105 protein-coding genes and 1 tRNA gene (1 of these 106 cut by a window edge) are annotated in these 112,903 nt (G+C 65.2%); 62 read left to right on the plus strand and 44 right to left on the minus strand.

The features are described from left to right. Positions 1-364: 364 nt before the first annotated feature. Positions 365-2,059, minus strand: a complete 1,695-nt coding sequence (locus DVU99_RS14760; protein WP_114240998.1) for an AMP-binding protein — start codon at positions 2,057-2,059, stop codon at positions 365-367. 731 nt (positions 2,060-2,790) lie between these two features. On the opposite strand from DVU99_RS14760, the gene DVU99_RS14765 reads away from it, so the two are divergent. Beyond that, entirely contained in the window at positions 2,791-3,459 is a 669-nt protein-coding gene (locus DVU99_RS14765; protein ID WP_114240999.1) for an NAD(P)H-binding protein, read from the plus strand. A 192-nt stretch (positions 3,460-3,651) separates the two neighbouring features. Here DVU99_RS14765 and DVU99_RS14770 read toward each other — a convergent pair whose 3' ends face one another. Next, positions 3,652-4,257, minus strand: a complete 606-nt coding sequence (locus DVU99_RS14770; protein ID WP_114241000.1) for a dihydrofolate reductase family protein — start codon at positions 4,255-4,257, stop codon at positions 3,652-3,654. Between the two features lie 298 nt (positions 4,258-4,555). Continuing rightward, positions 4,556-5,464: an amidohydrolase gene (locus DVU99_RS14775; RefSeq protein WP_114241001.1), complete on the minus strand. Its 909-nt coding sequence runs from the start codon at positions 5,462-5,464 to the stop codon at positions 4,556-4,558. Positions 5,465-5,768: 304 nt separating this feature from the next. Between DVU99_RS14775 and DVU99_RS14780 the strand changes: the two genes are divergently transcribed. The 10 genes from DVU99_RS14780 (at position 5,769) to DVU99_RS14825 (ending at position 13,334) form a co-directional block, all read left to right on the plus strand. Further along, complete coding sequence (locus DVU99_RS14780; RefSeq protein WP_114241002.1) at positions 5,769-6,197, plus strand: VOC family protein; 429 nt, start codon at positions 5,769-5,771, stop codon at positions 6,195-6,197. A gap of 397 nt (positions 6,198-6,594) precedes the next feature. Then, the gene (locus DVU99_RS14785; protein ID WP_114241003.1) at positions 6,595-7,140 is read left to right on the plus strand and encodes a hypothetical protein; all 546 of its coding nucleotides are present in this window, start codon (positions 6,595-6,597) and stop codon (positions 7,138-7,140) included. 1,011 nt (positions 7,141-8,151) lie between these two features. After that, a complete protein-coding gene (locus DVU99_RS14795; protein WP_114241005.1) occupies positions 8,152-8,475 on the plus strand; it encodes a hypothetical protein in 324 nt (107 codons plus the stop codon). 74 nt (positions 8,476-8,549) lie between these two features. Next, positions 8,550-8,852: a hypothetical protein gene (locus DVU99_RS19795; protein ID WP_157971453.1), complete on the plus strand. Its 303-nt coding sequence runs from the start codon at positions 8,550-8,552 to the stop codon at positions 8,850-8,852. Positions 8,853-8,986: 134 nt separating this feature from the next. Continuing rightward, positions 8,987-9,811 carry a hypothetical protein gene (locus DVU99_RS14805; RefSeq protein ID WP_157971454.1) on the plus strand — a complete coding sequence of 275 codons (825 nt, stop codon included), beginning with the start codon at positions 8,987-8,989 and terminating at the stop codon, positions 9,809-9,811. A gap of 368 nt (positions 9,812-10,179) precedes the next feature. After that, the gene (locus tag DVU99_RS14810; RefSeq protein ID WP_157971455.1) at positions 10,180-10,614 is read left to right on the plus strand and encodes a hypothetical protein; all 435 of its coding nucleotides are present in this window, start codon (positions 10,180-10,182) and stop codon (positions 10,612-10,614) included. A 163-nt stretch (positions 10,615-10,777) separates the two neighbouring features. Continuing rightward, positions 10,778-11,233, plus strand: a complete 456-nt coding sequence (locus DVU99_RS14815; RefSeq protein WP_157971456.1) for a hypothetical protein — start codon at positions 10,778-10,780, stop codon at positions 11,231-11,233. A gap of 119 nt (positions 11,234-11,352) precedes the next feature. After that, complete coding sequence (locus tag DVU99_RS19800) at positions 11,353-11,661, plus strand: hypothetical protein (protein WP_157971457.1); 309 nt, start codon at positions 11,353-11,355, stop codon at positions 11,659-11,661. 196 nt (positions 11,662-11,857) lie between these two features. Further along, a complete protein-coding gene (pip, locus tag DVU99_RS14820) occupies positions 11,858-12,811 on the plus strand; it encodes a prolyl aminopeptidase (protein WP_114241010.1) in 954 nt (317 codons plus the stop codon). A 178-nt stretch (positions 12,812-12,989) separates the two neighbouring features. Continuing rightward, positions 12,990-13,334 (plus strand): zinc ribbon domain-containing protein YjdM, encoded by a 345-nt coding sequence (locus tag DVU99_RS14825; RefSeq protein WP_114241093.1) that lies wholly within the window; start codon positions 12,990-12,992, stop codon positions 13,332-13,334. 78 nt (positions 13,335-13,412) lie between these two features. On the opposite strand, the gene DVU99_RS14830 is transcribed toward DVU99_RS14825, so the two are convergent. Further along, positions 13,413-14,906, minus strand: a complete 1,494-nt coding sequence (locus tag DVU99_RS14830) for an amidohydrolase family protein (protein WP_114241011.1) — start codon at positions 14,904-14,906, stop codon at positions 13,413-13,415. Between the two features lie 270 nt (positions 14,907-15,176). Next, positions 15,177-16,742: an FAD-dependent monooxygenase gene (locus tag DVU99_RS14835; protein ID WP_343126332.1), complete on the minus strand. Its 1,566-nt coding sequence runs from the start codon at positions 16,740-16,742 to the stop codon at positions 15,177-15,179. 68 nt (positions 16,743-16,810) lie between these two features. Between DVU99_RS14835 and DVU99_RS14840 the strand changes: the two genes are divergently transcribed. After that, complete coding sequence (locus DVU99_RS14840) at positions 16,811-17,449, plus strand: TetR/AcrR family transcriptional regulator (protein WP_114241013.1); 639 nt, start codon at positions 16,811-16,813, stop codon at positions 17,447-17,449. A gap of 105 nt (positions 17,450-17,554) precedes the next feature. After that, positions 17,555-17,770, plus strand: coding sequence for a DUF3820 family protein (locus tag DVU99_RS14845; protein ID WP_114241094.1), 216 nt, complete (start codon positions 17,555-17,557; stop codon positions 17,768-17,770). A gap of 152 nt (positions 17,771-17,922) precedes the next feature. On the opposite strand, the gene rhtA is transcribed toward DVU99_RS14845, so the two are convergent. The 3 genes from rhtA to DVU99_RS14860 all read right to left on the minus strand — a co-directional run bounded on the left by rhtA (position 17,923) and on the right by DVU99_RS14860 (position 21,261). Continuing rightward, positions 17,923-18,804, minus strand: coding sequence for a threonine/homoserine exporter RhtA (rhtA, locus tag DVU99_RS14850; RefSeq protein ID WP_114241014.1), 882 nt, complete (start codon positions 18,802-18,804; stop codon positions 17,923-17,925). 165 nt (positions 18,805-18,969) lie between these two features. Continuing rightward, positions 18,970-19,671 carry an META and DUF4377 domain-containing protein gene (locus DVU99_RS14855; RefSeq protein ID WP_232823621.1) on the minus strand — a complete coding sequence of 234 codons (702 nt, stop codon included), beginning with the start codon at positions 19,669-19,671 and terminating at the stop codon, positions 18,970-18,972. A gap of 225 nt (positions 19,672-19,896) precedes the next feature. Next, positions 19,897-21,261 (minus strand): helix-turn-helix domain-containing protein, encoded by a 1,365-nt coding sequence (locus DVU99_RS14860; RefSeq protein WP_114241016.1) that lies wholly within the window; start codon positions 21,259-21,261, stop codon positions 19,897-19,899. A 225-nt stretch (positions 21,262-21,486) separates the two neighbouring features. Between DVU99_RS14860 and fabV the strand changes: the two genes are divergently transcribed. Both fabV and DVU99_RS14870 read left to right on the plus strand, forming a co-directional pair. Next, the gene (gene fabV / locus DVU99_RS14865; protein WP_114241017.1) at positions 21,487-22,692 is read left to right on the plus strand and encodes an enoyl-ACP reductase FabV; all 1,206 of its coding nucleotides are present in this window, start codon (positions 21,487-21,489) and stop codon (positions 22,690-22,692) included. A 90-nt stretch (positions 22,693-22,782) separates the two neighbouring features. Further along, positions 22,783-24,180: a deoxyribodipyrimidine photo-lyase gene (locus DVU99_RS14870; protein ID WP_114241018.1), complete on the plus strand. Its 1,398-nt coding sequence runs from the start codon at positions 22,783-22,785 to the stop codon at positions 24,178-24,180. A gap of 9 nt (positions 24,181-24,189) precedes the next feature. On the opposite strand, the gene DVU99_RS14875 is transcribed toward DVU99_RS14870, so the two are convergent. Continuing rightward, positions 24,190-25,374, minus strand: coding sequence for a cation:proton antiporter (locus DVU99_RS14875; RefSeq protein WP_114241019.1), 1,185 nt, complete (start codon positions 25,372-25,374; stop codon positions 24,190-24,192). A gap of 52 nt (positions 25,375-25,426) precedes the next feature. Further along, positions 25,427-26,911 (minus strand): MFS transporter, encoded by a 1,485-nt coding sequence (locus DVU99_RS14880; RefSeq protein ID WP_114241020.1) that lies wholly within the window; start codon positions 26,909-26,911, stop codon positions 25,427-25,429. 251 nt (positions 26,912-27,162) lie between these two features. On the opposite strand from DVU99_RS14880, the gene rnk reads away from it, so the two are divergent. From rnk to DVU99_RS14900, 4 genes are all read left to right on the plus strand, one after another. Beyond that, complete coding sequence (gene rnk / locus DVU99_RS14885; protein ID WP_114241021.1) at positions 27,163-27,573, plus strand: nucleoside diphosphate kinase regulator; 411 nt, start codon at positions 27,163-27,165, stop codon at positions 27,571-27,573. Positions 27,574-27,683: 110 nt separating this feature from the next. After that, positions 27,684-30,074 carry an NAD-dependent DNA ligase LigA gene (gene ligA / locus DVU99_RS14890; RefSeq protein WP_114241022.1) on the plus strand — a complete coding sequence of 797 codons (2,391 nt, stop codon included), beginning with the start codon at positions 27,684-27,686 and terminating at the stop codon, positions 30,072-30,074. Then, positions 30,071-31,027, plus strand: coding sequence for an EF-P lysine aminoacylase EpmA (gene epmA / locus DVU99_RS14895; RefSeq protein ID WP_114241023.1), 957 nt, complete (start codon positions 30,071-30,073; stop codon positions 31,025-31,027). Before ligA ends, epmA begins: the two co-directional genes overlap by 4 nt. A 4-nt stretch (positions 31,028-31,031) precedes the next feature. Beyond that, entirely contained in the window at positions 31,032-31,427 is a 396-nt protein-coding gene (locus DVU99_RS14900; protein WP_114241024.1) for a VOC family protein, read from the plus strand. Between the two features lie 42 nt (positions 31,428-31,469). Here the strand turns inward: DVU99_RS14900 and aqpZ are convergent, their stop codons facing one another. After that, entirely contained in the window at positions 31,470-32,171 is a 702-nt protein-coding gene (aqpZ, locus tag DVU99_RS14905) for an aquaporin Z (protein WP_198670346.1), read from the minus strand. Positions 32,172-32,383: 212 nt separating this feature from the next. On the opposite strand from aqpZ, the gene DVU99_RS14910 reads away from it, so the two are divergent. Next, entirely contained in the window at positions 32,384-33,703 is a 1,320-nt protein-coding gene (locus tag DVU99_RS14910; RefSeq protein WP_114241026.1) for an MFS transporter, read from the plus strand. A gap of 80 nt (positions 33,704-33,783) precedes the next feature. Here DVU99_RS14910 and hflD read toward each other — a convergent pair whose 3' ends face one another. From hflD to DVU99_RS14925, 3 genes are read right to left on the minus strand one after another with little or no spacing between them, the layout of a single operon-like run. Then, positions 33,784-34,407, minus strand: coding sequence for a high frequency lysogenization protein HflD (hflD, locus tag DVU99_RS14915; RefSeq protein WP_114241027.1), 624 nt, complete (start codon positions 34,405-34,407; stop codon positions 33,784-33,786). A gap of 10 nt (positions 34,408-34,417) precedes the next feature. Further along, positions 34,418-35,557, minus strand: a complete 1,140-nt coding sequence (gene mnmA, locus DVU99_RS14920; protein WP_114241028.1) for a tRNA 2-thiouridine(34) synthase MnmA — start codon at positions 35,555-35,557, stop codon at positions 34,418-34,420. Further along, positions 35,554-36,048 carry an NUDIX hydrolase gene (locus DVU99_RS14925; RefSeq protein WP_114241029.1) on the minus strand — a complete coding sequence of 165 codons (495 nt, stop codon included), beginning with the start codon at positions 36,046-36,048 and terminating at the stop codon, positions 35,554-35,556. Before DVU99_RS14925 ends, mnmA begins: the two co-directional genes overlap by 4 nt. Positions 36,049-36,202: 154 nt before the next feature. On the opposite strand from DVU99_RS14925, the gene clpS reads away from it, so the two are divergent. Together clpS and clpA are read left to right on the plus strand one after the other, a co-directional pair. Further along, positions 36,203-36,529 (plus strand): ATP-dependent Clp protease adapter ClpS, encoded by a 327-nt coding sequence (gene clpS, locus DVU99_RS14930; RefSeq protein WP_019466735.1) that lies wholly within the window; start codon positions 36,203-36,205, stop codon positions 36,527-36,529. A 61-nt stretch (positions 36,530-36,590) separates the two neighbouring features. Then, positions 36,591-38,858 (plus strand): ATP-dependent Clp protease ATP-binding subunit ClpA, encoded by a 2,268-nt coding sequence (gene clpA, locus DVU99_RS14935; protein ID WP_114241030.1) that lies wholly within the window; start codon positions 36,591-36,593, stop codon positions 38,856-38,858. A 294-nt stretch (positions 38,859-39,152) separates the two neighbouring features. Here the strand turns inward: clpA and infA are convergent, their stop codons facing one another. Further along, positions 39,153-39,371 carry a translation initiation factor IF-1 gene (gene infA / locus DVU99_RS14940; protein ID WP_019466733.1) on the minus strand — a complete coding sequence of 73 codons (219 nt, stop codon included), beginning with the start codon at positions 39,369-39,371 and terminating at the stop codon, positions 39,153-39,155. Positions 39,372-39,454: 83 nt separating this feature from the next. Next, entirely contained in the window at positions 39,455-39,730 is a 276-nt protein-coding gene (locus DVU99_RS14945; RefSeq protein WP_114241031.1) for a polyhydroxyalkanoic acid system family protein, read from the minus strand. Between the two features lie 154 nt (positions 39,731-39,884). Between DVU99_RS14945 and DVU99_RS14950 the strand changes: the two genes are divergently transcribed. The 5 genes from DVU99_RS14950 to kdsB all read left to right on the plus strand — a co-directional run bounded on the left by DVU99_RS14950 (position 39,885) and on the right by kdsB (position 45,244). Further along, positions 39,885-40,652 (plus strand): FHA domain-containing protein, encoded by a 768-nt coding sequence (locus DVU99_RS14950; protein ID WP_114241032.1) that lies wholly within the window; start codon positions 39,885-39,887, stop codon positions 40,650-40,652. Between the two features lie 99 nt (positions 40,653-40,751). Beyond that, positions 40,752-41,837, plus strand: coding sequence for a 3-phosphoserine/phosphohydroxythreonine transaminase (serC, locus tag DVU99_RS14955; protein WP_114241033.1), 1,086 nt, complete (start codon positions 40,752-40,754; stop codon positions 41,835-41,837). Between the two features lie 77 nt (positions 41,838-41,914). Further along, a complete protein-coding gene (pheA, locus tag DVU99_RS14960) occupies positions 41,915-43,003 on the plus strand; it encodes a prephenate dehydratase (protein ID WP_114241034.1) in 1,089 nt (362 codons plus the stop codon). Positions 43,004-43,045: 42 nt separating this feature from the next. Next, complete coding sequence (aroA, locus tag DVU99_RS14965) at positions 43,046-44,344, plus strand: 3-phosphoshikimate 1-carboxyvinyltransferase (protein WP_114241035.1); 1,299 nt, start codon at positions 43,046-43,048, stop codon at positions 44,342-44,344. A gap of 126 nt (positions 44,345-44,470) precedes the next feature. Then, positions 44,471-45,244: a 3-deoxy-manno-octulosonate cytidylyltransferase gene (kdsB, locus tag DVU99_RS14970; RefSeq protein ID WP_114241036.1), complete on the plus strand. Its 774-nt coding sequence runs from the start codon at positions 44,471-44,473 to the stop codon at positions 45,242-45,244. A gap of 117 nt (positions 45,245-45,361) precedes the next feature. On the opposite strand, the gene DVU99_RS19975 is transcribed toward kdsB, so the two are convergent. Beyond that, positions 45,362-45,520: a hypothetical protein gene (locus DVU99_RS19975; protein WP_198670347.1), complete on the minus strand. Its 159-nt coding sequence runs from the start codon at positions 45,518-45,520 to the stop codon at positions 45,362-45,364. Positions 45,521-45,752: 232 nt separating this feature from the next. On the opposite strand from DVU99_RS19975, the gene DVU99_RS14975 reads away from it, so the two are divergent. Then, positions 45,753-46,397 carry a hypothetical protein gene (locus DVU99_RS14975; protein ID WP_157971458.1) on the plus strand — a complete coding sequence of 215 codons (645 nt, stop codon included), beginning with the start codon at positions 45,753-45,755 and terminating at the stop codon, positions 46,395-46,397. 88 nt (positions 46,398-46,485) lie between these two features. On the opposite strand, the gene DVU99_RS14980 is transcribed toward DVU99_RS14975, so the two are convergent. Both DVU99_RS14980 and DVU99_RS20245 read right to left on the minus strand, forming a co-directional pair. Further along, entirely contained in the window at positions 46,486-46,965 is a 480-nt protein-coding gene (locus tag DVU99_RS14980) for a hypothetical protein (protein ID WP_114241038.1), read from the minus strand. A 750-nt stretch (positions 46,966-47,715) separates the two neighbouring features. Continuing rightward, positions 47,716-47,847: a hypothetical protein gene (locus DVU99_RS20245; RefSeq protein ID WP_255412919.1), complete on the minus strand. Its 132-nt coding sequence runs from the start codon at positions 47,845-47,847 to the stop codon at positions 47,716-47,718. Between the two features lie 165 nt (positions 47,848-48,012). Here DVU99_RS20245 and DVU99_RS14990 point away from each other — a divergent pair, with 165 nt between their 5' ends. From DVU99_RS14990 to DVU99_RS15020, 7 genes are all read left to right on the plus strand, one after another. Further along, positions 48,013-48,477 (plus strand): low molecular weight protein-tyrosine-phosphatase, encoded by a 465-nt coding sequence (locus tag DVU99_RS14990; RefSeq protein WP_114241039.1) that lies wholly within the window; start codon positions 48,013-48,015, stop codon positions 48,475-48,477. A 19-nt stretch (positions 48,478-48,496) separates the two neighbouring features. Continuing rightward, on the plus strand, positions 48,497-50,323 hold the full coding sequence (gene uvrC / locus DVU99_RS14995) for an excinuclease ABC subunit UvrC (protein WP_114241040.1): 1,827 nt from the start codon (positions 48,497-48,499) through the stop codon (positions 50,321-50,323). Between the two features lie 121 nt (positions 50,324-50,444). Further along, a complete protein-coding gene (pgsA, locus tag DVU99_RS15000) occupies positions 50,445-51,053 on the plus strand; it encodes a CDP-diacylglycerol--glycerol-3-phosphate 3-phosphatidyltransferase (protein ID WP_114241041.1) in 609 nt (202 codons plus the stop codon). A gap of 60 nt (positions 51,054-51,113) precedes the next feature. Continuing rightward, positions 51,114-51,189: transfer RNA gene (locus DVU99_RS15005), tRNA-Gly, on the plus strand. A gap of 153 nt (positions 51,190-51,342) precedes the next feature. Further along, complete coding sequence (locus DVU99_RS15010; RefSeq protein WP_114241042.1) at positions 51,343-52,077, plus strand: hypothetical protein; 735 nt, start codon at positions 51,343-51,345, stop codon at positions 52,075-52,077. Positions 52,078-52,081: 4 nt separating this feature from the next. Continuing rightward, the gene (locus tag DVU99_RS15015; RefSeq protein WP_232823622.1) at positions 52,082-52,591 is read left to right on the plus strand and encodes a sigma-70 family RNA polymerase sigma factor; all 510 of its coding nucleotides are present in this window, start codon (positions 52,082-52,084) and stop codon (positions 52,589-52,591) included. Continuing rightward, positions 52,588-53,172: a hypothetical protein gene (locus tag DVU99_RS15020; protein ID WP_114241043.1), complete on the plus strand. Its 585-nt coding sequence runs from the start codon at positions 52,588-52,590 to the stop codon at positions 53,170-53,172. Before DVU99_RS15015 ends, DVU99_RS15020 begins: the two co-directional genes overlap by 4 nt. Before the next feature lie 51 nt (positions 53,173-53,223). Here the strand turns inward: DVU99_RS15020 and cycA are convergent, their stop codons facing one another. The 8 genes from cycA to DVU99_RS15060 form a co-directional block, all read right to left on the minus strand. Next, the gene (gene cycA, locus DVU99_RS15025; RefSeq protein WP_114241044.1) at positions 53,224-54,636 is read right to left on the minus strand and encodes a D-serine/D-alanine/glycine transporter; all 1,413 of its coding nucleotides are present in this window, start codon (positions 54,634-54,636) and stop codon (positions 53,224-53,226) included. Between the two features lie 75 nt (positions 54,637-54,711). After that, positions 54,712-55,434: a 2OG-Fe(II) oxygenase gene (locus DVU99_RS15030; protein ID WP_114241045.1), complete on the minus strand. Its 723-nt coding sequence runs from the start codon at positions 55,432-55,434 to the stop codon at positions 54,712-54,714. Between the two features lie 90 nt (positions 55,435-55,524). Continuing rightward, positions 55,525-56,523 carry an AraC family transcriptional regulator gene (locus DVU99_RS15035; protein WP_114241046.1) on the minus strand — a complete coding sequence of 333 codons (999 nt, stop codon included), beginning with the start codon at positions 56,521-56,523 and terminating at the stop codon, positions 55,525-55,527. A 25-nt stretch (positions 56,524-56,548) separates the two neighbouring features. Continuing rightward, entirely contained in the window at positions 56,549-57,433 is an 885-nt protein-coding gene (locus DVU99_RS15040) for an oxidoreductase (protein WP_114241047.1), read from the minus strand. A gap of 91 nt (positions 57,434-57,524) precedes the next feature. After that, positions 57,525-58,064, minus strand: a complete 540-nt coding sequence (locus DVU99_RS15045; RefSeq protein ID WP_114241048.1) for a DUF2058 domain-containing protein — start codon at positions 58,062-58,064, stop codon at positions 57,525-57,527. Positions 58,065-58,427: 363 nt separating this feature from the next. Next, positions 58,428-59,636, minus strand: coding sequence for an acetyl-CoA C-acyltransferase (locus DVU99_RS15050; protein WP_114241049.1), 1,209 nt, complete (start codon positions 59,634-59,636; stop codon positions 58,428-58,430). Between the two features lie 197 nt (positions 59,637-59,833). After that, a complete protein-coding gene (locus DVU99_RS15055; RefSeq protein ID WP_114241050.1) occupies positions 59,834-62,221 on the minus strand; it encodes a 3-hydroxyacyl-CoA dehydrogenase/enoyl-CoA hydratase family protein in 2,388 nt (795 codons plus the stop codon). Between the two features lie 74 nt (positions 62,222-62,295). Next, positions 62,296-62,961: a TetR/AcrR family transcriptional regulator gene (locus DVU99_RS15060; RefSeq protein WP_232823623.1), complete on the minus strand. Its 666-nt coding sequence runs from the start codon at positions 62,959-62,961 to the stop codon at positions 62,296-62,298. Between the two features lie 183 nt (positions 62,962-63,144). Between DVU99_RS15060 and ndk the strand changes: the two genes are divergently transcribed. The 8 genes from ndk (at position 63,145) to moeB (ending at position 71,496) form a co-directional block, all read left to right on the plus strand. Beyond that, the gene (gene ndk, locus DVU99_RS15065) at positions 63,145-63,570 is read left to right on the plus strand and encodes a nucleoside-diphosphate kinase (RefSeq protein ID WP_114241052.1); all 426 of its coding nucleotides are present in this window, start codon (positions 63,145-63,147) and stop codon (positions 63,568-63,570) included. Between the two features lie 5 nt (positions 63,571-63,575). Continuing rightward, positions 63,576-64,715 (plus strand): 23S rRNA (adenine(2503)-C(2))-methyltransferase RlmN, encoded by a 1,140-nt coding sequence (gene rlmN / locus DVU99_RS15070; protein WP_114241053.1) that lies wholly within the window; start codon positions 63,576-63,578, stop codon positions 64,713-64,715. Continuing rightward, positions 64,705-65,499, plus strand: a complete 795-nt coding sequence (gene pilW / locus DVU99_RS15075) for a type IV pilus biogenesis/stability protein PilW (protein WP_114241054.1) — start codon at positions 64,705-64,707, stop codon at positions 65,497-65,499. Before rlmN ends, pilW begins: the two co-directional genes overlap by 11 nt. A 71-nt stretch (positions 65,500-65,570) precedes the next feature. Next, positions 65,571-66,554 (plus strand): helix-turn-helix domain-containing protein, encoded by a 984-nt coding sequence (locus tag DVU99_RS15080; RefSeq protein WP_232823624.1) that lies wholly within the window; start codon positions 65,571-65,573, stop codon positions 66,552-66,554. Positions 66,555-66,825: 271 nt separating this feature from the next. Then, complete coding sequence (locus DVU99_RS15085) at positions 66,826-67,470, plus strand: tetratricopeptide repeat protein (RefSeq protein WP_114241056.1); 645 nt, start codon at positions 66,826-66,828, stop codon at positions 67,468-67,470. Beyond that, positions 67,467-68,693, plus strand: coding sequence for an outer membrane protein assembly factor BamB (gene bamB / locus DVU99_RS15090; protein ID WP_198670348.1), 1,227 nt, complete (start codon positions 67,467-67,469; stop codon positions 68,691-68,693). Before DVU99_RS15085 ends, bamB begins: the two co-directional genes overlap by 4 nt. Before the next feature lie 23 nt (positions 68,694-68,716). Then, the gene (gene der, locus DVU99_RS15095; protein ID WP_114241058.1) at positions 68,717-70,117 is read left to right on the plus strand and encodes a ribosome biogenesis GTPase Der; all 1,401 of its coding nucleotides are present in this window, start codon (positions 68,717-68,719) and stop codon (positions 70,115-70,117) included. 212 nt (positions 70,118-70,329) lie between these two features. Beyond that, positions 70,330-71,496, plus strand: coding sequence for a molybdopterin-synthase adenylyltransferase MoeB (gene moeB / locus DVU99_RS15100; protein ID WP_114241059.1), 1,167 nt, complete (start codon positions 70,330-70,332; stop codon positions 71,494-71,496). 6 nt (positions 71,497-71,502) lie between these two features. Here the strand turns inward: moeB and DVU99_RS15105 are convergent, their stop codons facing one another. Next, the gene (locus DVU99_RS15105; protein ID WP_114241060.1) at positions 71,503-72,621 is read right to left on the minus strand and encodes a GNAT family N-acetyltransferase; all 1,119 of its coding nucleotides are present in this window, start codon (positions 72,619-72,621) and stop codon (positions 71,503-71,505) included. A 65-nt stretch (positions 72,622-72,686) separates the two neighbouring features. On the opposite strand from DVU99_RS15105, the gene folD reads away from it, so the two are divergent. The 3 genes from folD (at position 72,687) to guaA (ending at position 76,945) form a co-directional block, all read left to right on the plus strand. Next, complete coding sequence (gene folD / locus DVU99_RS15110; RefSeq protein WP_114241061.1) at positions 72,687-73,553, plus strand: bifunctional methylenetetrahydrofolate dehydrogenase/methenyltetrahydrofolate cyclohydrolase FolD; 867 nt, start codon at positions 72,687-72,689, stop codon at positions 73,551-73,553. A 101-nt stretch (positions 73,554-73,654) separates the two neighbouring features. Further along, positions 73,655-75,112, plus strand: coding sequence for an IMP dehydrogenase (guaB, locus tag DVU99_RS15115; protein ID WP_114241062.1), 1,458 nt, complete (start codon positions 73,655-73,657; stop codon positions 75,110-75,112). 252 nt (positions 75,113-75,364) lie between these two features. Beyond that, on the plus strand, positions 75,365-76,945 hold the full coding sequence (gene guaA / locus DVU99_RS15120) for a glutamine-hydrolyzing GMP synthase (RefSeq protein WP_114241063.1): 1,581 nt from the start codon (positions 75,365-75,367) through the stop codon (positions 76,943-76,945). Between the two features lie 83 nt (positions 76,946-77,028). Here guaA and DVU99_RS15125 read toward each other — a convergent pair whose 3' ends face one another. After that, a complete protein-coding gene (locus DVU99_RS15125) occupies positions 77,029-78,276 on the minus strand; it encodes a S9 family peptidase (RefSeq protein ID WP_114241064.1) in 1,248 nt (415 codons plus the stop codon). Between the two features lie 227 nt (positions 78,277-78,503). Here DVU99_RS15125 and DVU99_RS15130 point away from each other — a divergent pair, with 227 nt between their 5' ends. Beyond that, a complete protein-coding gene (locus DVU99_RS15130; protein ID WP_114241065.1) occupies positions 78,504-79,121 on the plus strand; it encodes a TetR/AcrR family transcriptional regulator in 618 nt (205 codons plus the stop codon). A 63-nt stretch (positions 79,122-79,184) separates the two neighbouring features. Here the strand turns inward: DVU99_RS15130 and DVU99_RS15135 are convergent, their stop codons facing one another. Further along, positions 79,185-79,886 carry an SDR family NAD(P)-dependent oxidoreductase gene (locus DVU99_RS15135; protein ID WP_114241066.1) on the minus strand — a complete coding sequence of 234 codons (702 nt, stop codon included), beginning with the start codon at positions 79,884-79,886 and terminating at the stop codon, positions 79,185-79,187. A gap of 142 nt (positions 79,887-80,028) precedes the next feature. Between DVU99_RS15135 and tadA the strand changes: the two genes are divergently transcribed. Then, on the plus strand, positions 80,029-80,514 hold the full coding sequence (gene tadA, locus DVU99_RS15140) for a tRNA adenosine(34) deaminase TadA (RefSeq protein WP_114241096.1): 486 nt from the start codon (positions 80,029-80,031) through the stop codon (positions 80,512-80,514). A gap of 5 nt (positions 80,515-80,519) precedes the next feature. On the opposite strand, the gene DVU99_RS15145 is transcribed toward tadA, so the two are convergent. The 5 genes from DVU99_RS15145 to DVU99_RS15165 all read right to left on the minus strand — a co-directional run bounded on the left by DVU99_RS15145 (position 80,520) and on the right by DVU99_RS15165 (position 85,646). After that, on the minus strand, positions 80,520-81,440 hold the full coding sequence (locus tag DVU99_RS15145) for a CHAD domain-containing protein (RefSeq protein WP_114241067.1): 921 nt from the start codon (positions 81,438-81,440) through the stop codon (positions 80,520-80,522). Positions 81,441-81,518: 78 nt separating this feature from the next. Next, the gene (locus tag DVU99_RS15150) at positions 81,519-82,349 is read right to left on the minus strand and encodes an NAD-dependent protein deacetylase (protein WP_114241068.1); all 831 of its coding nucleotides are present in this window, start codon (positions 82,347-82,349) and stop codon (positions 81,519-81,521) included. A 16-nt stretch (positions 82,350-82,365) separates the two neighbouring features. Beyond that, positions 82,366-83,082 (minus strand): HAD family hydrolase, encoded by a 717-nt coding sequence (locus tag DVU99_RS15155; RefSeq protein WP_114241069.1) that lies wholly within the window; start codon positions 83,080-83,082, stop codon positions 82,366-82,368. 102 nt (positions 83,083-83,184) lie between these two features. Then, positions 83,185-83,637 carry a group III truncated hemoglobin gene (locus tag DVU99_RS15160; RefSeq protein WP_198670349.1) on the minus strand — a complete coding sequence of 151 codons (453 nt, stop codon included), beginning with the start codon at positions 83,635-83,637 and terminating at the stop codon, positions 83,185-83,187. A 242-nt stretch (positions 83,638-83,879) separates the two neighbouring features. Beyond that, positions 83,880-85,646 (minus strand): amidohydrolase, encoded by a 1,767-nt coding sequence (locus DVU99_RS15165; RefSeq protein ID WP_114241070.1) that lies wholly within the window; start codon positions 85,644-85,646, stop codon positions 83,880-83,882. A gap of 284 nt (positions 85,647-85,930) precedes the next feature. Between DVU99_RS15165 and DVU99_RS15170 the strand changes: the two genes are divergently transcribed. After that, the gene (locus DVU99_RS15170; protein WP_114241071.1) at positions 85,931-87,175 is read left to right on the plus strand and encodes an OprO/OprP family phosphate-selective porin; all 1,245 of its coding nucleotides are present in this window, start codon (positions 85,931-85,933) and stop codon (positions 87,173-87,175) included. Between the two features lie 10 nt (positions 87,176-87,185). Here the strand turns inward: DVU99_RS15170 and DVU99_RS15175 are convergent, their stop codons facing one another. The 5 genes from DVU99_RS15175 to DVU99_RS15195 form a co-directional block, all read right to left on the minus strand. Next, on the minus strand, positions 87,186-87,701 hold the full coding sequence (locus DVU99_RS15175) for a DUF1801 domain-containing protein (protein WP_114241072.1): 516 nt from the start codon (positions 87,699-87,701) through the stop codon (positions 87,186-87,188). Positions 87,702-87,707: 6 nt separating this feature from the next. Then, a complete protein-coding gene (locus DVU99_RS15180; RefSeq protein ID WP_114241073.1) occupies positions 87,708-89,000 on the minus strand; it encodes an acetyl-CoA C-acyltransferase in 1,293 nt (430 codons plus the stop codon). A 20-nt stretch (positions 89,001-89,020) separates the two neighbouring features. After that, entirely contained in the window at positions 89,021-89,509 is a 489-nt protein-coding gene (msrB, locus tag DVU99_RS15185; RefSeq protein WP_114241074.1) for a peptide-methionine (R)-S-oxide reductase MsrB, read from the minus strand. A 100-nt stretch (positions 89,510-89,609) separates the two neighbouring features. Continuing rightward, on the minus strand, positions 89,610-89,990 hold the full coding sequence (locus DVU99_RS15190) for a TraR/DksA family transcriptional regulator (protein WP_114241075.1): 381 nt from the start codon (positions 89,988-89,990) through the stop codon (positions 89,610-89,612). A gap of 122 nt (positions 89,991-90,112) precedes the next feature. Then, the gene (locus DVU99_RS15195) at positions 90,113-92,542 is read right to left on the minus strand and encodes a TonB-dependent siderophore receptor (RefSeq protein ID WP_114241076.1); all 2,430 of its coding nucleotides are present in this window, start codon (positions 92,540-92,542) and stop codon (positions 90,113-90,115) included. 372 nt (positions 92,543-92,914) lie between these two features. On the opposite strand from DVU99_RS15195, the gene fusA reads away from it, so the two are divergent. Continuing rightward, a complete protein-coding gene (gene fusA, locus DVU99_RS15200; RefSeq protein WP_114241077.1) occupies positions 92,915-95,044 on the plus strand; it encodes an elongation factor G in 2,130 nt (709 codons plus the stop codon). A gap of 17 nt (positions 95,045-95,061) precedes the next feature. On the opposite strand, the gene DVU99_RS15205 is transcribed toward fusA, so the two are convergent. Next, the gene (locus DVU99_RS15205; RefSeq protein WP_198670350.1) at positions 95,062-98,130 is read right to left on the minus strand and encodes a sensor histidine kinase; all 3,069 of its coding nucleotides are present in this window, start codon (positions 98,128-98,130) and stop codon (positions 95,062-95,064) included. A gap of 221 nt (positions 98,131-98,351) precedes the next feature. Between DVU99_RS15205 and DVU99_RS15210 the strand changes: the two genes are divergently transcribed. The 10 genes from DVU99_RS15210 (at position 98,352) to DVU99_RS15255 (ending at position 107,389) form a co-directional block, all read left to right on the plus strand. After that, positions 98,352-98,984, plus strand: coding sequence for a response regulator transcription factor (locus tag DVU99_RS15210; protein WP_114241079.1), 633 nt, complete (start codon positions 98,352-98,354; stop codon positions 98,982-98,984). A gap of 441 nt (positions 98,985-99,425) precedes the next feature. Then, positions 99,426-100,247, plus strand: a complete 822-nt coding sequence (locus tag DVU99_RS15215; RefSeq protein WP_114241080.1) for an alpha/beta fold hydrolase — start codon at positions 99,426-99,428, stop codon at positions 100,245-100,247. Positions 100,248-100,313: 66 nt separating this feature from the next. Next, entirely contained in the window at positions 100,314-100,967 is a 654-nt protein-coding gene (locus DVU99_RS15220) for a hydrolase (RefSeq protein ID WP_114241081.1), read from the plus strand. 40 nt (positions 100,968-101,007) lie between these two features. Beyond that, entirely contained in the window at positions 101,008-101,286 is a 279-nt protein-coding gene (locus DVU99_RS15225; RefSeq protein WP_114241082.1) for a XapX domain-containing protein, read from the plus strand. Next, on the plus strand, positions 101,283-103,154 hold the full coding sequence (locus DVU99_RS15230) for an amidohydrolase (protein ID WP_114241083.1): 1,872 nt from the start codon (positions 101,283-101,285) through the stop codon (positions 103,152-103,154). Before DVU99_RS15225 ends, DVU99_RS15230 begins: the two co-directional genes overlap by 4 nt. 13 nt (positions 103,155-103,167) lie before the next feature. Next, positions 103,168-103,620 (plus strand): DoxX family protein, encoded by a 453-nt coding sequence (locus DVU99_RS15235; RefSeq protein WP_114241084.1) that lies wholly within the window; start codon positions 103,168-103,170, stop codon positions 103,618-103,620. Positions 103,621-103,757: 137 nt separating this feature from the next. Continuing rightward, complete coding sequence (locus DVU99_RS15240) at positions 103,758-104,612, plus strand: glyoxalase (protein WP_343126333.1); 855 nt, start codon at positions 103,758-103,760, stop codon at positions 104,610-104,612. A gap of 31 nt (positions 104,613-104,643) precedes the next feature. Continuing rightward, positions 104,644-106,101: an alginate export family protein gene (locus tag DVU99_RS15245; protein WP_232823626.1), complete on the plus strand. Its 1,458-nt coding sequence runs from the start codon at positions 104,644-104,646 to the stop codon at positions 106,099-106,101. 31 nt (positions 106,102-106,132) lie between these two features. Next, complete coding sequence (locus DVU99_RS15250; protein WP_114241086.1) at positions 106,133-106,825, plus strand: YoaK family protein; 693 nt, start codon at positions 106,133-106,135, stop codon at positions 106,823-106,825. A 45-nt stretch (positions 106,826-106,870) separates the two neighbouring features. Next, positions 106,871-107,389, plus strand: coding sequence for a Dps family protein (locus DVU99_RS15255; protein ID WP_114241087.1), 519 nt, complete (start codon positions 106,871-106,873; stop codon positions 107,387-107,389). Positions 107,390-107,640: 251 nt separating this feature from the next. On the opposite strand, the gene DVU99_RS15260 is transcribed toward DVU99_RS15255, so the two are convergent. Continuing rightward, positions 107,641-108,324, minus strand: coding sequence for an aspartyl/asparaginyl beta-hydroxylase domain-containing protein (locus tag DVU99_RS15260; protein ID WP_114241088.1), 684 nt, complete (start codon positions 108,322-108,324; stop codon positions 107,641-107,643). Positions 108,325-108,571: 247 nt separating this feature from the next. Between DVU99_RS15260 and DVU99_RS15265 the strand changes: the two genes are divergently transcribed. Further along, positions 108,572-108,829, plus strand: coding sequence for a hypothetical protein (locus tag DVU99_RS15265; protein WP_114241089.1), 258 nt, complete (start codon positions 108,572-108,574; stop codon positions 108,827-108,829). A 210-nt stretch (positions 108,830-109,039) separates the two neighbouring features. Further along, the gene (locus DVU99_RS15270) at positions 109,040-109,714 is read left to right on the plus strand and encodes a hypothetical protein (protein WP_114241090.1); all 675 of its coding nucleotides are present in this window, start codon (positions 109,040-109,042) and stop codon (positions 109,712-109,714) included. 78 nt (positions 109,715-109,792) lie between these two features. On the opposite strand, the gene DVU99_RS15275 is transcribed toward DVU99_RS15270, so the two are convergent. Beyond that, entirely contained in the window at positions 109,793-111,124 is a 1,332-nt protein-coding gene (locus DVU99_RS15275; RefSeq protein ID WP_157971459.1) for a thioredoxin family protein, read from the minus strand. Between the two features lie 119 nt (positions 111,125-111,243). Continuing rightward, positions 111,244-112,903: part of a TonB-dependent siderophore receptor coding region (locus DVU99_RS15280; RefSeq protein WP_114241092.1), annotated on the minus strand (this coding region is incomplete at its 5' end). 693 nt of the annotated region lie beyond the right edge of the window; the window shows 1,660 of its 2,353 annotated nt.

A 112,903-nucleotide genomic window follows, 5' to 3' on the forward strand; every position in this document is an offset into this window, starting at 1 on the left:
GACCACGCGTAAGATCGTCGGCAGCGTCAGATGGTTATAAGAGACAGCAACTGGCACCTACAAGTTTCATCGGTGCTTGGTTTTCGACCCCTTTGCACTTTGTCGAAGCGATTATCGCCCTGTGGCTGCTCTTTACCATCGCCTCATTGGTGTTGGCAAAGCTTGGACCTCCGATCTCACGAAAGCCTTAGGATTGGAAGCGCCCGCTTCCGGCCCCGAGCAGACCTACTGGTCATTTGGTCAAGGTTCGGGGTGGCCTAATGCTGTTCGCAGCCAAGCCGTGAAGGCCGCCGCCCAAGCGGGACTCCCGACCTTGCGCGCCGACGTCCGCTCGCGCCTCATCGGGGTTCCGGTCCGCGTGGGGCTACTCCTCCCAGATGACGCGCTGGCCAAGCGCTGCCCATTGCTCGGCGAGCGGCGTGTAGCGCCGCTCGATTTCGCTACGCCGGATCTTCAGGGTGGGCGTCAGCAGCGCGTTCTCGGTGGTCCAGTCGTCCTTGACCACTGCAAGGAACTGCAATCGTTCGTGCGCGGATGCGGCGGCATTGGCGCGTTCACGGAGCTCGTCGAATTCGCGGGCCAAGGTCGCGCGATCCAGGCGTCCCGCCGCCATGGCTTCGCGGGTTTCGGCCGAAGGCATCAGCAGGGCGAAGGGCATGACCAAGCCCGCGCCGGCCACGCACACGGCCTCGATTCGCGGGTGCGTGGAGAGCGCCTGCTCGATCGGTGCGGGCGTGACATATTCGCCCTTGAGCGTCTTGAAGGCATCCTTCACGCGGCCCGTGAGCCGCAGGAACCCATCCGCGTCGATCTCGCCACAGTCGCCGGTGCGGAAATAGCCATCGTTTGTCGTCTGTCGGGCGGTTAGCTCAGGGTCCTTGTAGTAACCCAGCATCTGCGTCGGGCTTTTCACCTCGATTTCGCCGGCAGCGCCGATGCGCGCCATGACGCCGGCTTGTGGTCGCCCGACGCTTCCATAGCGCTGGCGATCGGGCAGGTTGGTATGCGAGATGGCGAAGTTTTCCGTCATGCCATAGACATCGAGAAGTTCCAATCCAAGGTTGCGATACCAGCGCATGAGCGTTACCGGAAGCGGGGCGGAGGCCGTGAAGGCCACCCGCACCTGGTCAAGACCGAGTTCGCGCAGGATCTTCTGCTTGATGAGCATGCCAAGAAGGGGGAGTGGGAACAGCATCCGCTGTTTCGCAGGCGAGATCTTTTCATTGACGGACAGATGGAACTTCGTCCATAGCCGCGGCACGGAGAAGAACACTGTTGGCCGTGCACGCTTGAGGTCGTCGACGAAGGTGGTCAGCGAATCGGCAAAAAACACGCGATAGCCGAACGCCAGCGAAGCGACCTCTACCGAGGCGCGTTCCGCGGCGTGGGCGAGCGGAAGATAGGAGAAGCCACGTGCGGTGTTGCGCGTATCCCAATGGCCGCTGCGCAGCATCGCGAGATAGGCTGCGGCGATGCCGCCATGGGAAAGCACCACGCCTTTGGGCTGGCCGGTGGTGCCCGAGGTGTAGATGATGGTGACGGGTTCATCGTGACCTGGCGCGTGCACGTTCGCGAGTGGCGCGTGCCGTTTGATCACATCGTTCCATTGGGGGATGTCCTGGCGCGGCGACAGCGGTAGCGCCAGCAGTGGCAGGTCGGAAGGCAGGTGTTCGCGGATGTTCGTCCAGTTGTCGTTGATGCCGTCGAGCTTGCCGATCAACAGCAGCCGGGCCTCGCTATGCCTCAGCACGAACTGCACCGATTGTGCGCTGAACGCGGGGTACAGCGGCACGCTGACCATGCCGGCCATCATGATGGCCAGGTCCGCGATGATCCAATGCGCGCTGTTGCGACCGAGCAGCGCAATGCGGGTCCCCGCCGGCAATCCCTGCGAGATGAGATGGGCTGCCATGCGACGAGCCTGGTCACCAACCTCGCCCCAGGAGTAATGGACGACCGTCCCGTCGGGGTAGGGTTGCGTCAGGTAGATATCGTCGCGCTGCTCTTGCTCCCACTTGAGGAAGCGATCGAGGATGGTTTCAGCGGCTGGGTTCTCCATGGGTCACCGTCCCTTGGTTGTATGAAGAATCTTTTGCAACATGCTTTGTGTTATCGCGGAGAGCTCACCGCTCAAGCGGTGGACTTTCACCCTGGCCGCGCTCGCTGGATTGGTCCCATTCCAGCCGGCGGGCGTTGAAGCCGCACAAGCCCGTGTGAGCCAGGCCCTTGCGTCGAACGCAGGCCATGCGCAATCACTCACCGTGTTGTCATCCCCTGGTGCCACCCACCACTCTTCTGGACTGCGCGGATTGCGGCACCGCATTAGGCGACCACGGCTTGCGGCAGGCGTCTATTGACCGGATGGCCGAGGTTCCACGGTCGGCGTGCAACAGGCCGTGTCTGCTGCCTAGGAGGTAACTGTCCTAGTTATTGGATGCCTTGCATCTGCGGATAGCCCATGGAGGAGGACGGAGGTCATGGGATTCAACCGACTACTTTCGCGGGCATTTGCAGGCATCGCTTGCTGGAAGACCTCCACGCGGGAGGCGTTGTATTTGCACCGTTGCCCATGGGCACATGTCGGACATGCGATATACCAAGCAGGTAAACTGGCAACGCTGGGGCGTGGCGAGCAAGTCCGGGCGCAGGGTGCCGCGAAGGCATTGCGGGCTTGCAGGGCGTTATGGCCCATCGCTCCATGGGCGTCAGCGTTCACCCGCTGATTGACGTTGAGCGACCAGGCCGCCGTTCGTGAGGCTGGCCTGATCCAGAACTACTACGAGGCACGACATGGGCTTTCGCATCCTGATCGCAGGAGGTACCGGGCAAGTGGGGTCGGCCTTGGTCCGGGCGCTGCTGGCCTGCAACGCGTGCACGGAGATTGTGCTGGTGAATCGACGGACCGGCGCCCTCGTCGACGATGCGCGATTGCGCCAGGTGGTCATGGATACCGGCAGCGCCAGCTTTGCCGGTGACGTCGAGGCGCTCGCCCATGCATTGCGTGCGCAGGGCGATGCGCTCTATGCCGCCTCGTGCATTGGCATAGGCAAGGGCAGCCAGCAATGGAGCGTTGAGGACATGCGGAAGCTGGAGATCGGAGTGGTCGGCGCATTTGCACGGGGCTGCAAGGCGGCAGGCGTGGAAGTCTTTGGTCTGCTTTCAGCGGCCGGAAGCAGCGCCACCAGCCGCATCCGTTATGCGCGCATCATGGGCGAGAAAGAGGATGCCGTGCGCAGCGTCGGCTTCAGGCGCCTGGCCATTCTTCGCCCGGGCATCATTGCCGGCAATGTGCACACGCCAGGCTTTCTTGCCTTGGTGGGGCGCCTTGTTCCGGGGTCGTTCGGCACGATCGATCAGGACGACATCGGCCGGGCCTTTGTCGGCGAGTTTCTCCATGGGCAAGACGGCACGACGGTTCTGGAGAATGCCGCCATAAGGCGACGGTCGCGCGCGCTGTAGGGCGCAATAGCGGGGTAGGTCGGGGGGATGGAATCCGTCGCCGCCATGACGGCTGCGTCGGTGGTGCGGAGCAGGGCATCTCTGGCGCATCGGTGGTGCTTGCGGGAAAACGGTTGATGGTGGTCGCGCCTCCGGAGGCGGTGTCGTTGGTCTGCTTCATTCGCTCCCCAAGCCACGCCATCGTAGGCTTGGTCAGGTCGGCCGATAGATCTGGGCCAGCGCGCCGAGCGGGAAGGGCCTGGAGTCCACCAGCGTGAGTGGCCTTGGCCCGGGGAGATCACTGAAGATGGGCTCGCCTGTCCCCAACGCGATGGGATGAACCATCAAGACGTATTCATCGACCAGGTTCAGCGCGACGAGGCTGCGTGCGAACGACGCGCCACCCAGGGCGATGATCGGCTTGCCGTCCACAGCTTTCAGCCTGGCCATTTCAGGGGCGAGGTCGCCACTTGCCACCTGGGCCTGTGCCCAGCTTTCGGCGCCCGGTTGAAGCTGCCCGGCCTGGGCCTCGCTGAGCACCTTGGTGGCCGGCTCCAGGATGGCCTTCCCTTGTTTTGAAAAGACCGCCTTGGGAACCTGGTTCATGGGTGGCGCGAACGCCGTGGTGGCGGTGGGCCAAAAGGGCGCCATGGCCTGGAAGGAACGGCTGCCCATGACCAGCAGGCCGGCGTTCCGCAACTGGTCCACTTTCCACGCTATGGCCTCCCGGTCGCCGCTGAATATCCAGTTGACGTCGCCCTCGGGGCCGCTGACAAAACCGTCAAGCGAGATGGACATCAGCAAGATCAACTTTCGCATCGCTCTCTCCACGCGCAGGTTCGTCTCGGGATCGTCCTCGATCCATCGGCCCCGCCGCCTGGCTTTCACCCGACCGAAGGAATGCAGGTTGGCCGGGCGCGCTGCTGTTCCAGGGCCTCAGTATTGCGTCGAACGGATTGCGTCGAATTCGACACGTCTGCGGGGCTTTCGTCTTGGCCGGCTCCAGCGGTTCGTGGAGGATCGCCACTGTCCAACAGGCAGCCGCGCGGGCACCGGAAAAGCCTGGGCTGCCGAGCCCGCGCTGGTGTCGGGCAGCACGCTTGTTGGGCCGATGGCGTCAGGCGGGACGGAACCAACGATTCGCTACGCCGTAGAAGAGCTCGTCGATCTCGTCCGCCGAGCATCCCTCCGTGATTTGTTCATAGCGGCGATACAGTTCGCCAAATCCCGTCGAGAGTTTCGCGATTGGCAGATGGCTGCCCAGCATGCAGCGCGATGGGCCGAAGCACTCGATGGCCGTGCGGATCCATGGCTGTGCGTCGTCCCACGCCCATTGCATGCCAAACACGCATTCGAGCGCAGATATGTCCATGCATACGTTGCCGCAGCGGGCCACGCTTGTGATGTCGCATCGCCAGCGCTCGAAACCCGGCCATGTCGTATCGATGGGCCAGCCCATGACTGCAATCGTGAAGCCGATGTTCGGATATTGATGGATGACCTCGATCAGGTCGCCCAGCTGGCTGGAGAACACTTCCAGTCCACATTTGAACTGGTGACGCTCCAGCACGCGCAGCTTCCGTCGCCAGGCGGGGTCCCGCATGAGATCGGGCCGTTTCGCGAAACGCTTCAACGGGTGGCTGTCGTCCCAGACCAGGTGTTCCCGAACCGCCGTGACGTTTCGCAGGTCTGCGTACCGCTCAAGTGCGGCTTCCAGGGCGGGATCGAGAAAATCGACCTTTGCAACGAGGGCGTGACGCAAGCCGCCGGCATCCGCGCGTTGCTGTGCCCAGGCCGCCTCCCGCCACGGCTCGTCCGACAGGAATTCATGCCAAACAATGGCATCCACTGGATAGCCATGTGTATCGGCGAGGTAGTCATCCAGCAGGTATCGCCTGGGCAGGCTGTTGTAGTTGCCAACGAAGGCCTCATAACCGGGGTCGGTCTTTTCGAGGAAACGGTGGCGGTTCTGCTGGATGTCGTAGAGATGGACATGGGCGTCCACGATTCTGGCGGGTACTGGCATGAATGCCGCCCTCTTTTTTCCTGCCGAAAGCGTGCACCTTAACCCGCCTACGGTCGACGGGCCGCCAAGGGGCCCGGCTGAGACCGTTTCTGCTGGGGAATTGTCGGCTTTCGGTCAAAACGGCCACACTCGCCTACCATGGTGAAGAGCAGTATTGGGCTAACTACCACCCCCCCAAGACGTCCACCGACCGCACCTCGGATGTGGAAGTCCGTACGGTAGTTGATCGCGTCCGCTGAGGTCTGCTTCCGACGCGAAGCGAACCTTTTCCGTTTGCGCGCTTAAGTTACAAAAGGAAGAAAACATGATCGATCACGTCTATATCTCCGTTGCCGACATCGACAAGTCGCTGGCGTTCTACTCGGAAGCCCTCAAGCCGCTAGGCTGGAGCTTGTTTGGCAACTACGACTCTGCCTCGGGGCCCGAGAACGTCCCGGATCTCTATGGCATCGCTGATGCTGCGTATGTCAGCGGGAAGGCCGTCGGATCAAGCGTATGGCTACGGCAGCGCAAGCCCGGCGAGACCGGGCTCTACATAGGCATCGTGTGCGATAGCAATGAACTGGTCGACGCCGCGTATGCGGCAGCGATCAAGGCCGGTGGCACCAGCGAAGGCAAGCCAGCCGATCGTACCCACTTTGCCCGTGGCTACTACGCAGCCAACGTCGCCGACTTCGATGGCAATCGTATTGAGTTCGTGCACAAAGCGTGGAACCCGAAGCGGCATCCGTAGCCATCATGCACGAGCGGAGCACTTAGATCAGTCGTTGCACCGTTCGAACGGCAAGGACGCTATCGCCCCGGTTCCGCATCTGACTTGCGGCGGATATTCCGGGCGTGGCGCGGAATGGACGGCTACGGAACGCCTGGATAAGGCTTCGATGTACTGGCCAAGGATGCCATGTCGCTCCGACTGCTTAAGGAATACAAGGCATGGCAACGCGCGCGCCGGTCCGCCTCGCTCTGTGTTTGTTAAAGAACAAGAGGACATGGCAGGCAATGTGTATCAATGGTGTGACGCGTTGACACGCCCAATCACCGGCGGGACGATCGCCGGCGTTTGCCGCGTAAATAGGGTGATTTCGTTCTAACTGAAGCGACACGGCATTCATTAAACCCTGGAGGTTTACATGAACATCAATCGCAGCTTTCTAGCCGGAACCATTGCACTGCTCGGCATTGCCGCAGCGTTACATCCATCGAATCTCTTAGCCCAGACCAACGCTGACATTGCAAAGGATGCTTTTCAAACTACGGTTCAAATCAACTTAAACAACTTCAACTACACTGCAGTCACGATACCTAGCGGAAAGCGGTTGGTTGTCCAAAGCGTGAATATCGCGGGATTTGCAGCAACAACGGGCGCCTATGTGCAGCCCGTCATTGTTGTAGCTTCGGAGCTTGGCTCGAATGGCTACAATTACGACTATTTTGCCCCGCAACCATCCACGGATCCGACGGAATTTTATGGGGCCTATCCAACCACCATTTATGGGGATGCGTTGATGATAGGGCCGGCGTTTTCGGGCTACACGCCTAATTCCATGGCACTTGGCGTGGAGATCAGCGGGTATCTCGTCGATGTCCCCAAGACAGCTGCCTCGGCGATCGCCAGCCAGGCGGACCAGAGCCCTGACCTGAAGCAGCTTGGAAACCGCAGTGCCGCTACTCACTGAGTATTGAATATTCAACCAAGCGGCGCACTGTTGGCGGAAGGTGCAGCGAATCAGGCTTCGCTCCATGAAGAGCAGACGGGAACGCAGGGTGCCCCATGCACCCTGCTCGACGCTATCCGCCCCGGTAGTGGACAAATTTGAACACAGGGCTACTTGACCTTGTCCTCGTATCTACGCCACGCCAGTGCTGATCACGATCGAGCTGCGTGCTTATTCCCGTTATGCGTGAATATGCCGCTGTATGGTCTCCCCGATCGCGGGGTGGCGAAAATTCGCAGGGAGTTGGTACCGAGCTGCTCCAATCCGGCTGAAGGGCGTCGGGCAGAGGGCGGGATAACGGGCAAAGGAGGGGGCACTGGTCCGTGGAAACCCGCCACGGTGAAGAGCAGTATGGAGTGAACTGCTGCCAGCCCCGATCGCACCTTGGATGTGGACGTCCATTGGGGGATTCGCGTTCGCGATGGTCTTCTTCCGCCCCAGGGGGGACCTTACGTGTGATGATTTTTATAGTCCGGTTCCAGGGAGTGGTGCGTGCGATTCAAAAGGATTATGGCTTTTGCGCGCTTGCTGGTCGTCACGCTGCTCGCGGTAGAGGGAGGACTGTATGACCTACTGCGAACCAATCCCGATTCTTGGGTAATTCGTGGGCGTTGGCTGTCGAGCGTTTAGAGATGGCGCCAATCGTAGCCAGAGCTGTCGTTGTCTGCCTGATATCCATTGGGTTTATTTGGCCGATCCGACAGAATGTCCTGGTGCGAGGGATTCTCTACGTCATCATCTTCGAGTTCTTGCAAGCCATGCCTTTGTTGATTCCTGACCCCGGGATGGCAGGTCCGGCTGGATCCTCTCCTCGCGTTAACCTAGTCTTGATTCCTGCATACACGCTGGGCGTTTGGATTTTCCGTATCGCCGTGGGCAAGTCACGCTTGCGCTTGGCCAGGAGTTGAGTGCTCGCTTCCTGCCGGGGCGGACGGTTCAATTCTTGGATACCTCCTTGGCGGAAGGACACAGATGAATACTATTTTCCTGTTGGCGTCTTTCTTCATTGCGCAGGCGGCATCGAATTCTGGATCTGGCATGTCGGAGGCCCAAATAGTGGAGATCGCCCGTCAGGCGACGTTGCGCTATTGCCAGGACCACGAAGCGGTGTTCGGCGGCTATTACAAGACTCGATGTGAATTCATCGCTTCGCGCACTTCGGATGGATGGTTTGTGTCAGGACATCCTGTTTATGAGAACAGCCGCGGGCAGCAATCGATCGTCGAAGGTGGTGATGTAGTTCTTTATTACTCAATCACAGGCGAGCTCATCAGTCACGAAGGGGCACACTTTTAGGCCTGGCGCAACGTTCGCTTCCGATCCGCAGCGAACTTCACCAAGACAAGGACAGAAGGGCGATGGGTGCACGGATGAGCAGGATTGCAAGCAAAGAGAATCTATTGACCATGCTTGACGTATTGAGTCAACCCAAAAAGCATGGGCTCAATCAACAAGCTGCCGATCGCGCCCTGATCGATTTTTGCGCCCGTTGTCCCGATCCCGTCCTGGCGCGGTGGCTGCTTGTCGAATGCCTCGATCCCATGACGGACGAGGAGCTGGTGAGTCGCGCACTGGCCATGCCGGTTCGCCCATTGGCGGACGTTCCGATGACGGTCGTTCCAGCCGAACACCCTGTTAGAACCGTGCGTGGCTCGGCACAATCGTCTCAATGAAGGCGCGGTGCGAAGGTTGGCTTCGGACCCGGAGCAGGGACTCGCGAGGATCCGGAACGTTTCCATTCATTGATGATCGGACGTTCTGCCCATTGGGCGGCATCGCTAATTGATCGATTGCCATCGGAGGCTAAATGACCGCTCGATCGGGTGACTCCACGCGACATGCACTGGGTCTGGCCAATATAGGTTTTGTGGCTGCCTCATTTCTCTTGGCGTTGGTAGCTCATGCTCTCGCCTATTTAAGTCATGAGTATGCGCATAGTGTGATGGCCTGGAGCCTGGGGTGGATGGAGAGGCCCTTTGATATCGACTATGGACCGCCAAGCGTCTACAACTTTATCTTCCTTGGTGACGTTTCCGACAACGTCAGTTACGCACCCATCTTTGCTGCCGGACACGGCATCAGTGCGGCAGTGATCGCCTTTGCGGGCCCCTTTCTTGGAAACGGGCTCCTGTATTTCCTGCTGTACGCCGTGGTGCCCTGGCTCAGCGCCAGATCATCAGCAGTGCTGCCTTTCATCTATTGGCTGTCCCTGATGTGTGCGGCGAACGTCTGGAGCTATGTGCCTATCCGCGCGATCACCACGCACGCAGATATTGCCTTGATAGCCCAGGGCCTCGGCACTAGTTGCTGGGCTCTCTTTCCGGTCTTGATGCTTCTGTCTGGCTTTATCACCTGGCATTTCTTTGTGCGCATGTTTCCGAAGTTCCAAGGCGTGGTCGCAGCGAAGTCGTCTGCCGATGCCATTACGCTCATCGCGTTCACCGCCTTCTGGTACTTCTCATTCTTTGGTGGCGATGGGATCGGCGGTTCCTACGGCCTCGTTTCACAGCTGCTGTCGATCACGTCACGCTATTTTCTTTTCCCCCTTTGCGTGGCCTATCTTTCCGTCCGGTACCTTCCCTTGTTGACGGTTGGCAACAAGAAGGCGGGGAGTGCTGACGAGGTGCCTTGAGCGGTGGAGCGACGACATTGACTAGCGTTGGCGGGAAAATTGGATCGTCCGTTTCCGCCCCAAAGCGGACTGCGCAGAAGGCCCGCTTTTCGCACGCCACCGAAGACGATACGCGGGGCATTTCTGGCGGCGCGCAACTTGTGCGAGCCATTGTGCAATGGATTGAGATTTTGAGGGGGCATTGACAGCGCAAGGATGTGTCGCTAGAACTTGCCGCCAGCCGGGCGCAATGCACGGCACTAGGGAGGAATAGCCGTGCTGGATGCGGGGACGCCGTCTGTCGTGACGAATAGACCTGGCAATTTCGTCATCGCCATTAGATGCCTAAAGAGTTGGGTAGCTACCCACCCAAAGACGGGAGGCAATCGATGCGATCAGTATTTTCCAACGTGCTATTCATGCTGGTCATTGTTGGGTGGGCGGGATCTGCCGCGTCCAACGAGACTTACTGCGCATCAGGTCAGGTCAGTCTAATCAAGCTACGGGTCACGATCCAGCCCCAGCAACGTCAAGACTTCATAAGATTCTTGATGTCCGGCAAAGAGGCCTCGATTTTGGGTGCTGGCTACGTGGGCGGGGCGGAGTCGTCAGATTCGTTGAGCATAGGTTTTCTAGAAATACTTGATCAGACCGGGATGTCGACGGTCACCATTCGGGTCGACAATGAGAACTCATCGCCAGTGTTCGATTTTTCGTTCTCGAGCTGCAACAACCATCGTGCCTTGGAACCTTATCGGGATGCTGCTCGTAGGAAGGTTGGTCAGTTTGGCGTGGTGTCCGTGGTTGAGGTGACCTCGAAGTAAGCAGCGGTGCCGCTGTGCCATGGCGAGGCCGCCATGACAGAGTTCGAGTGCATAGGGCTAGCTGCGCCAGTCATTCAGGCATGAACTGGCCGATCGTAGTTCGAGATTTCGGTATTTATAGCGGAGCGCCTGTTTTGGCATGGCAACGTATGGGGAGGTTGGCATGCGGTTCGCGTCCTTTGGTTTTGGAGTCGGCCTTCTTCTGGCTGCTACGGCATCGCATTCGCTCGCGACGGATCATGCGGCCAATGGCAACGAGGCGACTATCTCGGTCTGCGAGTTGTTGAAAGACGGTGGGCCCGCAAAAGCAATCCGTATTCGCATCAAGGCACACTACATAACCGATCTTAGGCATGCCGCTTTTCTCGATGATCCCGGGTGCAAAGGGTTGGTCATCCAGGAAGACCCTCGAATGAGCGACTCAGTGGATCCGAGCGTTGCTCGCTTCGACGAAGCGACTCATGAGCACATGATTTCGCACCGGTTGGTCGAGTTTGACGTGGACATCGAGGGCATCTATACGCCAAGACATGCCGGCGAATTCTGGGGTAACGAAGCCAAGGGGCAACTGATGATTGAACGAGTCTGGTCGTTTCAACGCACTAGCTCAACTCCTTGAGTGATTCAAAGAGGCTTCGCTAGGTCCACTTCCAACCCGAAGCGGACGTGGTTCGGACGACTATGGTTCGGCCTTTGTTGGACTTAGGGGCTCTCATGTATCGACGGATATGGATTTCGATGGCACTGATCGTCGCGTCATCTGGTGCGCTTGCGGAAGGTTGCGTGTCCGGGGTGGTGGTCGTCGGCACAAGACATGGCGACAACTCCGCAATAGGCGAAGTTGTCTTCGTCAAGACTTACCCCAGCATCGAGGCCTGTAACGAATCGATGACTGCGGCCTCCAGGAATCCTTTGTCCTTCCCGGCTCCGGGCGGATCAGCCCCTTTCGCCAGCTTCACTTTTGTGTGCAAGTTGCCTCCGGATTGCGGTCCGCCGGATGTTGGGCAGGTCCAGCCAATGCACAAGGTGCTCATCTGGGCGAAATAGTGATTCTGGAAGCGTCCGCTTTCGATCAATCCTGGGCAGCTTGCTGGACGCTCGCCATGGTGCGAGCTGGATGTTGGGTGGCTTTGCGTGGATTTGTCCCCGCTGCCTCTGCGGGACGTGGCGAGGAGGAGGGTCACTACTTTCGCCGACCACTGGCCCGTGGGTATGCTCGCCTCATTGCCAAGGGAGCAAACCGGTGCGCGAGCTGTATCCCGAGATCGAGCCTTATCGCACATGGCGACTGGCCGTCGACGATATCCACGAGCTGTATGTGGAAGAGTGCGGCAATCCCCAGGGGTTGCCGGTGGTGTTTCTGCATGGCGGGCCGGGCGCGGGCTTGTCGCCGTTCCAGCGACGCTTTTTCGATCCCGCCCGTTATCGCGTCGTGCTGTTCGACCAGCGTGGCGCGGGCCGGTCCACGCCGCATGCGGACCTGCGAAACAACACGACGCGCCATCTGGTGGGGGACATCGAGGCGATCCGCGAGAAGCTGGGCATCGAGCGATGGGTCGTGTTCGGCGGCTCATGGGGTTCGACCCTGGCGCTCGCCTACGCGCAGGCGCACCCAGGGCGGGTCCTGGGATTGGTGCTGCGTGGCATTTTCCTCGCGCGGCAGGGCGAGTTGAGCTGGTTCAACCAGCTTGGTGGCGGCGCGTCCTGGATATTTCCGGAACGCTGGGCACGCTATCTCACGCACATTCCCGAGGACGAGCATCACGACCTGGTGGAAGCCTATTGGCGCCGCCTGGACAGCGACGACGAGGCCGTACGCCTGGCCGCGGCGATGGCATGGGGCAACTGGGAAGGTGGTAGCACTACCTTGATCCATGATCCCGACGAACCGGGCAACTTCAAGGATCCGAAGGTGGCCATCAGCGTGGCGCGCGCCGAGGTGCATTATTTCCGCCACGCCATGTTCCTGGAGCCGAACCAGCTGTTGCGCGGGCTGGCGCCCATCAGGCGCATCCCGGCCACCATCGTGCACGGCCGCTACGATATCATTTGCCCGGTAAAAACTGCCTGCGATCTCGCTGCCGCCTGGCCGGAAGCCAAGCTGCACATCGTGATGGCAGGCCACAGCGCCGCTGACCCGGCCATCGTCGATCAGTTGGTCCTGGCCACTGACGCGCTGGCCGACCGCTTTGCTTGATCAGGCGCCGTGCGCTTGTTGCACTGACAAGCGAGCTTGATCCGGGCCTCGGGTGCGGTGCGCGTTCCTGGCGGGGCGCAGCTTCGTGGCGATGGGCGTGGCGGGCTTCCGGATCGATGATGCGCCCGTGCATCCGGGCGTGACCCTCTCTTTGCTTTCGACAAGGTATTTTCCCGTGATGACGCCCGACCTTCCAGCTTGCCCGCAATGCGGCATGGAAAACACCTATCCCGATGGTGACAACTTCATTTGTCCCGACTGTGCTTACGAGTGGCCGCAGATCGCTGCCAAGGGGGAGGATTCCGAGCAGGTGGTGCGCGATGTCAACGGCAACGTGCTTCAAGGCGGCGATTCGGTGGTGGTGATCAAGGACCTGAAGGTCAAAGGCTCATCGATTCCGCTCAAGCAGGGCACCGTGATCCGGAATATCCGCCTGGTGGACGGTGATGCCGAGCACATCGAGGGGAATTCGGACAAGATCAAGGGCCTGGTACTCAAGGTCTGCTTCTTGAAGAAGGCGTGAGCGCCAATCCGGACGCAGGAGTGTGCCGCGCGGATTCGGACGTGTGACGAACTGTCGTGGAGGTGGCGCCCCGCCGGGCTAACGCAATCCGACCGTGCCGTTGGCCGCCTTGATCAGCTTGGCCGGGTCGTAGGCCACGCCATCCTTGAACACCAACTCGACGTTCTCGATATCGTTGATGTTTTTGTCGGGATTGCCGTTGACCAGCACCAGGTCAGCGGCCTTGCCCACTTCAATGGATCCAGTGGCTTTGTCTTCGCCCAGGAAACGTGCACCGTTGATGGTGGCGATCTGGATGGCCTGCAACGGGGTGAAGCCGGACTCTACCAGCAGTTCCACTTCACGTTGGTCGCCATAACCGGCGATGACCCCGCCATAGCCGGTCGGGTCCAGGCCGGCGAGCAGGGTGCCGCCCTGCTTGGCAAAGGCATGCTCGAAGTCCTCCTCCAGCTTGAATACCTTCGGCCATGGCGAATCGGTCGTCTTGTTGACGCGGTCGCGCTGCGCCAGGTACTCCACTTTTGCCTCCGGCAACATGGCATCCAGTATGCGTGGAACGATCGGTGCGCGGCCGGGTACCCATGTCTCAAAGATGGGCAGGGTCGAGGTGACGGCTACATGCTTCGATATCAGGTATTTGATGAGGTGCTGGATACGGGGATCATCGACGGTCATCGTCGCCAGGTTGGCTAGAACGAGTTGGCGATCCGGGCAGATGTCCGGCTGTTTGCCGGGTGTAAATTCGCTGTCTACGACTATTCCGTGCTCGAGATCGTCGATGCCAAGATCGGCCGCTTCGCTGAAGCCGACCGCGCACAAATGCCCGGTCACCTTGATGTTTCGTGCGTGGGCTGCCGCGATCGCCGCCGTGAGCTCGGCGCGGGTGATGTGCATGTACGCCTTGAACGAGGTCGCTCCTTCTCCAATCCAGTAGTTGACCGTAGCCGTGGCATCGGCGGCGTCCGCCAATTCGTGCATTTGGGGGAATACCGCGCCCTGACCCTCGAGGTACGGCCCCGTGGTGTGCATCTTGGGGCCCGGGATATACCCCGTATCGATGTCATGCTTCAGTTCCAGGTCCGTATATGGCTCTGTGCTGCCCGTGGTGCGGATCGTGGTGACGCCCGCCGCCAGGTAGAGCTTGGGAAAGCTCGAGGCCTGTTCGGGAAGGATGCTCGAGTAACTGGCCTGCGGGTTGACCTTGGGTGACGGATAAAACATGTGGTCGTGCATGCCAACCAGGCCCGGGATGAGCGTGCGTCCACTACCGTCGATGACGGTGGCCTCCATTGGCGGCTGCACAGCCGCATCGATCTTGACGATGCGGCCGTCACGCATGACGACCGTCTGGTTTTCCTTGGCGGGCAAGCCATTTCCGTCGATCACGCGGACGTGGGTAATGGCCAGCACGGGTTGTCGATATTTCACGAACTGCTGCGTGGTGGCTGATAGCTGCGGTGTCTGCGACCACAGGGTTGTGGCTGCACAGAAGCCGATGCAAGCAATGGCCAATCGCGTCTTCCAGCCGACTGACGGCAAGGTGGCCGCGATACGATGAGCTGCCATGCGCATGATCGATACCCCAGCAGTGAGACCGAAGCGTATCCGTCGGTTTGCCTCACGGACATAGACGCGCAAACGAGCCGGAACGATTCCTGGTGAGCGAATGACGCGGACATGGAACGCTCATTCGCCGCATCCGGAGGGTTGCTACGCCCGCAACAACCTTGGGGCTTATCGGAGCCAAACGGGTGACTTGCCGGAGCGGCACAGTCCTGGAGCCCCCGGAGAGCGGCTTTCACCCCACGGCAGCTACAAAAAATGACTACTGGGGCGTGAAAATTAGATGCACAGCGCGCCGGTCGCCTGGGCCGGTGCACCGAACCATGGTGTGGCCGCCCGGACAACGTCATCAGGCGATGCGCTGGCGTCGGCGGCCCAGGCCACCACGCCATCGGGCCGCACAAGCACGGCGCTCACGCCCAGCGTATCCCTGGCGCCGGTTGCAACGTAAGCGACTCGATCGCCCCATCGGCTCGCCAGTGGCTGTAGCGGTGCACGGTGGTCGAAGTCCAGCAACAGGCCGCGTCCTGTCCTGAGGCGCTCGCCGAGTCGGCTTCCATCGGCCAGCTCATAGTCAGGAGCGCTGCGCCCCACCAGCGGATGCTCGGCCTTGAGGTCGTAACGGAGGGACACGCCCCAAACCCGTTCGGCGAAGTACGTGGCACCGTCACGTGTATTGATGAGGTCGCGCATGATGGCCTCCAGTGCGCGGGAGCTCGGGCTGGGACGCATGAGCACCACCTGTGCACGGGACCAGTCGAGCACCTGCGCGCCGACCGGTTGTCGTTCGTTCCCGTAGGTATCGAGCAGGCCTTCCGGCGCGTCGCCACGGAGCGTGGCGGCCAGTTTCCATCCGAGGTTCATCGCGTCGCCGAGCCCAAGGTTGAGTCCCTGGCCGCCGAGCGGGGAGTGGATGTGCGCGGCGTCGCCGGCAAGCAGCACACGTCCATTGCGGTAAGGGGTCGCCTGGTAGGCGCGATCCGTCCAGGTCGTTGCAAGACGCATCGCCGTCACGGTGACACCGGTGCCGGATACCCTGCGCAACACCGCCTGTATGTGTTCGGGCGTGATGGGCTGCATGCGATGGAACGCACCGCCATCGAACTCGACCATCGCGACGGTTCCGGGTGGTGTGTAGGTGTACATGCCCGTGGGGGTGTAGTGCCGGCCGGGGCGAAGCAGGTCGGGGTCGGCGAGGTCGACTTCGACCGAATAACCGGTGAACTCGGGATCGGTACCGACGAAGGCGAAGCCACCCAGCTTGCGGACCGTGCTGCGGCCGCCATCGCAGCCGGCCAGCCACTGGCCGTGAAAGGTCTCACCCGCGGCGCGAACGGTGACGCCTTGCATGGTTTGCTCGAAATGCTCAACGGCGACGCCGCGGCGGATCTCGCATCCCATGGCGATGGCACGAGCGGCCAGGATGGTTTCGAGGGACTCCATGTCCACGGCCATGCTGGTGCCGGCGGGGCCGGACAGACGATAAGGCCAGTTCGAGGTGTCGATGTGGTCGTGGTAGAACTGGATGCCCGCGAAGTGTCCGCCGGGGCGGCGGGGCTGGTCGATCCAATGCGCCGCGCCCGAGGTGTGGCGGTTCGGGCTTGCCTTGGCAGGCTGCATGGTGGCGACCTCGTCCAGCAGTCCGCGTCGATGGAACGCTTCGAGGGTGGGGGCAGTAAGGCCACGCATGCCGAACGGGAGGCGCTTCAGCGGGTGGCGCGGGTCCCGGGCTTGTTCCAGTACGAGTACGGAGCAATGCGCGAGGCGAAGCTCACAGGCAAGAAACAGCCCCACGGGACCTGCTCCCGCGATGATGACGTCGTAAACCAAGTTAGTTCCCTCCACAGGGTGCCAGGCCTGCGAGGCGCCGGCCTGGTAAAAATATTACACTCAGTATAAGATTTGTCGGAAGGATGATCGTGAACGCTTCAAATCCACCTGGTCTTCGGGATCGCAAGAAGGCCGCGACAAGGCAGGCGATTTCGAACATCGCGACGCGTCTCTTTGTTGAGCGCGGCTTCGAAAACGTCTCGGTCGCCGAGATTGCGCGCGCGGCGGCGGTCGCCAGGAAAACGGTGTTCAACTACTTCCCGCGCAAGGAGGACCTGGTCTTCGACCGCGAGGAAGAAGTCCTGGAGCTGGTGCGGCAGGCACTGGCCCAGCGTGGCCGACAGGCGCCTGTGCACGCGTTCCAGGCGCTGGTGCGCGCGTTGGTGGAAAGCCAGCATCCGCTGCTCCGGATCACCGAGCGGCCCGTGCAGTTCTGGCGCGCAGTGGCGGAGAGTCCCGCGCTTACCACCAGGGCGCAGGAGCTGCAGGTGACGCTTGCCGATGATCTCGCTGGCATGCTGTCCGACGCGGTGGGCAGGCCGCGAACGGATCCCGCTGGACGACTTGCGGCGGCGATGCTGATGGGCACGCTGGTGGTCGCTTATGGCGAGGCGCTTGCGGCCTTTCGCGAGAATCGCAAGCCGATGAAGGCCCTGGTGGGTGTGCTGGAACGCGGTTTCACCGGCGTCAACGTCGCGCTTGCCGGGACACCGTATGTCTGATGGCGACGATCTGCGGAAACCCAGAATCAATCATGGAGTCAACACGGTGATGGTTCTGAATCAAGAGGTTTTGCCGCACGCGGATCGTTTGCGGTGGTGCGCGCCATGAAGCCAGAAGACTTGCAGCGACTGGTTACCATGACCATGCCCTATGGCAAGTACCAGGGGCGCCTCATCGCCGACCTGCCAGGGGCTTACCTCGCATGGTATGCCCGCAAGGGCTTTCCCCCTGGCGATCTCGGAAACCTGCTGGCGCTGGCGCTCGAGCTTGACCACAACGGACTGAAGCCGTTGCTCGACCCGCTGAGAAAACGTCGCTGAGGGGCCTCTGGCCGAGGGCACGCCTGGCGACTCCGCGAGAGCGGGCATCTGAGCTTCGTACGGTTACCAGCAAGCCGCTCCGTCTGTTCGCGGGGAGGCGGCGTGTGGCGGCGTTTCATCCGGGCATGGCAGGGGCGCGTGTTGGTTCGCGCTCAATGGGCTACGGGCTCCGCCACCGTCTTGCTCGCGCCCAGGGCTGTGCCGCCGGTTGCGACGATGATGGCGGCGATGGCGACCCACTGCTGGGTGCTCAGCTGTTCACTGAGGAAAGCCACGCCAGCCAGCGCAGCCACGGCCGGCTCCAGGCTCAACAGTACGCTGAAGGTACGCGCGGGTAGCTGGGTGAGGGCGATCATTTCCAGCGAGTACGGCAGCGCCGAGCTGAGCACCGCCACTCCCAGTCCCAGCGGAAGCAGGGACGGCGACAGCAGGGCCGTGCCGGCGTGGGCGATGCCGACGGGAACGGCGACCAGCGCTCCGATGACGATGCCCAGCGTGACCGCGTCCTTGCCATAGGCGATGCCAGCCTTCTGGCCGAACAGGATGTACAGCGCCCAGCCTACGCCGGCGGCGAGCGCGAAAGCCACGCCGACCGGATCGAGTGCATGGCTTTGCTCGCGTAGCGGTAGCAGGAGAAGCAGGCCCATCACCGCCAGCGCGATCCATACGAAATCCACCGCGCGCCGTGAATGGAACAAGGCGATGGCGAGCGGGCCGGTGAACTCCAGCGCCACGGCGATGCCGAGCGGAATCGTGCGCAGCGCCATGTAGAACACCAGGTTCATCACGCCCAGCGAAAGCCCGTAGCCCCACAATGCGCGCCAGTCCGCATTGGTGCGGGTGGAGCGCCATGGTCGTCGGGCCAGCACCATGATCAGTCCGCCGAGTCCGAGCCGGAACGCGGTGGCTCCTTGCGCACCCACCAGCGGAAACAGGCGCTTGGCCAGCGCTGCGCCGCACTGGTACGAGGTCATGGCGACCAGCAGGGCGGCGATGGCGAGCAGCAGAGGAGCAAGATGGGCACGCGGGGACATGTCCGGTCCATGGGGAGGAGTCGCGGTCCATCATGATGCCTGCAAAACGTGCGGAAAGACCGCCCCCGGCGTCGATACTGCTGCCAGCGCATGGCAGCAGTCCGGTCCTCCGGCACGTTGCACGGCGCTGCGCGAGCGGCGCCCTGTGCGCCGATCACGGTGGAACTACTGCGCCACCTTTTCCGACTCCACCACCATGTCCAGCACATAGGCGGTGTCAGGCGCATCTGCAGGCGGGTTCTTGATCGCATAACGCTTCACGCGCAATACGTTGCGTATGCCCGGCTCGTGGGTGTAGCCCTCGATATCCTGGTTGAGCGGCTGCCAGTCGCCGGGCGTGCCGGTCTGGAGGCCTTGGGCGTCGTAATGGCGCTCGCGCACCTGGAGGCACATCTTGTTGGGGATCAGCGGGTGATGACAGGGCACGGCCTGTGCCGCCACCTCCAGGAACACGATGTCACCGGGGCCGCCGTAGCGGGTTTCCGCCGTGGCCTCGCCGGCGAAGCGCAGGGTATCGCCGCCGGCAGTCACCAGTTGCAACTGCGGTGCCGCGTCCTGTGTCTTGATGCTCCATTGCAGGCTGCCCTGCAATCGCTGGCTGATCGCCTCGTCGAGTGCGGCAAGCGCCGGGTCGGGACAGGCCATCAAGGTGTGCGCCAATGGACCCACCTGCAGCTGCGTCCCGTCAACGTGATAGCCGCCGAGCATGCTGTTGCAGCTGTTGACCACGTTGACCCGCTCGCCGTTGAAGTTCAACTCCAGCGGCTTGTCGCTGCGCACGAAGAGGGCGTCGATGTGCTTGCCGCTCTTGTCGGTGGCCTCGGCAAGGCGCCAGTGGTACTGGACCAGCGTGCTGGTGTCAGCCATCGATGAGCTGCCAGCCGGGGCCGGCGCTGTGGTGCCGGATGCAGGGGGCGGGGTTGATGCCTGTTGCGGCGCGGGCGAACAGGCGGCGAGTGCCAGGGGGAACAGCCATAGCAAGGCTGGTTTCATCGAGATGCCTCCATTCGATCGTTGGGGTCCGGTGCGATGCGTCGATCTTCGCAAGCCTTGCGTCAACTGCGGCTAAACGCGCCATGGCACTGCGACAACTTAGCGCCGGTGGCGCAGCTGTTGCGAGATGCGCTCGCGCACCACGCGGTCCAGCACGATGCTCCAGTCGTCTGCCGTTACTGCGGCATCGGTACGCGGGCCGGGCAGGCGCACATAGCACGCGCCTCGACTGAGGGCGGTCCTGGGCTTGCCGTCGCGACCATGCACGACAATGGCCTGACACGGAACGATCGGCGTACTGCCGCCGCTGGGCACGGTGATCACGGGGTGCTCCTGCCCGAAACGGTCGCTCCACACCAGGTCGAGATCGCAATGCACCGCCGGCGAGGCATACGTGCTGATGATTTCGTTGATCGCATCCACGTTGTAGCCCCGGCAGTCGGGCGGCCTGGGGGCGGCAACCCAGTGGCGGTCGCCGCCAGCCTGCGTGCGCGGATCCACATAGCCGAGCACCACGTGGCCACCGCCGGAGTTGGCCAGCCCGATCACGGCCTTGGCGAGGTGTGCCCGGTCCTCCAGCAGATGCAGACGCAGCCACCATTTGTATTCGTTGTGCAGGGTTTCGCGCGGGCTGTTGACCAGGCTCGCCATCGACTCGGCATGAACCGGTCGATGTTCGATGCGTTGCAGCCTGGCGTCGGCCGGGGCCACGTAGGGCACGCGCTCGCACTCATCGAGCTCATGGGTCATCGCCGCGAAGTGGTTGTCTCGATAGGCATCACGGCCTTTGAGCACGGAGATCGAGACGAAGGCGTGCAGGTGTTGCTGCAACATGCGGGAGGACATGCCCTCGGGATGGTCGAGGCTGAGCGTGAACAGGTCGAGATAGGGGCAGGCTTCGGCCTCAGGGTCCAGGGCCGGTTGCACATAGTGGAAGCGCAGGGGGCGCGCATGCAGGTGCAGCCATTTGCGGTAGCGCTCATAGGGCCCCATGCCGGAAATCTGCTCGTCGCGGCTCAGCTGGTTCTCGGTCATTTCCTCCGGCTGGTTTGCTTCGAAGAAGTAGGCGATGCGTTCGGTGGGGCCCAGTCGGTAATGGCCGCGTACGCGCGCCTCCATCGCCGCCATGACCGAGCCGAAGCGCAGATGGCCACGTACCGACAGCTGGTTGAATAGGTAGATGATCTGCACGGACGCCCCGTATCCCGCGGAGCGGTGCGTCGCGGAGGCGGTTGCGCCAAACACCAGGCCGCCGACCAGTTCATCGTCGTGATAGATCCCTAGCACGAACTCTCGCCAGGGCCCCATGGCGTGCTGCACGGAGGGCTCGTCGTTGAGTCGGAGCACCGCGGCAAAGCCATCGCGCGACTCGCGCTCTTCCAGCAGGGGGAAGTTCTGCTCGTAGATGGCGAACCATGCGTCCAGCGTGCTGGCCCCGTCGATGTCCCGCAGTTCGAGCCGCATGGCGCGCCTCCCTTGGGTGGGTCGCCGTTCCGGAGGGCTGGGCGGTTGGGCGGCCGGGTTCTGGCCAGCGCATGCTAGGTCGGGACGGATCGAACAGGCGTGAATGGCTGGCCAAGGAGCGTCCGCAGCCGACGGCGCCGGCCCGGGGCGTGCATCCCTACGGCAGCGCATGGCCCCGGGCCCGGGTTAACATACGGGTTTGCGTCATCCTCCAGGAGTCATCGCGTGATCATCAATCCCAAGGTGCGTGGTTTCATTTGCGTGTCGGCCCATCCGGTCGGCTGCGAGCGCAACGTGCTGGAGCAGATCAATATCACCAAGGCGCAGGGCGACCTGGGTGAGGGTCCCAAGCGCGTGCTGGTGATCGGTGCCTCTACCGGCTACGGCCTGGCCTCGCGCATCACCGCGGCCTTCGGCTACGGCGCGGCGACGCTGGGTGTGTTCTTCGAAAAGCCCAGCAGCGACACCAAGACCGGCACGGCAGGCTGGTACAACTCCGCGGCGTTCGACAAGTTCGCCAAGCAGGCGGGCCTGTACAGCCGTTCGATCAATGGCGACGCGTTCTCCAACGAGACGCGCGAGCGCGCCATCGAGATGATCAAGAACGAAATGGGCGGCAAGATCGACCTGGTCGTCTACTCGCTCGCCTCGCCGGTGCGCAAGCTGCCGGATACGGGCGAAGTGGTGCGCTCGTCGCTCAAGACCATCGGCGAGACCTTCATCGCCAACTCGATCGACACCAACCGCGACACGGTGGTGAAGGCGTCGGTGGAGCCGGCCACCGAGCAGGAGATCAAGGACACGGTCAAGGTGATGGGCGGCGAGGACTGGAAGCTCTGGATCGACGCCCTGAGCAAGGCCGGCGTGCTGGCCGACCATGCCAAGACGGTGGCCTACAGCTACATCGGCACCGAAATCACCTGGCCGATGTACTGGCACGGCACGCTGGGCCAGGCCAAGCAGCACCTGGACAACACGGCCAAGCAGCTGGTCGCCGAGCATAAGGCCGAGCATCTGGACGCCTATGTCGGCGTGATGAAGTCGGTGGTGACGCAGGCGAGCGCGGCGATCCCGGTGCTGCCGCTGTATATCGCCATTTCCTTCCGCGTGATGAAGGAAAAGGGCATCCACGAAGGCACCATCGAGCAGATCAACCGCATGTTCCGTGATCGCCTGTACCGCAAGGACGGCCAGGCGACCGAGACCGACAGCGATGGCCGCCTGCGCCTGGACGACTGGGAGCTGCGTGACGACGTGCAGCAGGAATGCAAGGCGCTGTGGTCGACCGTGACCACGGAGAACCTCAACCAGCTCACCGACTATGCCGGCTACAAGCACGACTTCCTGCGCCTGTTCGGTTTTGCACGCGAAGACGTCAACTACGAGGAAGACGTTCCGGCCGATCGTCGCTTCGACGTCGTCGAGCTCTGAGCCTCGCATGACGGCGCCGCCGCAACGGTGGCGCCGCTATGGCCCAAAGGCCGGGCTCACAATGGGGCCCGGCCTGTCTAAGCTGCGGTGATGAGCACTGCCATCGTCTGGTTTCGCCGCGACCTGCGCCTGGTCGACAACCCGGCCCTGAGCGCCGCCTGCGCGCGGCATGATCACATCCTTCCGCTTTACATCCACGCGCCGCATGAAGAGGGCGACTGGGCGCCGGGGGCGGCAAGCCGCTGGTGGCTGCATCACTCGCTTGCCGCCTTGCAACAACAGCTGCGCGAGCACGGTGTCGAACTGCACCTGCGAGAAGGCGACAGCCTGTCTACGCTGCACGGCCTCGTGGCCCAGGCTGGCGCGAGCGCGGTCTACTGGAATCGCCTGTACGAACCCGCGGCGACAGCGCGCGACACCGCAGTGAAGACCGCGCTGCGCGAGCAGGGCGTGGGCGCCCACAGTTTCAATGCGTCGCTGTGGTCCGAGCCGTGGCAGCTTGCCAATGGGCAGGGCGAGCCGTATCGCGTGTTCACGCCGTTCTGGCGCAACCTGCGTGCGCGGTTGGATGATGCCGATCCCTTGCCCGCGCCGCCGGCCTTGCGCGCTGTCGCGATCTCGGGCGGGATGCCGCTGGATGCGTTGTCGCTACTCCCCCGCATCCGCTGGGACGGCGGACTCGCCGAGGCGTGGCGGCCCGGCGAAGCGGGCGCCCAGGAGCTGCTGGAGATCTTCGCCGACGACTCCCTGGCCGATTACGCCATCGCACGCGACCTGCCGGCGCGCCATGGCACCTCGCGCCTGTCTCCGCACCTGCATTTCGGCGAGATATCCGTGCGGCAGATCCAGCATCAGCTGGCCGCACGTCGCGGGCCGGACATCGAGCCCTACCTGCGCGAGCTGGGGTGGCGCGAGTTTGCCCAGCACCTGCTGTATCACTTTCCGGGCACGCCGACGGCGAACTTCAACCCGCAATTCGACCGCTTTCGCTGGGCGCCCGACGACGCCGCGCTGCTGCTGCGCTGGCGTCGTGGGCGTACCGGCATTCCAATGGTGGATGCGGGCATGCGCGAACTCTGGCACACCGGCTGGATGCACAACCGCGTACGCATGATCGTCGCCAGCTTCCTGTGCAAGAACCTCCGGCAGCACTGGCACCACGGTGCGCGCTGGTTCTGGGACACGCTGGTGGACGCCGACCTGGCCAACAACACGCTGGGCTGGCAGTGGGTGGCCGGCAGCGGCGCGGATGCCGCGCCGTATTTCCGCGTATTCAACCCGGTCACCCAGGCATTGAAGTTCGATCCCGAAGGGCGCTACCTGCGGCGATGGTTGCCGGAGCTGGCGGATGCGCCCACGCGCCTGCTGCACGAGCCGTGGAAGGATCCGGCGCTGCTGCGCCGCAGTGGTTATTCTGCGCCGATGGTGGACTTGCAGCACAGCCGCGGCGTGGCGCTGGCCAGCTACCAGTCCATGCGCGAGACGTGAGCGGGCTTGTCAGGGCGCCTGCGTCGAATTGCTCCGGCGCAGCAGCCAGGCGAGCACCGGTGGCGTCACCATCGCCGTCAGCAGCGACATCGCCACGATGATGGCGTAGATCTGGTCGCTGAAGACGCCCGCCGTAAGACCCAGGCTGGCGATGACCACGCCGACTTCGCCACGCGGCACCATGCCGAAGCCGACGATGGTGGCGCTGCGCGGGCGCAGTGACAGCGCGCCGAGGAAGCCGCCGATCAGCTTGGACACGATGGCGATGACGGTGGCGACCAGCAGCATCAGGTCGGCTTCCAGGCTGGTCAGCTGATGCAGGTCGATCTTGCTGCCGGTGATGACGAAGAAGAACGGCGTGAGCAGGCCCAGCAGCGGCTGCACCTGTCGCTCCAGCGTGTGTTGCTGGCGCGTTTCCGACGCGATCATGCCGGCCAGGAAGGCGCCGATGATGGCGGCGAGACCGAAGCGCGTGGAGACATAGGCCAGGCCGAGGCACAGGGCCAGCACGATGGCCATGGCAGAGTCGGGGTTGAGCGGCTTGTCCAGCCAGCTGGAGTTCCAGCGCATCACGCGTGCGCCGCCGATGCCGATGATGGCGATGAAGCCGATGGCGCCACCGAGCACGCCCACGAGGTGCAGCAGGTCGAAGCCTTCGCCCCCCTGCAGCGACACCACCACGCCGAGCAGCAGCATGGCGAGGATGTCGTCGATCACCGCCGCACCCAGGATCACCTTGCTCTCTACCCGCTGCAACGCGCCCAGCTCCTGCAGCACGCGGGCGGTGATGCCGGCCGAGGTGGCGACGAAGGCCGCGGCCACGAACAGCGAACGGCTCCAGTCGAAGCCGCTGTGGTGTGCCCACAGGCCGCCCATGCCGAACGGCACGATCACGCCGAGCACGCCGACCAGGAAGGCGATCTTGCCGACTTTCTTGAGGTCCTCCAGGCGCGTTTCCAGGCCTACCGAGAACAGCAGCAGGACCACGCCGATCTCGGCGAGCACGTCGAGCGGCGTGCCGGCACTGATCTGCTCGGGCGTGATCCAGCCCAATACCGAGGGGCCGATGATGCAGCCGGCGGCGATTTCGCCGACCACTCCGGGCAGGCGAAGGCGTTGCGCGATTTCGCCGCCGATCTGGGCGGCGACGAAGACGGTGAAGAGGGTAAGCAGGATGTCGCCGGCGTGGTGCATGCGCAAGACAAGTCAGCGGGGAATGCGCCGCATCCTACATGCTTGGACGCAGCTATGCCGCCTTGTTGCCTGCCGTCGCATGGCGCGACGGGCCGTCAGGCGCGAGCCGGCTGAACACCCAGCTGGCGGTGGCGGTCACTACGCCCAGCAGCAGCACGGTCCAGCGGAAGGCGGGGATGTAGTCGTCGTGCGCATGCCCCTGCAGCAGGGCCTCCATCAGCAGTGAGGCCAGCGCGATGCCGAAGCTCATCGAGAGGTATTGCGCGGTGGACGCCATGGACGACGCCTGCGACGCGAATTTCACGTCGAGGTCGCTGTAGATCAGCGTGTTCATGGCGGTGTACTGCATGCCCATGAAGCCGCCGTAGACATACACCATCAGCGCGATCACCCACATCGGCGAGCCCTTGCCGAGCAGGGCGAACGAGGCCAGCAGGGCGGCCACCACCAGGGTGTTGGTGAACAGCAGGCGGCGGTAGCCGAAGCGGTTGAGCAGGCGGTTGATGCCCCACTTGGCGGTGATCGATCCCAGTGCCTGCGGCACCATCATCAGGCCGGCCATCAATGGCGACCAGCCGCAACCCACCTGCAGGAACAGCACCAGCAGCAGGAACATGCCCGACACGCCCAGGCGGGTGAACAGGTTGCCGGCCAGCGACACCCACACGCTGCGCACGCGCAGCAGGCTCAGGTCGGCCACCGGGTGATCGGTACGCCGGCTGTGCCACACGTAGACGCAGCCGAACACGATGGCGAGCACGCCGTAGATGGAGATACGCACCCATTCGTGGCCGCCGCCGCTGGCCACTTCGGATGCCGTCAGCAACATGGCCGAGGCGGCGGCAAACAGCAGGAAGCCAAGGAAGTCGAAGGCGTGCACGTCGTCGAGGCGGTAGTCCGGCATCTCGCTGCCGTTCTTCCACAGGCCGATCAGGCCTACCGGTACGTTGATCAGGAAGATCAGGCGCCACGAGGTGTATTCGGCCAGCGCGCCGCCGAGCAGGGGACCCAGCACGGAACCGAGCAGGCCCACCGTGGCCACCGTGCTCATGGCTCTCACGAACTCGCGCTTGTCGATGCTGCGCACGAGCACGTAGCGGCCCACCGGCATCAGTGCCGCGCCGCCCAGGCCCTGCAGCACGCGGGCGGCCACCAGCTGCGGCAAGGTCTGGGCGATGCCGCAGAGCAGCGAGCCGATGGTGAAGGTGGCTATCGCCGCGGCGAAGATGCGTCGCGTACCGAAACGATCGCACAGCCACGGGCTGGCGGGGATGAAGATGGCCAGCGTCAGCACGTAGCTGGTGAGCGCGGTGCGCATGCCCAGCGGGGTGACGTTGAGCGCGTCGGCCATGGCTGGCACCGCCGTGTTGACGATGGTGGAGTCCAGCGCCTGCATGAAGAAGGCTGCAGCCACCAGCCAGATCAGCCCGCGATAGCGCGCGCGTGACGACTGGGGTGGTTGTGCAGGTACCGCTGCGTTTTCGCCTGAGGGCGGTACGGGGAGGTTGGCCTCCGTGGCGGCGATGTTCTCTGGCATGGCCCTCCATGATACCTGCTGTGGCAGCTTGCTTTTGGTCGCGGGCGCGTCCAAAGTCAGGGCCGTTTCATCTTAGGGCCTGCATGTGCTCGCCGCGTCAATCGTCGGCAGAAGGCATGGGGTCGCGGCGGGGCCCTGGAGGCGCCGCATTGGTTCATCGGCCATGCGCGCCGGGACGGCTTCGTCCCGGCGCGTCGTCTTTTTGGCCACCCGCACTACGGATGCAAGGGCATCCATCGACAGGAGTCACCATGAGCAGCAAGCCACCCATCGTCATTTCCCGCCTGGACCTGGAGCGCATCGAAGCGCTGCTGGAGCGCATGCCGCCGGTGCAGGCCGTGCAGTACGAAGCGCTGCGCGCCGAGCTGGATCGGGCCGAGGTGGTGGAGCCGTCGGCGATCCCGGCCGACGTGGTGACGATGAACTCGGTGGTGACCTTCCAGGATGAGGATTCCAGCGACGAACTCACCATCAGCCTGGTCTACCCGAATGGGGCGGGTGCGCCCGGCGCCGTGTCCATCCTGGCCCCGGTCGGCAGCGCCCTGATCGGGCTGAAGGTGGGGCAGCGCATCGACTGGCCGACGCCTGATGGCCGCGTGCGCAGCCTGCGCGTGCTCGACATCGAATACCAGCCCGAGTCTGCCGGCGACCTGCATCGGTGAGCATGGCGTGACGGCGGCGTGTTTTTGCGTCGCCGTTGATCGCGGCAAAGGCGTGGCGAGGCCTATAACGCGCCGCGAATCGGTAAACTCCCGCTCATGAGGAGCCCCGCATGAGCCACAGCCACGCCCACGACGGGCGCGTCCGCGCCGCCGAACTGCGCGAAAAGATCGAGCGCGCCAACTACCGCTACTACGTGCTCGATGATCCCGAGATCACCGACCACGACTACGACATGGCCTTGCGCGAGCTGGAGGCGCTGGAACAGGCGGATCCGGAGCTCGCCACGCCCGACTCGCCCACGCGCCGGGTGGGCGCCCGGGCCAAGGGTGGCTTCGCCGAAGTGCGCCATGCCATCCCGATGCTCTCGCTCAACAACGCCTTCGAGCAGGACGGCGACACCGATCGCGAACGCTTCCGCGAAGTGGCCGAATTCGAGCGTCGCATCGAGCAGATGCTGGATCGTCGCCAACCGGTGTTCTCGGTCGAGCCCAAGCTCGACGGCCTGGCGATCAGCCTGCGCTACGAGGACGGCGTGTTCGTGCAGGGCGCCACCCGTGGCGATGGCGAGACTGGTGAGGACGTCACCGCCAACCTGCGCACCGTGCGCGCCATTCCCTTGCGCCTGCGCGGCGACGACTGGCCGCGCGTGCTGGAGGTGCGGGGCGAGGTAATCATGCTGCGCAAGGATTTCGAAGCCTTCAACGAACGCGCCCGCGAGCACGGCGAGAAGACCCTGGCCAATCCACGCAACGGCGCGGCAGGCTCGCTGCGCCAGCTCGATCCGGCCATCACCGCCAAGCGCAAGCTCAGCTTCTTCGCCTATGCGGTGGGCGAGGTGCAGGGCGGCGAGCTTCCGCCGACGCATTCGAAAACGCTGGCGAAGCTGCGCGACTGGGGTTTCCCGGTATCGCCGGAGGTGGATACCGCCAAGGGGCTCGATGGGCTGATCGCCTACTATCGGCGCATCGGCGCCAAGCGTGACAGCTTGCCGTACGACATCGACGGCGTGGTCTACAAGCTGGACGACTACGAAGGCCAGCGAGTGATGGGCTTTGTCTCGCGCGCGCCGCGCTGGGCGATTGCGCACAAGTTCCCGGCGCAGGAGCAGACCACCACGGTCGAGGCGATCGAGATCCAGATCGGCCGCACCGGCGCCGCCACCCCGGTGGCGCGACTGGCCCCGGTACAGGTGGCCGGCGTCACCGTCACCAACGCCACCCTGCACAACGCCGACCAGGTGGCGCGCCTGGACGTGCGCGTGGGCGACACCGTGATCGTGCGCCGCGCCGGCGACGTGATTCCCGAAGTGGTGCGCGTGATTCCCGAGCAGCGCCCGCCGCATACGCATCCCTGGCACATGCCCACGCATTGCCCGGTCTGCGGTTCGGCGCTGCTGCGCGAGGAAGGCGAAGCGGCCTGGCGTTGCTCGGGCGGACTGATCTGCCCGGCCCAGCGCAAGGAGGCGCTGATCCACTTCGCCGCGCGCCGCGCGATGGACATCGATGGTCTCGGCGAGCGTTTCGTCGATGCGCTGGTGGATTTCGGCTATGTGCACACCCCGGCCGACCTCTACAAGCTCACGCTGGATGACTTCCTGGAAATGAAGCGCCGCGCGGACGAGCGCGACGACACCACGCCGGAGACGGTCAAGCAGGGCAAGGTGGCCACCAAGTGGGCCGAGAACCTGATCGAGGCGATCGAGGCCAGCAAGCACACCACGCTGCCGCGCTTCCTGTTCGGGCTGGGCATCATGCATATCGGCGAGAGCACGGCCAAGACGCTGGCGACGTGGCTGGGCAGCCTGGCGGTGATCCGCCGCATGCCGGCGCCGGTGCTGCGCGTGCTGCCGGACATCGGCAACGAAGTGGCGGCGTCCATTGCTGGCTTCTTCGCGCAGAAGGGCAACCAGAAAGTGGTGGACGCGCTGCTGGCTTCGGGCATCGTGTTCTCCGATGAAACGCATCCCTCGCCCAAGCTGCGCCAGCAGCTGGACCTGGCGGTGCTGCTGGACATGGCCGGCATCAACAAGCTCGGCCCCAAGAGCACCAGGCTGCTCGCCCAGCACTTCCCCACGCTGGACAAGCTGCTCGCCGCCGGGCCCTCGCACTGGGTGCCCGCCGGCCTGCCGTCGGCCGCCTCGGCCGGCCTGGAGGCCTTCCTCGCCCACGAGAAGAACCTCAAGCCGTTGCGCGAGGCCGACGAGGCGATGCACGAACTGCTGGAGGCGATACCGAAGTCGTCCAGGACTACCCAGGCCGCGCTGGAAGGGCAGACTGTGGTGCTCACCGGCACGCTGTCCTCGCTCAGCCGCGACGAGGCCAAGGAGCGGCTGGAGGCGCTGGGCGCCAAGGTGGCCGGATCGGTCTCCAAGAAGACCAGCTTCGTGGTGGCCGGCGAAGCGGCGGGCTCCAAGCTGGACAAGGCGCAGGAACTGGGCGTGCCGGTGTGGGACGAGGCGCAGCTGCTGGCCCTGCTGGCCGAACACGAGGGCGGGGCATGAACCTGCATCTCGCCGGCCGGCTGCATCTGCGCGCACGGGTGTATGCGCTGATCCGCAGCTTCTTCGCCGAACGCAACGTGCTGGAAGTGGAGACCCCGATCCTGTCCGCGGCGGGCAATACCGACCCCAACATCGAGAGCTTCAGCACGCGCTTCAGCGGTCACGTCGATGCCGGCTCACCGGAGCGCTGGATGCGCACCTCGCCGGAATATCCGCTCAAGCGGCTGCTCGCCTCCGGCGTGGGCGACTGCTACGAGCTCGGTCGCGTGTTCCGCAACGGCGAGGCGGGTGGCCGCCACAATCCCGAGTTCTCCATGCTGGAGTGGTATCGCGTGGGCTGGGACCACCACCGGCTGATGGAAGAGACCATTGCCCTGGTTGAGGCGGCGCTGGCCATGGTGGGCCGGCGTGCCGAGGTCTGGGTCGAAGGCTACCGGCAGCTGTTCATCGACGAACTGGGCATCGATCCGGCGCACTCGCCGATCGAGGAGCTGCAGGCGGCGATGGGCGACTCGTACGTCAACCCGGACGGCCTCACCCGCGACGACTGGCTGGACCTGCTGATCACCCACCGGCTGCAGCCGACCTTTCCGTCCAACCGCATCACGGTGATCCACGATTATCCGGCCAGCCAGTGCGCGCTGGCCAAGGTGCGTCGCGGTGATCCGCCGATCGCCGAGCGCTTCGAGGTGTACCTGGGCCGCTACGAGCTGGCCAACGGCTATCACGAGCTCAACGATGCGGCCGAGCAGCGGCAGCGCTTCGAGCGCGACAATGCGGTGCGTCGCTCGCGCGGTCAGCGTGAGGTGCCGATCGATGAGCGCCTGCTCGAGGTACTGGACGCCATGCCCGATTGTGCCGGCGTCGCCATGGGCATCGAGCGCCTGCTGATGTGCCTGGTGGGCACCGATGCGATTGCCGACGTGCTGAGCTTTCCGTTCTCCGAGGCCTGAGCGGATGACGCGCCCGTTGCTGACGGCGATCCACCACGTCGCCCTGATCTGTTCCGACTATCCGCGGTCCAGGGCGTTCTACAGCGAGACGTTGGGGCTGCGCATCATTCGCGAGGCTTATCGTGCCGAGCGCGATTCATGGAAGCTGGACCTGGAAGTCAGCCCCGGCGTGAGCCTTGAGCTGTTCTCGTTCCCGGGGGCGCCGTCCCGACCATCACGACCCGAGGCACAGGGGCTGCGGCATCTCGCGTTTGCGGTGCCGGACATCGACGCGGTGATCGCCACGCTGGCGCAGCGGGGCGTGGCCTGCGAGCCGGTACGCGTGGACGAATACACTGGCCGGCGCTTCACTTTCTTCGCCGATCCGGATGACCTGCCGATCGAGTTGTACGAGCAGTAAGCCCCGGCAGCCCTCTCCCTGCCTGGGAGAGGGCTGCGCTTATCAGTCGTGCCAGTCCAGCAGGTGGCGATAGATCAGGCCACCCACCACGCCGCCGATGAGCGGAACCAGCCAGAACATCCATAGCTGGCCCATGGCCCAGCTGCCCTGGAACACGGCAACCGCCGTGCTGCGGGCCGGATTGACCGAGGTGTTGGTGATGGGAATGGAGATGAGGTGAATGAGCGTGAGGGTCAGGCCGATAGCCAGGGGCGCAAAACCCGCTGGTGCAAGCCTGTGCGTGGAGCCGTTGATCACGATGAGGAAGAATGCGGTCAGCACGAATTCGGCAACCATGCAGGCCTGCAGCGAATAGTGCCCCGGTGAATGATCACCGTAGCCATTGGAAGCGAAGCCGCTCGCGACGGGGTCGAACCCCGGCCCGCCGCTGGCGATCAGGTAGAGCGTGGCGCCTGCCGCCACGCCGCCCACCACCTGGGCGATCCAGTAGGGGACCACATCCTTGGCGGGAAAACGGCCGCTGGCCCACATGCCTGCGGTCACGGCGGGGTTGAAGTGCGCACCGGAAATGTGGCCCACCGCATAGGCCATGGTGACCACGGTGAGGCCGAAGGCGAGCGCCACACCGGCGAAGCCGATGCCCAGCTCGGGGAATGCCGCGGCGAAGATCGCGCTGCCGCAACCGCCAAAGACCAACCAGAACGTACCGAAAAATTCAGCTCCCAAACGCTTGCCCATACTCATGGGGACTCTCCTTGCAGGTTTCAGGGGAAAGCTCGCGCGCATCCTGCGTGACTTTCACTGTGCTCCCGATCCGGTGCTGACCCTGGCCATGGCCCGGGGCGGGCATAGGCTAGCAAAACCAGGCATCGCGATTGGATGAAGCCGCCGGGACAAGATTGCCGCAGCCTTGTGTATGCTGCCCCGACGCCCACACCGAGCCCGCAGGACCGCCGATGTCGCAAGTCTTTGCCAGCACCTCGCCAATCACGGGCCCCGGCCGCGCCTTGGCCGGACGGGACATCCAGACTCTGCTGCTGGCCTCGCTGGGCGGCGCGCTGGAGTTCTACGACTTCGTGGTGTTCGTGTTCTTCGCGCTGCCACTGAGCCACCTGTTCTTTCCGCCCGATACGGCGCCCTGGCTGGCCCAACTGCAGGTCTATGGCATCTTCGCGGCGGGCTACCTGGCGCGCCCGCTCGGCGGCATCGTGATGGCGCACTTCGGCGACCGCCAGGGACGCAAGCGCATGTTCACCCTGAGCGTGTTCCTGATGGCGCTGCCGACCCTGGCCATCGGCCTGCTGCCGGTCTACGCCAGCATCGGTGCGCTGGCCCCATTGTTGTTGCTGCTGTTGCGCGTGGTGCAGGGCGTGGCGATCGGCGGCGAGGTGCCGGGCGCCTGGGTCTTCGTGGCCGAGCACGCACCGCGCGGACGCGTCGGCTTCGCCTGCGCCTGCCTGACCTCAGGCCTGACCGTGGGCATCCTGATTGGCTCACTCACCGCGGCCTGGATCAATCACCATCTGTCGCCCGCCCAGGTGATGGGCTGGGGCTGGCGCGTGCCGTTCCTGCTGGGCGGCGTGTTTGGCTTCATCGCGGTATGGCTGCGCCGCTGGCTGAGCGAGACGCCGGTGTTCGCCGAGTTGCGCGAGCGCAAGGCGCTCAGCCGCGAACTGCCGTTGCGCACGGTGCTGGCCGGGCATGGCGGCAGCGTGGTGCTGTCGATGGCGGTGACCTGGATGCTGACGGCGGCGATCCTGGTGCTCATCCTGATGCTGCCGACCCTGGTGCAGAAATCGTTCGGCATCGCGCCGGACCTGGCCTTCCTCGGCAACAGCCTGGCCGCGTTCTGCCTGGGCGTGGGTTGCATCGCCTATGGCTGGCTGACCGACCGCATCGGTGCCGCGCGGGCGCTGCTGCTGGGCTCGGTGGCGCTGGTGGCGGTTACCTATGCGCTGTTTGCCGACCTTGCAGCGGGCGGCTCACATTTCCTGGCGCTCTACGCGCTCACCGGCTTCCTCGTGGGCGCGGTAGGTGTGGTGCCGACCATCATGGTGATGGCGTTCCCGGCGCCCATCCGCTACTCGGGCATTTCCTTTGCCTACAACGTTGCCTATGCCGTGTTCGGTGCCAGCACCGCGACCTTGATCGGCTACCTGGCCGAGCGGGCAGGGCGCATGGCGCCGGCCCACTACGTGGCGATGACGGCGGCGGTGAGCGTGGTGGCCGCGTTGTGGCTGATCGTGTCGGGGCGGGAGCGGGATTCGGCCCGGTGAATTGACGGTAGCGTCCACCGGTGCGCGATCCCCTTGTAGGAGCGCACCCTGTGCGCGACCCAACCCGGCCTCGATATCAATCAGGTGTTGTTGATGGTCGAGCCGGTCAGCAGCCCGCGGGCCAGCATGCTGCACTGCTTGCGATAGAGCAGCAGCTGCCACTGGCGGCCGCCCAGCTGGCGCCACAGCACCGCGGAGCGTACCGCGGCGAGCAGACTGGTACGCACCTTCTCCACCACCGCAGGCTGCTGCAGCTGCTGCGGATTACCGGTGACCATCACGCGCGGCTTCAGGGTGGAGAGCGTGCTGGCGTAGAGGTCGGCCAGGCGCTTCATCACCTGGGGTGAATCCGGGCCGAAGTGCTCGACCTGGCGCTGGCTGGCGACGATGCCCTGCTGCAGGCGGTCGAGCAGGTCGCTGCGACGGGACAGGCTGCGCTCCAGCCGCATCACGGTAAATGCCATGCGGGTCACCGCCACGTCGCGGTTGCTCTCGTCCAACAGGGCGATCAGCTGGCGCAGGCCCAGCCGCACGGCCGCCACGTCGCCGAACACGCCGACCACCGAAGGGGCGTCGATGCGGAACACGCTGGCCATGCTGGCGGCCATGGCGATGTCGTCGCAGCGGCCATCGTTGGCCAGCTGCTGGGCGAGCGTGGTGGCCTGGAACAGTCCGGCCAGGGCCAGTACGCGCTCTTCATTCATGGCAAAGGCTTCAAACACCGGAAAGGGACTCAAGGGACTGAGGGGATGGGGCTGCATCATTCCAGCCGCCGTACGGGGCGTCGGTGCGGTCGATCACGGCACCGCCGAGACAGGCTTCGCCGTCGTAGAACACCACCGACTGGCCTGGGGTCACCGCACGCTGCGGTTCATCGAACACCACCTCCAGCCCATCCTCGCGAACGAACACCTCGCAAGCCTGGTCGGCCTGGCGGTAGCGCGTCTTGGCGGTGCAGCGGAAGCGCCGGGCGGGTGGCTCACCGGCCACCCAGCTCGGCGGTTCGGCATGCAGGCGGCGCGAGTACAGCCAGTGATTCTCGCCACCCTGGGCCACGTAAAGCACGTTGTTGGGTACGTCCTTGCCCACCACATACCAGGCATCGCCGCTGGCGCCGTGGCGGCCGCCGATGCCCAGGCCGTTGCGCTGCCCCAGGGTGTAGTACATCACGCCCTGGTGCTCGCCCACCGTCTCACCCTCCGGGGTGCGCATCGGGCCGGGCTGGGCGGGGATGTACTGGGCCAGGAAGCTGCGGAAATCGCGCTCGCCGATGAAGCAGATGCCGGTCGAGTCCTTCTTGGCGTGGGTAGGCAGCGCGGCCGCCTGGGCCATTTCGCGCACCCGGGTCTTTTCTATCTCGCCCACCGGGAACAGGGTGGCTGCCAGCTGTTGCTGGCCCAGTGCGTGCAGGAAGTAGGTCTGGTCCTTGGACGCGTCCAGGGCGCGCAGCAGGCGGTACTGGCCGCCGTGGAAATCGACCCGGGCGTAGTGACCGGTGGCGATCTTGTCCGCGCCGAGGGCCCGGGCCTCGTCCAGGAAGGTCTTGAACTTGATTTCGCGGTTGCACAGCACGTCCGGGTTGGGCGTGCGGCCGGCGCGATACTCGGACAGGAAATGCTCGAACACGCCGTCCCAGTACTCGGCGGCGAAATTGCGGGCATGGAAAGGAATGCCCAGGCGCCCGCATACGGCCACGGCGTCCTTGCGGTCGGCGTCGGCAGTGCAGGGGCCGTCCCGGTCGTCCTCCTCCCAGTTCTGCATGAACAGGCCCTCGACCTCATGGCCGGCCTGTTGCAGCAGGAGGGCGGCCACCGAGGAGTCGACGCCTCCTGAAATGCCCAGCATCACCTTCATGGGTAGGCATCCTCGGCCAGCAGGCTGTGCAGCAGGGCCAGCGGGTGACGCTGGCCGGAAAGCCAGGCATCGATGCTCATCAGCACCAGGGGGCTGCGCAGGCGGTCACCCAGCGCAACGATCTCGTCACGGGTCAGCCACAGGGCGCGCCGGATACCCTCGTCAAGGGTGCGGGCAGGGTCGTGCCCGATCGCGCGGGCGGCAAAGCTGAAACGCACCACGCCGTCGCCGTGCTCGGTGCTGCGCCACTGGTGAACGCCGATCAGGTGCTCGGGGACGACGGTCCAGCCGGTTTCCTCCAGCGTTTCACGCGCGGCCGCGGTGACCAGGCTCTCCCTGTCATCCAGATGACCGGCTGGCTGGTTGTAGACGAGGCGGCCGTTGACCTCCTCTTCGACCATGAGGAAGCGGTTGCCATCGGCCACCACGCACGCCACCGTGACGTGCGGGCACCAGACGGCGCGGGAGGTGATGAGCGAGGAGTCGGCCATGGGGGATATATGGCGGCGGCTACGCCACTGGAAAAGCGGCCATTGTGCCATTACCTGAAGCCAAGCTGCCTTCACGGGACGCTGCGCCCCAGGGCACAGGCCCTGCGCAGGCCCCGGCGTTATACTTTTCCTCAGGAAATCTCACGTAGAACCCATGGCTCACGAACCCGAACACGAACAAGGCAGCGGTCACGGCCTGGCGCTGGAAACCTCGCGACCGGAAGTGGCTCGCCCCCCGCTCTTCCAGGTAGTGCTGCTGAACGATGATTTCACCCCGATGGATTTCGTGGTCGAAGTGCTGCGCAGTTTCTTCAATCTGGACCAGGAGCGCGCCGTGCAGGTCATGCTTCATGTCCATACGCGAGGGAAGGGCGTTTGTGGTGTATTTACCCGTGAGGTGGCCGAAACCAAGGTCACTCAGGTAAATGAATATTCACGTGCTCATCAGCACCCTTTGTTGTGCACTATGGAAAAGCTCTGAGCACCCCCATTTGGTAGTCATCGCGGCGTGGCCGCCTACCATTCAAGCGGAGTAGGTCCGGATGTTCAGCAAGGATCTCGAAGTCACCATTGGCCAGTGCTACAAGCAGGCCCGCGAGCAGCGTCATGAGTTCATGACGGTGGAGCACCTGCTGCTCGCCCTTACGGAAAACCAGTCGGCCCTGGGCGCCCTGCGTGCCTGCGGCGTCGACCTGCCGCGCCTGACGCGCGAACTGGAAAAGATCATTGCCGAAACCGTACCGGTCCTGCCGCATGGTGACGAGCGTGACACCCAGCCTACGCTGGGCTTCCAGCGCGTCCTGCAGCGCGCGGTCTACCACGTGCAGTCCTCCGGCCGTAAGGAGGTCACCGGCGCCAACGTGCTGGTGGCGATCTTCGGTGAGAAGGACTCCCATGCCGTGTATTTCCTGCACCAGCAGGAGATCACCCGCCTGGACGTGGTCAATTACATCTCGCACGGCATCGCCAAGATCGGCGACGAGCCGTCCAGCAGCATGCCGGGCAGCGAGCGCGAGAGCGAGGACGGGGAGCCCAAGGGCAACCCGCTGAGCGAATACGCCAGCAATCTCAACGAACTGGCGCTGGAAGGCAAGATCGACCCGCTGATCGGTCGCCAGGACGAGATCGAGCGCACCATCCAGGTGCTGTGCCGCCGCCGCAAGAACAACCCGCTCTACGTGGGTGAGGCCGGCGTGGGCAAGACCGCCCTGGCCGAAGGCCTGGCCAAGCGCATCGTGGACGGCGACGTGCCGGAAGTGCTCGAGAACGCCACCATCTGGTCGCTGGACCTGGGCGCCCTGGTCGCCGGCACCAAGTATCGCGGCGATTTCGAAAAGCGCCTGAAGGCGGTGATCGGCCAGCTGAAGAAGCAGCCGGGCGCGATCCTGTTCATCGACGAGATCCACACCATCATCGGCGCCGGTTCCGCCTCGGGCGGCACCATGGACGCGAGCAACCTGATCAAGCCCATGCTGGCCTCCGGCGAGCTGCGCTGCATCGGCTCCACCACCTTCCAGGAATTCCGCGGCATCTTCGAGAAGGACCGCGCGCTGGCCCGTCGCTTCCAGAAGATCGACGTGGTCGAGCCGACCGTGGCCGACAGTTTCGAGATCCTCAAGGGCCTGCGCTCGCGCTTCGAGGAGCACCACAACGTCGCCTACACCACCGAGGCCCTCAAGGCCGCCGTGGACCTGTCGGTGAAGCACATTCCCGACCGCCTGCTGCCGGACAAGGCCATCGACGTGATCGACGAGGCCGGTGCCCGCCAGCGCCTGCTGCCGGCAGACCAGCGCACCGGCAAGGTGGACGTGCCCGAGGTGGAGTACATCGTCGCCAAGATGGCGCGCATCCCGGCCAAGCAGGTCTCGGCCTCGGATCGTGACGTGCTCAAGAACCTCGAGCGCAACCTCAAGATGGTGGTGTTCGGGCAGGACCAGGCCATCGAGGCGCTCGCCGCCTCCATCAAGATGGCCCGCTCGGGCCTGGCCGACCCGGCCAAGCCGATCGGCTGCTTCCTGCTGGCCGGTCCCACCGGCGTAGGCAAGACCGAAGTGACCCGCCAGTTGGCCATGCAGCTGGGCATCGAGATGATCCGCTTCGACATGTCCGAGTACATGGAAGCGCATTCGGTCTCGCGCCTGGTGGGTGCGCCTCCGGGCTATGTCGGTTTCGACCAGGGCGGCCTGCTCACCGAGGCGGTGACCAAGCATCCGCATGCCGTACTCCTGCTCGACGAGATCGAGAAGGCGCATCCGGATGTCTACAACATCCTGCTGCAGGTGATGGATCGCGGCGTGCTGACCGATACCAACGGTCGCGAGGCGAACTTCAAGAACGTCATCGTGGTGATGACCACCAATGCCGGCGCCCAGCAGGCTTCGCGCCGCGGCATCGGCTTCGTGAAGCAGAACCATTCGATGGACGCGATGGAAGTGATCCGCCGCACCTTCACGCCGGAGTTCCGCAACCGCCTGGATGCCGTCATCCAGTTCAATGCGCTGGACTTCGACCACATCCTGCGCGTGGTGGACAAGTTCCTGATCGAGCTGGAGTCGCAGCTGTCGGAGAAGCACGTCTCGCTGGACGTCGACGCCGATGCCCGTCGCTGGCTGGCCGAGCATGGCTTCGACCCGCAGATGGGCGCGCGCCCGATGTCCCGCGTGATCCAGGAGAAGGTGAAGCGTCCGTTGGCCGACGAGCTGCTGTTCGGCAAGCTGGCCGAGGGCGGCAAGGTCTCGCTGAGCGTCAAGGACGGCGAGCTGGTGGTCAGTACCGAGGCGGCGGAAACGCAGCCGGCCACGGTGTCCTGAGTACCGGGCACCCGGTCGCAACGAAGAGGCCGCGCACTGCGCGGCCTTTTTTTTGGGGCGCGCCCTGCGCGATCCCGGTGGCTTCAGCGGTTCGTTAGGTACCGCGCACAGGGTGCATTCCTGCAAAAAAACCAGGCGCGGACGCGGGTGCCTTCGGCTTGTCGTCGGTGAGGGGGTACGAAAAAGGCCGCGCATGGCGCGGCCTTCTTTTGGGGGCTGTGGCAGCGACCCCTGGGTCGTCAGCGCCCCGTAGGCTTCGTGCGCCGGGTGCACTCCTGCAGGAGGAGCCTGGGCTTACTTCATTCGGTAGGTGATACGACCCTTGGTGAGGTCGTACGGGGTCATCTCCACCTTCACCTTGTCGCCGGTGAGGATGCGGATGTAGTGCTTGCGCATGCGGCCGGAGATATGGGCCGTAATGACGTGGCCGTTTTCCAGCTGCACGCGGAACATGGTGTTGGGCAGGGTCTCCTGGACCGTGCCTTCCATTTCGATGACGTCGTCTTTGGCCATGCGTTCCGGTGGGGGCAAGAGCAGCCGTCATGGCCGCGTAAGCCATCGATTATGCCACGGAATTCGTGATGGTTAAAGAATCATCAGCCGAAATGCTCTTCGAGCTTGCGACGGATCTCCTGCTCGACCATCCCCTTCAGCGGGGCCAGCATCATCCCCAGCTCGGCGGTGACCTGGACGGCGTCGCTGCCCACGGCGATACTGCCGTTCACGCCCGGGCGGGAAAAACGCAAGGTATCGCCCTGCCACTGACCCTCCATGCCGAACTTCTCGTGCATGCGCGCTGCCACCTTGTCGACCACGGCACGGGCTTCGGCCACGGTGAGCTGGTGGGGGCGGCGGATGTCGATCTTGGGCATGGAGTGGCTCCGGCTTAAAACACACATGGTACGGCATTCACTGCGCAAACCCGGCCTTCGGGCACGGTGAACGGGCCGGTGCAGCATTGTGGGAGAAGCGCTAAGAACGTGCGCGCATCTGCTAGAGTCCCCGCGTCTATTCAGCGGTTCAGCGATGCGCATCGAGTTTCCCAATTCAGCCCGAGAGGACTTTCACTGGGACGCTCCTGCGCTGCGCATCGGCAGCGCGCCGGACAACGATCTGATCCTCGCCGCGCACCAGGCGGGGGCGTATCACCTGCGGATCCAGATCGACCGGCGTGGCTGGGTGTTGCAGGTGCTGCCCCAGGGCGGACGCATCTATGTCAACGCACGCCCCGTGCGCGAAAAGGCGTTGTTGCGTCCAGGCGACATCCTCAGCGTCGGCGATTGCCGCATGTTGTTGCGCATGGAGGAAGAGCCCGCGCATAGCCTGCCGGTGACGGTTCCCGCCGAGGGGCGGTGCACGGTGGCGCTGCGCGCGGTGGCGGGCCCGCTGTCCGGGCGCGTGCTTTCGCTGCAGGACAAGCTGGAGCTGGGGCCGCTGGGCCGGGTCCCGCTCGAGTTGCCGCAGGGCGAGAGCGCCTCGCTGGCGATCTTCTGGCGCGAGGGCCAGTTGCTGCTCGAGGCCGGTCAGCAGTCGTCCCGCTACCCGCTGCGCGTCAACGGCGTGCCGGTCAGCCAGGCCACGTTGCGCCCGGGCGACCAGATCGGGCTGGGCATGCACCGTTTCGTGGTCGATGCCCCCGGCCTGGAGCCCGAGCCCGAGATTGCCCGCCCCGATCCGGCTTCCGAGCGTCTGCCGGAAGAGGACGCTGGCCCGCGTGGCGAGGTCTGGTGGCTGATCGCCACCGCGGCCGTGCTGGCGCTGGGCATCGCGGTGGCGCTGCTGGTGCGCTTCTAGGGCGTCGAGCGGGCCATTTGCCGACAGGTGCGGTGTGGTTGACGCTGCGTTGCTGCGACGCGGCATAATGCGGTGATCCCTATCGCAAAGGCGTCGTCAGTGAGCAGAGTCTGGAATTTCAGCGCCGGCCCGGCCGCGCTGCCGCAAGCTGTCCTTGAGCGTGCCCAGCGCGAGCTGCTGGATTGGCAGGGCTGCGGCGCCTCGGTGATGGAGCTCTCCCATCGCGGCAAGCTGTTCATGGGGCTGGCCCAGCAGGCGGAGTCCGACCTGCGCGAGTTGCTGGCGATTCCCGAGAACTATGCGGTGCTGTTCCTGCAGGGCGGCGCGACCCAGCACTTTGCCCAGATCCCGATGAACCTCGCCGGCGAGGGCGCCAGCGCCGACTACGTCGTCACCGGCCACTGGGGCGAGAAGGCAGCCAGCGAGGCCGCACCGTACGTCAAGGTGAACCTGGCTGGCAGCAGCAAGGGCGAGCACTACCTGCGCCTGCCGCCGCGCGAAACCTGGCAGCTGGACCCGCGTGCGGCCTATGTGCACTACACGCCGAACGAGACCATCCATGGCGTGGAATTCCACGACACTCCGGAGGTGGGCGACGTGCCGCTGGTGGCCGACATGTCCTCGGACATCCTGTCCGGCCCGATCGACGTGTCGAAGTTCGGCCTGATCTACGCAGGCGCCCAGAAGAACATCGGGCCCTCGGGCCTGGTGGTGATGATCATCCGGCGTGACCTGCTGGAGCGGGCGACGCGCCCGATGGCGCGCATCTTCCGCTATGCCGACCACGCGGCGAACGATTCGATGCTCAACACGCCCAATACCTGGGGCTGGTACCTGGCGGGGCTGACCTTCCAGTGGCTGAAGGAGCAGGGTGGCCTCGCCGTCATGCGCGAGCGCAACCTGGCCAAGACGGCCTTGCTGTATGGCGCCATCGACGGCTCGGGCGGCTATTACCGCAACCCGGTGGAGCACGCGTCGCGCTCGCGCATGAACGTGCCTTTCACCTTGCACGACAGCACGCTGGACGCGGCTTTCCTCAAGGAGTCGGAGGCCGCAGGCCTGCTGGCGCTGAAGGGACACAAGGCGCTGGGCGGCATGCGTGCCTCGATCTACAACGCGGTGTCGCTGGAGGCGGTGCAGGCGCTGGTGGCTTTCATGGGCGATTTCGCGAAACGTCACGGATGAAACCGTTGCACGGCTCCCGATAGATCGGGGACTATCCCCGGTTCCCCGTTTGGACTGCTTCCCCTCCAGATCACCTCATGACCGACAAGAAATCCTCGCTTTCCGAAGTGCGCGAGCGCATCGACAGCATCGATCAGCAGATCCAGTCGCTGATCTCCGAACGCGCCGAATGGGCGCAGGAAGTGGCCCGCGTGAAGGGCGAGGGGCTTTCGGCGATCGACTATTACCGCCCCGAGCGCGAGGCGCACGTGTTGCGCATGGTGGTCGATCGCAACCACGGCCCGCTGTCGGACACCGAGATGGTGCGGCTGTTCCGCGAGATCATGTCTTCCTGCCTGGCGCAGGAAGACCCCCTCAAGGTGGGCTTCCTCGGTCCCGAGGGCACCTTCAGCGAGCAGGCGGTGCGCAAGCATTTCGGTCACGCCGCCTACGGGTTGCCGCTGGGCAGCATCGAGGAAGTGTTCCAGGAGGTCGCTGCCGGCCATGCCGACTTCGGCGTGGTGCCGGTGGAGAACTCCGGGCAGGGCATGATCCAGGTAACCCTGGACATGTTCCTCACCTCCGAGGCCACCATCTGTGGCGAGGTGGAGCTGCGCGTGCACCAGTGCCTGCACTCGCTCAATGGCCGCCTGGAAGACATCAAGCGCGTCTACGCGCACGCGCAGTCGCTGCAGCAGTGCAAGACCTGGCTGCGCATCAACCTGCCGGGCGTGGAGTGCATCGCCGTGAGCAGCAACGCCGAAGCCGCTCGGCTCGCGCGCCACGCGGATGACGCCGCCGCCATCGCCGGCGAGACGGCGGGGCGTGTGTACGGCCTCAAGACCGTTGCGCAGGCCATCGAGGACCGCGCCGACAACACCACGCGCTTCCTGGTGATCGGACGCTCGCTGTTCCCGCCTTCGGGCAACGATCGCACCTCGCTGCTGATCACCGTCAACGACAAGCCGGGCGCGCTGTACGACGTGCTCAAGCCGTTTGCCGAGCATGGCCTCAGCCTCAACCGCATCGAGTCGCGGCCTGCGCATTCGGGCAAATGGCAGTACGCGTTCTTCATCGACGTGTCCGGCCATGTCAACGACGAACCGATGCAGGCGGCCATGAAGGAGATGGGCGAGGCCGCTGCCAAGGTGCGCGTGCTCGGCTCCTACCCGGTGGCGCTGCCCTGACCTGCACGCGGTCGCCACGCAGGCGATCGCCGGAGATTTCACGTGAGTCGAATCGACTGGACCAGTCACACCGGCCGCGCGCTGCATGGCAGCGTGCGCGTGCCCGGTGACAAATCGGTATCCCATCGCGCGCTGATGCTGGGCGCTCTGGCGGATGGTACTTCGCATATCCGCGGCTTCCTGGAGGGCGAGGACACCCGCGCCACCGCCAAGGTGCTGCAACAGCTGGGCGTACGCATCGAGGCGCCCGCCGATGGCGAGCGTGTGGTGCATGGCGTGGGCCTGCATGGTTTGCGCGGCACCGCCCATGCGCTGGACTGCGGCAACGCGGGCACCGGCATGCGCCTGCTGGCAGGACTGCTGGCCGGGCAGGCCTTCGACAGCACGCTGGTGGGCGACGAATCGCTGTCCCGGCGGCCGATGCGGCGTGTCACCGAACCGTTGGCGCGCATGGGTGCAAGGATCGATACGCAGGATGGCCTGCCACCGCTGCAGGTGCGCGGCGGGCAGCCGTTGCGTGGCATTTCCTACACCTTGCCGGTGGCCAGCGCGCAGGTGAAATCCGCACTGTTGCTGGCCGGCCTGTATGCACAGGGCGAAACCGAAGTGATCGAGCCGCACCCCACGCGCGATTACACCGAGCGCATGCTGGCGGCGTTCGGCTGGCCGATCGCGTTCGAGCCGGGCCGTGCACGCCTCAGTGGCGGTCATGCCTTGCGCGCCACCGACGTGGACGTGCCTGCGGACTTTTCTTCCGCCGCGTTTTTCCTGGTGGCTGCCAGCTTGGTGCCGGGTTCGGCACTGCGGTTGCCGTCGGTGGGCCTCAATCCCCGTCGTACCGGCCTGCTGCAGGTACTGCGGCTGATGGGCGCGGACATCCGCGTCGAAAACGAACGCGAGAGCGGTGGCGAGCCGGTGGGCGACCTGGTGGTGCGCCACGCGCCACTGCACGGCATCAAATTGCCCGAAGCGCTGGTGCCGGACATGATCGATGAATTCCCGGCGCTGTTCGTTGCCGCCGCCGCCGCCAAGGGGCGTACGGTGGTGCGCGGCGCCGCCGAGCTGCGCGTGAAGGAATCCGATCGCATCGCCAGCATGGCGAACGGCCTGCGTGCGCTGGGCGTATCCATCGAGGAGGCGCCGGATGGCGCGACCATCGAAGGCGGCGTCATTGGTGGCGGCAACATCGACAGCCATGGCGACCATCGCATCGCGATGAGTTTCGCGGTGGCGGGGCTGGTGGCGGATGCTCCGGTGCACATCGGCGATTGTGCGAACGTGGCCACCTCGTTCCCGGGATTCACCACGCTGGCCAACGGCTGCGGTTTCCAGCTCACCTAGCCCTGCAGGAGCGCAGTCTGCGCGCGACCCTGGCGGCCTCGTCGCTCCGCCGGGTTTTCGCGCACGGGGTGCGCTCCTACAGCAAGCGGTTTGCAGTTAGGCTTGGCGCCTCACTTTGAGGTCGCCATGTCCAACGCCATTCCTCCGTTCATCGTCGCCATTCCTGCCCGTTACGGCTCCACCCGCCTGCCGGCCAAGCCGCTGCGCGAGATCGGTGGCGTGCCGATGGTGGTGCGGGTGGCGCAGCGGGCGCTGGCCGCGGGCGCCACGCAGGTGGTGGTGGCCGTGGATGACCCCCGTATCGCCGATGCCTTGGCCGGGCAGGGCGTGGAGGTGTGCATGACGCGCAGCGACCACGCCTCGGGCAGTGACCGGCTCGCGGAGTGTGCTTTGCACTACGGCTGGCCGGACGATGCCATCGTGGTGAACCTGCAGGGCGACGAGCCGTTCGCGCCGGCGGCCGGCATCCGCGAGGTAGCGCGCGCACTGGCCGAGGACGATGCGCCGATGGCCACCCTGGCCACGCCGATCACCGAGGCCCACGAGTTGTTCGACCCGAACGTGGTGAAGCTGGTCCGTACGGCGCAGGGCCGCGCGTTGTATTTCAGTCGTGCACCGCTGCCGTGGGCCCGCGACGCGTTCGCGGTTCATCGCAACGCGCTTCCCGACGGCGTGCCGTTCCTGCGCCACATCGGCATCTACGCGTACCGCGCCGGCTTCCTCAAGCGCTACACCACGCTGTCGCGCACGCCGCTGGAGCAGGCCGAGTCGCTGGAGCAGCTGCGCGTGATGGAGCATGGCCACCCGATCGCCGTGCGCCTGACGCCGGAGCCGTTCCCGCCCGGCATCGACACCGAAGCCGACCTGCTGCGTGCGGAGCAATGGTTGGCACAGGGCTGACTGTTGAGCCCAGTCCCTTCGGGAGTGGGGCGCTAGCCTATGGCGCCCAGCTTTTAGCCCCTCTCCCCTCGGGAGAGGGGTGAGGGTGCGGTCTTGCGCAGCCCCGAACGCCGGCCTTCAACGCCGCCGCCGTACCAGCGCCAGGAACACGCTGCCAAGCACCAGTCCCAGCGCCAATCCCACGCCCGCGCCCCACAGGGCGCCATCGGTGCCGCCCACGGCGCGACCGATCAGAAAGCCAAGCACGAACAGGATGGGTAACGGCAGGCAGCCCATGGGTACTCCTTTGCCGTTATCGTCGCAGCCCGGCGCGGAAGCGCGCAAACCACGCCTGGCGCTCGCGATGAATCGCTGCCCTGTAGACGGTACTTAACCTGTCGGCTGCACAGGTTGCGGAAAACCCAGACTCGTCGGCGTTCGCGGAGCTAAGGATCGATTGATCGCAAAATAATGCGAATGACGCTTGATGTGCGCTAGTCTGCTCACTTTTTTGCAGAAGGAGAGCGGGATGCGCAAGGGAGTATTGCTATTTGGGCTGTTCTTACTAACGGGCTGTGGCCTGAAAACCAGGCCGGTTAATCTGGACATCCCTGCGGAGGGCGCGGTGACCTCGGAAACGAGGATGATCGTGATCGACGACATTGTGGATGCGCGTGATTTCAACACGCTACCGGAAAGCTCGGGCTCACGTCTCGAAACAGGCGTGATCCGGCAGTTGGGCGAAAGTGGTCGCGCGAGAGCCATCGCAGGCCAGCCGGTGGGGCCCCTTGTGTCGGTCGTCGCCAACGATCGAACTGTAAGGGATGAGGTGCGAGCGCTGATCACAGCGGCGATGAATGATCGCGGATACAGTGTCGTTGCGAATACCGATGCACCGCCTGGCGCCCCGCGACTCCGGGTCACGATTAGGGAATTTTGGTGCTACATGCCCTTCAACTTTGGGCGAGCACTTACGTGGACTCAGCAGCTTAAAGCCTGGATAACTACGGATATTTCTATCACCACGGAATCTGGCACTCGATCCATTTCGGTAAGTGGTTACGGCGCCAATATTATTCAGGTGAATTCCGAGAGAAACGTCGCCGAGACATATGGTTTTGCGATGGCTGACTATAGGAAGAGCTTAGGTTCGAGGCTATTTACTTCGATGTGATGGTTGTTCGTTCATCGGATCAATAAGCCCGCCATGCGCGGGCTTTCTTGTGCGAGCTGGTTGACTTGGCCTGGTGTGCTGGCGGCTATCAGTTGACCCAGTGGAAGACGGTGGCCTGGGGCATGCAGACAGGCTCTTCCTTCAAATCCTTCTGAAAGTGCCAGACGCCAATGTCGAAGACGAAAAGGCCAACCACCAGCATCAGGACGGCCGCGCCTCGACGTGTGACCAGCTGGGCTGTGCGCCACCGGAAAGTAAGGGACCACTGAGCCGCGGCAGCATAGCAAGCCAGGATTCCAAGGACCGCTAAGCCGACCATCGCGACCCAACGCCACAGGTGCCCACCACACTGGACATAGGGAGCAAGGGTGAGGGATGCAGCAAGGAAGCCAATGCCTGGCACGAACCCCTGGACGAAAGTCAGGAAATCCGTGGACTTCCGCATGAACCACCGGTGCCGAACGACCTGGTCGCCGTTCACGGCCCGCCACACGTTCCGCAGGTAGGGGAGCAGGTCCTCGACGTGGGGCACTTCGACGTTCTCATGTTGGGTCGTACTGCCGTCCATTGGGCCTCCATTTGTGGTGTTGTCCCAACGATGTCGGCAGCTGATATTGATTAATTAATTCTGCTGCGGCCGGCCGTATGGCAACACCCGGTGCCGTTGTCGGGATTGCGTTGCTTCGCATTTCGCTCCAGGACTGGGTGTGCCTGCTCACGATCGCGCTACTCGTCGCGCAGCTAGCGTACCTGTTCTGGAAATAGCGCCGGGAGCGCGCAAGGTCGTGAGCACCGCCGTCCGGGCGACGTTTGCCACTGCCGGCGCCTCGCTCATCGTTGCAATTGTGGCGTCGCTCGACGTCCATGAGGGGCGTCCGCTGACGACCTATTGGGACAGGCCGGGCATGCCTGGACGGTCTGCCGTGGTGTCACTGGTGACCGCGGCGCGCGGCGTGCATGGGCAAGGAGAAGGAAGCCATAGCCAACGAGCTACGCGCGCGGGTGGCCGACTACGGGCCTGTTTACTGCTGGTGCGAGGAGGTCATGCTTCTCGTGAGTGAGCAGAGGCGCTGGCGGGTGGCCGAGGGATTCCAGCAATGTGTTGCAACGACCGACTGAAGTCGCAACCCAGGGCGGACACTTCGCGAATGCCGATCCGGCCCAATCCAGCTCGGATTTTTACGGTGGTTTTTACGGTAAGGCTGAATTCGGCCCAAAGAAAAAGGGCCTGCATCGCTGCAAGCCCTTGATCTATGGCGGAGAGGGTGGGATTCGAACCCACGGTACGCTTACACGTACGCCTGATTTCGAGTCGGGGCTATTTGCCCTTCGCCTTCTTCGCCTCTACCAACACACGTCCACCGGCCGAGTGACCCTTGCGAAGTTCCTTGGCAGCATCCGACTTTTCCTTCTTGGTCGGCGGCTTGATGGTGATCTTCTTCGGTGCCATATCTCTCTCCCGATCTATTGGATGTTCGCGCAACCTACTCCTGCGATCAGTCGCCCCGCAACCGATTCCGAAGCCGGCGCGTAAGTGTCTGATTGGATTGGTGCGTGACGTTACGTTTTTGCACGCTTTGCAATGTACCAAAAGTCACTCAACTAACTGAAAGACATGGAAAAACAGTCGATTTTATTTGTCTGCTTGGGCAACATCTGCCGCTCGCCGCTGGTGGAGGCGGTAGCGCGCCGGCGTTGCGCGGAGGCGGGACTGGAGGTGACGCTGGCATCCTGTGGCACTGGCAACTGGCATGCGGGCAAGGGGGCTGATCCGCGCATGCTGCGTGCCGCGGCTGCGGCGGGTTATGACCTTTCCCGGCACCGGGCGCGCCAGGTGCGGCCGGGCGATTTCGATGGCTACGACTGGGTGCTGGCCATGGACGAGGACAATCTGGAGGCGCTGCTCTCGATGCGGCGAGGGCGCGGCGCGCCGGCCGAGCTGTTCCTGCCGTGGGCGGGCGTGGCCTCGCCGCGCGAGTTCCCTGATCCGTATTTCGGCGACAGCGATGGTTTCCGCGACTCCGTAGCGCTTGCCGAGCGGGCCGTGGACGGCCTGATCGCGCGCCTGCGCGGCGGCTGAAACCGGCTAGAATCCAGCGATGCAGTCCACACCGCCGCAAGCCTTTGACGGCAAGGCCTTCGTCAAGACTCTCACCACCTCGCCCGGCGTCTATCGTTATTTCGACGAGGACGGCGACCTGCTGTACGTGGGCAAGGCCGGCAACCTGAAGAAGCGCGTCGGCAGCTATTTCCTCAAGCCGCGCATGGAGCCGCGCATCGCGGCGATGGTGTCGCAGATCGCGCGCGCCGAGATCACGGTGACGCGCACCGAAGGCGAGGCGCTGCTGCTGGAATCGCAGCTGATCAAGTCGCTCAAGCCGCGCTACAACATCCTGCTGCGCGACGACAAGAGTTACCCGTACATCTACCTGTCCGGTGGCGAGGACTATCCGAGGCTGGCCTTCCATCGCGGCGCACGCAACATGCCGGGACGTTACTTCGGGCCATACCCGAGCACGTTCGCGGTGCGCGAGAGCCTCAACCTGATGCAGAAGCTGTTCAAGGTGCGCCAGTGCGAGGACAGCTATTTCAGGAATCGCTCGCGCCCCTGCCTGCAGCACCAGATCGGCCGTTGCACGGCGCCATGCGTGCAGCTGATCACGGTGGACGATTACCGCAACGACGTGCGCCACGCCGAGATGTTCCTCGAGGGGCGCAGCAGTGCGGTGATCGATGAGCTGGCCGGCCAGATGGACCAGGCCAGCAAGGCGCTGGAGTTCGAGCGCGCAGCCGCGCTGCGCGACCAGGTGGCGGCGTTGCGCAAGCTGCAGGCGGAGCATCACGTGCAGGGCGCGAGCGCGGACATGGACGTGCTGGCCTGCCGCATCGAGTCGGGCATGGCGTGCGTCAGCGTGCTGTTCTTCCGTAACGGCATCAGCCTGGGCACGCGCGATTTCTTCCCGCGCCTGCCGCTGGATGCGGAACCGGCGGACGTGCTGGAGCAGTTCATCGCCCAGTACTACCTGGATCGCCCGGTCCCGCGCGAACTGATTCTGGGCGAGTCCTTGCCGGACCAGCAGATCCTGTCGGAGATGCTCACGCAGCAGTCGGGTCATGCGGTGGAGCTCAAGTCCAGCGTGCGCGGCGAACGCGCGCGCTTCCTGCAGATGGCCGAGCGCAATGCACAGGCTTCGCTGACGGCGCGGCTGGCCAGCCGGCAGACGCTGGGTGCGCGCTTCGACGACCTGCAGAAGGTGCTGGAGCTGGACACGCCGCCGCGACGCATCGAGTGCTTCGACATCAGCCACACGCAAGGCGAACTGACCGTCGCTTCCTGTGTGGTGTTCGGCCAGGAAGGCCCCGAGAAATCGCATTACCGGCGCTTCAACATCGCCGGCATCACGCCGGGCGACGATTACGCCGCGATGCACCAGGCGCTGGTGCGCCGGTTCCGCAAGGTGGCCGAAGGCGAGGGTGCCCGGCCGGACGTGCTGTTGATCGACGGCGGCGGCGGCCAGGTTGCACAGGCGCTGGACGTCTTGAAGGAGCTGGGCATCAGCGGCATCCACGTGGTGGGCGTCGCCAAGGGTCCGGGGCGCCGGGCCGGCGAGGAAACCCTGATCCTGGCCGATTCCGGCCGCGAACTGCATCCAGGTTCGGCCTCGCCGGCCCTGCACCTGGTAGCTGCCGTACGCGATGAAGCCCACCGCTTCGCCATCAGCGGCCATCGCAAGCGCCGCGAGAAGGCACGTGAGCGCAGCGTGCTGGAAGACGTGCCGGGGATCGGCGCACGTCGCCGTTCGGCCTTGCTCAAGGCCTTTGGTGGCCTGGGCGGCGTCGAGGCCGCCGGTGTCGAGGAATTGATGCAGGTCAAGGGCATTGATCGCGGACTGGCCGAACGCATTTATGCTGTGCTGCATGGCTAGGCTGGCGGCCGTTGGGGTTCCCGCGCCGTCGTGCCAGCCCAGGCTCGAATGACGGGCGGCGAAGCACACCGTTGCAAGACTCGCCCGTTATCCTGCTGACGTATCCATCCGGAAAGGTTTTATGCACATCAACCTGCCAACCTGGCTCACCCTGTTCCGCGTATTGCTGTTGCCGGTCATGGTGGTGGTCTTCTACTGGCAGTTTCCCGGGCACAACATCACCGCGGCCATCGTGTTCATGCTGGCGGCCATCACCGACTGGCTGGACGGATACCTGGCGCGCCGGATGAATCTCACCTCGGCCTTCGGTGCCTTCCTCGACCCGGTGGCGGACAAGCTGATGGTCGCGGTGACGCTGTTCCTGCTGGTGGAAACGCATCGCGGCGGCTGGCCCGGCATCCTGATGGCGGTGACCGCAGCCATCATCGTGGGCCGCGAAATCAGCGTGTCGGCCCTGCGCGAGTGGATGGCCGAGATCGGCATGCGTGCCACGGTGAAGGTGGCCTTTGTCGGCAAGCTCAAGACCGTCATGCAGATGGTGGCGCTGGTGGTGCTGATCGTTCAGCACGAAAAGAGCGCCGAAGCGCTGCGGCTGTACCACATCGGCGAGGCGCTGCTGGTGATCGCGGGCATCCTCACCATCTGGTCGGGCCTGTATTACCTGCGCGCGGCATGGCCCAGCCTCAAGGGCGATGGCGCCGGTCGCATCCTGCCGCGCGACGAAGGCTGAATTAATTTGTGACGGGTGCTTGACGATCGACGATAACCCATTACAATGCGCGACTCCGATGCGGGAATAGCTCAGTTGGTAGAGCACGACCTTGCCAAGGTCGGGGTCGCGAGTTCGAGTCTCGTTTCCCGCTCCAAATTAGATGGATCGAAGCATCGCGATCCACCAGAAAAGCAGCCTTCGGGGCTGCTTTTTTTGTTGCCGCAAAGAAAGCGGTGGAAGCCATGTAAGGTTTTCGGCGCGCCAAGCGACTCTCCTGAAGAACCCGTTCACGAAAGGAGATCGTCCGATGGCAGTCGTGTTCGAAAGTCCCGCGCTCGCCGTGCCTACGCGCAGAGTGGCTCTCTGGTGCATGGAAGGCCTGCGCATATGGCGGCGCTACCCGATGCGCCTATTTCTGCTCTGCCTAGCGCCGATGCTGCTCGAGACCTCGTTGCAGTTTGTCCCTCTGGTGGGCATGGCGTTGTCCAAGGTCTTTCCGTTGCTGCTGAGTTTTGGTGTTTTTCAGGGGCTGATGGCTGCGGAGGCGTCGGGCGTATTGCGATGGAGCAGTCCGCTCAGTACCTGGCACCACGACTACCGCTGGCGCGCGCTGGGGTTGGCGTCGCTGTGCGGTCCTATGGTTTTTTGCGTGCAGCAACTGGCCGTGGCAACCGTCTACGGCTGGTCGGCGGTGGACGCCGTCTTGCTGGGCCATATGTCGGTGCATCCCGAGCTTGCCAACCATAGGTTCATTTGCCTGCTTATTTTGCCGGGCACCCCTGTCGCCATGCTGCTGGCGCTTGCCCCCATGTTCGTGATGTTCCGTGGCGCTACACCTTGGCGCGCCATGTGGAGCAGTGTGGGCATCTGGGTTCGATCGCCAGGAGCGTTCGTCGCCTATACGTTGATCCAGCTGTCGATCATGGCAGTCCTATTGCTGATTCCGCTGGGCATGCTGTTGCTGCTGCCCTTGCTGCCGTGGATAACCGCATGCTGGCTGGCAATGTGGAAGGACATCGACAACCGCGCCTGGGCGTCGTGATTCGATGATGCGAGGCGATGGACAGCACGGGGACTTCAATGACGTACTGCGCGAGCACGCGGGGCTGTTGTCCCGCATTGCCGCCAGCTACGAAGCGGACCTGGCATTGCGCGACGATCTTCTGCAGGACATGGCACTCGCGCTATGGCGAGCGCTGCCGGGATGGCGAGGGGATGCGCCACTGCGTGCCTTCGTCGCGCGCGTGGCGCACAACCGTGGCGCCACGCATGTGCTGGGTCAGATGCGTCGCCCGATGGGTAGTGCATTGAACGACGATTGGGTGGAGCCGCGTCACGGCCCCGAAGGACACGCGGAGCTCGAAGAACGTCGGATGCGCCTGCAGGACGCGGTGAGGTGCTTGCCGTTATCCCTGCGGCAGGCCGTGACGTTGGCTCTTGAAGGGTTCAGTCACGCCGAGATTGCGGATGCGCTCGGCATCACGGCCAATAGCGTCGGGGTGCGACTCAACCGTGCGAAAAGTGCCTTGAAAACGGCGCTGGGAGAACAGGCATGAGCGAGCAAGGCAACGACTGGTCCAAGTGGGGCGAGCTATGGCGCGAACAGCCGGAGGTGGATGTCGCGCGGCTGCAACGGATCGCGTCGAGAAAGCTATGGCGCATGCGCATCCTGGTGGCGCTGGAAATAGTGGGCTCGATCGGTGCCTGCGTGCAGTGTGTGCGGCTGGCGACCCTGACATCGGGACGCTGGCAGCTGTGGAGCATAGCCACGCTGGCGTTCGTGCTTGCGCTTCAATGGCTGTACCTGCACGTGCGTCGCGGCACCTGGCGGGCCTCCAGTGGCGATGTCCAAAGCTTGTTGCGGCTAACGCTTCAGCGCGCCGCGGCTGGCATACGACTGGCGAATATCAACCTCTGGGGCACCCTGGCTTGGGTGGCCCTGAGTGTATTGGTCGGTCTACCGGAGCTGGAGCCTGCGCGCTGGCAAGCCGACCCCAAGCTCAAGTCGCTGCTGGCGTTGCAATTGGTGATAAACGGGCCGCTGATCGTTGCGGTCATCGCGTTCTGCATCTGGTACATCAGGCGTCAGCGTGCGCGCATCACGCGAATCAAGGATCTGCTGGAGCCGGACGTCTAGCTGGACTGGCCGGTGTACAGGGCTGTGTGAACCTGGACACCGGCTTCCCCGTCAGTGCGTGTGCCTGCGGTGCTCGATGGCCTGCTTGCGGTAGAACGGATAGCAGATCGCCAGCGCCACGAACCAGAGCGGCGTGTAGATCAGGCCTTGCAGGGTGTCTTCCTTCTGGGCGAACACCCACAGTACGAAGGCGAAGAACGCCAGCACCAGCCAGCACATCGCCACGCCGCCGGGCATCTTGAAGATCGAGCGCGCATGGCGATCCGGGTGCAGTTTCCGGTAGCGCATGTAGGCGATCATGATCAGCGACCACACGAAGATGAAGCAGATGCTGGAGATGGTGGTGACGATGGTGAAGACCTTCATGACGTCGCCTTCCTGGTAGAGCAGGAACACGCCGATGAACAGCAGCAGGCAGGAATAGGCCAGGCCGTTGGCCGGCACATTGTTGTTGCTGAGCCTGGCGAACGGGCGTGGGCCCAGCTTGCTGGCCGAGAGGCCGTAGAGCATGCGTCCGGTGGAATAGATGCCGCTGTTGGCGGACGAGGTGGCCGAGGTGAGCACCACGAAGTTGATCAGGCTGGCCGCGATGGGAATGCCGATCAGCATGAACAGGTTGACGAACGGGCTGCGGTCCGGCGCCACCTGGTTCCACGGCGTCACCGTCATGATCACCAGCAAGGCGAGCACGTAGAACACGATCACGCGGATCGGAATGGAGTTGATCGCCTTGGGCAGCGTCTTTTCCGGGTCGCGCGCTTCGGCCGACGCGGTGCCCACCAGCTCGATGCCCACGAAGGCGAACACGGCGATCTGGAAGGCCGCCAGGAAGCCCGTGGCGCCATGCGGGAACCAGCCGCCGTTGGTCCATAGGTTCGATACCGCGGCCCTGGCACCCGAGGGCGAGGTGAAGCCGATGGCGATCAGCACGGCGCCGACGGCGATCAGCGACACGATGGCGATGATCTTCACCAGCGCGAACCAGAATTCCAGCTCCCCGAACAGCTTCACCGTCAAAAGGTTGAGGCCGAGCAGCAGCAGGATGCACACCGAGCCGGGTAGCCACAGTGGCACGCCGGGCGCCCAGAACTGGATGTAGCCGGTGATGGCGGCCACGTCGGCGATGCCGGTGACCACCCAGCAGAACCAGTAGGTCCACCCGGTGAAGAAGCCCGCGCAGGGACCCAGCAGGTCGTAGTTGAAGTCGACGAACGACTTGTAGTGCAGGTTGGACAGCAGCAGCTCGCCCATCGCGCGCATCATGAAGAACAGCACGCTGCCGATCACGGCATAGGCGAAGATCACCGAGGGTCCGGCCAGGCTGATGGTCTTGCCGGAACCCATGAACAGGCCGGTGCCGATGGCGCCGCCGATGGCGATCAGCTGCAGGTGGCGGTTGCGCAGGTTTCGCTGCAGGTGATGGTCGGCGCCGGTGGGCGCGGCGGTCGGTTCGTGGTTCTGCATCGGCGGCACGATCCTCGGGGCGGCTGGGCAATGCCCGTCATCCTAAAGGATTCCTGAAGGGGCGTGCCGGCGACGCTAGCTGGCGTCGTGGAAGATGATGCCCAGGGTGTGGCGCTGCCCGCTGCGCAACCGGCTCACGCCGTGGCGCATGGCAACCCGATAGGGACCATGGTTGCCCTGGACCGGCCGCTGGTTCACCGCGAATACCACTGCATCCCCCTGTTGTAGTGGCACCACCTCCGGTCGCGACTGCATGCGCGGGCGCTGCTCGGTGAGCACGAATTCGCCGCCGCTGAAGTCGCGGCCCGGCTCGGATAGCAGGATCGCCACTTGCAGCGGAAACACGCGCTCGCCATAGAGATCCTGGTGCAGGCAGTTGTAGTCGCCTTCGCGGTAGCGCAACAACAGGGGCGTGGGCCGGACCTGGCCGGCCGCGTGGCAGTCGGCGAGGAATTCCTCCAGTTGTGCCGGAAAGCGCATGTCCAGGCCCAACTGCTCCTGCCAGTGGTTGGCGATGGGCGCCAGCTTCGGATACAGCAACGAGCGCAGATGCGCGACCGGCTCGGGCAGGGGATAGGCGAAATACTTGTATTCACCGCTGCCGTAACCGTGGCGCGCCATCACCACGCGGCTGCGGAAAACGTCGTTGCGTGGGTACAGGGAGGCAACAGCCTTGCACGCGTCGGCGGTCAGCAGGCCGGGCAATACGGCGTTGCCAGCGGCGGCGAGTTGCGCGGTGACGCCCGTCCAGTCGAGCTGTTGCAGTCGTGTGTCCAGGGCGGAGAGCGTGCCGGTCATTCGTGAACCCGTATCGTTGTTGTCGCCTCGCAGCTTAGTGGCGGGTGACGCGGATGCACTCCGGTTCTTGCACTCCCCATGGCCAGGGGCTCAGCCGGTCGCTGCCTGGCGCCAGCGTGCCGGCGTCGCGCCTTCCCATTGGCGGAATGCGCGATTGAAGGAGTTCAATTCCTCGAAGCCGAGCAGGAAGGCGATCTCCCCGGTATCCAGGTCGGTGGCGTCGAGCAGCCGCCGCGCGACATGGTGGCGTACCTGGTCCAGTACCTGTTGATAGCTGGTGCCGGCGTCACCGAGCCGTCGCTGCAGCGTGCGCGAACTGAGGTGCAGGGCATCGGCCACCTGGGCCATGCGCAGGTGGCCGCCGCGCATGCCGCGCGCGAGCACGTTCCAGACCTTGTCGCGCAGTGGCGTCGCGGCGGTCTGTTCGCGCAGCGAATCCTCGAGTACGGGCAGCACGTGCGACAGGTGGCCATCGTCGTGGGTGACAAACGGCAGCTCCAGGTCCGCACGCTGATAGACGATGCGGTCCTGTGGTGCATTGAAGCGCAGCTCGCAGCGGAAATGCGCGGCCAGCAGCGTACCTTCGGCCGGGCGCCGGGTGAGCTCCAGTCGACGCAGATGCAGGCTGCGACCGGTACCTCGTTCGGCCAGCGCAAAGTTGGAGGCGAACATGGCGTCCACCAGCAGTCGCGGTGTATGGCCCTCGGCGAGCATCCAGCGCATAGACACGGCGGCCTCGTCGCGGCCGAGTTCGACCACCACGTCTTCAGGGCAGGTGAGGCGCTTGTAGCGCGCCAGCTTCTCCAGCGCATCGCCGAGGTTGCCCGAATGCAGCGCCGCGGCCGTCACCATGTCGTAGACCTCGGTGCGCGTGCCGTCGCCCAGCCGCAGGCCAAGCGACGGATCGGTACAGATGGCCTCCACCGCATGCCAGAACGCGAAGAACTGCGCGGTGGTCACCACTGGCCGCGCGACCGACATCAGCTCCAGCGACAGGCCCGCGTGGGTGAGCACGGCGGGCACGTCGAGGCCGAGCGCGGTCATCCGCGTGAAGGCGCCACGGCTGAGCGGGATCTGGTCGGCTCTCATCGTCGGTTGGTCGGGGTGATTGGAGTCAGAGTACCGAGCGCACCATCCGATCGCGTGCCTCGGCCGCCTCCGGTGACAGCTCGAAGTCGGTGGAGAGGCTGAGCGTACGCCACTTGGCGTCTTCCGCGGCCATCTTGGCGGCCTGCTGTTCGGCCAGGAACACCGCATCCGAACCCAGCAGCAGGCGCAGTGGAGGCTGCGGCTCGCGGGCAATGGTGAGGATGGCCTGCGCGGCCTTCGCGGGGTCACCGGTTTCGCGGCCCACATGGCTCTGGCGCATGGTGAGCATGGGCGCGAGCACGGCGGTGTACTCCGAATCGACCTTGGGCTCGAACACCGTCATGGACGGGCCACCCCAGTCGGTGCGGAAACCACCCGGCTCGATCAGGGTCACATGGATGCCGAAGCCCGCCACTTCCTTGGCCAGCACCTCGGAGAAGCCTTCCACCGCCCACTTGGCGGCCTGGTATGCACCGAGGCCCGGCACGCCGATGCGGCCGCCGATCGAGGAGAACTGGATGATGTGGCCGCTGCGCTGGCGGCGCAGCACGGGCAGGGCGGCACGAGTGACGTTCACCGTACCGAACAGGTTGGTTTCCATCTGGGCGCGGAAGTCGGCGTCGCTGCCTTCCTCGATGGTCGCGAGGTTGCCGTAACCTGCATTGTTGACCACCACGTCGAGGCGGCCAAATGCATCGACGGCAGCTTGTACGGCCGCACGCGCCGCGGCGGCATCGGTGACGTCGAGGGCGACAGCCCGTACCTGGTCGCCGTAGCGCTCCACCAGCGGGGCCAGTTGGGCCGGCTGGCGCGCGGTGGCAATCAGGCGGTGGCCGGCTTCAAGCACGGCTTCAGCCAGTGCCTTGCCGAAACCACGAGAACTACCGGTGATAAGCCAGACCTGGGACATGGGAGATCTCCTGCAAGGGGCGTTGGGGTACGCCAACCTTAGGAGTCGGGCCGGGATCTCCGGTAATCCGATTGCGCCAAAGTAGGGCGCCTTACCAGACCAGGTCGTCGGGCACCTGGAACTGGGCGTAGTAGGCGTCGTCCTCGCTCTGCGGCTGGGCTTCACTGGACTGGCCGTGGTCGAGCACGATCGCCGAGGCATCGCGTTCGCGCACCTTCTCGGCAGCGGCGCGGGGCAACAGTTCGAAGCCGTCGCCGGCGCGCACGACCACCAGTACCCCCTTGGCCAGCTGAGCCCGCAGGATCTCGTTGACCAGCACGCTGTGGATCTTGTCGCCGACGCTGAAGCGGTAGCTGATCTCGCCCTCGCGCTTGACCTTGTTGGCGTCCACGATCTGGCGGACCTGCGCGGCCAGTTCGCGTGCGTGGGCCTGCGCGTTGCGCTCGGCGGCCAGCATGCGATCGCGCTCGGCGCGCTCGGCCTGCAGGCGCTGGGTATCCACCTTGTCCGCTTCGACCTGCGCCGGGGCCTTGCCCTGGCGCTGCTTGGCCTGTTCGCGGGCGATCTGGTCGACCTTGCCCTTCTTGGCCAGGCCGGCCTTGAGTAGCTGTTCCTGCAGGGGGTTACGCATGCGTCCGCACTGTCGGGGTTGGAAGGACCCTTGATTGTAGCGCGGTGCGGCGTGCGCCTCGTGGTGGCGATCTGCGCGCGCATGGCGTGTCGGAAGTCGCAGGATCCCAGTGTTCGCTGGGATGACGGCCAGGGTGTTGCGTGGGTGGCTGGGGTGACGGGCCGTACAAGGCACTGGCTCGTCATTCCTGCGAAAGCAGGAATCCAGTGCCTCCGAACGCCAGGCCATGAGTGTTTGCCAGGATGACCGACCGGTTATGCGCGGGCTTGTTGGGGGCCACATACAGGCCGCAGCTCTCCCATGCGGATATAAAAAACGGCGCCGTATCGCTACGGCGCCGTCGGGTCTTGCCGGCCAGGACGATCAGAGCGCCTCGAACACGCCTGCAGCACCCATGCCGGTGCCGATGCACATGGTCACCATGCCGTACTTCTGCTTGCGGCGGCGCATGCCGTGCAGAAGGGTGGCGGCGCGGACCGCACCGGTGGCGCCCAGCGGGTGGCCCAGCGCGATGGCGCCGCCCAGCGGGTTTACCTTGGACGGGTCGAGGCCCAGGTCGCCGATCACGGCCAGCGCCTGCGCGGCGAAGGCTTCGTTAAGTTCGATCCAGTCCAACTGGTCCTGCTTGATGCCGGTCTGCTTGAGTGCCTTGGGAATCGCTTCCTTCGGACCGATGCCCATGATTTCCGGTTTCACGCCCGCCACCGAGTAGCCGACGAAGCGGCCGATCGGGGTGAGGTTGTACTCCTTGATGGCCTTTTCGCTGGCCAGCAGCAAGGCGCCGGCGCCGTCGGACATCTGCGAGGAGTTGCCGGCCGTCACGGTGCCGCCGAACCTGTCGTTGCGGAACACCGTCTTGAGCCTGGACAGCACTTCCAGCGTGGTGCCGGCGCGCGGGCCTTCGTCGGTGTCGATCAGGCGGCTGTCGGTGGTGATGCCACGGGTGGCGAGGTTGGGGTAGTGATCATCCAACTGGAACGGGGTGATCTCGTCCTTGAACTCGCCGGCGGCGATGGCGGCCAGCGCGCGGCGATGGCTTTCCACCGCGAAGGCATCCTGCTGCTCGCGGGTGACCTTCCACTGCTCGGCCACCTTTTCGGCGGTGATGCCCATGCCGTAGGCGATGGCGACATCTTCCTTGTTGGCGAAGATGGCCGGGTTCATGGCCACCTTGTGGCCCATCATCGGCACCATGCTCATGCTCTCGGTGCCGGCCGCGATCATCAGGTCGGCCACGCCGAGCTGGATGCGGTCGGCGGCCATGGCGATGGCCTGCACGCCCGAGGAACAGAAGCGGTTGATGGTGACGCCCGGCACCGTGTACGGCAGGCCGGCGAGCAGGGCGCCGATGCGGGCGACGTTCATGCCCTGCTCGGCTTCCGGCATGGCACAGCCGACGATCACGTCTTCGATGCGATGCGGATCGATGCCCGGCGCCTGCGCCATCACGGCGCGGATCACATGGGCGAGCATGTCGTCCGGACGGGTATTGCGGAACACGCCGCGCGGCGCCTTGCCGACCGGGGTGCGGGTGGCGGCGACGATGTAGGCGTCTTGCACTTGCTTGGTCATGGTTTGCTCCGTGGCGTCGCGCGTGTTTCGCAGCGACGCACTTTGGTTTTTTTGATCGTCACCGGAATGCGCGGTGACGAGCCATAACGATTTTCGCCTTTTGCTCGTCATTCCCGCGAAAGCGGGAATCCAGTGCCTTTGCGGCCTTTAAGTCGCTGGATCCCCGCTTTCGCGGGGATGACGAGCCTGGCGGCTCGTCAGTTACGCAGCGGCTTGCCGGTGGTCATGGTGTGCGCGATGCGGGCCTGGGTCTTCTCGGTCTTGGCCAGCTCCACGAAGTGCTTGCGCTCGAGCTGGAGCAGCCACTCCTCGTCGACCTGCGAACCGCGCTCGATCTTGCCGCCGCACAGCGTGTCCGCGATGCGCGTGGCGATCGCCACGTCATGCGGCGAGGCGAAGTAGCCCTCGGCGAGGTTGGCCAGCGAGGCCTGGAAGGTGGCGGTGCCGACATCGCCGGCCACCGGGATGGTGCGGGCCATCATCGGCGGACGCCAGCCGCTTTCGGCCAGCGAGAGGGCGACCTTCTTGGCCACGTAGAGCAGCTCGTAGGCGTTGAACACGACCACGTCGCTGTCGCGCAGCAGGCCCAGCTGCCTGGCTTCCAGCGCGCTGCCGGAGACCTTGGCCATGGCGACCGTCTCGAACACCTTCTTCAGTGCCTCAAACGGATCTTCCGGGTTGGCCTTGGCGGCGCGGATGGCCAGCTCGTGCAGGCCGCCACCGGCCGGCAGCAGGCCGACGCCGGCCTCGACCAGGCCGATGTAGCTTTCCAGCGCGGCCACGGTGCGCGCCGAGTGCATCTGGAACTCGCAGCCGCCGCCCAGGGCGAGGCCACGCACCGCCGACACCACCGGCACCAGCGAGTGCTTCACGCGCATGCTGGTCGCCTGGAAGTTGGCGACCATCTTCTCGAAGTCGTCGAACTTGCCAGCCTGCAGCAGGCCCAGCGCACCCTTGAGATCGGCGCCGGCCGAGAACGGCTCGCCGGTCTGCCAGATCACCACGGCCTTGAGCTGCTGCTCGGCGATGTCGATCGCCTGCTGCACGCCATCGAGCACGTGGTCGTTGACCGTGTTCATCTTGGTCTTGAACGAGATGATGCCCACGCCGTCGTCGCCCAGCGTCCACAGGCGCACGCCGTCGTTCTCCCAGACCGTGGTGCCCTGGTCGAACTTCTCGCCGAGGATCGGATCGGGGAACAGCTGGCGCTGGTAGACCGGGTGCTGCGAACGCGGCTTGTAGCTGCTGGACGCGGCGGACCAGGAGCCCTCCTTGCCGTGCACGCTGTTGCGGCCATCGGTGACCCAGGCCGGCAGCGGGGCGCTGCTCATGGCCTTGCCGGCGGCGATGTCATCGGCGATCCAGCCGGCCACCTGCTGCCAGCCGGCAGCCTGCCAGGTCTCGAACGGGCCGAGCTTCCAGCCGTAGCCCCAGCGGATGGCGAAGTCGACGTCACGCGCGGTGTCGGCGATGTCGGCCAGGTGGTAGGCGGTGTAGTGGAACAGGTCGCGGAAGGTCGCCCACAGGAATTGCGCCTGCGGATCGCTGGACGCACGCAGCTTGCCGAACTTCTCGGCCGGGTCCTTGATGGCGAGGATGGCGGACACCTCGTCCGACGCCTTCTGCTCAGACGGGCGGTAGTCCTGCTTGGCAACGTCGAGCACGACGATGTCCTTGCCGGCCTTGCGATAGAAGCCCGCGCCGGTCTTCTGGCCCAGTGCGCCCTTCTCGATCAGGGCCGAAAGCCACACCGGCGCCTTGAAGTACTGGTGCCACGGGTCATCGGCCAGGGTGTCGGCCATGGTCTTGATCACGTGCGCCATGGTGTCCAGGCCGACCACGTCGGCAGTGCGGTAGGTGGCGCTCTTGGGACGGCCCACGGCCGGGCCGGTCAGCGCGTCGACCACGTCGAAGCCCAGGCCGAACTGCTGGGTGTGGTGCATGGTGGCCAGCATCGAGAACACGCCGATGCGGTTGCCGATGAAGTTCGGGGTGTCCTTGGCGTACACCACGCCCTTGCCGAGTGCGGTCGTCAGGAACGCCTCGAGGCCTTCCAGCACGTTCTTGTCGGTGAGGCGGGTCGGGATCAGCTCGACCAGGTGCATGTAGCGCGGCGGATTGAAGAAGTGCACGCCGCTGAAGCGGTGGCGCATTTCTTCCGGCAGCGCCTCGGCCAGGCTGTTGATCGACAGGCCCGAGGTGTTGGAAGCGATCACCGCGGTCGGCGACAGGTGCGAAGCGATCTTCTTGTAGAGATCCAGCTTCCAGTCCATCCGTTCGGCGATGGCCTCGATCACCAGGTCCACGTCCTTGAGGTGATCGAGGTCTTCATCGTAGTTGGCCGGGATGATCAGAGCGCCCAGGCCCTTTTCGCCCAGCGGCGCCGGCGACAGCTTCTGCAGGTTGGCGATGGCCTTCAGGGCGATGCCACTCTTGGGACCTTCCTTGGCGGCCAGGTCGAACAGCACGGTTTCGACGCCGGCGTTGGTCAGGTGCGCGGCGATCTGCGCGCCCATGACGCCGGCGCCGAGCACCGCGGCCTTGCGGATGCGCAGTGCTGCCTTGGGTGTGGATGGAGCGGTCATTGGTTTCTCCGTAGTGCAAGACACAGGAAGGTGAAACAGGCGGCCGTTGCCGGCCAGGGGTATGCGTGCCGGGTCTAGGGGGATTTGAGACCGGCGGCGGCGAAGCGGATCAGGTGCTGGGCGGTCTGCTCACGATGCTTGTGTTCCGTGACATCGCTTTTTCGCTGGATCATGCCGAAGCCCGACATGGCGTGGGTCAGGGCGCCGGTGACCAGGTCGACCCGCCAATACAGCTCCTCCTTGCTCAGGTTGGGCAGCAGGCGGGCGAATTCGGCGGTGAACTGGCGCATCACGTGACCGTAGTTTTCCGACAGGAACTTGCGGAGCGTGTCGTCGTGCTCGGCGAAGGCGCGGGCCAGCACGCGCATGAACAGAGAGCCGTTGCCATCGTGGGAAAGCTCCAGTGCAGGCACGATGAAGGCCGCCAGGACGTCCTCGATGGTCGATCCCGGCTGTCCGGCGATGTCCTTCAGGGCGGCCATGCGGCGCCCGTTCAGCTGGTCCAGGCGGCGGCGGAACACCTCCTCGATGAGGCGGTCCTTGGAACCGAAGTGGTAATTCACCGCAGCCAGGTTGACCCCGGCGGCGGCCGTGAGCTGGCGTAGGGATGCGCCCTCAAAGCCGTGCCGGGCAAACAGTTCCTCGGCAGCGCCGAGGATCCGTTCCTTGGTCGGCTGGGCTGAACTGGAAGCAGGCATAGACCGGGGCCTCGGCTCGGAATCAAACGATCGTTTGAGCATACGCGGGTCGATTTGCGCCCGTCAAACGATCGTTGGAATGTCCCGGCATCCGGGTTGCTTATGGGGTAGAATCTGTCAAACTTTCGTGAGCTAAATCCGCAAAACTCGGCAGGATTTCGCTTAACTTGCCGGCATAGACCGGACCGCCCATTCAGTTACCCGTTTTTCCCGGAGCAGACCCTCATGGCGCTGGAGCGCACCCTTTCCATTATCAAACCCGACGCAGTTGCCAAGAACGTGATCGGCGAAATCTACGCGCGCTTCGAGAAGGCCGGCCTCAAGGTCGTGGCCGCCAAGCTGACGCAGCTGTCGCGCCAGGAAGCGGAAGGCTTCTACGCGGTGCACAAGGAGCGCCCGTTCTTCAACGCGCTGGTCGAGTTCATGATCTCGGGTCCGGTGATGATCCAGGTGCTGCAGGGTGACAACGCCATCCTCAAGAATCGCGAGCTGATGGGTGCCACCAATCCGAAGGACGCCGCGCCGGGCACCATCCGCGCCGACTTCGCCGATTCCATTGATGCGAACGCCGTGCACGGTTCCGACGCCGCCGAAACGGCCGCCGTCGAAATCGCGTACTTCTTCGCGACCACTGAAGTGCACGCGCGGTAAGAAAAATGTCTGACCAGGCCACACCCACTATCACCACCGACAAGGTCAACCTGCTCGATTTCGATCGGCAGGGCCTGCGGGATTTCTTTGCGCAGCTCGGCGAGAAGCCGTATCGCGCCGAGCAGGTGATGAAGTGGATCTACCACCGCCTGGAAGACAATTTCGAAAACATGACCGATGTCGGCAAGGCGCTTCGGGCCAAGCTCGAGGCGTCCTGCTACATCGCTCCGCCGAAGACCCTGTTCGACAAGGGGGCGGCCGACGGCACGCACAAGTGGCTGCTCGGCATGGACGGCGGTAACGCCGTCGAGGCGGTGTACATCCCGGAGCCGACCCGCGGCACGCTGTGCGTGTCCTCGCAGGTCGGCTGCGGCCTCAACTGCCAGTTCTGCTCCACCGCGACGCAGGGCTTCAACCGCAACCTGTCCACGTCCGAAATCATCGGCCAGATGTGGGTGGCGGCCAAATACCTCGGCAACATCACGCACCAGAACCGTCGCATCACCAACGTGGTGATGATGGGCATGGGCGAGCCGCTGCTGAACTTCGACAACGTGACCAAGGCGATGAGCCTGATGCGCGACGACCTGGGCTTCGGCCTGGCGTCCAAGCGCGTCACCCTGTCGACCGCCGGCCTGGTGCCGATGATCGACAAGTTGTCCGAAACCATCGACGTGTCGCTGGCCGTGTCGCTGCATGCCGCCAACGACGAGCTGCGCACCGAGCTGGTGCCGCTCAACAAGCGTTACCCGATCGCCGAGCTGATGGGCGCCTGCCAGCGTTGGCTGGAGCGCAAGCCCCGCACGTCGATCACCTTCGAGTACACCCTGATGAAGGGTGTCAATGACCAGCCGGAGCACGCCCGCCAGCTCATCAAGCTGATGCGCCGCCTGCCCAACTGCAAGGTCAACCTGATTCCGTTCAATCCATTTCCTGGCACGCGTTTCGAGCGCTCCGACGCCGAGACCATCCGCGCCTTCCAGACCCAGTTGCTCAATGCCAACGTGCTGACCATGCTTCGCCGTACCCGAGGCGACGACATCGATGCGGCATGTGGCCAGCTCAAGGGGCAGGTATTGGATCGCACCCGTCGCCAGGCCGAGTTTCGAAAGCGTCTGGACGAGGGGGCGAGTCATGCGGCTTGATCGAATCCTGCTGAGTGCAGGCCTAGCCATATCGATGGCCGGGTGCGTTACCACCACCACCACGGATGCCGGTGGTCTATCGACCAAGATTCCGCGCACCAGCAAGGCCGAGCAGAAGGAAGACGGCGCCCGGATCCATACGCAGCTGGCCCAGCAGTACATGGCCAACGGCGACCTGCAGGATGCGCTGGTCAAGCTCAACAAGGCCCTGCAGTTCGATCCGAATTACGTGCCGGCACACACCGTGATGGCGGTGCTGTACGAGCGCATCAACGATGCGCCGAACGCCGAGCTGCATTACCGCAAGGCTGCCGAACTGGCCCCGACCAAGGGCGAAACCAACAACAATCTTGGCGCGTTCCTCTGCAAGGAGGGCAAGACGACCGAGGCGATGCCGTATTTCCAGAAGGCCGTGGCCGACCCGTTCTACCAGTCGCCGTCCCGGGCCTGGACCAATGCGGGCATCTGCCTGACCCGGACGCGCGACCTGGCCGGCGCCGAGGTGGACTTCCGCAAGGCGGTCGAAATCGACCCACAGAACGGCGAGGCGTTGTATCAGCTCGCCAACGTGCTTTATCTTCAGAATGATGCGTTCCGTGCACGGGCCTTCATCCAGCGCTTCGATGCGCTGGGCCAGCCCACTGCGCCGGCGCTCAAGCTAGGCCATGACATTGAGTCCCGGTTGGGCAACAGGGATGCTGCTCTCAACTACAGTAGGCGACTGCAAAGCCAGTTCCCGGATTCGGAGCAGGCGCGCGCCCTCGACGCAACTGCAAGCCAATGACATCCCAGCAGTCAAATCCGGCCAACAGCGGCAACCGAGCCTTTCCAACCTTCGAAACACCTGGCGCCACCATGGATACGGAACACTCCTCGTTGGAAACGATTGCTGGCAGCCTGGGCGGGCGTTTGCGTGCTGCGCGCGAGGCGCGCGGCCTGGACGTCGAGAGCTGCGCTCATGCATTGCGCCTGCCGGTGCGGGTCGTGCGCCAGTTGGAAAGCAACGAGTACGGCGGCATCGACTACCAGGTTTACCTGGGTGGCTACCTCACCAAGTACGCGCGCTACCTGGCGGTCAGCGAGGACGAGGTGAAAGCCGAGTTGTCGCGAATCAAGACCAGCGAGCCGACTCTGGTGGCCACCGGCGGCATTTCGCATTCGCGCTATCTCCTGGAGAACTACGCGCGCGCGGCCACCTATGTGGTGCTGACCGCGGCCATCGTGGTGCCCACCATCTGGCTGGGCGTGCGTGGCACGCTGGATCGTGACGTCAGTCATCTCGCCCCGCTCGATGCGGCACCGGTGGCCCAGGTGGATGCACCGGCTCCCGCCGCGTCGTCGTCGGCTGCCATGGTCGCCTCGGCCTCCTCGGTGAGTCCGGCTGGCGACGGTGCTGCCACGGCTGTTGCTGCCGCCCCGGCCGCGCCGTCGCAGGCGCCTGTGGCCGCTCCGGCCCAGCCTGCGCAGGACCAGCAGCCACTGATGGCGTCGATGGCGCCGTTTCCGAGCCTGGGTGGCGACGCCACGCATGCGGCGCCTGCAGCTTCCACCGGTGCGGTGGGCAGTGGTGCGCACAGCCTCGTGCTGAGCCTGCAGGGCGCCAGTTGGGTGGAAGTTACCACCAAGGATGGCTCGCGCCTGGAATACGGTTTGCTGCCGGCTGGCAGCTCCAGGACGTACCACAGTGACCAGCCGCTGGAAGTGCGCATCGGCAACGCCAGCGGCGCACAGGTCATGCTCGATGGTCAGCCGATGGTGCTGGACGGCTTCCGTCGTTCCAACGTGGCCCACTTCCGCGTGGAGCTGCACGACGGCAAGGCCGAGCCGACGGGCGCTTGATGCCCGGGCCGTGCTGAGCTAGTCGGCACGGCCGCTGCCGATCCGGTCATCGCGTGGATCGCAAGAGCGTTGGCTAAGGGTGGCGTGCGGCCTGCCGGGCCGGCGTTCGCGGTCGGCGTGCCCCCAAGGGACCTGTGCGGTCCGGCACAATCGGTTATGCTTGCCCATTGTCCGATCGTCGGTGAACGGACAGCTCGGGCTGGATTCTTTTTCCGCATGACGGGCACCGCAATCGGGTGTCTTTGGCGTGTGGTTCCCCAAGGGTGATTGCATGGCATTTGAAGCGTACGACGATTACGAACAGAGCGAACGCGTACAGCAGTGGCTGCGGCAGAACGGCCTGTCCATCGTCGTCGGTATCGCGATCGGCCTGGTCGGCATCTTCGGCTGGCAGCAGTGGAACAAGCACAAGGCTGGTCATCAGGGCGATGCCGCCAACCTGTACCAGCAGGTGCAGGCCGCGGCGGCGGCAGGCAAGAACGACAATGCCGACTCGCTGACCGAGCAGTTGCAGAAGGACTACGCCGATACGCCCTACGCGTTGTTCGCCGTGAGCGATCGCGCGCAGCGCCAGGTGCAGGCCAAGCAGCTCGACAAGGCGCTGGATTCGCTCAACTGGGCTGAGGGCCATGCTACCGATGCCAGCCTCAAGTCGCTGACGCAGCTGCGTATCGCGCGCGTGCAGCTGGGCGAAGGCAAGGCGGCCGATGCGCTGGCCACCCTGGATCGCATGCCGCCCAAGAGCTATGAAGGCGTGGCGCAGGAACTACGCGGCGACGTGCTGGTCAAGCTTGGACGCCCGGACGACGCCCGCAAGGCTTATGTGGCCGCCAAGGCGGCGCTGGGTGAGAACGCGCCTCACAGCGTGCAGATGAAAATCGATGATCTGGCCGTGGCCGGAAAGCAGGGTGCATGAAACCTGAAGTGATGAAGCGCGGCGCAATGAAGCGCGTCTGGCTGGTGGCGTTGACCTCGCTGGTGGTCCTGGCGGGCTGCCATTCGTTCAAGAAGGAAAACGTCCAGCCGCCGACGCCGCTGGCCAAGGATTTCAAGCCCACCGTCCAGGTCGCCAAGGTCTGGAGCACGAGCGTGGGCCATGGTGCCGCCGAAAGCGGCGTGCGCCTGCGTCCGGCCTTCGCCGATGGCGTGCTCTACGCCTGCAGCACCGACGGCAAGCTGGCGGCGATCGACGCTGCCAGCGGCAAGACCCTGTGGACCAAGAGCTCGCGCACCGAGGGCTGGTTCGGCTGGGGTGACAAGAAGCGCGCCGATGCCCTGTACGCCGGTGGCCCGATGGTCTCGGGTGATCTGCTGGTGGTGGGTACGCTGGACGGCCACATCTACGGCGTCAACGCGAAGGACGGCAGTCCGCGTTGGGAGTCCGTGGTCAATTCCGAGGTGATTTCCTCGCCGGTCATTGCCGGCAACCTGGTGATCGCCCGTACCCAGGACGGCCGCCTGTACGGCTTCGACAGCAGCACCGGCGAGCGTCGCTGGGTGTATGACCAGGACACCGTGCCGCTGCTCAGCCTGCGCGGCAACGGCCCGCTGCTGGTGGCCAACGGCGTGGTGTTCTACGGCAGTGACGCCGGCAAACTGGTGGCGCTGCGCCTGGACAACGGCGAAAAGCTGTGGGAACAGACCCTGGCCAGCGGCGAAGGCCGCACCGAGATCGATCGCCTGGCTGACGCCGATGGCGCCATCCTGCTCGACGGCAGCACCCTCTACAGCGCTGCCTACCACGGCAACATGGTGGCGGTGGATGGCCCCAGCGGCCGCCCGCTGTGGGGTCGTCCGTTCTCCACCTTCACCTCGCTCGACGTCAGCAGCAACGCCATCTATGGCGTGAATGACGAATCGCAGGTGTGGGCGTTCGACAAGAGCGCCGGCTCGGACATGTGGAAGAACGACCAGCTCAAGTACCGCTGGCTGAGCGCGCCGGCCGTGCTGGGTGACTACGTCGTCGTGGGCGACCTGGAGGGCTACGTGCATTTCCTGCAGACCGGCGACGGTGCGCTGGCGGCTCGCGAGCGCCTGTCGAAGAAGGCCATTCGCGCCCAGCCGTTGGTGGTGGGTGACATGGTGTACGTCGAGGACGTGAAGGGCCGCATCGGCGCTTACCGTCTCGGCGCGCACTGATCGCACTCAAGGTTGTCTGACTCATGCTGCCCGTCGTTGCCCTGGTCGGTCGTCCCAATGTCGGTAAATCGACCCTCTTCAACGCACTGACGCGCAGCCGTGACGCCTTGGTGGCCGACATGCCGGGCGTCACGCGAGATCGTCACTATGGCGTGTGCCGCACCGGCGCACGCCCCTTCGTGGTGGTGGATACCGGTGGCCTGTCCGGCGACGAGGAAGGCCTCGATGGCCTGACCGCCCAGCAGGTGCGCCTCGCCATCGAGGAAGCCAGCGTGCTGGTGTTCGTGGTGGACGCGCGCGATGGCCTGCTGCCGCAGGACCGCACCATCCTCGACGAGCTGCGCCGCAGCGGCAAGCCGATTATTGCCGCGGTCAACAAGACCGACGGGCTCGACCTGCAGAACGCGATGGCGGAATTCGCCTCGTTCGGCATCGCCAACACGCTGCCACTGGCGGCCGCGCACAACCGCGGCACCGAGGATCTGGTCGCTGCGGCGCTCAAGCTGCTGCCGGAAGACGCGCACGAGGAAGTCGAGCCGGGCGACGAGGACAGCATCCGTGTCGCCATCGTCGGCCGCCCCAATGCGGGCAAGTCCACCCTGATCAATCGCCTGCTGGGCGAGGATCGCCTGATCGTTTCCAATGTGGCCGGCACCACGCGCGACCCGATCAAGGTGTCGCTGGAACGTGATGGCCGCAAGTACACCCTGATCGACACCGCCGGCGTGCGCCGCAAGGCCCGCGTGGAAGAGGCGGTGGAGAAGTTCAGCGTCATCAAGACGCTGCAGTCCATGGCTGCCGCCCAGGTGGTGGTGGTGATGGTCGATGCCCGCGAAAACCTCGCGGATCAGGATCTCACCCTGATCGGCCACGCGGTCGACGAGGGCAGGGCGCTGGTCATTGCCGTCAACAAGTGGGACGGCATGGATCCGTATCAGCGTGAACAGTGCCAGCGTGCGCTCGAGCGCCGCCTGCAGTTTGTCGAGTGGGCCAAGACCGTGTTCATCTCGGCGCTGCATGGCTCGGGCCTGCGCGAACTGATGAAGGCGGTGGTGCGCGCGCATCATGCGGCGACCAGGGAACTGGGTTCCTCCGAGCTCACCAAGACGCTCGAGCGCGCCTACGAGGGCTACCAGCCGCCGCTGGTGCGTGGCCATGCGCCGAAGCTGCGCTTCGCGCATCCGGGCGGCACCAATCCGCCTACCATCGTCATCCACGGTAGCCGCACCAAGCACATCGCGCCGGCCTACCGTCGCTACCTGGAAAACTTCTTCCGCAAGCGCTATCGCCTGGAAGGCACGCCGATCCGCATCGAGTTCCGCGATGGCGAGAACCCGTTCGCCGGCAAGAAGAACGTGCTGACCGACAGCCAGAAGCGCAAGCGCCAGCGCATGATCCGCGAGATGAAGAAGCGCAAGCGCTGAGGTGCCTCGCGGCTCCTGTGGGAGCGCACCCTGCGCGCGCTCTCGGGGGTGTGGAAGGCGCTCAATCCGTCATGACAACGCGTGAACGCGACAACCGGGTTGCGCGGGCGCTCATGCCGTACGGTTGCGCACAGGGTGCGCGCCTGCAGCTGCAGGTGGCGTGCCGGTTGGATGGATTTGGCGCCGTCGGCGCTCCGCCGTAAGCTAGTTCGATGACAAGCCTCCATCGCGAAACCTGGCTGGATTCACTGCGCACCAGCATTGCCGAGATTACGCCGGCCGAGGCGCTGGCCCGGCAGGCCGCCGGCGCCCTCTTGATCGATGTACGCGAAGACGGCGAGCGCGCCAGCGGCACGCCGCCGGGCGCGCTTGGTCTATCGCGCGGTTTCCTGGAGCTGCGCATCGAACAGATCGAGGCGGATCGCGAGCGCGACATCGTCACCCTGTGCGGCAGTGGCCAGCGCTCGTTGCTGGCCGCCGAGGCGCTGCAGCGGCTGGGTTACCGTCGGGTGTCGTCGGTGGCCGGTGGCTACAACCGCTGGAAGGCCGAGGGCTTGCCGGTGGCGCTGGGGGCGCTGGATGCCGATGCGGCCGAGCGTTACTCCCGCCAGCTGCGCCTGCCCCAAGTGGGTGAGGCGGGGCAGGCGCGACTGGGCCAGGCGCGCATCGCCCTGCTTGGCGCTGGTGGCCTGGGGGCGCCGGCCGCGCTGTATCTGGCGGCGGCCGGCGTCGGTCAATTGACCCTGATCGACGATGACGTGGTGGACCGCTCCAACCTGCATCGCCAGGTGATCCACGCCGATGCACGCGTGGGCATGTCCAAGGCCGAGTCGGCGCGCATCGCACTGGCTGCGCTCAACCCGCGCGTGCAGGTGGAGGTGCGCAACGAGCGTCTGCAGGCGGACAACGTGGAGCGCCTGCTGGGCGGGCACGACCTGGTGATCGATGGTGCGGACAATTTCCCGGCGCGCTACCTGGTGGCGGCGGCCTCGCAGCGCCTGCGCCTGCCCATGATCTATGGCGCGGTGGAGCGTTTCACGGGGCAGGTAAGCGTGTTCGACCCGCGACGCGCGGACTCCCCCTGCTACCGCTGCCTGTTTCCCGAGCCGCCCTCGGCGGCCGAGGCGCCCAATTGTAGCGAAGCCGGCGTGCTTGGCGTGCTGCCCGGTATCGTGGGCCTGCTGCAGGCCACCGAGGCGCTGAAGCTGGTGCTGGATATCGGCGAGCCGCTGGTGGGTCGACTGCTTGGCTTCGACGCACTGGCCATGCGTTTTCGCGAAACGCGCCTTCCGCGCGATCCGGCCTGTCCGGGCTGTGGCGCGCAGGCCGAGTTCCGCGGCTACGAGGACATCCAGCAGCTTTGCGCAGCCGCCGGCTGAGCGGCTTCAATCGAGGTCGCCAGTCACCAGCGCATAGATGGCCGCATCTTGTGCTTCGCCGCGAAGGCTGAGGCGGTTGCGCGCGATGCTTTCGAGGCGGGCCCCGGCCTTCTCCGCTACACGCCGGCTGGGCAGGTTGTCTGCCGCGGCGACGATTTCCAGCCGCTGCAGCTCCGGCACCTGCAGCGCATGGCGGGCCAGCAGGCGCACGGCGGCTGCGGCTGCACCCTGGCCTTGGCGGGACTGGCGCACCCAGTAGCCGAGGTTGGCCATGCGGTAGTCCGACTGCCAATGGTTGAGGCCGATGCTACCGACCAGTTGGTCGGCGTTGTCCACGATGGCCAGCGCGCACTCGTCGCCCACGCCACGCCAGGCGAGACGCGTGCGGGCGATCCACTGGCGGGCATCGTCCAGTGCGTAGGACGGTGAGCACCAGCCCTGCCAACGGCCGATGGTGTCCATCGACTCGTGCAGGGCCGCATGCAGTGCCTCGGCCTCGTCGGGGCGGTAGGCGCGCAGTCGCCAGGTGCCGTCGTGCAGATCCGGGGCGGGGATCGGGCCGCCGGGATCGGGTGGCAGCAGGGAATAGACGGCGGCCGGCTTGGCCTGGTCGCGATCCACGATGCGGTCGGGTGAGATGCCGTCGAAATAGGCGCCCGCCCGTTCGGCAGTGCGCCGGCTGGGCTGGTTGTCCACGGCCACCACGATTTCGATGCGCACCAGTCCCAGGGTGGCAAATGCAAATTCGGCCACCGCCCTGGTGGCGGCCAGGGCGATGCCTTTGCGCTGCTCGCTCTGGCGCACCCAGTAGCCGAGGTTCGCGCTGCGGCGATCGCCGTCCAGCCGGTTGAGGCAGATGTCGCCGACGAGTCGTCCAGCCGCATCGAAGACGCCGAAGGCGTACATCGCGCCCTGTGCCCAGCCTTCCCGGCAGAGGGCGATGCGGTTGGCGGCGTCCTCGCGGCGGTAGCCGGCCTGCAGCCGGGGCAGCCAGCGGCCCGCGGTATCCAGCGATTCGCCCACCGCCTCGCACAGCGCGTCCACGTCGTCGGCCTGCCAGGGCCGCAGTCGCAGGGCGGGCGTCACCAGTTCGAGCGGCTCGGTCGGGCGGGCGAGGGCGTTCATGCGATCCTGTTTGTATGCATGAGGGTGAGCCGGGATAATACGTCTCTTTGCAGGCAGCCCCGACCATGACCGCACGCATCCTCGACGGCAAGCGCATTGCACAGGAACTGATGGATCGGATCGGGCGCCGCGTCGCCGAGCGCAAGGCCAAGGGCCTGGATGCGCCGGGCCTGGCGGTGGTGCTGGTGGGCGACGATGCCGCCTCCTCGGTGTATGTGCGCAACAAGCGCAAGGCCTGCCACCAGGTCGGTTTCCGTTCCTTCGATTTCGACCTGCCAAGCAGCACCACGCAGGACGAACTGTTCGCGCTGATCGATCGCCTCAATGCGGATCCGGCCGTGCACGGCATCCTGGTGCAGTCGCCGCTGCCCGATCACATCGACGAGGATGCCCTGGTCGATCGCATCGATCCGGCCAAGGACGTGGACGGCTTCCAGGCGGTGAATGTGGGCCGCCTCGCGCTGCGTCGCTTTGGCCTGCGTCCATGCACGCCGCGTGGCGTGATGACCCTGCTCGGGCATACCGATCGCCCGGTGCGCGGCCAGCATGCGGTGGTGGTGGGTGTGTCCAACCACGTAGGCCGTCCGCTGGCGCTGGAGCTGCTGATTGCCGGCTGCACCACCACCTGCTGCCACAAGTTCACCCGCGACCTGGAGCACTTCGTGCGCCAGGCTGACATCGTCATCGTGGCGGTGGGCAAGCCGGGTCTGGTCAAGGGCGAGTGGATCAAGCCAGGCGCGGTGGTGGTCGACGTGGGCATCAATCGCCTCGAAGACGGCCGCCTGGTGGGCGACGTGGATTTCGCCGCCGCCGCCGAACGCGCCAGCTGGATCACGCCCGTGCCGGGCGGCGTGGGCCCGATGACAGTGGCCACGCTGCTGGAAAACACGCTGGAGGCGGCCGAGGAGCGCGCCTTGTTGCAGCACGGCTGAGCGTGCCGTCGTTGCGCCCGTGGCAACAGATCGTTCATGCACCGTGTGGCGGGCGAGGGCCATCCGGCGTATAATTTCATCTTTGCAGCGGGACTTTTCGCATGCGCATCCTCGCCGAGGCTCTCACCTACGACGACGTTTACCTCGTTCCGGCCCATTCGGCCGTCCTGCCACGTGACGTAGACACCTCCACGCGGCTCACCCGAAACCTGCGCCTGAACATCCCCATCGTGTCCGCCGCCATGGACACGGTGACCGAAGCCCGCCTCGCCATCACCATGGCCCAGCAGGGCGGCATCGGCATCATCCACAAGAACATGACCGCCGAACAGCAGGCCGCCGAAGTGCGCCTGGTGAAGAAGTTCGAGGCCGGCGTGATCCGCAGCCCCATTACGGTCGGCCCGCAGACCTCGATCGGCGAGGTGCTTCGCCTGACCCGTGCGCACAACATCTCCGGCGTGCCGGTGGTGGAAGGCGAGAAGCTGGTCGGCATCGTCACCAGCCGCGACCTGCGCTTCGAGCGCAAGCACGAAGACCCCGTCCGCAACATCATGACGCGCCAGGAGAAGCTGGTGACCGTGCGCGAAGGCGCCAGTCATGACGACGTGCTGCAGCTGCTGCACAAGCACCGCATCGAGAAGGTGCTGGTGGTCAACGACGACTACCAGCTGCGTGGCCTGATCACCGTCAAGGACATCCAGAAAGCCCGCGACAACCCGAACGCCGCCAAGGACCGCCTCGAGCGCCTGCTCGTCGGTGCCGCCGTCGGCGTGGGTGGCGACACCGAGCAGCGCGTGGAAGCGCTGGTCGAGGCCGGCGTGGACGTGCTGGTGGTGGATACCGCCCACGGCCATTCGCAGGGCGTGATCGAGCGCGCTGCGTGGGTGAAGAAGCGCTATCCGCAGGTGCAGGTGATTGCCGGCAACATCGTTACCGGTGAGGCGGCGCGCGCGCTGCTCGATGCCGGCGTCGATGCGGTGAAGGTGGGCGTGGGCCCGGGCTCCATCTGCACCACGCGCGTCGTCGCCGGCGTGGGCGTGCCGCAGATCACCGCGATCGACCTGGTCGCCACCGCGCTGAAGGACGAGATTCCGCTGATCGCCGATGGCGGCATTCGCTATTCGGGCGATATCCCCAAGGCGCTGGCCGCTGGTGCGTCCACCGTGATGCTCGGCTCGATGTTCGCCGGCACGGAAGAGTCGCCGGGTGATGTCGAGCTGTTCCAGGGTCGTTCGTACAAGAGCTACCGTGGCATGGGTTCGCTGGGTGCGATGGCGCTCGGTTCCAAGGACCGTTACTTCCAGGACGAAGCCGACGCCGACAAGCTGGTGCCCGAAGGCATCGAAGGTCGCGTGCCGTACCGCGGTCCGCTGCGCAACATCATCCATCAGCTGATCGGCGGCCTGCGCGCCTCGATGGGCTATCTGGGTGCGGCCACGGTCGAGGACGTGCGCCAGAAGGCGCAGTTCGTGAAGGTGACCAGCGCCGGCGTGACCGAAGCACATCCGCACGATATCCAGATCACCAAGGAAGCGCCGAACTATCGGCTGAATTCCTGAGACCGGGAGCAAGCATGCTGCGAGCGCTGACCCACACGTCTCGCAGCATCATGTCCATGTTGAGTCGTCATTCCAGCGAGGAGCTCTTCAACAGCCGAAGGGCTGGTCAAGCTGGAATCCAGCGCCTACTGCGCTGCGGGAAAAGTCGCTGGATCCCGGCCTTCGCCGGGATGACGGTCATGAATGCATTCGCAGGTCGGGGCGTTACGGCGTTCCGACCTTTCTCATTTTCGAACTCTGACACTCGCCGCCATGACCGATATCCATAGCGACAAAATCCTCATCCTCGACTTCGGTGCGCAGTACACCCAGCTGATCGCCCGCCGCGTTCGCGAGATCGGCGTGTATTGCGAGATCTGGGCCTGGGATCATGATCCGGCGGAAATCGCCGCGTTTGGCGCCAAGGGCATCATCCTGTCCGGCGGCCCCGAGTCGACCACGCTGCCGGGTGCGCCCAAGGCGCCGCAGGAAGTGTTCGACGCCGGCCTGCCGATCCTCGGCATCTGCTACGGCATGCAGACCCTGGCCGCGCAGCTCGGTGGCGCAACGGAAGCCGCCGACGCGCGTGAGTTCGGCCACGCGGAAGTGGACATCGTGTCGACCAGTCGCCTGTTTGCTGGCCTGAGCGACCACGACAGCCATCATCGCCTGGACGTGTGGATGAGTCATGGCGACCACGTCGCCAAGGCGCCGCCGGGCTTCGTCATCACCGGCACCACCGACCGCATCCCGGTCGCGGTGATGGAGAACGAGGACAAGCGCTGGTACGGCGTGCAGTTCCACCCGGAGGTGACCCACACCAAGCAGGGCACCCACCTGCTCAAGCGTTTCGTCACGGAAATCTGCGGCTGCCAGACGCTGTGGACCGCCGCGCACATCATCGAGGACCAGATCGCCCGCGTGCGCGAACAGGTCGGTGACGACCACGTGCTGCTGGGCCTGTCCGGTGGCGTGGATTCCTCGGTGGTGGCAGCGCTGCTGCATCGTGCCATCGGCAAGCAGCTGACCTGCGTGTTCGTCGACACCGGCCTGTTGCGCTGGCAGGAAGGCGACCAGGTGATGGCCACCATGGCCGAGCACATGGGCGTGAAGGTCATCCGCGTCAACGCCGCCGAGCGCTACTTCACCGCGCTGGAAGGCGTGGCGGACCCGGAGGCCAAGCGCAAGATCATCGGCCGCCTGTTCGTCGAGATCTTCGACGAGGAATCGGCCAAGGTCACCAACGCCGGCCACGGGCAGGTGAAGTGGCTGGCGCAGGGCACCATCTACCCGGACGTGATCGAGTCGGCCGGCAGCAAGACCGGCAAGGCGCACGTGATCAAGAGCCACCACAACGTGGGCGGCCTGCCGGAGCACATGAAGCTCAAGCTGGTGGAGCCGCTGCGCGAGCTGTTCAAGGACGAGGTGCGCCGCATCGGCGTGGAACTCGGCCTGCCGCGCGAGATGGTCTACCGCCACCCGTTCCCGGGTCCGGGCCTGGGCGTGCGCATCCTGGGCGAGGTGAAGCCGGAATACGCCGAGCTGCTGGCCCGCGCCGACGCCATCTTCATCGAAGAGCTGCGCGCCTGGGACCTGTACGACAAGACCAGCCAGGCCTTCGCGGTGTTCCTGCCGGTGAAGTCGGTGGGCGTGGTAGGCGACGCCCGTGCCTACGAGTGGGTGATCGCGCTGCGTGCGGTGGAAACCATCGACTTCATGACGGCGCATTGGGCGCACCTGCCGTACGACTTCCTTGGCAAGGTTTCCAATCGTATTATCAATGAGTTGCGCGGTGTTTCTCGTGTCGTTTATGACATCAGTGGCAAGCCGCCGGCCACCATCGAGTGGGAGTGACGGCGGCGTAGCCGCCCTTTCCGTGGTGACACTCCGCCGGAGTGTCACCCACGCCTCGCCGGCATCAAGGCCGGGGAGGCTGCTCACATCCCCAGCGTTTCATCCAGCCAGTCGAACATGCGGGCGTTGGCCAGGCGGGCAGCGCCCACTTCGCAATGGAAGCCCGCACCCTCGGCTTCGGTGAAGATCATCAGTGCCTTCTTGCAGGTGAGATGATCGTAGAGTTGCTGGGGCTGGCCCTTGAAGAACAGGTCGTCTCCCGCGTCGCAGACGAGCACCGGGCAACGGATCTGTTCGGCGATCCCGCCGGCCAGCGTGTAGTCCAGCGTCTTGCGCATGTACTCACTGGGCGTGGCGGCACCGAAGCACCACATGCCGTGGGTCATTGCCCAGCGCATCACCGGCGATGTCTTCATGGCCGCTTCCATCGCCTGGTCGATGGCCGGCACCGGCCCCGTCTTCTGTCCGGCAACCAAGGCCTCCCGCGCGGCTTCGGGCAAGCGGCCGACGTGGGGTGCGCCGTAGTCGTAGAGGCCGTCGTTGGCGATGACCGCGGCAAGGCGATGTTCGAAGGCCGCTGCACGCGGCGCGAGATAGCCGCCAAGGCTTTCGCCACGCAAGGCGATGCGGGACGGGTCGACGCCCGGCAGCGTCAGTGCGAAATCAACCACCGGGGTGACGACGTTCTCCCAGTCGGGCCGGAACACCAGTCCCTCCCTGTGCAAGGGGCCGAACTGGCCGGGGCCGTCGAAGCACAGCGCATGGTATCCGCGTTCCACGGCTGCCCGCGCGCCGCTCCAGTGCATTTCCTCGGCGGAGCCGTCGAAGCCGGTATGCATGATCAGCAGCGGCCGCACACCCTCGCCGGCGGTGTGGAAGTAGCCGGGCAAGCGGGTGCCTTCATAGGGAATCTCCACCGGCCTGATCTCGGGATCATGCAGCGCTGCCGCGGCCCGGTAGCAGGCCGCCGAGCATTCGTAGGCATGGCGGACGCGCGGGTCCTGCGGCGTGGCATGCAGGAAGAACTCCGACGCGCGGTAGTAGTTGCTGGCCCGAAGATAGTTATCGCGCGCACTGATGCGGTGGTTGCGGGCGATCTGCCCATCGGCCTCCGCGGCAATGCGCTCGGCCATGGCGTTCCAGGCGTCGTACCAGCCGTCGTAGTCGCCCGCGGCGATGCGGGTGCTGACGGCCAAGACCTCGCCGAACGAGGCGCCGCCATACTCATCGGCGCCGAACATGCGAACGGTCTCGAACCAGAACTGTTCGTCGCCGGGGAAGAGGAGGGTGGAGGGTTTGGAGGACGAGGCTGGAATGGCGGGGTGAATCATGGCGATGACCTCGGGGAAGCGGGGAGTGAGGGGCGTCCATGTCGTGGCGCGTGAGCGGTGCCGTCAGGACAGCAGGTGATCGCCGGACCGTGGCCGGGCCGCGGCAGTCGTCTCGCTTGCGGGCCTGCCCGAGGGATCCTGGGCATGAGTCGCGTGCTCACTAAGGCAACTTTAGTAACTTTTGCATACTTTTTGACCAAAGGCAACTAAATTTGCTTTAATGGGCCATGGCTGAGCTTTCACAAAAGCGCCCCGGCGGTCGCAGTGCACGGGTCAAGGACGCGGTGTTCGACGCGGTGGAGGCCTTGCTGGCCGAGCGGCAGGGCGAGATCCCGTCCATGCTCGAGGTGGCGGAGCGCGCGGCGGTCAACAAGACCAGCCTGTACCGGCGCTGGGGCGACATCCGAAGCCTGCTGGCCGATGTCGCGGTGGAGCGGCTTGTCCGTGAGGAACCCATCCCGACCGGCGGATCGGTGCGGGACAATCTCATCACCTGGGCATCGTCGATCGCGCGCAGCGTCGGCGACCCGCACTCGCTGTCCCTGATGCGGGTGATGAGCATCACTCCGCAGGTCGCGGCGAAAGAGCAGGACATCATGCAGACGCCGGTGGGGCGGCGCCTGGCCGAGCTCAAGCACATGCTCGAGGCGGGGCGCAGCCGGGGCGAAGTGGTTCCCAGCGCTGCCCTGGTCATCGAGGTCGTGCTGGCGCCGCTTTACATGCGCGCGCTGTTCGTCGGCTCGGTCCAGCATCCGGGTGATGCGGCCCGCCTGGTCGATCGCGCGTTCCTGCTGGCCGGCATGGAAGGCGCGCAGGAGCGCGCGCCCGGGGGCTCGACGGCCTGATCGACCGAAGGCGGCAGACGGGCACGCTTAGCCTCACGCCATCCGCTTCCCGCCACAGCGGGGCTACCAGGGCACGGTTTCGCCGACGTAGTTGAGGAACTGCAGGCCATGATGGCCGGCGTGGGCTGCAACGACGTCCACCACCCGCGGAATGCTCTCCTCGACGGTGAGGGTTGCTTCGGCTCCGCCCATGTCGGTGCGTACCCAGCCCGGCGCGATCAGCAGCAGCGAGCGCGGGTCGCCGGCGTGGCGCGCAGCGAAGCTGCGCATCAGCGTGTTGAGGGCTGCCTTGCTGGCCCGGGAGGCCTCCCAGCCGCCGTCGGTGTTGTTGCCCACGCTGCCGAGGTCCGAGGACATTGCCACGATGCTGCCGTCGACCGCGACCAGTGGCGACAACACCTCGATCACACGCATCGGGCTGAGTGCATTGGTCACCATGGTCTCGACGAAAGCGTCGGTGCTCACTTCGCCGATGGGTTTCTCAGCCTCGATCGCCACGCCGGCGTTGACGAACAGCAGGTCCAGGCTTCGGTCGACCAGCCGTTTTTTCAGCGACTGCAATTGAGCGGGCGAGTTGATGTCGAGTTGTTCGATCTCGAGCCGGCCGCCTGGGTCGGATGCCAGCTGCTGCAGCGGGCCGGGCTTGTTGCCGCGTACCGTGGCGATGACCTGCCAGCCGCGCTTGAGGTATTCGGCGGCCAGGGCCAGGCCCAGTCCGCGAGAGGCGCCGACGATCAGGGCGGTGGGTGCAGGTTTTGATGACATGGACTGGGGTTCCTCCGCGGGGTCTGGTGCTATGACCTGAGGGCGAAATGCCACGTGGCAAGGCTATCGGTGTCTGCCTTGCGCGGTTGAATGGTGGGATGGACGCTAGAATGGCATGCCGCATCACCTGTCCTGCTTCCTGATGACCGACGAACTCCCCCTTTCCACGACGTTCTCCGCCGAAGACGAAGGCTACATGCGTCGTGCATTGCAGCTGGCCGCGCATGCCCGTGATGCCGAGAACGAAGTGCCGGTGGGCGCCCTGCTGGTGCAGGGCGACGAGATCATCGGACTGGGCTGGAACCGCAACATCACGCTCAATGATCCCAGTGCCCATGCCGAGATCATGGCCTTGCGCGCGGCGGGCGAGAAGCTGTCGAACTACCGCATGCCGGGTGCCACGTTGTACGTGACGCTGGAGCCTTGCGCGATGTGCGCGATGGCGCTGGTGCATGCGCGCATCGGTCGCGTGGTCTATGCGGCCACCGACCCCAAGACAGGAGCGGCGGGCAGTGTGTTCGATACCCTAGTGTCAGAGCGGCACAACCACCGCGTGACGGTGGAGGGTGGGCTGCTGGCGGAGGAGTCATCGACCATGCTGCGCGATTTTTTCCGCGCGCGGCGCTGACGGCCTCAGTGGGCGTGCTTGCGCCAGTAAGGGCGTAACTCCTGCACCTTGGCCAGCGACTGCGTGGCCTTGTGCGTGGCGTCGTAGGCGGTTTGCTTGCTCCAGCGCCTGAAGGGCTTGAGTGCGCCCTTGGGTGAGTTGACGTCGACCATCCCGGTTATCAGCTTGCGCCCCATCATGCGGTCGTGGGCCAGCCCCAGGTCGGCCTGCAATTCGGCCAGCCGTTTCAGCCACGCGGACGGACCCTGCTTGGGAAATGCGTGCTGGTACAGCTCGATGGTGTAACGCAGGCGCTTGGTCGCGCTTCGCAACTTGTGCAGCCGCTTCTGGCTGCCATCCAGGCGAGAGGCGCGCTTCTTCAGCGCGGCAAAGCGCTGCTCGATCGCCGCCGCGGCGACATGGTGGACCTTGGCGTCGCCCGGCGGCTCCAGCACCTGTGCCCAATGGCGCCAGGACTGCAGCGGGACGGCAAGGCTGTGCTTCTTCAGTGCTATGACAGCGAGGCGGTGGGCCTCCAGCTGCTGCGCGGCCACCGCCTCGGCCAGCGGTGCCGCTTTGCCGGCGCGCTCGCCTTCGAGAAAGGCCGGCAGGGTTTCCTGGGCCAGAATGTCCAGGTCGCGGCAGGAGCCGGTGGCCTCGCGACAGACGCGCAGATAACGCTGCACGTCATCGAGGTCGTCATCGGATAGCGCGGCGACGTCCTTCAGTGTCGCGGTGACGCGTCGCAGGCCAACGCGCCATGCGTGCAGCAGCTTCGGGTCGTAGGGATGTTCCAGCAGGTGCTTGCGTGCATCCGCAGCCTTGGCCAGGTAGTTGTCCAGCGCCAGTCGAACATGGTCGAACTGGCTGGGCGACTCCTTGCGGATCTTGGAGCGAGCCGGGGAAACCCGCGATGGGGTGACGCGATGCTGCAGCCTGGCATTCATGTAGTGATTCCAGACGACCGGGCTGTCTACTTTGCATCAAATTGTCATATTGCGCGAGCGGCGTACTGGCGCAGTGCTTCAGATGACGAAGGATAGGGCCTGGGCGCAGGATTGTTCGATCTTGAGGGCAAGCAGTGGGTCGGCCCGGGTGCGGCCCATGTTCACCGCGGCAATCGGCTTGCCGTCGCGCGCGGCTGCGGCCGCAAAGCGGTAGCCGGAGAACACCATCAGCGAGGAACCGACCACCAGCATGGCGTCCGCGGCGTTCAGCGATGTGATGGCGGCGTCAACGCGCGAGCGCGGTACGTTTTCGCCGAAGAACACCACGTCGGGTTTGAGGATGCCGCCGCAAGCGGGGCAGGCAGGAACGTCGAAGCTGGAGAAATCGCGCCCTTCGAGATCGGCATCGCCATCGGGTGCGTCGCCTGCATCCAGTTCGGCCCAGGCGGGATTGCCGGTCACCAGGGCATGCTGGAACGCATCGCGAGGCAGCCGTTGCTCGCAGGACATGCAACGTACTTCGTCGAGGCGGCCGTGGAGATCGATCACCCGTTGCTGGCCGGCAGCCTGGTGCAGGCCATCCACGTTCTGCGTGAGCAAGGTGGTGACGCGGCCCTGCTGCTCCAGTCGTGCCAGCGCGTGATGCGTGGCGTTGGGTCGCGCACGGCCGAAGCGTCGCCAGCCGACCAGGCTGCGTGCCCAGTAACGTTGCCGGGTGGCTGTCTCGCCCATGAAGGCCTGGTAGGTCACCGGCTGCGGCCGTTTCCAGTCGCCACGGGTGTCGCGGTAATCGGGGATGCCCGAGTCGGTGCTGCAACCGGCGCCGGTCAGCACGAACAGGCGCGGATGCGCCTCGATGAATTCGCGCAGGCGTGCGCGGTCATGCTCCAGCGTGGCCGGCGGCTGCATGGGCGCAAGCGGGGCCTCAGCTTGCAGCACGGGCCTGCAACTCCGCGAGGGCGCCGGCGATGCCGCCGGGGCCGTCCACTTCGACCACGCGCGAGCTGTGGTCGACGAAGTCGGTGTCGGTTTCGTGCGCCCAGGTCACGTGATAGGGCATGTACACGCCCCAGCCACCCAGCTGCACCACCGGCGCGATGTCCGAGCGCAGCGAGTTGCCGACCATGGCGAAACGTTCCGGCGCCAGCGAGAACTCGTCCAGCACATTGCGATACGCGCGATCGTCTTTTTCCGAGACGATCTCGATGCGGTGGAACAGGTCGGTCAATCCGCTATTGGCGACCTTCTGCTCCTGGTGGAACAGGTCGCCCTTGGTGATCAGCACGACGCGATGATGGGCCGCCACCGCCTCGACCGCGGCGCGAATACCCGGGAGCAGCTCGACCGGGTGGGTCAGCACCTGCTTGCCGATCTCGATGATGCGATGCAGGTCGGCGGCACTGATGCGCGACTCGGTGATGTCGATCGCCGACTCCAGCATCGACAGCGTCATGCCCTTGGCGCCATAGCCGAACAGCTTGATGTTGCGCCGCTCGGTGGCCAGCAGGCGGTCATGGATGTGCACATTGGCCAGGTCGACGTACGCGCCAAGAATGCGCTCGAACTCGCCATGCGCCGACTGGTAATACCCCTCGCTGTGCCACAGCGTGTCATCGCCGTCGAAACCTACCAGCTCAATCACGGTTGCCTTTCCTGTTCCAGAAATCGGGCGCGCACCGGTGCGCGCCCGGGATTTTCCCAGAAATGGGGGCGGCCCGGACGATTGGAAAGGGGCGGTTGGTTCTCAGTCGATGCTGCGACCGGAGGTCGAGGTGAAGCGAAGCGCATCGGGCGTGTGCGCTTCGAGCGAGCCCAGGTGGAGGCCCAGGCTTAGCCCCTGCGCCACGCGTGCCGCAGCGCCAATGAAGACTTCTGCCACGGGCGGTTCGAAAACCTCGCGGGCCGTGTCGCGCCATAGCTCCAGCCAGCGATGGAACAGCGCCTTGGGGAACGGCGGCAGGGCGCGGTGCGTGCCCATCGGGTTGCCCTGGTAGCGGCCCGAGCGCAACACCATGGAAGACCAGAACTCGCACAGGGTGTGCTTGTGTTCCATCCAGTCACTGATGGCGCCGTTGAATACCGGACCGAGCTCCGCGTCGGCGCGCACCTTGTCGTAGAAGCGATCGACCAGGTTGGCGATGGCTTGTTCGCTGGCCTGCGGCGTGGGAATGGCGTGTGGGGAATCGTGGTCGTGCATGGGAGTGGCTACCGGGACGCGGCATTGTCGGGGCGTGGTTGCAGCGCTGCCAGCGGTCCGTTGTCACACCTGGCCGCGTGATGCGCGATGCGATGAACATGTGTGCGACGGAATCATCGTCGGGATGTCGCGGCATCGGAGGCGAATGCGGCTACGCGCGCATTGGCCAGGCCCCGCACCATTCGAAGCACCAGGCGAACCTGGATACGAGGCTGCAAGACCCCCTGGCTCCTTCGCCGGCGCTACGGGCGCCCGCCAAGCGCATGCGGGGATGTTGTTCGGGCATCTTCCGCATGCCGGGTGCGCGGCGCGCGCCATGTACGGCTGCCGTGATGCACCGGGCACCACTCCGGCATGGCGGGCGTGGCCGCCGGGGCGTAGGTGCGAAACGGCCCGTCGGCATGCACCACGTGGCCATCCACCACGGTCAGCTCCGCGACGATCTCGCGGATCGCCTCGTCGGCCACGCTGAAATAGTCGTCGGAGAGCAGCGCAAAATCCGCCAGCTGGCCGACGTCCAGCTGCCCCTTGGTGGCTTCCTCGGCGCTGAACCAGCAGTTGCCGCGCGTGTGCAGGGCGAGCGCGGTGGCGCGATCCACGCACTGCTCGGGTGGCCGTTGCGTGGTGCCTCCCACCGTTTTGCCGGTGGTCAGCCAGTACAAGGTCGTCCATGGATCATGACTGCCAAGCCGACTGGCATCGCTGCCCACGCCCACGGGTACGCCTGCGTCGAGGATCTGGCGCAATGGCGGCGCCTGCGCGGCGGCCTGGGCGCCGTAGCGTTCGGCGAAGTATTCGCCCTGATAGGCGAGCCGGGATTGCAGGGCCAGGCCGCCGCCCAGGCGACCTATGCGCTCGATGTTGCGCAAGGACACGGTCTCCGCGTGATCAAAGAACCAGCGCAATCCCTGCAACGGGAACTCGCGGTCGATACGTTCGAATACATCCAGCGCGCGGCCGATCGTTTCGTCATAGGTGGCGTGCATGCGCCAGGGCCAGCGTGCCTGTGCGAGCAGGCGGATGACCGGCTCCAGGTCGGCCTCCATCGCAGGCGGTGGCTCGGGGCGTGGCTGCCGAAAGTTGCTGAAGTCCACCGCCGAGTGCACCAGTAGTTCGCCGGCGCCGTTGAGCTGGTAGAACGCGTTGCCCTGGCGGGGTTGCAGGGTGGTGACCAACTGCGTGAAATCCTGCAGTTCGCCGTGCGGGGTGCTCGCACCCAGGTGGTAGGCCACGCGCACGGTGAGCTGGCGGTGCAGCTGCAGCTCTTCGATCACCCGGTGGTCCTCCGGATAATGCTGGTGCGCGGCACCGGCATCGATCACGCTGGTGATGCCCAGTCGATTGAGCTCGCGCATGAACTGGCGCATGGCGTTGAGCTGGTACTCGTACGGTGGCGACGGCGCGTGGGCCAGCGCCCCATCCAGCAGCGCCAGGTGCGGCGAGGCGAGCAGCAGGCCGGTGGGTGCGCCCGAGTCGTCCCATTCGATGTGCGTGCCGGGCGGGTCCGGCGTGTCGCGGGTATAGCCGCAGGCACGCAGTGCGGCGCCGTTGAGCAAGGCGCGATCGCCCAGGTGCAGGATCAGCACCGGCGTGGAGGGCGCCACCTGGTTGAGCTCCTCGAGCGTAGGAAGGCGGCGTTCGACGAACTGCAGCTCGCAGAATCCGCCGGTCACGCGCACCCATTGCGAATCGGGCGTGCGCGCCACCTGGTCCGCCAGCATCCGCATGGCCTGGGCCAGGCTTGGCACGCCATCCCAGCGCAGGTCGAGGTTATAGCCCGGGCCGTAGCGGACCAGGTGCATGTGCGAGTCGATCAGGCCCGGTATGACCCGTCGCCTGCCGGCATCGACAAGCTGCGTCGCAGGGCCTGCCAGTGAACGGATCTGGCCGTTGGTGCCCACCGCCGCTACGTGATCGCCCGCCACCGCCAAGGCCTGCACTTCCGGCCGTGCCGCCACCCCGGTGTAAATCTTTGCGTTGTGGATGATCAAGGTGGGATGCGTAGTCATGGTCGTCGCTTTGCCTTCCCGTGCGCAGCGAAGGCAGTGGCCTGGCGTGCAGGTGTAAAGGCTGGGCCGTGGAGCGGGCGTGACCATGGCGGCCTTCGCAGGTGTCGTGCCAGTCAAGCGGCGGACGCAAGTCATTCAGCTTGGCGGCCGCCTAGGATGCCGGTTCAAACGTCCATATGGACGGCCAAACGCCCGTCGTCGGGGTCATGTGCATATGCACAATGATCATTTCTGCGCATGGCCGGGCTTGGACAGCATGTGACCACTCGTTGGGAGGCGAGACCATGACCCCATTGCGTAGAGATTCCACCGCGACGGCGCCGCGGCGCCTGGCAGTCGCGCTTGGCCTTTGGCTGGGCCTCGGCGTTGCCGGCTGTTGTCATGCGGACGACTACGATTTCTACAGCAACTGGCCCACCCATGTGACGGCCTCCGACGGCACCGACTTTGGTCTCGCTGTGCTGTATCAGTACGACGTGAATCAGTTTTCCAATGACGACGGCAAGTTCGAGGACGCCAGCACCAACCGCCGTCGCTACCTGGGCCTTTACCTGCGCAAACCCGGGGTCTACGACGCCATCGCCCAGTACGATTTCCAGGCCAAGCAGTGGGCGGATGCGTTCGTGCGATTCCGCAGCGGTGGCGTAATCGGCAAGGACATCGGCAATTTCCGCTTCGGCTATTCGAAGACGCCGGTGGGTTTCGAGGGCGTCACCAGTTCCTCGGCCACCACGTTCGTCGAGACCGCGCTGCCCACGCAGGCGGTCTGGGAAGGGCGTCGTGCGGGCGTGGACTGGGCGTGGATCCGCAGCCATTTCATCCTGAACATCGGCGACTACTTCTGGCGCAAGGATTTCGACGGCAACAACCCGGGGCGTACCTGGGCCGGCCGCGCCGCGTGGGTACCGTTGAACAAGCCCGGCGAAGTGCTCCACCTGGGTATTTCGGCGTCGCGCGAAAAGCTTGACTGGGCGGACGAAGGCACGGTGCCGCCGTCGGCACGCCTGCGTGCGCGCCCCGAGGATGGCTTGTCGCCGGTGCGGCTGGTGGATTCGGGCACGCTTTCCTACAGCAAGGCGGTGGACCGCCAGGGCTTCGAGGCGTTGTGGATCGAAGGGCCATGGTCGCTGCAGGGCGAATACCTGCAAGCCCAGGTGGAGCGCTACAAGGGCAAGCCCGATTACGATACCCAGGGCTACTACGTGTTCGGCACCTGGACGCTCACCGGCGAGTCCCGCTTCTACAGCGACGGCAACGTGGCCGACCGCCGCTACAACGGCCGCGACCTGCAGGCGATCCGTCCCACCCATGCATGGGGTGCGCTGGAAGTGGCCGTGCGCTACAGCGAGCTGGATCTCAACGACGGCGCCATCACCGGCGGCAAGGAGCACGATTGGACCGTCGGGCTGAACTGGTACCTGGGTGAGCACCTGAAGTTCCAGGCCAACTACGTGTGGGCCTTCAGCGATCGCGGCAACCTGCAGGTGAACCCGCACATTTTCGAGATGCGGGCACAGGTCTACTTCTGACGGGCGCCGCTCAGCGCGACTTGCGGCCGCCGCCCGGTGCAGCTGTCCCGGCGGATGGCCGCCGGTTGCGTGGAGCGGCCATCGCCAGCTTGATCATGGTGCTCAGCGGAGGTGCCGCCTGCAGCTCGGCGGCGCGCGTTTCGATGGCCTGCCGGAGCAGCTCGCGCACGTCGGGTGCATCGAGCTGCGCTGCGTCGGCCAGACGAATGCTGCGCACCTGCTTGCCACTGCCTTGCAGGAGTCCGGCAGGGTCGTGCAGGCGGGTGCCGTCGAGGAAGAACAGGGTCACCCAGCGCGGATAGCCCACCACGGAGACGAACGCATCCGTTCGCTTTTCCGTGGGGCTCATGCCGAACACCAGTGCGTTGTAGTTGTCGAACACCAGTTCGTAGCCCCGGGGAAACCAGGCACGCAGGCGCTCGCGGGCTGCGCGCAACTGCGCGGCAATGGCTGGATCGTAGCGGTCCAGGAACACCGCGATCCGTGCCTCGGCATTCCCGGCTGGCGCAGGGCGGGAGGTCGCCATGGCCGCTCAGCCCGCTTCGAGCAGTGCGACCGTTCCCTGGCCGCCATCGGCGCAGATGCTCACGATGGCGCGCGTACCCGGTGGCCGTGCAGCAAGCTCCTTCACCGTCTGGCTGAGGATGCGCGCACCGGTCGCACCGAACGGATGCCCAATGGCGAGGCTACCGCCATTGGGGTTGAGCCGCTCGCGCGGGAATGCGCCCAGCTCGCGCTCGACGCCGGCCTTGTGCGCAAGGAAGTCCGGGCTCTGCAGGGCGGCGATGTGGGCCAGCACCTGGGCGGCGAAAGCCTCGTGGATCTCCCACAGGCCGATGTCCTGGTAGGTGAGGCCATGCCGCGCGAGCAGGCGGGGGATGGCGTAGGCCGGGGCCATCAGCAGGCCCTCGGTGCGGAAGTCCACGGCGGCGATTTCCCAGTCCACCAGCTTCACGCGCGGCACTTGCGGATGCAGGCGTTCGAGCCCCTTGAGCGTGGCCACCCAAACGCTGGCCGCGCCATCGGTGAGCGGCGAAGAATTACCTGCGGTCAGCGTGCCCAACCCGCTGGTGCGGTCGAAGCTGGGCGGCAGCTTGGCCAGCTTTTCCAGCGAGGTGTCGGCGCGCGGGATGCTGTCCCGGCGGAACTCGCCGACCGGGATCACCAGGTCGTCGAAGAAGCCGTTGTTCCACGCGGCGACCGCGTGGCGATGGCTGTCGTAGGCGATCTGGTCCTGGTCCTCGCGGCGCAGGTGCCAGTCGCGTGCGGTGATCTCGGTGTGCTCGCCCATGCTAAGCCCGGTGGTGCGATTGACGATGCCCGGGATGTACAGGCTCACGTCGCCCCATTTCAGCGACAGCGCGTGCGACAGCTTCTGACCCAGCGAGCGGGCCTTCTGGAACTGCCGTATCCAGTCCGAAAGACGCTGGTTGAGGCCGAGCTGGATGCGGCTGAGGCTGTCCACGCCGCCCACCAGTGCCAGCTGCATGCTGTCGTCGTCGAGCATGCCGGCGGCTTCGATCATCCCGATCATGCTGGTGGAGCAGGCCATGATGGTGGAGAACGCGGGAATGGTGGCCGGAGCGCCGGCATCCATCAGCACTTCGCGCGCGATGTTGCTGAAGGTGAGGTTGGGCACTACCGTGCCCCAGACCGCGAAGTCGGGACGCTGGCCGTTGGGCAGGCTGTCCAGCATGTGCCGCACCACCGGCACCGACAACGAGATGGCGTCATACGATGCCAGTGCCGTGTCGACCTTGGCGAACGGCGTGCGCACGCCGGCGGCGAGCCAGATGGGCTGGCGGTAACGCGAATACGTGGTCATGGTGGGATCCTGGCGTCGGGTCAGGCTTGATGGAAGGACCAGACAGCACCCTCCGGGGCGCCGCGTTCCAGCTTGTCGGGCAGGGGATCGGTGGCGGCGGTGAATTCCAGCGATACCGAGTTGATGCAGTAGCGCATGAGGGTGGGCGGCGGACCGTCGTCAAACACGTGGCCCTGATGGCTGCCGCAGCGCGCGCAGCGGATCTCGGTGCGGACCATCCCGTAGCTGGTATCCCGCACGTAGCTCAGATGGCGTTCGTTGAAGGGTGAGGTAAAGCTGGGCCAGCCGGTGCGGCTGTCGAACTTGTTGCCGGCGAGGAACAACGGCAGTCCGCACAGGCGGCAGCAATACACGCCTGCGCGCTTCTCGGTGAGCAGCACGCCGCAGAACGGCGACTCGGTGCCGTGATCCAGCAGTACTTCGCGTTCGTCGGGGGTGAGTCGCGATGTCAACTGGTCGAGCTGCAGCGGCGAGGGCGGTGAAAGGTCGAAGGTGGCGGGGGTGCTCACAGCGGGTCTCCTTGGCCATCCGTCATGAGTCCGGTGGTCGGCGACCGCCGGACGGTTCGCGCCTCAAGGTCGAGGCGCGCAGGCCGGATTCAAGGGGTGGCTAGCGGTCACGCTCGCGTGCCCGCTCTTCCTCGATGGTGAGCACGGCCTCCGGGGTGGCCTGGAGGCGAGCCTGGGGAATGGGGTCGCCGCTGAGGTCGGAGTAGCCGTAGGTGCCGTCAGCGATCTTCTGCAGGGCACGCTCGATGTTGGCCACACGCTGGTCGTCCACATCGTGCTGGGCTTGCCGCACTTCCTCGATCTCGCTGTCCTGCGCCCGGTCCTCGAACTCGGCGGCCTCGTCGCCATGCAGTTCCTCGTAGCTGCGTCGGCGCTCGGTGGCGCCCAGCTCCCCGCCGAGGACCTGGCGGCGCAAGGCCTCCAGCCGCTTGCGCTGCTGTTCGACGAACTCCCCGCTAAGGCGGGCCTGCTGCTCTGACATGGGCGACTCCGAAGGTGTACGAGGAACCACGGTGGTCCCGTAGCTATGGCACAGCCTTCGTTTCGCCGCAGTGAAGGTTGGGCCGGGGCCTGGCGCATGCCCGGCCCCCGGCCCGGGCCGGCTTACCAGCGATAGGCCACCTTGCCGTACACGTAGGCACCGTTGAAGCCGAACGGCGAGAACACCGAGTAGGGCAGGGTGTTGTTGTTGTTATTGGCGGGGATCACCTTGTCAGGATAGGTGTTGAGGACGTTGTCGCCGCCGAGGGTGAAGGTCCAGCGGTCCAGCGTGTAGTTCACGGCCAGGTCGAGGATCCACTTCGCGCCAAAGGTCTGGTCGAGCGAGGCGGTGGTGGAGTTGTACGAGACGAAGCTGCCGTAGCGGGTCAGCGTGCCGTTGAAGCCCCAGTGGCCCACGTTGTAGAGCTCGTTGAGGATGAGCTTGCTGCGCGGCGTGGTATCGGCCAGCAGGCCGTACTGGTCACGTCGGTCGATGCGCTTGAGGTTTACGCCCAGCTCGTTGAGGATCGCCGGGTTTGGCTTGATGTCGGTGACCTTGTTCTTGTTGTAGTTGTAGCTCAGCGTGGATTGCAGCGTGCCGACGTCGCCGAAATCGCTGAGGTAGCCGGCCACCAGGTCGATGCCCTGCGTGCGCGTGTTCACCGCGTTGGTGAAGTAGGCGATGCCGCTGTAGTTGGTGTTGGTCACTCCGTTGGCGGCCAGGTAGGCCTGCACGGCGGGCGAGGTGGTGGCCAGGTTGCTGGACAGGGTGATGCGGTTGTCGATGGTGATCTGGTAGATGTCCACGCTCAGGTTGAGCGCGTCCAGCGGGTTCCACACCGCGCCCAGCGTGTAGTTGTGCGACTTCTCCGGTTTCAGCGGCTGTGCGCCGAGCAACTGGCCGACCTGGCTGTTCACCGGCACCAGGCCGGTGTTGTAGATGCCCGCCGGCAGGCCCAGCGAGTTGCCGGCGCCGTAGTACAGCGACGAGGTGTACGAATAGTGCTGCTGGGCCAGCGAGGGCGCGCGGAAGCCGGTGGAGGCGCTGCCGCGCAGCGCGAAGCGGTCGGTGAAGTCGAAGCGGCCGGCCAGTGAGCCGGAGGTGGTATTGCCGAAGTCGTTGTAGTCCTCGTGGCGCGCGGCCAGCGAGGTGCTGAAGCGATCGGTGAGGTTGGTTTCCAGGCTCACGTACTCGGCCACGTCGTGCCGGCTATACGAGCCGGCATCGGTGGGCTGGTAGCCACCAAAGCCCTGCGCGCCGCCGGCCACGCCGGAGGTGCCGGTGTACCAGGAGGGCAGGTCGCCCGCGTCGATCTCATAGGTCTGGCGCAGGTATTCGGCGCCGAACGCCAGCGTGACCGGGTTCGGCAGCCAGCTGGTGCTGAACTCCTTGGCGATGTCCACGTCGAAGGCCTGCTGCCCGGAGCGCAGGATGCCGTCGTGAAAGCTGGTTGGGCTGTAACCGAAGTCGTGCAGGAAGGCGCGATTGACGCTGTCCTTGGTGCCATAGGAGACGCGATTGCCGCCGATGTTGCCGCTCACGTCCCAGCGCCAGCCGCCTTCGGTCTTGCCGCGCAGGCCGAACACCAGCGCGCGGTCGGTGGAATCGGCCTGCTCCAGCGGCAGATAGCCGTTCGGATACAGCGAGGGCACGGAATTGCTGCTGGCCACGTTGCGGAAGAAGGCCGGCGAGGTGGTGTCGCGGTCGCTGTAGTGGCCGAAGGCGTAGAACTGGATGCCTGGCGTGATGTCGTATTGCGCGTTGACGAACAGGTTGCGGTCCTTCACCGCCGGATCGCCGAAGCGCTGCGTCACGCCCTCCCACGGGCGCGTGCGATTGGGTTCGGAGCGATTGGTGTAGTCCTGGTTGCCGTCCTCGACGGTAAAGCGGATCCAGCCCTTGTCGTTGTTGAGCGGGATACCGAAGTTCGCCGAGCCCAGCCACTGGCGGCCGTCTCCGGCCGAATACTGGCCACCGCTGACGTCCACCTCGCCGCCTTGGCCTCCCTTCTTGAGCACGATATTGATCACGCCAGCGATGGCGTCGGAGCCGTACTGCGCCGATGCGCCGTCACGCAGCACCTCGATGTGATCGATCGCGCCGATCGGGATGGTGTTGAGGTCCACCGCCTGCGAGCCGCGGCCCAGCACGCCGTTGGTGAGCAGGATGGCGCCCGGATGCCAGCGCTTGCCATCCACCAGTACCAGCACCTGGTCGGGCGAGAGGCCGCGCAGTTGCGCCGGGCGTTGCGAATCGGCCGTATCGGAAGCCGATGGGCGCGGAAAGGTCAGCGAGGGAATGATGCGCGCCAGTGCGGTGGCCAGCTCGGTGGTGCCAGTCTGCTGCAGCGTCTGCGCCGAGACCACGTCGATCGGGGTCAGCGAGCTGCTTTCCGTGCGGTTGTCGGCACGCGTGCCGGTGACGATCACGGTGTCGAGCTTCTTGGCGTTGTCCGGCGCGGCATCCTGCGCGGCGGCGTTGGAGATGGTGGCGATGAGGGCAAAAGCGAGCAGGCTCGGCGCGGTGAGCGCGCCGTGTGAGTTCTTGTGCATGTGGCAGGTGGTCCCCAGAGTAAGTGATGCAGTGCAACAATTGCAGGCTAGTCGTTATGACAATTTGGAGTCAATAGCGGTATAGACGTCCAAATAAATCCAATGACGATTGGTTCTCTGCTCATGTCGCATCGTCATAAGCAGGGTGGAGGCCACGGGCTTGACGGGGCGGTGGTTTTCCGGGCCGCCCCGTCCGGGGCGAGGGGCGGGTCACGGTTCTGGCCCCGGGAGGGCCCGCCAGGCCTCGATTTCACGCGGCATTGATGCCGGCCTGGAAGACCCTATGTGAAGAGAGGCGCCAGGCGAGGTGAAGGGCTTTGACAGGTCCGGTTCACAGGCCCGGCTTGGGCTGGATCTTCAGGACAGGACCTCATGGCAAGGCAGAAGGCGTTAACGCTGTACCGCAACATCGGCATCATCGCCCACATCGACGCTGGCAAGACCACCACCACCGAGCGGGTGCTCTACTACACCGGCAAGAAGCACCAGATCGTCGACGTGCATGACACCAAGGACGGCAAGGGCTCGACCACCACCGACTACCTCGAGCAGGAACGCAAACGCGGCATCACCATCCAGTCCGCGGCCGTATCCACCGAGTGGAAGGGCTATCAGATCAACCTGATCGACACCCCAGGCCACGTGGACTTCACCATCGAGGTCAACCGCAGCCTGCGCGTGCTCGATGGGGCCGTGGTGGTGTTTGACGGCGTAGCCGGGGTGGAGCCGCAGACCGAAACCAACTGGCGGCTCGCCGACCAGTACAACGTGCCGCGCCTGTGCTACGTCAACAAGATGGATCGCATCGGGGCGAACTTCGAGCACAGCGTGAAGGGCATCCACGAGCGCCTGGGCGCCAACGTGCTGCTGTGCCAGGTGCCGCTGGGCAGCCATGACGAGTTCATCGGCATGGCCGACCTGGTGGCCGGCGTGGGCTACCTGTGGAAGGGCGATGACAAGGACAGCCCCTGGGACACGGTGCCACTGGAGGAGATTGCCGGGCGCGTGAAGTTCAGCGAGGCGGGTGACCAGCAGTGGGTTGCGCGGCTGGCCGAACTTCGCCAGGAAACCGTGGAGCGCGCGCTGGCCATGGACGATGCCGCCTTCGAAAAGCTCATCGAGACGGGAGAGTTCGACCTTGATACGCTCAAGCGATGCATCCGCAAGGGCTGCGTGTCCGGCAAGCTGGTGCCGGTGTTCTGCGGTTCCTCCTATCGCAACAAGGGCGTCCAGCAGTTGCTGGATGCGGTGATCGACTACCTGCCTTATCCGGGCGAGAACGGCGGCATTGCGCTGGTCGACGAAGACGGCCATGTGATCGGCGACCAGGGCGTGGTCGACGAGGCGCCCGCGCGGGCGCTGGCCTTCAAGGTCATCAACGACCAGTTCGGCACGCTCACGTTCTGCCGCATCTACTCCGGCGTGATCAAGAAAGGCGACACCTTGCTCAATGTCACGCGCGGCAGGAAGGAGCGTGTGGGCCGCATCGTCGAGGTGCAGGCCAACGCCACCCGCGAGATCGACGAGGTGAGGGCCGGCGACATCTGTGCCTTCGTCTCCATGAAGGAAACCGAGACGGGCGACTCGCTTACCGATCCGGCGCACCCAGCGCTGCTCGAGCGCATGCGCTTCCCCGACCCGGTGATCAGCGTGTCGGTGGAGCCCAAGCATCGCAACGACGTGGACAAGCTCTCCGCCGCGCTCTACAAGATGGTGAAGGCCGATCCGTCGCTGCGCCTTGAGGTGGACAAGGAAACCGGCGAGACCGTGCTCAAGGGCATGGGCGAGCTGCACCTGGAGGTGACCATCGACCGCATGCGCACCGAGCTGGGCGTGGACGCCAACATGGGCAAACCCCGCGTGAGCTTCCGCGAGGCCTTCGGCCAACAGGTGCAGCACACCTATACCCACAAGAAGCAGTCGGGTGGTTCCGGCCAGTTCGCCGAGGTCACCATGATCTTCGAGCCGCAGCCTTCGGGTACGGGCGTGGTGTTTTCCGACGAGATCGTTGGCGGTCGCGTGCCACGCGAATACATCCCTGCGGTGGAACACGCGGTGACGGTGGAGTCACGCGAAGGCCAAGTGGCCGGCTACGAGGTGGTCGATTTCAAGGCGCGACTGATCGACGGCAAGTTCCATGACGTCGACTCGTCGGCGCTGGCGTTCGAGATCGCCACGCGCCAATGCTTCCGCGAAGCGCAGCGCCTGAGCAAGCCCAAGCTGCTGGAGCCGGTGATGCGGCTGGAGGTGGTGACCGAGCCGGACTATCTGGGCGACGTGATCGGCGACATCAACCGCCGTCGCGGCAACGTCAGCGACCAGGGGCAGCGAGGCGCGCAGGCCTTCGTGCAGGGCTTCGTGCCGTTGGCCGAGATGTTCGGGTACATCAATTACCTGCGCTCGGCCACCCGAGGTCGTGGCACCTTCACCATGGAGTTCGACCACTACGAAGAAGTGCCGCCTGGCCTTGTCGACAAACTGATGGAAAGCGAGGCGAGGTAAATCTCCCGTCCGCCGCCTCACTGGGCGACGGGCGGCGTACGACGGCCCACGCGCTGCCCGGCAGGCTTGTAGGCAGCGCGGCATGGCACGGAAAGTTGCAGTTCCGTGCCATGCGGCTGGCGGCGACGCAGTACGAGCTGTGCGCCCAGTCGCTGCGCCCGCTCGCGCATGCCGACGACGCCCCAGTGGCCCCGTTCGGCGGCGGCCCGCAGTGTGGCGTCGTCCACGCCGGCGCCGTCGTCGGTAACCATGATGCGCAAGGCCCGTGCCTCGTAAGCCACATGCACGTCCACGCGCGCAGCTTGCGCATGGATGAAGGCGTTGCGGATACCCTCGCGGACTATATCCACGATCTCGTCGAAGGCGCTGGGCAGCAGCGCGCGCGGCTTGCCTTCGGTGGTGATATGGAAGGCGGTGGGGTAGATCGAGGCGAGGTTTTCGCCCACCGCCAGCAGTGACTGCACCAGCTCGGTGTACTGGGGCCCGTCACCGCGCAAGGCGATGATCTTGCCGCGACCCTCGATCACCATTTGCCTGGCTTGTTCCACCGCGGTCTTTAGCGCGAGCCTGCGTTTGTCGTCGGGCGCCATGTCGGCAAGCATGACCTGCAGTCGCAGCAGCAGGCCCTGCACGCCCTGCAGCAGGGTGTCGTGGATGTCGCGGGCAATGCGCTCGCGCTCGTTCATGCGTTCGGTCAGTTGCAGGTGCACGCGCTCGGCGGACAGTCGCATGCGCCAGGCAATGAAAGCCGCCACCAGCGCCAGTACGGCCAGCGCGCACAGTACGTGGAACCACAGGGTCTGGTAGAACCACGGGCGGATGGTGAAGCGCAGCTCGGCTCCCCGGGTGTTCCAGACGCCGTCGTCGTTCGCGGCCACCACCCGGAAGCGATACTCGCCGGGGGCGAGGTTGGAATAGAAGGCTTCGCGCCGATTGCCGGCGTCCTGCCAGGCGCTGTCCACGCCATCGAGCCGGTAGCGGAAGCCGACGCGCGCGGGCACGGCGAGACTGGTGGCGGTGTATTCCAGCTGCAAGCTGTCGGTTCCTTCGGGGAGCTGCAGCGTGTCGATGGGCGAGTAGTTCGCGCCGTTGGCCTTGAGCTTCAGGATCGAGACCGGAGGCGGCAGGGTGTTGCTGTGCAGGTCGTCTGGTGCCACCCAGGCGGGCCCCTGGTTGGTCAGGAACCAGATGTGCTGGTTGGAGTCGATCAGGCTCGTGGACACCTTGGCCGCCTGCACCGCGATGCCAGGCAGGCCGTCGCGGTAGTCGAACAGGCGATAGGCCGGCGGATGGTCGGCGTGGCCAAAGCTCGCCTCGGCCTCCTGTGCCGCGACGCGGACCACGCCTTTGCCGCCATTGAGCCACAGGTCGCCATTGGCGGCCTGGGCAATACCCGTGATGCCGTTGAACGCCTCGTTGTCGCCGACCGCCATCGGCTGGACATGGCCGTCATGCAGGCGCGCCACGCCGAGTTCACCACCAATCAGGACATCCTTGCCGCTGGCGTTGACGGTGGTGATGTTGCCCACGCGCAGGCCGTCTGCCGGCGTGTAGAGCCGCACCGTTTCGCCAGCGACATCGGCAAGGCGGTTGTCGGGGTAGCCGATCCACAGGTGACCGGCAGCATCGGCGGTCATCGCCGTCGGCGTGAGCTGGCCCAGCGATCGTCCCAGGTTCACCGGAAGCCATTGCCCGTCATGCCAGCGATAGATCCCATGCTCCGCCAGGGCCACCCAGGGATGGCCGGTGGCATCGAGCGTCAGTGCATTGACCTTGGACGTGCCCGGTGGCAGCTGCACGCTGGTGAAACTGCGGCCACGCAAGGCAAACATCTGGTTTCGCCCCACCATCCACAGCGTGCCGTCATGGGCGAACAGTGCCGCGCTGACGTCACGCAGGTCGTGTCGTACCAGTACCGCGCCTGCGTCGGTGATGCGGAACAGCTTGCCATCATTGAGGATCCACACCGAGCCAGTGGAATCCATGGCCATTGCGTAAGTCGCCGCGGCGCCCAGCGGTACGCCGGACGGCACCATCACGTTGTTCCGGTGGAAACTCGCCAGTCCCAGGTTGGTGCCGGCCCAGACGGTGCCTTCCGCGTCCTGCAGCAGCGGCACGCTCCGATCGCTCATCAGTCCGCCCGCGCGATCGATCTTCTCCGCGAAATCGGCGGGCTGCAGTGGTTGCCCTCCATTGAAACGGCCGAGGGATGCCACGCGAAAGATCCCGCCCTTGTCGACACTGGTGCCCCACAGGTTGCCGTAGCGATCGAACAGCAGGCGGTGGGCCCAGCTGGCGTCGCTTTCCGGCAAGGCCTGGGTGGAGTCCACCTGCGGGTGGTCGGCGGTCAGACCGGGCAGGGCGCGGGTACCGTGTTCGTGTTCGGACAGCCACAAGGTGCCGTCGGGGGCCTGCGCGACGATGCCGTATTTGTAGACAGGCTGCCCGGTGCTTTCGAAGCGATGCGCGCCGTGCCGCAGGAACACCAGGGTTTCGCCGGTGGTGACCCAGAGCGTACCGTCGTGCCCGACCATCGCCCAGTCGGCACGGTTGGACGGATAGTTCCAGTCCGCGCCGACGGCATGCCATCGCCGGCCATCGAAGCGGGCCAAGCCGCCTTCGGTGGCGGCCCATACAGCGCCATCGCCGGTCCGCGCAAAACTGAGCACGGTGCCGGCGGGGAACGAATCACCCGCCGTGTACTGACGAAGGTGGCCGTCGCGCAGCAGGCTGGCACCGCCGTAGTAGAAGCCGATCCACAGCGCGCCGTCGGGCAGCATGGCCAGCGCGGTGATGTCGTTGGAGCGAAATGATTCGCCGGCAGCGGGCTCGAAACGCTCGAAGCGCACACCATCGAAGCGGTACAGCCCCTGGCCCGTGCCCAGCCACAGATAACCGTCCTTGCCCTGCGCCATGGCCCAGATGTCGGCTGGTGCCCCTTGCTCGGTGGTCCACAGCTTGCGGCGAAACTCGTACTGGGCAGCATGACTGCTGCTGATGCCAGCGAGGGCAAGGCACAGCCCGGTCAGCGCGGCTCGCGCCCAGGCTGGCCAGTGCGCGCCTCGGGGCCATAAAGAACGGGTCACAGCTGGTCCCCACATGGTGATGTCGACTCCCGCCTGACGGCGATGATCGTACGGCGCAGCATAGTGCCGTCACACCTCGCCCAATAGGGTGCAAATGGTGAACGCACAATCACCCGATCGGGTGTTGAGAGCCTGCAGCCCGGGCGGGATAGTGACCGGGAATCCGGTCACCTTGCGTGCGTTGAAGATGGCTATGCAGTCATGGCTCAAGAGAACTTGTCGTGACAGATGACCCCAGTCCCATACGGGTGCTCATCGCGGATGATCACCCGGTCATGCGCGACGGCATTGCCGCCGCCATCGATAGCGGCCGTGACATGACGGTGGTGGGCGAGGCGGCCGATGGCGCGGAAGCCATCGTGAGGTTTCGCGAGTTGAACCCGGATGTCGCCCTCATCGACCTGCAGATGCCCGGCGTGGATGGTTTGCAGGCCATCTCGACCATTGCCGGCGAAAACCCTGCGGCACGCATCATCGTGCTCACTTCCTATCCTGGCGATGCGCGGGTGAAACGTGCGCTGACGTTCGGCGCCAGCGCCTACCTGCTCAAGACCGCGACCCGCGAGGAGATTCTCGCGGCGATCCGCTCGGTGATGGGTGGCCGCCGCGTGGTCGCTTCGGAAGTGGCCGGCGAGATCGCTTCGCACGCCTGGTCGGAGATGCTCAACGACCGCGAGCTCAGCGTGTTGCGGCTGGTGGCTACCGGGCATACCAACAAGCGCATCGCCGACATCCTCTGCGTGTCGGAAGACACGGTGAAGGCGCGGCTGAAAAACATCATGACCAAGCTGGGCGCCATGGACCGCACGCATGCCGTGACACTTGCGCGCAATCGCGGATTCTTCGACCAGTGAGCATCACTGGGCCTTGACTTGTAACAAGGCTGGAACGGGCGTGTGCATGCGGCCGCACGCTTGAGTGTGTCCTGCCTGATCGGGCGGGACAGATATGCCGCGAGAGGGCTACGTAATTTTCCCGGGCTGACAAGAATGTGCGGGTGCCTGCAGGGCAGACTCCTGCAGTTCACTTCCGCACCACCACGCCGCATGCATGGTTCGTCGATTCCGGCCGGGAGGGTTGTCCGAGCGGTGGTCGGCGAATGCATGGGGACACGCAAGGAATATGCCTATGTCCACGAAAGATCAGGGGGTCGACATCGATGCCGGAAGGCGCGCCTTCCTTGGCGGCATGGCGGTGGCTTCAGCCGCATGCGTGCTGCCGGTCGCCGGGTTGTCGTTGTCGTCACCCGCCTTTGGCGCCACCACTTCCTTTCACTCTTCACACGGACCTCAGACATGACCACTTTCAGCACCAAAGACGGCACGGAAATCTTCTACAAGGACTGGGGTAAGGGGCAGCCCGTGGTGTTCTCCCATGGATGGCCGTTGACTGCCGACGCCTGGGACGCGCAGATGCTGTTCCTGAGTTCGCACGGCTACCGCACCATTGCGCACGACCGCCGTGGCCACGGCCGCTCCAGCCAGCCGTGGGACGGCAACGACATGGATACGTATGCCGACGACCTGGCCACGCTGATCGACAAGCTCGACCTGAAGAACGTGGTGTTGGTGGGGCACTCCACCGGTGGTGGCGAAGTGGCGCATTACATTGGTCGCCACGGCAACGGACGCGTGGCCAAGGCCGTGCTGATCGGCGCGGTGCCGCCGATCATGGTGAAGAGCGCGAGCAATCCCGGCGGCACGCCGATCGAAGTGTTCGATGACATCCGTGCCAAGACGCTGGCTGACCGCTCGCAATTCTTCAAGGATCTTTCGGGGCCGTTCTACGGTGCCAACCGTCCGGGCAGCAAGGCCACGCAGGGCATGCGCGACTCGTTCTGGCTGCAGGGCATGTTGGGCGGGTTGAAGGGCCTGTACGACTGCATCAAGCAGTTCTCCGAAGTGGATTACACGCCCGACCTGAAGAAGATCGAGGTGCCGACCCTGGTCATCCATGGCGACGACGACCAGATCGTGCCGATCGACGACGCCGGCCGCCTTACCGCCAAGATCGTCAAGCACGCCACGCTCAAGGTGTATCCCGGTTCGCCGCACGGCCTCACTGCCACGCACCAGGAACAGGTCAACAAGGACCTGCTCGAGTTCATCCGTTCGTGATCCCCCGGGGCGCCGGTTGCCCGTCGCAAACCGGCGCCCGTCACCCCCGTCGCACCGGAGTTCCCCATGGCCATCACCGCAACCCCCACTCCTGGCAAGAAGCTGCTGACCCCGAAGGATCACGCCTTGATCCTGATCGACTTCCAGTCGCAGATGTCCTTTGCCACCCATTCCATCGACGCCACGCTGCTGCGCAACAACGCGGCACTGGTTTCCCATGCTGCGGCCAGCTTCAAGGTGCCGACCATCCTCACCACGGTGGCGGAGAAGAGTTTTTCAGGCCCGATGTTCAGCGAGATCACCGATCCCTTCCCGGGCCAGGCGCTGCTCGACCGCACGTCCATGAACACCTGGGAGGACGCTGCCGTGATCAAGCGCGTCAACGAGATCGGCAAGGAGCGCCTGGTGTTCGCCGGACTGTGGACCTCGGTTTGCATCGTCGGCCCGACGCTGTCGGCGCTCGACCAGGGTTACGAGGTGTATGTGATCGCCGACGCCTGCGGTGACGTTTCGGCCGAAGCGCACGACCGCGCCATGGATCGCATGGTGCAGGCGGGTGTTCGCCCGATGACCTCGTTGCAATACCTGCTCGAGCTTCAGCGTGACTGGGCGCGCACCGAGAGCTACGACAGCACGACCGGCATCGCCAAGCGCTTCGGCGGTGCCTACGGCCTGGGCATTACCTATGCCAAGGCCATGTTCGGGGCCCACGAAGGCTGATCGGCAAGACGCCGGCGTGTCCGGCGTGGAGAAGTGTGCGATGAAAAGCTACGTGATCTCGTTGGCTGCCGGTCTGCTGGTCGGCATTGTCTATGGCCTGCTCAAGGTACGTTCGCCGGCGCCACCTGTGGTGGCCCTGATCGGCCTGCTGGGCATCCTGATCGGCGAACAGGTGCCGCCACTGGTGCGACACCTGTGGCAGCGCCAGGGTACCGCCACGAGCTGGGTCGGCCAGCAGGTCAAGCCACATGTCTTCGGCGAGCTGCCTTGCTCGGCCGAGCTCAAGGCGTCGCGTGACGCAAAGGAATCGCAATCATGAGTGCACCCGAATTGATCCTGCACGGCGGGCGTTTCACTACGCTCGATCGCTCCCGGCCGGAAGCCGAGGCCGTGGCAATTGCCGATGGAACGTTTGTTGCTGTCGGCGCAGCGGCCGAGGTCATGCCGCTGGCCGGCCCGCAGACCCGTGTGATCGACCTGAAGGGCAGGCGTGCATTGCCCGGCTTGATCGACAATCATCTGCACATCATTCGCGGTGGCCTCAACTACAACATGGAGCTGCGCTGGGATGGTGTGCGCTCGCTCGCCGACGCCATGGCCATGTTGAAGGCGCAGGTGGCGATCACGCCGCCACCGCAATGGGTGCGTGTGGTGGGCGGGTTCACCGAGCATCAGTTCGCGGAGAAGCGCCTGCCGACCATCGAGGAGCTCAATGCGGTGGCGCCGGATACGCCGGTGTTCCTGCTGCACCTGTACGATCGCGCCATCCTCAATGCCGCTGCCTTGCGGGTGGTGGGTTATACGCGCGACACGCCGGAGCCGCCCGGTGGCGAGATCGTGCGTGACGCCTCGGGCAACCCCATTGGACTGCTGCTGGCCAAGCCCAATGCCAGCATCCTCTACGCCACCCTGGCCAAGGGCCCGAAGCTGCCCTACGACTATCAGCTGAACTCCACGCGGCACTTCATGCGCGAGCTGAATCGTCTCGGCGTCACCGGCGCCATCGACGCGGGCGGCGGCTCGCAAAATTACCCGGAAGACTATGCGGTGATCGAACAGCTGGCCGCAGAGGGCAAGCTCACCATCCGGCTGGCGTACAACCTGTTCACGCAGAAGCCCAAGCAGGAGAAGGACGACTTCCTCAACTGGACGCGTACCTCCAAGTACAAGCAGGGCGATGACTACTTCCGGCATAACGGTGCCGGCGAAATGCTGGTGTTCTCCGCGGCGGACTTCGAGGATTTCCGGCAGCCACGCCCGGACATGCCGCCGGAGATGGAAGGCGACCTGGAGGCGGTGGTGCGCATCCTGGCCGAGAACCGCTGGCCCTGGCGCATGCATGCCACCTACGACGAAACCATCAGCCGCGCGCTGGATGTGTTCGAGAAGGTCAATCGCGACATTCCGCTGGCTGGGTTGAACTGGTTCTTCGATCACGCCGAAACCATCTCCGAGCGCTCGATCGATCGCATCGCCGCGCTCGGCGGCGGTATCGCCGTGCAGCACCGCATGGCCTACCAGGGCGAGTATTTCGTGGAACGCTACGGTGCCGCCGCGGCGCAGGCGACACCACCGGTGGCGCGCATCCTGGAGAGGGGCGTGAAGACCTCGGCGGGCACCGACGCCACGCGCGTGGCGTCGTACAACCCCTGGGTGTCGCTGGCCTGGCTGGTCACCGGCAAGACCGTGGGTGGGCTGGGTATCTATCCGCGCCGCAACTGCCTCGACCGCGAAACCGCATTGCGCATGTGGACCGAGTACGTCACCTGGTTCTCCAATGAGGAGGGCAAGAAGGGCCGCATCGCGGTAGGGCAGCTCGCCGACCTGATCGTGCCCGACCGCGACTACTTTGCCTGTGCGGAGGACGATATCGCCGACACCACTTCGCTGCTTACCGTGGTGGGCGGCCGCGTGACGTATGGCGCGGGCGACTTCGACAGGTGGAACGAAGTGGAGGTGCCGCCGGCCATGCCGGAGTGGTCGCCGGTGCGCGTGTATGGCGGTTTCGGTGCGTGGGCACAGGCACGCGAAAGCACGCGGCAGGCGCCGGCGCAGGCCGCTTGTGGCTGCAGCCATGGTTGTGGCGTGCACGGGCATGACCATGCCACCGCGTGGTCGAGCAAGCTGCCGATTGCCGACCTCAAGTCGTTCTGGGGTGCGCTGGGCTGCTCATGCTGGGCGATATGAGGCAGGTGAAGACATGGCGGCAGTGAGCGGGCAAGGGGGGTTCGATCGCCTGGCAAGGCGATTCGCTGCGCCGGCGGTCATGTGGCTCGCGCTGCTGGCCTTGTGCGCGGCCTACCTGCAGGGCGGCATCCAGAAGTTGCTGGACTTCCCCGGTGCAGTGGCGGAAACCGCGCACTTCGGGCTGTCACCGGCCACTCCGGTGACGGTGGTGACCATCGTGCTCGAACTGGGGGGCTCGCTGGCCATCCTGCTCGGCCGCGGGCGCTGGCTGGGTGCGTTGCTGCTGGCCGGCTTCACCCTGCTGGCGACTTTCGTGGCCAACCGTTTCTGGGATGCGCCGCCGGTCGAACGGTTCGGCCTCACCAACGCCTTCTTCGAACACCTGGGCCTGGTCGGCGGCTTCCTGCTGGTGGCCTGGCACGACCTGCGCGCACGCGGCCAGGGCACTTCAGGGTCTTTGCCATGACGTCACGCCAAATCCATTCCATCTCATTTCTCATGGGCCATCACGGCTTGTCCAAGGAGTCACTCATGCGCATTAATTCAAATCTGAAGACGGCCGTGCTGGGCCTGTTGCTGTCAGGGCTGTCAGCGGTTTCGGTCATGGGTGTGGCCGAGGCCAAGGAGGTGACCCAGGCCGTGACGCCGGTGGTGGCGGTGGGGCCGCAGTACGACACCACCCATGTCTATGTCGCCCCGGAAGACGTGGATCGTTTCGTGGCGAGTTTCCTGGCGACGTTTGGCGGGCAGAGCACCAAGCAGGTGGTTGCGACGGTGACGCCCACGCCGAGCAGCACCACCTCGCAGTTGTTGCAGACGCCCGTGGGCACCGTATCGCTGTTCGGCTTCAAGACCCCGATTCCGTTTCCGTTCGGTGCGGAACGTACCGGCTACCTGGTGACCGATCTCGACCAGGCCGTAGCCGCCGCGCGCGCCTCCGGCGCCGACGTGCTGGTGCAGATCTTTCCCGATCCGATCGGTCGCGATGCCGTCATCCAGTGGCCCGGCGGCGTCAACATGCAGCTCTACTGGCACACCACGCCGCCGAACTATGCGCCGTTCCAGACCATTCCGGAAAACCGCGTCTATGTGTCGCCGGATCGTGCCGATGCCTTCGTGCACAGCTTCGTGAGGTTCTCGCACGGCAAGGTGGTGTCCGATGATGCCCACGCGCCGGGCGCGGAAATCGGCCGGCCGAGCGACACCTATCGGCGCATTCGCATCGAATCCACCTTCGGCAAGATGACAGTGCATGTCACCGATGGCCATCTGCCGTATCCGTATGGCCATGAATTGACGGGCTATGAGGTATCCGATCTCGCCGCCACGCTGGACAAGGCCAAGGCCAATGGCGCGCAGGTGCTGGGGCCGGCGGTCCATGGCGGGGATCGCGATTCGGCGGTGGTGGAGTTCCCGGGCGGTTACGTTGCGGAGATCCACGCCAGCGCGGGTCATTGACTCGATGCAGGTGGCGGGGTGGTCATCAGGCATGACGTGGACGGCTGGTCGCTCCGCCTGCCTGTGGCTGGTAGGCATGGGCGGCCTGTGGCTGGCTTCGTGGAGCGCGGCGGTCATGGCGCAGGCACAGGACGCCTCGGCCGAGGCTACTTCGTTGACGCCTGCGCAGGATGAGGCCGCGCGGCCGGTCCTGCGCAGCAATCGCTGGCAGGAGGACTGGTCGGTGCTTGCCGATCCCGCCCTGCGAACGCGATGGGGCGATGCACTGAAGTACATCGCCTTGAGCACGGCGGACCCCAAGGTCTATTTGTCATTTGGCGCCAACCTGCGCGAGCGGGTGGAGATGTCCGATGCGGCGAGCTTCGGCATCGGCAATCCGAACAACACCTACCTGCTGCAGCGCCTGCAGTTGCACGCGGACCTGCGCTTCGCGCAGTACTGGCAGGCCTTCGTGCAGGTGGAGGATGCGCGCACGGTGAACAAGCAGGTGATTGGCGGCGCGGACCGCAATCCGTGGGATCTTCGCCTGGCCTTTCTTGCCTACGTGCGGAAGTTCGAGAGCGGCACGTTGAAGGCGCGCGTGGGCAGGCAGGATTTCGCCTTTGACCTGCAGCGCTTCGTGTCCCTGCGCGACGGCCCCAACGTGCGCCAGTCGTTCGATGCGGCCTGGGCCGACTGGGAAGCCGGGAAGTGGCGCTTCATTGGCTTCGTCAGCCAGCCGGTGCAATACAAGGACCAGCATCCGTTCGACGACACCTCCAACCGCCACTTCCGGTTCAACATGCTGCGCGTGGAGCGCCTGGTGTGGGGGCATGACGAGCTGTCGGCCTATTACGCCCTGTACAGCCGTGACAACGCGCACTACCTCGACGCTGCGGGCAACGAGCAGCGTGAGGTGTACGACGCCCGCTTTGCCGGCAATGCAGCCGGTTTCGACTGGGATCTGGAGGGCATGGCGCAGCGCGGCACGGTGGGCAGCAAGGACATTGATGCCTGGGGCTCGGGTGCGCGTGCAGGCTATACCTGGCAAGGGTTCGGCTGGCAGCCGCGGCTCGGGCTGCAGGCGGACGCCGCATCGGGTGACCATCATCCCGGTGGCCAGTCGCTGGGTACCTTCAACCCGCTGTTTCCCAATGGCTATTACTTCACGCTGGCCGGTTTTACCGGCTACACCAACCTGGTGCACATCAAGCCCAGCGTCACGCTGAAGCCGCTGCCGGCGCTTACCCTCATGGGGGAGGTCGGTTTCCTGTGGCGGGAGACCACGGCCGATGCCGTCTACGTGCAGCCGAACATCCCGTTGGCGGGCACGGCGGGCGAGGGCGGGCACTGGACCGGCGTCTATGGGCAGCTGCGCGCGGATTACGCTTTCAACGCGAACTTCACCGGTGCAGTGGAAGCTGTGCACTATGACGTGGGCCGGGCCATCCGGGTGGCCGGCGGACGCGATGCCGACTATCTTGGCGTCGAGCTGAAATTCATGTGGTAACACCCGTGGCCAAGAAAGGATCCGCGCGCGCATGACCGACAAGCCCCTATTGCCGACGATACTCAGCGTGAACGCCGGGTACGTCGACACCGCCGGCTTCCTGGCCCTGCATGGCCTGTTCACCGCGCATGTCACCGGCAACTTCGTCACCATTGGCGCAGCTCTGGTGCTGGGAACCTCGGGCATCGTGGCCAAGCTGCTGGCCTTGCCGGTGTTCTGCCTGGTGGTGATGGGCGCACGCCTGCTGCGCTACCGGCTAATGGCGAAAGGGCGCTCGGTGGTGAGCAACCTGCTGCTCATCAAGCTTGCGCTTTTCATCGTGGCTGCGGTGCTGGCGCTGTACCACGGCCCGTTCGGGCAGGGTGACAGCTGGCAGGCGGTGGTCACCGGCATGACCCTCGTCAGCGCCATGGCGATCCAGAATGCCGTGCATCGTGTGCACCTGGGCAGTGCACCGCCATCCACCCTGATGACCGGCACGACCACCCAGATCATGCTCGATGTGGCCGATCGCATCCATGGTGTGAGCGAGCAGCAGAAAGCCGCGATCAACGTGCGACTGGTGCGCATGAGCCTGGCGGTACTGGCCTTCGCCAGCGGCTGCGCGCTGGCTGCCGTGCTGTATGCCTTCACCAGCATGTGGTGCTTCGCCTTGCCACCCGTGCTGGCGCTCGCGGCCTACCTGCGGCAGGAAGACGCCGCGGTGGCCGCACATTCCACCTGAAGCTTTTCCAGACCCATCCCCCACGCAAGCCAGAGGAGATTCGTGATGAGCGATGCAAGCAAAGCCAAGACGCGCCGCAAGGCCGCCCTCAATACGCCTTCGCCACTGGGTGCCGATGCCACCCGGGACATTTCCGGCGAGCTGAATGCGCTGCTGTCCGATGTGCTGGCGCTTTACCTCAAGACCAAGAATTTCCACTGGCACATGTCCGGCCCGTACTTCCGCGATTACCACCTGCTGCTGGACGAGCAGTCGGACCAGATCTACGCCACGGTCGACCCCATCGCCGAGCGCGTGCGCAAGCTTGGCGGCACCACGCTGCGCTCGCTGGGCCATGCCGCGCGGCTGCGCCGCCTGCTGGACAATGACGCTGATTTCGTCACGCCGGACGACATGCTGGCCGAGCTGCGCGAGGACAATATCCAGCTGGCCGCCTACATGCGCGCCACGCACGAACTGTGCGACGAGCACGGCGACGTGGCCACCGCGAGCCTGCTGGAAAACTGGATCGACGAGGCCGAGCGCCGCGTGTGGTTCCTGTTCGAAACCAGTCGTCGCGCCTGAGTTGCACGGGGGTGATCAGTGATCGCCCCGTAGCGGCGCAAGCGTGTGATTGCGCCAGTGTGCAGTGGGCCTGCGTCGTGGCGCAGGCCCTGGCAGCGTGAGTCGCTGAAGTTCGCGCTGCGCGATCTCGCCGGCATGCGACTCCTGCATGCCGGCGGAAAATGGCCGTGACGTCACGAGCGGCCCGGATCAGTCAAGGTATCGCGACCCGTATTCCCGGGCGTGCGGACCCATGCGAGCCAGGCGATGCCTCAGTCCAGTCCCCGCCAGCGGGCGACCATGCCGACGCCGGCGGTTACCGCGCGCGAGAGCAGTCGCAGGTCCAGCGGCATGGCCGGGCGTCGCACGTCCAGCAGCAGCGCGATGCGCGTGTGCTCGCTGTGGTTCCACACCTCGTGCGGATAGGTGTCGTCCCACAACAGGCTCTCGCCCTGGGCCAGTCGGTACTCGTTGCCGGCCAGCCATAGCACCGCGCCCGGCCGGCCGTCCGGTCCCGGAGGCGCTTCGAGGTTCAGCTGATAGCGCAGGATGCCCCGGAAAGGGCCTTCGTGCCGGGGAATGTGCTTGTGTGGCGCGAGGAATGACAGCGTCGCCGACAACACGTCCGGGCATTCGTCGAGTATCGAGGCCAGGACAGGGCAGGCCTCGAGGTGCGAGCGCAGGCCCTGTCCATAGACCTTGAGAAGGTACATGCGCCAGTCCTTGCCGTCGCTGGCCGAGATCTCGGCCTGGGCGGGCATGATTTCGTGGAAGCGGGGAATGGAGGGCGAGTTCTCCAGCACCGCCAGCGCCTCCTGGCGAATCTGTGGCCAGGCAGCCTGGAAACGCGTGGCATCGGGAAAGTAGGTCGCGGTATCGAGTACTGGTGGTGTATTGATCCGGGAGTCGTACACGCGGCGCATGGTCCGCGATGACAGCTCGTAGAACGATTCCATCTTCGGCTTCCCTCGGTGCATGGGCTGTAGCGCCGGCTGGGCTGCGCATTCCGGCGCAGCCTTGGGCGTCACGGTAACGACAGATATCTCCTTGGCATGTGAACGCGCGGCCGTCGCTCCGGACGACAGCCCGGCGCGTTGCCGTTTCGCAAAAACATCTGCTGAGTTGTTGTATTTCGGCAAATTTTTGCTTGCTATTTTACGTGACGTCACATAAAATTTGTTCAACATTTCAGGAGGCTGCGCCATGGTTGATCCACTCGATCCCGGAACGATTTCGTTGCCATTGACGTTCAAGCGGAGTCGCGGGCGTCCGCGCAAGCTGGATGCGCTGAGCCCGGCCGAGCGGGCGCGGCGTTATCGCGCCAGGAAGAAGGCGATGTCCCTGCATGTGGTGCCTGCCTCGGCCTATGCCCAAGCGCTGCGCGAGCGCGACGAGGCTCGTGCCCAGCTTGATCAGCTGCGCCGCGATCTTGAGCAGCTCAAGGGTCAGCTGCTGCATTGATGGGCGGGCCGGTCGTGTATTCGCCGCGCGGTGGCGGCGGCGTCACGATGCTTCGTGGCTTTTTCGATGTCCTGCGGCGTCAGTGGCCCGCGGGCGATGCTGCTGTTTCGGGTTGGATGTCGACGATTCCGGGGCGGGTGATGCCGTCTGGCCGACCGTCCCTTCCGTTACTCCCGGGTGCTGGTCGTCGTCACACGCAGGAAGAGGCGCATGTACAAGGTGCTCGGCATGATCGTTCTGGCGGCCGCGGTGATGCCGGTGGTCTCGCGAGCGCAGTCGCCCGATGACCGGATGTGCCGCAATGGTTTGTTCGCCGATGACGACGTGGCGTTTTCGCTGGCACGCGTAGGCGGCAGCGAGCGCCTGTACTTCCAGGATGATTCGGCCGGATGCCCGGCCCGTGGTGAGGCGGTCTGCCGCCAAAAGGCGTACGTCGTGCCGGGGGACGTGCTGGTCCTCGGCAAGCGGCTGGGCATGTTTCGTTGCGCCTTCTATCCCAACAAGGTTGGCGGCAGTGCTGGCTGGATCGCGCAGGACCGCGTGGAGGACATCCCTGTCGAGTCCAGCCCCTCGCTGGCGCGCTGGTCCGGAGCGTGGGTCGATGGCGACGACCGGATCCATATCACGGTCAAGGGCGCCGTACTCCACGCACAAGGTGAGGCCTGGTGGCCATCGAAGCACCCTTTGCCGACAGAGGTTCCCGGCGGAGCCAACGAAGGCAGCTTCGAGGGATCATCCGCGCCGGATCGCAACGTGGCGATCTTCACCGATGGTGTGTGCAAGGTGAGGGCTACGCTGGTGAACGCACTGCTCGTGGTCAGCGACAACCGCGCCTGTGGCGGCATGAACGTGCGCTTCGCCGGCATCTATCGAAGAAAGCCCTGAATGCACTGGCCGCCGATGTGGCTGCATCTTCCGGCAGCCCGCCGGCCCACGAGCTGTGCGTGAGCCGGCTATTTCGTGTCATGCGTTGAGCTGCGCCTTGAGTGCCGCGACCTGCTTGGGGAACCAGGGGCCATTGGTTTCCAGCACATCGGCGACCACTTTCTTCGCCTCGTCATCGCGATGCAGTGCCTTGAGCGCCTTGACCTGCTGCAGCGCGACGGCCAGGCGGTTCGCGCCATAAGCCTTATCGGACGCCTTGGCGAGCCAGGGCAGCGCATCGGCCGGCTTGCCGGCTTCCACCAGGCTGCGGCCGTAACGGTAGGCGTATACGTAGTCGTCCGGATAAGCGGCAATCAGCTTGTGCTGGTATTCGTCCAGCTCGGCGGTTCGGCCCGCGCGGGTGAGGTACATGCGCAGGTTGTCGGCCAGGTTGCGATCGCTGGCGAGGTTGTTGCCAAGCCGTTCGCGCGTCAGCGCGATGGCGCGGTCCAGCACGCGCGCTTCTGCTGCGGTGTCGCCCACCGCCTTGTCCAGGTCGGCGCTCGCGACCACGGCGCTGCGCTGGTCGGCGCAGGCGGGCTTGGCCACCAGCACCTGGGTGTCCAGGTAACGATCGAACGACGGGCGCTGCGCGGATAGCACGGCCTTGCGTTGTGCCGCCGGCAGGCTGCTGCTCGCGTTGAACAGGTTGTCGAGCACGTACGGGCGCAGGCAGCCGACGTCGCCGGCCAGTACTTTCTGTGCCTGCTCGATGATGCCCTTGTTGTCATTGGCTTCCACGGCCTTCGCCAGCGCGAGCTGGTCCAGTGCCAGCGTGACGCGCGCCTGCTTGCGCGCGGCCTGCTGTTGGCTGGCCGGCAGGTTGGCGAACCAGGCAAGGCCGGCCTCGCCCTCGCTGCGCGCCTGGTAGGCCTCCAGCACGTCGGCGATGGCATCGACGGAGCCCTTGGCGGCGTTCGCCTTGAGTCCATCCAGGGTGTTGCCGGTGGCGAGGATGGCATTGACCTGCGGGTAGAACTTCTCGCGCGGCTGCTCGGCCGAGATGCGTCCCAGTTCGTTGCCGTTGGCATCGAGCACGACGTAACTGGGCAGGAAGGTGGCCTTGAGCTTCTTCATCCACAGCTGGCCGTCGGGCGAGTCGGCGTCTGCATCGACCACGATCGCCTTGCGCTTGACCGCCTCCCAGTCCGGGCCGGTGAGCACGTGGCTGGCCATGTAGTAGCACGAGTAGCACCACACTGCGTGGAAATCGACCAGTACCGGGCGGTGCTGCTGCTGCGAGGCCTTGAGCGCGTCGGCGATGGTGGTCGGCTCCGGGTCTTCGGCGGCGTGCAGTACGGCCGCGGGCAGCAGCGAGCACAGCAGGGCGAGTCCAAGGGCGGCTTTCCGGTGGAGGGCGATGGTATGCATGGTCGGTTGCCTTGGCGGGTGAGCAGTCATCATGGGTATGAAAGAGGTCGGATGGCCGGCCGGCCTGGCCGGCCACCCGGTGGCCCCGGGGCGAGGGGCGCCCCGGGGCCGAACTGGACTCAATAGTCGTAGGTGGCGCTCAGCTGCACATAACGCGGCTGCTGGCGAACCACGGCCGAGCCGTACAGCGGATCCGGCGTGCCTGGCGAGATCTGGTAGTACGGGTAGGCGTTGAGGATGGCCTGCGAGTTGAACAGGTTGAACACGTTGAGCGTGAAGCCCAGCTTGTGGTCGGCGAAGGCCGGCCGGTAGGTGGTGCCCACGTCGACCTGCTTGTTCCACGGCAGGCGATGGGTGCCCGGCGGCGAGGGCTGGCCGCCGCACCAGTGATAGAAGCTGCCGTAACCATCCGGATCGGTCTGGTTGGGGCCGTAGTAACCCAGGCAGTTGCGCGGATTGCCCGAAACCAGCGATACGTTGCCGGACACCAGCCATTCCGGCGTGAACTGGTAGTAGCCGAACAGCTTGATCTGGTGCGTGTGGTCGTTGCTCTGCGCGCCATTGCTGGAGGACATCAGTGCCGGGAAGTCCCAGTCGATGCTGGTCGACGCCGCGGTCTGCTGGATGTCCGAACGCAGCTGGCCTTCGGTGTCGCCATAGCTGCGCGAGAACACGTAGTCGATCTTGCCGTACCAGTGGCCGTCGAACGGGTGCTCCAGGAAGGCCTCCAGCGAGTAGTACTTGCGCTTGAGCGGCGGGAAGCCCATCTCGTCGTTGGTCAGCGTGACGCTGCGGTACGCGCCGCTGGTGTCGACCACGGTGAAGGTGTTCGCCCGTCCCGGGTTGATCAGGTAGCAGCTGTTGGTGGCGCTGACGTCATAGCCCAGCGATGCGGCCTTGTTCTCGATCGCCGGCACGTCGCAGTAGTCGTCGATGGCATTGCGCAGGATGCGCTGGGTCAGCTTGGCGCCGTACACCCACTGGTCATCGATGGCCTTGGTGAAGCCGAGCATGAACTCGTCCTGGTACTCCGGCTTGATGTTCTGCGCGGTCACCGTCTTGGGGTCGGGCAACACGCCATAGGTGTTGTTCGGCGACACCGGGTTGGAGAACGGGGTCAATCCGGTCGGCGTGCCATCGGCGGCGATGCCGGTATAGGTGAAGTACTGCTGGGTGGACACGTAGGCGCCCGCGGCGTTCAACGCCGGGTTGAGCGGCAGGCCCAGGTAGTAGCGGCCGGCATTGCCGTAGACCTTGAAGCTGGAGTCGCCGTTGACGTCCCAGCTGAAGCCAAGGCGTGGCGCCCACTGTGCGCTGCGCTGGCGGATATAGGCCTGGCCGTCGGCGTTGTAGTCGGTGAACTGGTCGTTGCGCAGGCCCAGCGAGAGCAGCCAGCGATCGGTGACCTGCCACTTGTCCTCGATGTACTGCGCACGCTGCGCCGAGCGCACGCTGGCGATCGAGCTGTTGACGTACTGGATGGCGTAGTAGCCGGTGGCGCCACCCGGATAGTTGGCCGGCGCGCCCACGCCCAGGTTGGGAATCAATGCCACGGTCGGCGTGGTGGTGTAGGCGTAGTCCCAGTAGTAGCCCGGTCCGGACGTCTGGCTGCCCTGGTCGATCGCGCGCGAATTCTGGTTGTCGATGCCCGCGGTGATCGTGTGCGAGCCCAGCTGGTAGCTGAGGGCGATGCGCAGGTTGTTGCTGTCGTTGTGGCGGTTGGGGTTGTACAGCGAGGAGATCACCTGGCTGTTGCCGATGGCCGTGCCGCCGTTGAAC

The organism is Dyella sp. C9 (genome assembly GCF_003332825.1).
GTDB lineage: Bacteria > Pseudomonadota > Gammaproteobacteria > Xanthomonadales > Rhodanobacteraceae > Dyella.

What these genes read in the sequence shown, in the direction of transcription:
- DVU99_RS14785 (WP_114241003.1), top strand. Translation starts at nt 6,595, where the DNA reads ATGAACATCAATCGCAGCTTTCTAGCCGGAACCATTGCACTGCTCGGC.
- DVU99_RS15170 (WP_114241071.1), top strand. Translation starts at nt 85,931, where the DNA reads ATGACCCCATTGCGTAGAGATTCCACCGCGACGGCGCCGCGGCGCCTG.
- DVU99_RS14780 (WP_114241002.1), top strand. Translation starts at nt 5,769, where the DNA reads ATGATCGATCACGTCTATATCTCCGTTGCCGACATCGACAAGTCGCTG.
- guaB (WP_114241062.1), top strand. Translation starts at nt 73,655, where the DNA reads ATGCGCATCCTCGCCGAGGCTCTCACCTACGACGACGTTTACCTCGTT.
- DVU99_RS15135 (WP_114241066.1), bottom strand. Translation starts at nt 79,886, where the DNA reads ATGTCATCAAAACCTGCACCCACCGCCCTGATCGTCGGCGCCTCTCGC.
- DVU99_RS15190 (WP_114241075.1), bottom strand. Translation starts at nt 89,990, where the DNA reads ATGTCAGAGCAGCAGGCCCGCCTTAGCGGGGAGTTCGTCGAACAGCAG.
- rnk (WP_114241021.1), top strand. Translation starts at nt 27,163, where the DNA reads ATGAGCAGCAAGCCACCCATCGTCATTTCCCGCCTGGACCTGGAGCGC.
- DVU99_RS14830 (WP_114241011.1), bottom strand. Translation starts at nt 14,906, where the DNA reads ATGCGCATGGCAGCTCATCGTATCGCGGCCACCTTGCCGTCAGTCGGC.
- rlmN (WP_114241053.1), top strand. Translation starts at nt 63,576, where the DNA reads ATGTCTGACCAGGCCACACCCACTATCACCACCGACAAGGTCAACCTG.
- DVU99_RS14900 (WP_114241024.1), top strand. Translation starts at nt 31,032, where the DNA reads ATGACGCGCCCGTTGCTGACGGCGATCCACCACGTCGCCCTGATCTGT.
- DVU99_RS15145 (WP_114241067.1), bottom strand. Translation starts at nt 81,440, where the DNA reads ATGAATGCCAGGCTGCAGCATCGCGTCACCCCATCGCGGGTTTCCCCG.
- DVU99_RS15195 (WP_114241076.1), bottom strand. Translation starts at nt 92,542, where the DNA reads ATGCACAAGAACTCACACGGCGCGCTCACCGCGCCGAGCCTGCTCGCT.
- DVU99_RS15125 (WP_114241064.1), bottom strand. Translation starts at nt 78,276, where the DNA reads ATGATTCACCCCGCCATTCCAGCCTCGTCCTCCAAACCCTCCACCCTC.
- DVU99_RS14760 (WP_114240998.1), bottom strand. Translation starts at nt 2,059, where the DNA reads ATGGAGAACCCAGCCGCTGAAACCATCCTCGATCGCTTCCTCAAGTGG.
- pilW (WP_114241054.1), top strand. Translation starts at nt 64,705, where the DNA reads ATGCGGCTTGATCGAATCCTGCTGAGTGCAGGCCTAGCCATATCGATG.
- DVU99_RS14815 (WP_157971456.1), top strand. Translation starts at nt 10,778, where the DNA reads ATGCGGTTCGCGTCCTTTGGTTTTGGAGTCGGCCTTCTTCTGGCTGCT.
- DVU99_RS14840 (WP_114241013.1), top strand. Translation starts at nt 16,811, where the DNA reads ATGATCGTGAACGCTTCAAATCCACCTGGTCTTCGGGATCGCAAGAAG.
- DVU99_RS15160 (WP_198670349.1), bottom strand. Translation starts at nt 83,637, where the DNA reads ATGCACGACCACGATTCCCCACACGCCATTCCCACGCCGCAGGCCAGC.
- DVU99_RS14810 (WP_157971455.1), top strand. Translation starts at nt 10,180, where the DNA reads ATGCGATCAGTATTTTCCAACGTGCTATTCATGCTGGTCATTGTTGGG.
- tadA (WP_114241096.1), top strand. Translation starts at nt 80,029, where the DNA reads ATGACCGACGAACTCCCCCTTTCCACGACGTTCTCCGCCGAAGACGAA.
- cycA (WP_114241044.1), bottom strand. Translation starts at nt 54,636, where the DNA reads ATGCAGAACCACGAACCGACCGCCGCGCCCACCGGCGCCGACCATCAC.
- DVU99_RS15275 (WP_157971459.1), bottom strand. Translation starts at nt 111,124, where the DNA reads ATGCATACCATCGCCCTCCACCGGAAAGCCGCCCTTGGACTCGCCCTG.
- mnmA (WP_114241028.1), bottom strand. Translation starts at nt 35,557, where the DNA reads ATGAAGGTGATGCTGGGCATTTCAGGAGGCGTCGACTCCTCGGTGGCC.
- moeB (WP_114241059.1), top strand. Translation starts at nt 70,330, where the DNA reads ATGACAAGCCTCCATCGCGAAACCTGGCTGGATTCACTGCGCACCAGC.
- DVU99_RS15060 (WP_232823623.1), bottom strand. Translation starts at nt 62,961, where the DNA reads ATGCTCAAACGATCGTTTGATTCCGAGCCGAGGCCCCGGTCTATGCCT.
- DVU99_RS15035 (WP_114241046.1), bottom strand. Translation starts at nt 56,523, where the DNA reads ATGAGAGCCGACCAGATCCCGCTCAGCCGTGGCGCCTTCACGCGGATG.
- DVU99_RS15045 (WP_114241048.1), bottom strand. Translation starts at nt 58,064, where the DNA reads ATGCGTAACCCCCTGCAGGAACAGCTACTCAAGGCCGGCCTGGCCAAG.
- DVU99_RS14795 (WP_114241005.1), top strand. Translation starts at nt 8,152, where the DNA reads ATGAATACTATTTTCCTGTTGGCGTCTTTCTTCATTGCGCAGGCGGCA.
- DVU99_RS14980 (WP_114241038.1), bottom strand. Translation starts at nt 46,965, where the DNA reads ATGGACGGCAGTACGACCCAACATGAGAACGTCGAAGTGCCCCACGTC.
- pheA (WP_114241034.1), top strand. Translation starts at nt 41,915, where the DNA reads ATGACCGACAAGAAATCCTCGCTTTCCGAAGTGCGCGAGCGCATCGAC.
- DVU99_RS15215 (WP_114241080.1), top strand. Translation starts at nt 99,426, where the DNA reads ATGACCACTTTCAGCACCAAAGACGGCACGGAAATCTTCTACAAGGAC.
- DVU99_RS15130 (WP_114241065.1), top strand. Translation starts at nt 78,504, where the DNA reads ATGGCTGAGCTTTCACAAAAGCGCCCCGGCGGTCGCAGTGCACGGGTC.
- DVU99_RS14770 (WP_114241000.1), bottom strand. Translation starts at nt 4,257, where the DNA reads ATGCGAAAGTTGATCTTGCTGATGTCCATCTCGCTTGACGGTTTTGTC.
- DVU99_RS15150 (WP_114241068.1), bottom strand. Translation starts at nt 82,349, where the DNA reads ATGCAGCCGCCGGCCACGCTGGAGCATGACCGCGCACGCCTGCGCGAA.
- bamB (WP_198670348.1), top strand. Translation starts at nt 67,467, where the DNA reads ATGAAACCTGAAGTGATGAAGCGCGGCGCAATGAAGCGCGTCTGGCTG.
- DVU99_RS14805 (WP_157971454.1), top strand. Translation starts at nt 8,987, where the DNA reads ATGACCGCTCGATCGGGTGACTCCACGCGACATGCACTGGGTCTGGCC.
- DVU99_RS15050 (WP_114241049.1), bottom strand. Translation starts at nt 59,636, where the DNA reads ATGACCAAGCAAGTGCAAGACGCCTACATCGTCGCCGCCACCCGCACC.
- DVU99_RS15030 (WP_114241045.1), bottom strand. Translation starts at nt 55,434, where the DNA reads ATGACCGGCACGCTCTCCGCCCTGGACACACGACTGCAACAGCTCGAC.
- DVU99_RS14910 (WP_114241026.1), top strand. Translation starts at nt 32,384, where the DNA reads ATGTCGCAAGTCTTTGCCAGCACCTCGCCAATCACGGGCCCCGGCCGC.
- fusA (WP_114241077.1), top strand. Translation starts at nt 92,915, where the DNA reads ATGGCAAGGCAGAAGGCGTTAACGCTGTACCGCAACATCGGCATCATC.
- DVU99_RS14860 (WP_114241016.1), bottom strand. Translation starts at nt 21,261, where the DNA reads ATGCGGCTCGAACTGCGGGACATCGACGGGGCCAGCACGCTGGACGCA.
- DVU99_RS15240 (WP_343126333.1), top strand. Translation starts at nt 103,758, where the DNA reads ATGGGTGTGGCCGAGGCCAAGGAGGTGACCCAGGCCGTGACGCCGGTG.
- DVU99_RS15010 (WP_114241042.1), top strand. Translation starts at nt 51,343, where the DNA reads ATGGCAGTCGTGTTCGAAAGTCCCGCGCTCGCCGTGCCTACGCGCAGA.
- DVU99_RS15105 (WP_114241060.1), bottom strand. Translation starts at nt 72,621, where the DNA reads ATGAACGCCCTCGCCCGCCCGACCGAGCCGCTCGAACTGGTGACGCCC.
- clpS (WP_019466735.1), top strand. Translation starts at nt 36,203, where the DNA reads ATGGCTCACGAACCCGAACACGAACAAGGCAGCGGTCACGGCCTGGCG.
- DVU99_RS15015 (WP_232823622.1), top strand. Translation starts at nt 52,082, where the DNA reads ATGATGCGAGGCGATGGACAGCACGGGGACTTCAATGACGTACTGCGC.
- DVU99_RS15175 (WP_114241072.1), bottom strand. Translation starts at nt 87,701, where the DNA reads ATGGCGACCTCCCGCCCTGCGCCAGCCGGGAATGCCGAGGCACGGATC.
- infA (WP_019466733.1), bottom strand. Translation starts at nt 39,371, where the DNA reads ATGGCCAAAGACGACGTCATCGAAATGGAAGGCACGGTCCAGGAGACC.
- DVU99_RS14880 (WP_114241020.1), bottom strand. Translation starts at nt 26,911, where the DNA reads ATGCCAGAGAACATCGCCGCCACGGAGGCCAACCTCCCCGTACCGCCC.
- DVU99_RS14845 (WP_114241094.1), top strand. Translation starts at nt 17,555, where the DNA reads ATGAAGCCAGAAGACTTGCAGCGACTGGTTACCATGACCATGCCCTAT.
- DVU99_RS14975 (WP_157971458.1), top strand. Translation starts at nt 45,753, where the DNA reads ATGCGCAAGGGAGTATTGCTATTTGGGCTGTTCTTACTAACGGGCTGT.
- DVU99_RS15020 (WP_114241043.1), top strand. Translation starts at nt 52,588, where the DNA reads ATGAGCGAGCAAGGCAACGACTGGTCCAAGTGGGGCGAGCTATGGCGC.
- DVU99_RS19975 (WP_198670347.1), bottom strand. Translation starts at nt 45,520, where the DNA reads ATGGGCTGCCTGCCGTTACCCATCCTGTTCGTGCTTGGCTTTCTGATC.
- DVU99_RS15270 (WP_114241090.1), top strand. Translation starts at nt 109,040, where the DNA reads ATGTACAAGGTGCTCGGCATGATCGTTCTGGCGGCCGCGGTGATGCCG.
- der (WP_114241058.1), top strand. Translation starts at nt 68,717, where the DNA reads ATGCTGCCCGTCGTTGCCCTGGTCGGTCGTCCCAATGTCGGTAAATCG.
- ligA (WP_114241022.1), top strand. Translation starts at nt 27,684, where the DNA reads ATGAGCCACAGCCACGCCCACGACGGGCGCGTCCGCGCCGCCGAACTG.
- DVU99_RS20245 (WP_255412919.1), bottom strand. Translation starts at nt 47,847, where the DNA reads ATGGCACCGAAGAAGATCACCATCAAGCCGCCGACCAAGAAGGAAAAG.
- DVU99_RS14855 (WP_232823621.1), bottom strand. Translation starts at nt 19,671, where the DNA reads ATGGCTGACACCAGCACGCTGGTCCAGTACCACTGGCGCCTTGCCGAG.
- DVU99_RS15230 (WP_114241083.1), top strand. Translation starts at nt 101,283, where the DNA reads ATGAGTGCACCCGAATTGATCCTGCACGGCGGGCGTTTCACTACGCTC.
- DVU99_RS14875 (WP_114241019.1), bottom strand. Translation starts at nt 25,374, where the DNA reads ATGCACCACGCCGGCGACATCCTGCTTACCCTCTTCACCGTCTTCGTC.
- DVU99_RS15080 (WP_232823624.1), top strand. Translation starts at nt 65,571, where the DNA reads ATGGATACGGAACACTCCTCGTTGGAAACGATTGCTGGCAGCCTGGGC.
- DVU99_RS14775 (WP_114241001.1), bottom strand. Translation starts at nt 5,464, where the DNA reads ATGCCAGTACCCGCCAGAATCGTGGACGCCCATGTCCATCTCTACGAC.
- DVU99_RS19795 (WP_157971453.1), top strand. Translation starts at nt 8,550, where the DNA reads ATGAGCAGGATTGCAAGCAAAGAGAATCTATTGACCATGCTTGACGTA.
- DVU99_RS15225 (WP_114241082.1), top strand. Translation starts at nt 101,008, where the DNA reads ATGAAAAGCTACGTGATCTCGTTGGCTGCCGGTCTGCTGGTCGGCATT.
- DVU99_RS14925 (WP_114241029.1), bottom strand. Translation starts at nt 36,048, where the DNA reads ATGGCCGACTCCTCGCTCATCACCTCCCGCGCCGTCTGGTGCCCGCAC.
- clpA (WP_114241030.1), top strand. Translation starts at nt 36,591, where the DNA reads ATGTTCAGCAAGGATCTCGAAGTCACCATTGGCCAGTGCTACAAGCAG.
- DVU99_RS14950 (WP_114241032.1), top strand. Translation starts at nt 39,885, where the DNA reads ATGCGCATCGAGTTTCCCAATTCAGCCCGAGAGGACTTTCACTGGGAC.
- DVU99_RS14990 (WP_114241039.1), top strand. Translation starts at nt 48,013, where the DNA reads ATGGAAAAACAGTCGATTTTATTTGTCTGCTTGGGCAACATCTGCCGC.
- DVU99_RS15255 (WP_114241087.1), top strand. Translation starts at nt 106,871, where the DNA reads ATGAGCGATGCAAGCAAAGCCAAGACGCGCCGCAAGGCCGCCCTCAAT.
- DVU99_RS14765 (WP_114240999.1), top strand. Translation starts at nt 2,791, where the DNA reads ATGGGCTTTCGCATCCTGATCGCAGGAGGTACCGGGCAAGTGGGGTCG.
- DVU99_RS15250 (WP_114241086.1), top strand. Translation starts at nt 106,133, where the DNA reads ATGACCGACAAGCCCCTATTGCCGACGATACTCAGCGTGAACGCCGGG.
- DVU99_RS14825 (WP_114241093.1), top strand. Translation starts at nt 12,990, where the DNA reads ATGACGCCCGACCTTCCAGCTTGCCCGCAATGCGGCATGGAAAACACC.
- DVU99_RS19800 (WP_157971457.1), top strand. Translation starts at nt 11,353, where the DNA reads ATGGCACTGATCGTCGCGTCATCTGGTGCGCTTGCGGAAGGTTGCGTG.
- rhtA (WP_114241014.1), bottom strand. Translation starts at nt 18,804, where the DNA reads ATGTCCCCGCGTGCCCATCTTGCTCCTCTGCTGCTCGCCATCGCCGCC.
- DVU99_RS15055 (WP_114241050.1), bottom strand. Translation starts at nt 62,221, where the DNA reads ATGACCGCTCCATCCACACCCAAGGCAGCACTGCGCATCCGCAAGGCC.
- pgsA (WP_114241041.1), top strand. Translation starts at nt 50,445, where the DNA reads ATGCACATCAACCTGCCAACCTGGCTCACCCTGTTCCGCGTATTGCTG.
- DVU99_RS15260 (WP_114241088.1), bottom strand. Translation starts at nt 108,324, where the DNA reads ATGGAATCGTTCTACGAGCTGTCATCGCGGACCATGCGCCGCGTGTAC.
- epmA (WP_114241023.1), top strand. Translation starts at nt 30,071, where the DNA reads ATGAACCTGCATCTCGCCGGCCGGCTGCATCTGCGCGCACGGGTGTAT.
- DVU99_RS15245 (WP_232823626.1), top strand. Translation starts at nt 104,644, where the DNA reads ATGACGTGGACGGCTGGTCGCTCCGCCTGCCTGTGGCTGGTAGGCATG.
- hflD (WP_114241027.1), bottom strand. Translation starts at nt 34,407, where the DNA reads ATGAATGAAGAGCGCGTACTGGCCCTGGCCGGACTGTTCCAGGCCACC.
- guaA (WP_114241063.1), top strand. Translation starts at nt 75,365, where the DNA reads ATGACCGATATCCATAGCGACAAAATCCTCATCCTCGACTTCGGTGCG.
- DVU99_RS14870 (WP_114241018.1), top strand. Translation starts at nt 22,783, where the DNA reads ATGAGCACTGCCATCGTCTGGTTTCGCCGCGACCTGCGCCTGGTCGAC.
- aqpZ (WP_198670346.1), bottom strand. Translation starts at nt 32,171, where the DNA reads ATGAGTATGGGCAAGCGTTTGGGAGCTGAATTTTTCGGTACGTTCTGG.
- uvrC (WP_114241040.1), top strand. Translation starts at nt 48,497, where the DNA reads ATGCAGTCCACACCGCCGCAAGCCTTTGACGGCAAGGCCTTCGTCAAG.
- DVU99_RS15235 (WP_114241084.1), top strand. Translation starts at nt 103,168, where the DNA reads ATGGCGGCAGTGAGCGGGCAAGGGGGGTTCGATCGCCTGGCAAGGCGA.
- DVU99_RS15165 (WP_114241070.1), bottom strand. Translation starts at nt 85,646, where the DNA reads ATGACTACGCATCCCACCTTGATCATCCACAACGCAAAGATTTACACC.
- ndk (WP_114241052.1), top strand. Translation starts at nt 63,145, where the DNA reads ATGGCGCTGGAGCGCACCCTTTCCATTATCAAACCCGACGCAGTTGCC.
- DVU99_RS14945 (WP_114241031.1), bottom strand. Translation starts at nt 39,730, where the DNA reads ATGCCCAAGATCGACATCCGCCGCCCCCACCAGCTCACCGTGGCCGAA.
- kdsB (WP_114241036.1), top strand. Translation starts at nt 44,471, where the DNA reads ATGTCCAACGCCATTCCTCCGTTCATCGTCGCCATTCCTGCCCGTTAC.
- DVU99_RS15220 (WP_114241081.1), top strand. Translation starts at nt 100,314, where the DNA reads ATGGCCATCACCGCAACCCCCACTCCTGGCAAGAAGCTGCTGACCCCG.
- DVU99_RS15180 (WP_114241073.1), bottom strand. Translation starts at nt 89,000, where the DNA reads ATGACCACGTATTCGCGTTACCGCCAGCCCATCTGGCTCGCCGCCGGC.
- folD (WP_114241061.1), top strand. Translation starts at nt 72,687, where the DNA reads ATGACCGCACGCATCCTCGACGGCAAGCGCATTGCACAGGAACTGATG.
- DVU99_RS15040 (WP_114241047.1), bottom strand. Translation starts at nt 57,433, where the DNA reads ATGTCCCAGGTCTGGCTTATCACCGGTAGTTCTCGTGGTTTCGGCAAG.
- DVU99_RS15085 (WP_114241056.1), top strand. Translation starts at nt 66,826, where the DNA reads ATGGCATTTGAAGCGTACGACGATTACGAACAGAGCGAACGCGTACAG.
- DVU99_RS15265 (WP_114241089.1), top strand. Translation starts at nt 108,572, where the DNA reads ATGGTTGATCCACTCGATCCCGGAACGATTTCGTTGCCATTGACGTTC.